Annotated in this window: 86 protein-coding genes (1 of these 86 cut by a window edge); 52 read left to right on the forward strand and 34 right to left on the reverse strand. The window is 56.6% G+C overall.

Annotated elements, in window-relative coordinates:
• The first annotated feature begins 20 nt into the window (after positions 1–20).
• The 5 genes from ACOYW0_RS05260 (at position 21) to ACOYW0_RS05280 (ending at position 5940) form a co-directional block, all read left to right on the forward strand.
• Positions 21–1196: an FMN-binding protein gene (locus tag ACOYW0_RS05260; RefSeq protein ID WP_482417505.1), complete on the forward strand. Its 1176-nt coding sequence runs from the start codon at positions 21–23 to the stop codon at positions 1194–1196.
• A gap of 553 nt (positions 1197–1749) precedes the next feature.
• On the forward strand, positions 1750–2490 hold the full coding sequence (locus tag ACOYW0_RS05265; RefSeq protein WP_482417506.1) for a hypothetical protein: 741 nt from the start codon (positions 1750–1752) through the stop codon (positions 2488–2490).
• A gap of 52 nt (positions 2491–2542) precedes the next feature.
• A complete protein-coding gene (locus ACOYW0_RS05270) occupies positions 2543–4096 on the forward strand; it encodes an asparaginase domain-containing protein (RefSeq protein WP_482417507.1) in 1554 nt (517 codons plus the stop codon).
• A 139-nt stretch (positions 4097–4235) separates the two neighbouring features.
• Positions 4236–5111 (forward strand): hypothetical protein, encoded by an 876-nt coding sequence (locus ACOYW0_RS05275; protein WP_482417508.1) that lies wholly within the window; start codon positions 4236–4238, stop codon positions 5109–5111.
• 13 nt (positions 5112–5124) lie between these two features.
• A complete protein-coding gene (locus ACOYW0_RS05280; protein WP_482417509.1) occupies positions 5125–5940 on the forward strand; it encodes a hypothetical protein in 816 nt (271 codons plus the stop codon).
• A gap of 3 nt (positions 5941–5943) precedes the next feature.
• Here the strand turns inward: ACOYW0_RS05280 and ACOYW0_RS05285 are convergent, their stop codons facing one another.
• Complete coding sequence (locus ACOYW0_RS05285; RefSeq protein WP_482417510.1) at positions 5944–7779, reverse strand: heavy metal translocating P-type ATPase; 1836 nt, start codon at positions 7777–7779, stop codon at positions 5944–5946.
• A gap of 1146 nt (positions 7780–8925) precedes the next feature.
• Between ACOYW0_RS05285 and ACOYW0_RS05290 the strand changes: the two genes are divergently transcribed.
• From ACOYW0_RS05290 to ACOYW0_RS05335, 10 genes are all read left to right on the forward strand, one after another.
• The gene (locus ACOYW0_RS05290; RefSeq protein ID WP_482417511.1) at positions 8926–14079 is read left to right on the forward strand and encodes a PAS domain S-box protein; all 5154 of its coding nucleotides are present in this window, start codon (positions 8926–8928) and stop codon (positions 14077–14079) included.
• A complete protein-coding gene (locus tag ACOYW0_RS05295) occupies positions 14076–15110 on the forward strand; it encodes a response regulator (protein ID WP_482417512.1) in 1035 nt (344 codons plus the stop codon). Before ACOYW0_RS05290 ends, ACOYW0_RS05295 begins: the two co-directional genes overlap by 4 nt.
• 157 nt (positions 15111–15267) lie before the next feature.
• Positions 15268–15492 (forward strand): DUF7661 family protein, encoded by a 225-nt coding sequence (locus ACOYW0_RS05300; protein ID WP_482417513.1) that lies wholly within the window; start codon positions 15268–15270, stop codon positions 15490–15492.
• A gap of 662 nt (positions 15493–16154) precedes the next feature.
• Positions 16155–16355: a cold-shock protein gene (locus ACOYW0_RS05305; RefSeq protein WP_482417514.1), complete on the forward strand. Its 201-nt coding sequence runs from the start codon at positions 16155–16157 to the stop codon at positions 16353–16355.
• Between the two features lie 441 nt (positions 16356–16796).
• Complete coding sequence (locus tag ACOYW0_RS05310; protein WP_482417515.1) at positions 16797–17741, forward strand: class I SAM-dependent methyltransferase; 945 nt, start codon at positions 16797–16799, stop codon at positions 17739–17741.
• Between the two features lie 17 nt (positions 17742–17758).
• A complete protein-coding gene (locus tag ACOYW0_RS05315; RefSeq protein ID WP_482417516.1) occupies positions 17759–19966 on the forward strand; it encodes a molybdopterin-containing oxidoreductase family protein in 2208 nt (735 codons plus the stop codon).
• Between the two features lie 498 nt (positions 19967–20464).
• Positions 20465–21091, forward strand: a complete 627-nt coding sequence (locus tag ACOYW0_RS05320) for a PEGA domain-containing protein (protein WP_482417517.1) — start codon at positions 20465–20467, stop codon at positions 21089–21091.
• 394 nt (positions 21092–21485) lie between these two features.
• Positions 21486–21992 (forward strand): peptide deformylase, encoded by a 507-nt coding sequence (locus ACOYW0_RS05325; RefSeq protein ID WP_482417518.1) that lies wholly within the window; start codon positions 21486–21488, stop codon positions 21990–21992.
• Positions 21993–22002: 10 nt separating this feature from the next.
• On the forward strand, positions 22003–22425 hold the full coding sequence (locus tag ACOYW0_RS05330) for a GNAT family N-acetyltransferase (protein WP_482417519.1): 423 nt from the start codon (positions 22003–22005) through the stop codon (positions 22423–22425).
• 194 nt (positions 22426–22619) lie between these two features.
• Entirely contained in the window at positions 22620–22931 is a 312-nt protein-coding gene (locus ACOYW0_RS05335) for a putative quinol monooxygenase (RefSeq protein WP_482417520.1), read from the forward strand.
• 176 nt (positions 22932–23107) lie between these two features.
• Here ACOYW0_RS05335 and ACOYW0_RS05340 read toward each other — a convergent pair whose 3' ends face one another.
• The gene (locus ACOYW0_RS05340; protein ID WP_482417521.1) at positions 23108–24022 is read right to left on the reverse strand and encodes a LysR family transcriptional regulator; all 915 of its coding nucleotides are present in this window, start codon (positions 24020–24022) and stop codon (positions 23108–23110) included.
• 442 nt (positions 24023–24464) lie between these two features.
• Here ACOYW0_RS05340 and ACOYW0_RS05345 point away from each other — a divergent pair, with 442 nt between their 5' ends.
• The 4 genes from ACOYW0_RS05345 (at position 24465) to fumC (ending at position 29038) form a co-directional block, all read left to right on the forward strand.
• Positions 24465–24929: a hypothetical protein gene (locus tag ACOYW0_RS05345; protein WP_482417522.1), complete on the forward strand. Its 465-nt coding sequence runs from the start codon at positions 24465–24467 to the stop codon at positions 24927–24929.
• Positions 24930–25311: 382 nt separating this feature from the next.
• Positions 25312–26514 carry a multidrug effflux MFS transporter gene (locus ACOYW0_RS05350; RefSeq protein ID WP_482417523.1) on the forward strand — a complete coding sequence of 401 codons (1203 nt, stop codon included), beginning with the start codon at positions 25312–25314 and terminating at the stop codon, positions 26512–26514.
• Between the two features lie 241 nt (positions 26515–26755).
• Positions 26756–27343, forward strand: coding sequence for a phosphoglycerate mutase family protein (locus ACOYW0_RS05355; protein ID WP_482417524.1), 588 nt, complete (start codon positions 26756–26758; stop codon positions 27341–27343).
• A gap of 300 nt (positions 27344–27643) precedes the next feature.
• The gene (fumC, locus tag ACOYW0_RS05360) at positions 27644–29038 is read left to right on the forward strand and encodes a class II fumarate hydratase (RefSeq protein WP_482417525.1); all 1395 of its coding nucleotides are present in this window, start codon (positions 27644–27646) and stop codon (positions 29036–29038) included.
• Positions 29039–29359: 321 nt separating this feature from the next.
• Here fumC and ACOYW0_RS05365 read toward each other — a convergent pair whose 3' ends face one another.
• A complete protein-coding gene (locus tag ACOYW0_RS05365) occupies positions 29360–31114 on the reverse strand; it encodes a sigma-54-dependent Fis family transcriptional regulator (protein ID WP_482417526.1) in 1755 nt (584 codons plus the stop codon).
• A gap of 480 nt (positions 31115–31594) precedes the next feature.
• Here ACOYW0_RS05365 and ACOYW0_RS05370 point away from each other — a divergent pair, with 480 nt between their 5' ends.
• The 5 genes from ACOYW0_RS05370 to ACOYW0_RS05390 all read left to right on the forward strand — a co-directional run bounded on the left by ACOYW0_RS05370 (position 31595) and on the right by ACOYW0_RS05390 (position 37935).
• Positions 31595–31972, forward strand: a complete 378-nt coding sequence (locus tag ACOYW0_RS05370; protein WP_482417527.1) for a RidA family protein — start codon at positions 31595–31597, stop codon at positions 31970–31972.
• Between the two features lie 9 nt (positions 31973–31981).
• Positions 31982–33214: a diaminopropionate ammonia-lyase gene (gene dpaL, locus ACOYW0_RS05375; protein WP_482417528.1), complete on the forward strand. Its 1233-nt coding sequence runs from the start codon at positions 31982–31984 to the stop codon at positions 33212–33214.
• Positions 33208–34392 (forward strand): YgeY family selenium metabolism-linked hydrolase, encoded by a 1185-nt coding sequence (locus tag ACOYW0_RS05380; protein WP_482417529.1) that lies wholly within the window; start codon positions 33208–33210, stop codon positions 34390–34392. The genes dpaL (ACOYW0_RS05375) and ACOYW0_RS05380 overlap by 7 nt, the downstream gene beginning before the upstream one ends.
• Positions 34393–34412: 20 nt before the next feature.
• Positions 34413–35843, forward strand: coding sequence for a sodium:solute symporter family protein (locus tag ACOYW0_RS05385; RefSeq protein ID WP_482417530.1), 1431 nt, complete (start codon positions 34413–34415; stop codon positions 35841–35843).
• A gap of 502 nt (positions 35844–36345) precedes the next feature.
• Positions 36346–37935, forward strand: a complete 1590-nt coding sequence (locus ACOYW0_RS05390) for an N-acyl-D-amino-acid deacylase family protein (RefSeq protein ID WP_482417531.1) — start codon at positions 36346–36348, stop codon at positions 37933–37935.
• Between the two features lie 689 nt (positions 37936–38624).
• Here ACOYW0_RS05390 and ACOYW0_RS05395 read toward each other — a convergent pair.
• Together ACOYW0_RS05395 and buk are read right to left on the reverse strand one after the other, a co-directional pair.
• Positions 38625–40121 carry a phosphate acyltransferase gene (locus ACOYW0_RS05395; protein ID WP_482417532.1) on the reverse strand — a complete coding sequence of 499 codons (1497 nt, stop codon included), beginning with the start codon at positions 40119–40121 and terminating at the stop codon, positions 38625–38627.
• A gap of 274 nt (positions 40122–40395) precedes the next feature.
• Positions 40396–41487: a butyrate kinase gene (buk, locus tag ACOYW0_RS05400; protein WP_482417533.1), complete on the reverse strand. Its 1092-nt coding sequence runs from the start codon at positions 41485–41487 to the stop codon at positions 40396–40398.
• Between the two features lie 384 nt (positions 41488–41871).
• Here buk and ACOYW0_RS05405 point away from each other — a divergent pair, with 384 nt between their 5' ends.
• The 4 genes from ACOYW0_RS05405 (at position 41872) to ACOYW0_RS05420 (ending at position 46338) form a co-directional block, all read left to right on the forward strand.
• Positions 41872–42681: a glycerophosphodiester phosphodiesterase gene (locus tag ACOYW0_RS05405; RefSeq protein WP_482417534.1), complete on the forward strand. Its 810-nt coding sequence runs from the start codon at positions 41872–41874 to the stop codon at positions 42679–42681.
• Positions 42678–42812, forward strand: coding sequence for a hypothetical protein (locus ACOYW0_RS05410; protein ID WP_482417535.1), 135 nt, complete (start codon positions 42678–42680; stop codon positions 42810–42812). Before ACOYW0_RS05405 ends, ACOYW0_RS05410 begins: the two co-directional genes overlap by 4 nt.
• A gap of 300 nt (positions 42813–43112) precedes the next feature.
• Entirely contained in the window at positions 43113–44759 is a 1647-nt protein-coding gene (locus ACOYW0_RS05415) for an alpha-keto acid decarboxylase family protein (protein WP_482417536.1), read from the forward strand.
• A gap of 334 nt (positions 44760–45093) precedes the next feature.
• The gene (locus ACOYW0_RS05420) at positions 45094–46338 is read left to right on the forward strand and encodes an APC family permease (protein ID WP_482417537.1); all 1245 of its coding nucleotides are present in this window, start codon (positions 45094–45096) and stop codon (positions 46336–46338) included.
• A gap of 20 nt (positions 46339–46358) precedes the next feature.
• On the opposite strand, the gene ACOYW0_RS05425 is transcribed toward ACOYW0_RS05420, so the two are convergent.
• The 4 genes from ACOYW0_RS05425 to ACOYW0_RS05440 form a co-directional block, all read right to left on the reverse strand.
• Positions 46359–47261 (reverse strand): ADP-ribosylglycohydrolase family protein, encoded by a 903-nt coding sequence (locus ACOYW0_RS05425; protein WP_482417538.1) that lies wholly within the window; start codon positions 47259–47261, stop codon positions 46359–46361.
• A gap of 296 nt (positions 47262–47557) precedes the next feature.
• A complete protein-coding gene (locus ACOYW0_RS05430; protein WP_482417539.1) occupies positions 47558–48517 on the reverse strand; it encodes an AEC family transporter in 960 nt (319 codons plus the stop codon).
• 462 nt (positions 48518–48979) lie between these two features.
• Positions 48980–51112 (reverse strand): TonB-dependent receptor, encoded by a 2133-nt coding sequence (locus tag ACOYW0_RS05435; protein WP_482417540.1) that lies wholly within the window; start codon positions 51110–51112, stop codon positions 48980–48982.
• Between the two features lie 617 nt (positions 51113–51729).
• The gene (locus tag ACOYW0_RS05440) at positions 51730–52719 is read right to left on the reverse strand and encodes an AraC family transcriptional regulator (protein ID WP_482417541.1); all 990 of its coding nucleotides are present in this window, start codon (positions 52717–52719) and stop codon (positions 51730–51732) included.
• A gap of 705 nt (positions 52720–53424) precedes the next feature.
• On the opposite strand from ACOYW0_RS05440, the gene ACOYW0_RS05445 reads away from it, so the two are divergent.
• A complete protein-coding gene (locus ACOYW0_RS05445) occupies positions 53425–54741 on the forward strand; it encodes a LysM peptidoglycan-binding domain-containing protein (protein ID WP_482417542.1) in 1317 nt (438 codons plus the stop codon).
• A 192-nt stretch (positions 54742–54933) separates the two neighbouring features.
• Here the strand turns inward: ACOYW0_RS05445 and ACOYW0_RS05450 are convergent, their stop codons facing one another.
• Positions 54934–55206: a hypothetical protein gene (locus ACOYW0_RS05450; RefSeq protein ID WP_482417543.1), complete on the reverse strand. Its 273-nt coding sequence runs from the start codon at positions 55204–55206 to the stop codon at positions 54934–54936.
• 197 nt (positions 55207–55403) lie between these two features.
• Here ACOYW0_RS05450 and ACOYW0_RS05455 point away from each other — a divergent pair, with 197 nt between their 5' ends.
• A complete protein-coding gene (locus ACOYW0_RS05455) occupies positions 55404–56294 on the forward strand; it encodes a DUF1207 domain-containing protein (RefSeq protein WP_482417544.1) in 891 nt (296 codons plus the stop codon).
• 474 nt (positions 56295–56768) lie between these two features.
• Here the strand turns inward: ACOYW0_RS05455 and ACOYW0_RS05460 are convergent, their stop codons facing one another.
• From ACOYW0_RS05460 to ACOYW0_RS05475, 4 genes are all read right to left on the reverse strand, one after another.
• Positions 56769–57449: a spermidine synthase gene (locus tag ACOYW0_RS05460; protein WP_482417545.1), complete on the reverse strand. Its 681-nt coding sequence runs from the start codon at positions 57447–57449 to the stop codon at positions 56769–56771.
• A gap of 197 nt (positions 57450–57646) precedes the next feature.
• Positions 57647–58639, reverse strand: coding sequence for an alpha-L-glutamate ligase-like protein (locus tag ACOYW0_RS05465; RefSeq protein ID WP_482417546.1), 993 nt, complete (start codon positions 58637–58639; stop codon positions 57647–57649).
• Between the two features lie 2 nt (positions 58640–58641).
• Positions 58642–60156: an inactive transglutaminase family protein gene (locus ACOYW0_RS05470; protein WP_482417547.1), complete on the reverse strand. Its 1515-nt coding sequence runs from the start codon at positions 60154–60156 to the stop codon at positions 58642–58644.
• Between the two features lies 1 nt (position 60157).
• On the reverse strand, positions 60158–60787 hold the full coding sequence (locus ACOYW0_RS05475; protein ID WP_482417548.1) for an ATP-dependent zinc protease family protein: 630 nt from the start codon (positions 60785–60787) through the stop codon (positions 60158–60160).
• Positions 60788–61456: 669 nt separating this feature from the next.
• Between ACOYW0_RS05475 and ACOYW0_RS05480 the strand changes: the two genes are divergently transcribed.
• The 8 genes from ACOYW0_RS05480 to dctP all read left to right on the forward strand — a co-directional run bounded on the left by ACOYW0_RS05480 (position 61457) and on the right by dctP (position 70750).
• Positions 61457–63202 carry a sigma-54 interaction domain-containing protein gene (locus ACOYW0_RS05480; protein ID WP_482417549.1) on the forward strand — a complete coding sequence of 582 codons (1746 nt, stop codon included), beginning with the start codon at positions 61457–61459 and terminating at the stop codon, positions 63200–63202.
• 195 nt (positions 63203–63397) lie between these two features.
• Positions 63398–64606 (forward strand): diaminopropionate ammonia-lyase, encoded by a 1209-nt coding sequence (dpaL, locus tag ACOYW0_RS05485; protein ID WP_482417550.1) that lies wholly within the window; start codon positions 63398–63400, stop codon positions 64604–64606.
• 29 nt (positions 64607–64635) lie between these two features.
• Positions 64636–65802, forward strand: a complete 1167-nt coding sequence (locus ACOYW0_RS05490) for a M24 family metallopeptidase (RefSeq protein ID WP_482417551.1) — start codon at positions 64636–64638, stop codon at positions 65800–65802.
• Between the two features lie 8 nt (positions 65803–65810).
• Positions 65811–67052, forward strand: coding sequence for a YgeY family selenium metabolism-linked hydrolase (locus tag ACOYW0_RS05495; protein WP_482417552.1), 1242 nt, complete (start codon positions 65811–65813; stop codon positions 67050–67052).
• Positions 67036–67806 carry a maleate cis-trans isomerase family protein gene (locus ACOYW0_RS05500; RefSeq protein ID WP_482417553.1) on the forward strand — a complete coding sequence of 257 codons (771 nt, stop codon included), beginning with the start codon at positions 67036–67038 and terminating at the stop codon, positions 67804–67806. Before ACOYW0_RS05495 ends, ACOYW0_RS05500 begins: the two co-directional genes overlap by 17 nt.
• Before the next feature lie 91 nt (positions 67807–67897).
• Positions 67898–68425 (forward strand): TRAP transporter small permease, encoded by a 528-nt coding sequence (locus ACOYW0_RS05505; protein WP_180140178.1) that lies wholly within the window; start codon positions 67898–67900, stop codon positions 68423–68425.
• Positions 68419–69693 carry a TRAP transporter large permease gene (locus tag ACOYW0_RS05510; protein ID WP_180140177.1) on the forward strand — a complete coding sequence of 425 codons (1275 nt, stop codon included), beginning with the start codon at positions 68419–68421 and terminating at the stop codon, positions 69691–69693. Before ACOYW0_RS05505 ends, ACOYW0_RS05510 begins: the two co-directional genes overlap by 7 nt.
• A 43-nt stretch (positions 69694–69736) precedes the next feature.
• Positions 69737–70750 (forward strand): TRAP transporter substrate-binding protein DctP, encoded by a 1014-nt coding sequence (gene dctP / locus ACOYW0_RS05515; protein WP_482417554.1) that lies wholly within the window; start codon positions 69737–69739, stop codon positions 70748–70750.
• A 627-nt stretch (positions 70751–71377) separates the two neighbouring features.
• Here dctP and ACOYW0_RS05520 read toward each other — a convergent pair.
• Positions 71378–72313, reverse strand: coding sequence for a LysR family transcriptional regulator (locus tag ACOYW0_RS05520; RefSeq protein ID WP_482417555.1), 936 nt, complete (start codon positions 72311–72313; stop codon positions 71378–71380).
• A gap of 168 nt (positions 72314–72481) precedes the next feature.
• Here ACOYW0_RS05520 and ACOYW0_RS05525 point away from each other — a divergent pair, with 168 nt between their 5' ends.
• The 4 genes from ACOYW0_RS05525 to metW all read left to right on the forward strand — a co-directional run bounded on the left by ACOYW0_RS05525 (position 72482) and on the right by metW (position 76988).
• Positions 72482–73762 carry an O-acetylhomoserine aminocarboxypropyltransferase/cysteine synthase family protein gene (locus ACOYW0_RS05525; protein ID WP_482417556.1) on the forward strand — a complete coding sequence of 427 codons (1281 nt, stop codon included), beginning with the start codon at positions 72482–72484 and terminating at the stop codon, positions 73760–73762.
• Between the two features lie 184 nt (positions 73763–73946).
• Complete coding sequence (locus tag ACOYW0_RS05530; protein WP_482417557.1) at positions 73947–75122, forward strand: ATP-grasp domain-containing protein; 1176 nt, start codon at positions 73947–73949, stop codon at positions 75120–75122.
• Positions 75123–75238: 116 nt separating this feature from the next.
• Positions 75239–76378 carry a homoserine O-acetyltransferase MetX gene (gene metX / locus ACOYW0_RS05535; RefSeq protein ID WP_482417558.1) on the forward strand — a complete coding sequence of 380 codons (1140 nt, stop codon included), beginning with the start codon at positions 75239–75241 and terminating at the stop codon, positions 76376–76378.
• Positions 76368–76988 carry a methionine biosynthesis protein MetW gene (metW, locus tag ACOYW0_RS05540; protein WP_482417559.1) on the forward strand — a complete coding sequence of 207 codons (621 nt, stop codon included), beginning with the start codon at positions 76368–76370 and terminating at the stop codon, positions 76986–76988. The genes metX and metW overlap by 11 nt, the downstream gene beginning before the upstream one ends.
• Before the next feature lie 78 nt (positions 76989–77066).
• On the opposite strand, the gene ACOYW0_RS05545 is transcribed toward metW, so the two are convergent.
• The 10 genes from ACOYW0_RS05545 to ACOYW0_RS05590 all read right to left on the reverse strand — a co-directional run bounded on the left by ACOYW0_RS05545 (position 77067) and on the right by ACOYW0_RS05590 (position 91435).
• Positions 77067–78266 (reverse strand): HlyD family secretion protein, encoded by a 1200-nt coding sequence (locus tag ACOYW0_RS05545; RefSeq protein ID WP_482417560.1) that lies wholly within the window; start codon positions 78264–78266, stop codon positions 77067–77069.
• 1 nt (position 78267) lies between these two features.
• Positions 78268–81243, reverse strand: a complete 2976-nt coding sequence (locus ACOYW0_RS05550) for a hypothetical protein (RefSeq protein WP_482417561.1) — start codon at positions 81241–81243, stop codon at positions 78268–78270.
• The gene (locus tag ACOYW0_RS05555) at positions 81236–82666 is read right to left on the reverse strand and encodes a TackOD1 domain-containing metal-binding protein (RefSeq protein ID WP_482417562.1); all 1431 of its coding nucleotides are present in this window, start codon (positions 82664–82666) and stop codon (positions 81236–81238) included. The genes ACOYW0_RS05550 and ACOYW0_RS05555 overlap by 8 nt, the downstream gene beginning before the upstream one ends.
• Positions 82667–82673: 7 nt before the next feature.
• The gene (locus ACOYW0_RS05560) at positions 82674–83996 is read right to left on the reverse strand and encodes a glycosyltransferase family 2 protein (RefSeq protein WP_482417563.1); all 1323 of its coding nucleotides are present in this window, start codon (positions 83994–83996) and stop codon (positions 82674–82676) included.
• 184 nt (positions 83997–84180) lie between these two features.
• Complete coding sequence (locus tag ACOYW0_RS05565; RefSeq protein ID WP_482417564.1) at positions 84181–85587, reverse strand: sigma-54-dependent transcriptional regulator; 1407 nt, start codon at positions 85585–85587, stop codon at positions 84181–84183.
• Between the two features lie 347 nt (positions 85588–85934).
• Complete coding sequence (locus ACOYW0_RS05570) at positions 85935–87437, reverse strand: two-component system sensor histidine kinase NtrB (protein WP_482417565.1); 1503 nt, start codon at positions 87435–87437, stop codon at positions 85935–85937.
• Positions 87434–87898 (reverse strand): hypothetical protein, encoded by a 465-nt coding sequence (locus ACOYW0_RS05575; RefSeq protein ID WP_482417566.1) that lies wholly within the window; start codon positions 87896–87898, stop codon positions 87434–87436. The genes ACOYW0_RS05570 and ACOYW0_RS05575 overlap by 4 nt, the downstream gene beginning before the upstream one ends.
• 226 nt (positions 87899–88124) lie before the next feature.
• Positions 88125–88739: a hypothetical protein gene (locus tag ACOYW0_RS05580; protein WP_482417567.1), complete on the reverse strand. Its 615-nt coding sequence runs from the start codon at positions 88737–88739 to the stop codon at positions 88125–88127.
• Between the two features lie 169 nt (positions 88740–88908).
• A complete protein-coding gene (locus ACOYW0_RS05585; protein WP_482417568.1) occupies positions 88909–89691 on the reverse strand; it encodes a DUF169 domain-containing protein in 783 nt (260 codons plus the stop codon).
• 79 nt (positions 89692–89770) lie between these two features.
• On the reverse strand, positions 89771–91435 hold the full coding sequence (locus ACOYW0_RS05590; protein ID WP_482417569.1) for a sulfite exporter TauE/SafE family protein: 1665 nt from the start codon (positions 91433–91435) through the stop codon (positions 89771–89773).
• 1486 nt (positions 91436–92921) lie between these two features.
• Between ACOYW0_RS05590 and ACOYW0_RS05595 the strand changes: the two genes are divergently transcribed.
• Together ACOYW0_RS05595 and ACOYW0_RS05600 are read left to right on the forward strand one after the other, a co-directional pair.
• Entirely contained in the window at positions 92922–93248 is a 327-nt protein-coding gene (locus tag ACOYW0_RS05595; RefSeq protein ID WP_482417570.1) for a hypothetical protein, read from the forward strand.
• Positions 93249–93276: 28 nt separating this feature from the next.
• Positions 93277–93969 carry a hypothetical protein gene (locus tag ACOYW0_RS05600; protein ID WP_482417571.1) on the forward strand — a complete coding sequence of 231 codons (693 nt, stop codon included), beginning with the start codon at positions 93277–93279 and terminating at the stop codon, positions 93967–93969.
• A 228-nt stretch (positions 93970–94197) separates the two neighbouring features.
• Here ACOYW0_RS05600 and ACOYW0_RS05605 read toward each other — a convergent pair whose 3' ends face one another.
• Together ACOYW0_RS05605 and ACOYW0_RS05610 are read right to left on the reverse strand one after the other, a co-directional pair.
• Complete coding sequence (locus ACOYW0_RS05605) at positions 94198–94494, reverse strand: hypothetical protein (RefSeq protein ID WP_482417572.1); 297 nt, start codon at positions 94492–94494, stop codon at positions 94198–94200.
• Between the two features lie 1289 nt (positions 94495–95783).
• Positions 95784–96041, reverse strand: coding sequence for a hypothetical protein (locus ACOYW0_RS05610; protein WP_482417573.1), 258 nt, complete (start codon positions 96039–96041; stop codon positions 95784–95786).
• Between the two features lie 808 nt (positions 96042–96849).
• On the opposite strand from ACOYW0_RS05610, the gene ACOYW0_RS05615 reads away from it, so the two are divergent.
• From ACOYW0_RS05615 to ACOYW0_RS05635, 5 genes are all read left to right on the forward strand, one after another.
• Positions 96850–98556 carry a sulfatase-like hydrolase/transferase gene (locus tag ACOYW0_RS05615; RefSeq protein ID WP_482417574.1) on the forward strand — a complete coding sequence of 569 codons (1707 nt, stop codon included), beginning with the start codon at positions 96850–96852 and terminating at the stop codon, positions 98554–98556.
• A 243-nt stretch (positions 98557–98799) separates the two neighbouring features.
• On the forward strand, positions 98800–98994 hold the full coding sequence (locus tag ACOYW0_RS05620) for a hypothetical protein (RefSeq protein WP_482417575.1): 195 nt from the start codon (positions 98800–98802) through the stop codon (positions 98992–98994).
• Between the two features lie 392 nt (positions 98995–99386).
• Positions 99387–100550, forward strand: a complete 1164-nt coding sequence (locus tag ACOYW0_RS05625; RefSeq protein WP_482417576.1) for a twin-arginine translocation signal domain-containing protein — start codon at positions 99387–99389, stop codon at positions 100548–100550.
• A gap of 777 nt (positions 100551–101327) precedes the next feature.
• The gene (locus tag ACOYW0_RS05630; RefSeq protein ID WP_482417577.1) at positions 101328–101630 is read left to right on the forward strand and encodes a cyclic-phosphate processing receiver domain-containing protein; all 303 of its coding nucleotides are present in this window, start codon (positions 101328–101330) and stop codon (positions 101628–101630) included.
• A gap of 77 nt (positions 101631–101707) precedes the next feature.
• Complete coding sequence (locus ACOYW0_RS05635) at positions 101708–101998, forward strand: hypothetical protein (RefSeq protein ID WP_482417578.1); 291 nt, start codon at positions 101708–101710, stop codon at positions 101996–101998.
• A gap of 780 nt (positions 101999–102778) precedes the next feature.
• Here the strand turns inward: ACOYW0_RS05635 and ACOYW0_RS05640 are convergent.
• From ACOYW0_RS05640 to ACOYW0_RS05660, 5 genes are all read right to left on the reverse strand, one after another.
• Positions 102779–103054 carry a DUF4389 domain-containing protein gene (locus ACOYW0_RS05640; RefSeq protein WP_482417579.1) on the reverse strand — a complete coding sequence of 92 codons (276 nt, stop codon included), beginning with the start codon at positions 103052–103054 and terminating at the stop codon, positions 102779–102781.
• A 35-nt stretch (positions 103055–103089) separates the two neighbouring features.
• Complete coding sequence (locus ACOYW0_RS05645; RefSeq protein ID WP_482417580.1) at positions 103090–104721, reverse strand: phospholipase D-like domain-containing protein; 1632 nt, start codon at positions 104719–104721, stop codon at positions 103090–103092.
• Between the two features lie 257 nt (positions 104722–104978).
• Positions 104979–107342 (reverse strand): arylsulfatase, encoded by a 2364-nt coding sequence (locus ACOYW0_RS05650; protein WP_482417581.1) that lies wholly within the window; start codon positions 107340–107342, stop codon positions 104979–104981.
• Positions 107343–107916: 574 nt separating this feature from the next.
• Complete coding sequence (locus ACOYW0_RS05655; RefSeq protein ID WP_482417582.1) at positions 107917–109038, reverse strand: agmatine deiminase family protein; 1122 nt, start codon at positions 109036–109038, stop codon at positions 107917–107919.
• Between the two features lie 100 nt (positions 109039–109138).
• Positions 109139–109981, reverse strand: a complete 843-nt coding sequence (locus ACOYW0_RS05660; RefSeq protein ID WP_482417583.1) for a MerR family transcriptional regulator — start codon at positions 109979–109981, stop codon at positions 109139–109141.
• Between the two features lie 475 nt (positions 109982–110456).
• Here ACOYW0_RS05660 and ACOYW0_RS05665 point away from each other — a divergent pair, with 475 nt between their 5' ends.
• Together ACOYW0_RS05665 and ACOYW0_RS05670 are read left to right on the forward strand one after the other, a co-directional pair.
• Positions 110457–111254, forward strand: coding sequence for a substrate-binding periplasmic protein (locus ACOYW0_RS05665; protein ID WP_482417584.1), 798 nt, complete (start codon positions 110457–110459; stop codon positions 111252–111254).
• Between the two features lie 86 nt (positions 111255–111340).
• Positions 111341–112153: an amino acid ABC transporter permease gene (locus ACOYW0_RS05670; RefSeq protein WP_482417585.1), complete on the forward strand. Its 813-nt coding sequence runs from the start codon at positions 111341–111343 to the stop codon at positions 112151–112153.
• Positions 112154–112224: 71 nt separating this feature from the next.
• On the opposite strand, the gene ACOYW0_RS05675 is transcribed toward ACOYW0_RS05670, so the two are convergent.
• Complete coding sequence (locus ACOYW0_RS05675; RefSeq protein WP_482417586.1) at positions 112225–112830, reverse strand: peptidylprolyl isomerase; 606 nt, start codon at positions 112828–112830, stop codon at positions 112225–112227.
• A gap of 188 nt (positions 112831–113018) precedes the next feature.
• Positions 113019–114443, reverse strand: coding sequence for an IS66 family transposase (tnpC, locus tag ACOYW0_RS05680; protein WP_482416778.1), 1425 nt, complete (start codon positions 114441–114443; stop codon positions 113019–113021).
• Positions 114444–114876: 433 nt separating this feature from the next.
• Between tnpC and ACOYW0_RS05685 the strand changes: the two genes are divergently transcribed.
• Positions 114877–115343: the 5' portion of a pyridoxamine 5'-phosphate oxidase family protein gene (locus ACOYW0_RS05685; protein ID WP_482417587.1), read on the forward strand. Its footprint extends 16 nt past the window's final position; only the first 467 of its 483 coding nucleotides appear in the window; its start codon is at positions 114877–114879; its stop codon lies off the right edge, out of view.

Below are 115343 nucleotides of genomic sequence, written 5' to 3' on the forward strand. Positions count from 1 at the left end.
TCGACCAGAGACAAAAACGTATGAACATCAAAAAAACACTCGCACTCCTTGGTATTCTTGCACTGGCAGGGGCCCTGGCCTACGGACGGGTGAGCCGGGAAAACAAGACCATCCAGTTCCTCAGCGACCATTTTGCCCCGGCTTCCGTTGAAAAAACAGGAACCTCCCCCGAGGCGTACCGGGTGGTGGAGAACGGCGAGACCCGCTACCTCATCTACCCCTCCCGCACCACGGGCTGGGGCGGGCCCATGACCGTGGCCGCGGTGATGACGCCCAAACTCGTCCTCACAGAGGTCCTGGTGCCGGAACACCGGGAGACGCCCCTGTTTTTCGACTACCTTGGCTCCAACGGGTTCTTCGATCAGTTCACGGATAAAACGCCCCGGGAGCTTCCCAGCATCGGGAAAAACATCGACGCGGTAAGCGGGGCCACCATCTCGTCCAAGGCCATCACCCGAGCGGCCTGCGATGCCATGGCCCTTGCCGGCGAAGACATCCTGGGCATCAAGGGCCCCGAACGAACAGCCCCGTGGCACGTGGGAAGGGATGAACTCCTTCTCCTGGCCCTGTTTGCCGCAGCCTTTGCCTGCGCCCGGTTCAAGGTCAACAAGGCGAGGGTCCCCCTGCTGATTCTCAGCTTCTTTTTTCTGGGGGTGATGATGAACCGACCCGTGTCGGTCTCCAACATCGCGGCCCTTTTCATGGGGCACGCCCCCTTCATCGGCGACGACCTCTTCTGGTGGCTTCTGGTGCCGGGAAGCCTTGTGCTGGTGGCCCTTTCCGGAAAAAACCTCTACTGCACCCGGCTCTGCCCCTTCGGGGCCCTGCAGGAGCTCATCGCCCGCACCGGCGGGCTCCGGGTCACGGTGCCGAAAAAGCTTCAGGAAGCCCTGAGGGACGGGGCCCTGGGCCTCACCTGGCTGGCCCTGATGGTGGCTTTTGCTACGGGCAACGCCGCCCACGCGGCCATCGAGCCCTTTGCCACCCTCTTCGGCCTCAAGGGGACCACCGTGCAGTGGTACTTGGTCTCCCTGGCCCTGGGGGGATCGTTTGTCATTCCCCGGTTCTGGTGCCGGTTCTTCTGCCCGGCCGGAGTCTGTTTCAGAAAAGCGGCAGGGATTCGCAAGACGGTCACCAAGGGCATCACCATCCAACCCCGCATGGGAAAGGCACGCCATGAAACGCCCACACATTAAAGAGATCGCCATCCTCACCGGTGCCCTCCTCGTCCACGGGCTCCTGTTGATGAGCCTGCTCACCCACCTGTAAGCTCAATGAAAAACAAAAGGCTCGGAGACCAACGCCCTCCGAGCCTTTTGCGCAACACACTCTTTTTTCACCCTTTTTGCCTGTTCTCCCGCTTGATTTTTCAACCGATCTGTGAAACGATCGTTTTGGCCTGCAACACATCTTATTTACAGCCAATCCCCACAAGAGCCCCAACGGCATCCCACCAACACCCCAGCGTATGAAGGCCATGGCCTGCCCGTACAATGATCGTCACCGGCCTTTGATGCCCGGTCGCGTCACGTCCCCGGAGCCATACCCATCCCAGCACCTTCTTTCGCAGCCGAGACAAGGCCCGCAAGACATCCAACAACCACGCGCGCGAACAGCCCGGCCCCAGGTTCTCCGCCACTCCTTGAGCACTAGATAGGCTGCAACCCTGCTCCCGCGCCCTGTCAACGGCCTGCGCCCCGGTTTTTGCCCTTCACAAGGGGCCGGGCCCACCTTGAAAAAGGAGGTCCCATGAGTTCATCATCCATGCAGTCAGACGCTGCCACCGGCGTCGGAAGGCTTAAATTCTGTGGCGTCGTTCACCCGAACAGCAAGTTCCACATCCTCAGAGAGAAAGCCCCGCAAGACCATGTCATCGCCCCCAACTATGTCTTTGTGGAGGGCGTAGGCAGCGTCCCGCAGTACGCCCCGACGGTGTTCGGGAAATCCACCGCCTACGACCCGCCCCATGACTGCAAAGGCTACTTCATGTCCGCGAAATACCAGCCCAACAACAACTGCTACGCCTACGGCTGCGTCATCGCCAGCAACTCGTTTCCCCAGCCGGGGCGCCTCAACGGCTACACCCTCCCCAAAAAATTCACGGGCTCGGATGTGGCTTACGGAGCCGAGCTGGACGGCCTGTCCATGGTGGGCCAAACCCTTGAAGCGGTCTATTCCCATGCCAAAGATGAGGCCCCGGGCCATTACGTGGCCCTGCTCATCTCCGAGGCAGACCCCGGCATCGGATGGACCGGCGACTACCACTGGGTCCGTTGCGACGACCTGGCCACCTCCACGTGGTCCCAGAAGGATGGCTCCGACCAGGTCACGGACTTCGATTTCGCGGGCAACCCCATCACCGATCCTGCCACGGCCAACTGGACGGTAAACCAGGGCCCCATCAGCAAGACAGACACCAGGGAGATGGTGGTGAGCTACGATTTCTACGCTTACATGTTTGTGCCCCGCGACGGGGTGGACATCATCTGACCGGCGAAAGCCATCCACACCAACGGCATCAAAACAAAGGAGACATCGCACCATGAAGCTTTACATCCTTTACACCGGTGGAACCATCGGCTCCGTGGGAACGCCCTTGGCGCCCATGTCCGGCGAGGATTTCAAGACAGCCTTCACCGCCCAGGTCACCCCCATGATCACGGGCCAGACCGCCATCACCGACGTGGAGATCGCCTACTTCGACCAAACCCTGGACAGCACCAACATGCAGCCCTCGGGCTGGGTGATGATCGCCCAGAACATCTTCGACAACTACAAGGACTACGACGCCTTTCTGGTCCTCCACGGCACCGACACCATGGCCTGGACCTCGTCGGCCCTCTCCTTCCTCCTGCCCGGGACCACAAAGCCCATCACGGTGACGGGCTCCCAGCTCCCCCTGTTCGTCCAGGAGGGGAGCGACCCCTCGGCCTATCCCTTTCTCTTTAACACCGACGCCCTGCGCAATGTCCTGGGCAGCGTCCAGTTCCTCACCATGGGGGTCAACGAGGTGTGCCTCTACTTTGCCGACACCCTCTACCGCGGCAATCGGGTGGTCAAGACCAACGCCAGCGAGTTTGTGGCCTTCTCCTCCCCCAACTACCCTGCCCTCGGAGAATTCGGCATCCTGCCAACCCTCTACAACCAGTTCCTCCTGCCCTTGCCGGGCGCAGACGCCCTCGACGCCAACTACGAGCAGGTGGGCGCGGACCTTGCCACCATCACCGCCAATATTACCAATAAATCGGTCATCCAGTTCCTCATCTTCCCTGCCTATTACAACGAAGACACCGGCGGGGACCCGTCCCTCATGACCTCCATGCTCACCCAGCTGAGCCAGGTCTCCCCACCCCTTGCCGGGATTATCTTCGAAGCCTACGGTGAGGGCAACATCCCCAGCTACCAGACCATGCAGACCCTCCTCGGGAAGATGCACGATGATGGCATCATCCTGGTGGACTGCACCCAGGTGCTGGCAGGGGACGTCAACTACAACGCCTACGCCACCGGGGCATGGCTCAAGGAGGCCGGGGTGATCAGCGGCCACGACATGACCCCCATCGCGGGCCTTGCAAAACTCATCGTACTCCTTGCAAGGGATCCGTCCATGGCCATGGCCGACGTGGAGAACCTCATGGGCCAGAGCCTTGCCGGAGAACTCACCCCCTACTACGCCATTTCTGGGTACCAGAACGCCTACCTGGCGCCGGGAGAGAACCTCTTCTCCATCAACGGCAACTTCCAGTTCCAGAACACCACCGACGGCACCCTGGCCATCTACGATGTCAGCGACGCCTCCAACCCCACCCTGGTCTGGCACCAGGACATGGGCGCCCAGGGCAGGCTGGTGATGCAGTCCGACAACAACCTGGTGTTCTACGACATGAGCCACACGCCCCTCTGGGGCACCAACACCGCCACCATCGGCCACAACGCCTACCTCCAGCTCGGCAACGACGGCTCCCTGGCCCTGTACAACATGGACACAAACCAGGTGTTCTACACCATCTACGACCCGTCAACAGAGGCTGCGGCCGCTGCCGTGCCGTCAGTACCCGAAATCCTGCTGCTCTCCACCATGGCCCGCAGGCGATGACAAACGCCCCCCGGTGACGCCTTTTTACCGCGGGTTTTTGACCGTTGTCCCCGGCATTTCCCCCGGGTCCGGGCATGTTGCTCCCGGGTCCCGGGGCCCCGCTTTTTTCCGCCTACCCCAACCATGAAAGGAGAACCCCATGTGCACCATTGGAACCGTGTTTGACGCATCCGTTGTCCGATCTTTCAAGCAGTGCGACCTCACCGACCCCACCACCTTTTATCCCCCGGAAGAACGGCAGGGAAAAGCCGGGACCTACCTGGCCCTCACCCGCCTGGGCAGGCCGGGCCTGTGGGCGGGGGGCAATACGAGCGGCGTTACCTTCACCGCCGCGGACAACTACACGCGAGAAATTACCGCACGGGAAAGCAACGCCCCCTTCCGCCTGGTCCGCACCAGCACCTACCAGGATCCGAACAGCTCTGTGGACTCGTTGTTCCTGGCCTACGAAAAGGCCGTGGCCGATTACGACAACGCCCAGGATGCCGCCGACTCCCTGGCGGACTTCTACTTAAACGGCGACGCCGAACACCCGGGGCCCTTTGAGTCAGCAGACATCGCCATGTTCTCCGACACAAGCCAGGCTGTTTACATGGAGTACTCCCCCGTCGGCAACTTTAAATTCAACGGCCTGGGAGATGTGGTCGGCCAGACCGGGAAGCCCGAGGTCCTGACCCTCTCCCCCAAGGCCGATTACTTTGCCAACACCAACAACTGTCGCCTCTTCAACACGTCCGTAACCTATCCCATGAACCTGAGCACCTTCCTGCGCCTGGAACGGGCCGAGCGGCTGTTGCTGATCCAACCCAACCACGACGGCATCCACAAGCTCCTGCGGGATCAGTACTTCGGCGAAACCGAGCTCTCGATCTGCCGGGTCGCAGTCAAGCCCGGTGAGTTCTACACCCAGGCCTCGGTGATCTTCAGCACCCAGGAAAACGGCCTGATGTGCGAATACGTGATCAACGGGAACCCCCGGACCAAACCGTGGCAAACCATGACCATCACCAAATAAGGAGACCAGAGCCATGCTGACCCTCAAACGCACCGCCTCCACCCCCACCACGACCCTTCCCCAAGGGTTTCACTACGTCAGCCAGGACAATTACTGCCTGGTTCGCCTCAACGACACAGACAAAAAATACCTCTACTCGGACAGCGCCACCTCCTGCATCATCGTGGTCATGGCCGGTCGCAACGCCGATGACCAGGAGATCGTCATGCTCTCCCACCTCTCCCGCAAGGTTCGCTACGACTACTTCTTCAATCTGGTGGGTGCCCATTTCGTGGGGCCGGTCCACATCTGGGGCCAGGGGGGCAACCCGCCCCTGGCCGAGGCCTCCAACGACAACACCCACACACTCATGGGGTGGCTCATGACCCACTCCCTGGATAACTTCCGATACAACGCACCGGCGGACAAACCGAGCTGGTGGGTGGAACAGGTCACCCTCAGCCTGGGCCAGGGCGATCCCAACCAAGAGCACCGTGACGACTTTGGGGTGGACCTGACCACCATGGTGGTCAGCAACCAGGCCTTTAACCTCACCCCGGAACAGAGGGATCCCACCGGGGGCGTCCAGACCCTTTTTGCCGTCTTCGGCATGAAAATCTACCCGCCGGTGTGGCTGTGGAAATCCACGCGCCCCTTTGACGACGCCCTCATCTCCCGCCTGGTGAACGCCGCCAACCAGGACAACTGGACCCAGATCCTCAGCATGACCGACGAGGAGATCCTCCACACCTACTCCAGCACCCCCGAATGGGAGGTGCCGTGGTTCGTGGACACCCTGAAGGAGTCGGCGCAGTTTGTGGATAATTGGAACAAGACCCATGGAGGGTGAGCCTTACTTTGCATACCTCAATGACGCGGCAAGCCCCACCACCAGAATGGATCCGATGTTGTGGGCCACAGCCCCCAGGATGGGGGTGAGCACCCCGGCAAAGCCCAGGAGCACGGCCACAAGGTTGATGCCGAAGCTCAGGGCGATGTTGGCCTTGATGGTGCGGCTCATCCTGCGGCTGAGGTCCACGAGGAAAGGAAGGGTCTCCAGCTTGTCGTTCATCAGCACGATGTCGGCGGTCTCAAGGGCCACGTCCGATCCGCGGAGGCCCATGGCGATGCCGGTACCAGCTGCTTTCAGGGCCGGGGCGTCGTTGACACCGTCTCCCACGAAGATCAGGCCCGAGCCTTCATGGGACTCGATGAGACCCAGCTTCTCATGGGGCTTGCACCCGGCGTGCCACCGGGAGATCCCCACCTGGTCTGCCAGGCGCCGGACCGCCGGTTCCCGGTCCCCGGAAAGGATGCGCACATCCCCGAGGCCCTTGGCCTCCACAGCCCGGACGACCTCCTGGGCCTCGGGGCGGGCCTCATCATCCATGCCGAGATAGCCCCAAAGCTCGCCATCCACACGCACCTCCACGGTGGTCAGGCCCGTCTCGCCCCTGGCACCGCTGGAGATCACCTCAACCCGGGCGTCCCCTACCTTACCCGAAACGCCGCGCCCCACCTCAGACTGGATCTCCCGGGCAGCAGGAACAGAGCAGCCCAAAGCGGTTGCCTTGGCAAGAATCGCATGGGCCAGGGGGTGGGCGCTCCCCGTCTCCAGGGCCGCTGCCATGGCAAGAAGCTCTTCCGGCCGCCTGTCCCCTTGGGGCAAAACCTCCACCACGCCGGGCTCCCCTTTGGTGAGGGTGCCGGTCTTGTCGAAAAAGAGGGCATCGGCTCCGGCCATGGTCTCCAGAAACCCGCCCCCCTTAACCAGCACGCCCTCTTTGGCCGCACGGCTGATGGCGGCCACCGTGGTCACAGGCCCGGCCAGCAGAAACGAGCATGGGCATCCCACGATAAGGACGGTAATGGCCCGGGAGATCTCCCCGGTAATAAGCAATGCCAGCACCGCACCGGCCAGGATCACCGGGGTGAACCACTTGGCATATTCATCCACGATGCGGGCGCTCCGGGTTTTCGACGACTCGGCGGCCTGAATCATCTTGACGATCTTTCCGAAGGTGGAATCTTCGCCCACGCGCAGGGCCTCCACCGTCACGAACCCGTCCACGCATGTGGTCCCGGCGTAGACCTCGTCCCCTTCCGAACGGCTCACCGGAATGGACTCCCCGGTGATGGCGGCTTCATCCACAAAGGTTGCCCCTTCACGGATAACCCCGTCCACGGCGATGGTTTCACCGCTTCGCACCACCAGCCGGTCCCCCTGACGGATGGACGACACCTTCACCTGCACCTCGCCGCCCTCTTTGACAAGGGTTGCGGTGGCCGGGGTCATCTCCACCAGCTCTTCGATGGCGTGCCGGGCGCTGTCGCTCACCGCCTCTTCAATGAGTGCCCCCACCACCATGATGGCGCTGACCACGGCAGCCTCCAGAAAATTGCCCGTGAGCATGCAGGCGATGATGGCGATGCTCACCAGCTCGTCCACATTCACCTCCCGGGCCATGATCCCCTTGACGGCGTCCACGATAATGGGCAGGCCGTTCAGCGCCACCGACAAAATAAGAACCAGGTCCCTCAGGTTCAGCGAGGCCACCAGCCCCTGCTGGTTCACCATGCCCGTCAACAGGGCCACGGGGATCAGAAGCGCCCCGCCCGCCACACGGATAAAATCCGATGATTTAAAAATCTCCTGATACACATTGAGTTTTGCATACCGTCCGATCATAGCTTTTCCTCTTTTTCGCGGTCTGTTTTCTCTCTTATCTATCGTCGCAGAACATGCATGTCATCTGTGCCGGCGCAGGAAAAACAATCCCGGCACACCCTCTCTATACCGGCCATTCATTTGAAGATCAAGTGTTTTGAAAATCAAACTAAAAAAATTCACAGCGCCACACACCCTATCTATAAAGCCTGCCCAATCAGGATCATACAACCCACCCGACCAAAGTCGGCCCTTGTTCCTTTTCCGGGCCTGACGTCTGGCGGCCCTTAAACACCGCTCCCTTCTGCCGTCAAAAAGCTGCGTTGCAACCGGACCCCGTCTCGACTATCATTTGCTATGTTCATGTCTCATGCAAGGTAACGACGAATGGGGCCTGGCATTATCTTTTCACTCCGGCACGGCCCATGCCCTTCGTAGTATGAATTCAAGAAAACCCCATGCACATTCGCTCTGCGAACCCCACTACACCCCAGAGGCCATTGCCGGGTGGACAGGACTTTTGACACCCGATATTTACGGGCACGCCATACGCGAAAAGATTATGGCCGTGGCTGAAGAGAATGAAAGGATCCTTGGCCTGGGCATCCTGGACCCGGCCCGTCGGTGCCGGTGTCCATGAGTTGACTTTGTGTGCCACCCTCAACGCCCAAGGCTTTTACCGCCACTGCGGGTACAGTCACCGGAAAGAGGCTATTCACGAGTTGCCCAGCGGACTTCAGCTCGCGTGCCTTTGGATGGCAAAGCTCCTGTCTCCCATCAAGACCGTTTCGTCGGCACGGTGCGAAGCCTCGCGTATTCCCAGCCCTTTAAAAGCGATGTCTGGGGACATGCGGGTAATTGGACCTGCTAACCGCGGATCGCCTCGGCATGGCTACACCACCTGTCTTCGATGATAAACTGTTTACAAAAAACTCTGAATTTGCTCTTAAAACCCACTTGATTTATTATATAACAACGACCAATCACAAACATTCCCCACCCCTTTCTTTTCGCATCTCCGACTCGAAACAGACTACCGCCACGCTCCGACATGTATCACGTTCTCCTCGCCCCCTGTGAACCGCACCGAGTGCCTGTTTGCCGTGTTTTTGGGATTATGGACTTGTCCCCCATTTGTAAGCTTAACCGTCCATGGGAGGCGCAAGAATGCACCTGAGAACCCAAAGATTAATTCCCCATCCCCATGCAAAGCCCCATACCGTGAAGAACATCCTGCTCTTCGTCGTCGCCCTGCTTGTCATCTTGACCCTGTCGGGCCTTGCCCTGCGTGGCATAAAGGCCCAGGTCAGGGAAGGCATCAAGCATCAGCTTTCCACCACCCTGAGGACCAACCACACCATCATGACCAATTGGTTCTCATGGAAAATCGACGAACTCGAGACCCTGGTCAGCCGTCCGGACACCCAAGAACAGATCACCAAGCTGCTTTCCGTCTACAACGAGGGAAGCTCTCCCCAGGAATCCGTGGCTTTGGACCGTTTGCGAACCATCCTGACACCATGGTTGAAAAAACACGATGCCAGGGGCTTCTTTGTGTTTGCCCCGGATCGAATCAGCATCGCGTCATCCCGGGACATCAACATTGGCTCCCTGACCCCCGTTGCGACACAGGGAACTTATCTGAATGACGCCTTCAAAGGGGTCTCACGAGTGGTCCTCCCCTACCCTTCGGAGGTCGAGCTACGGGATCGAAGCGGGCGGCTCCGGCAAGGGGTACCCACCATGTTCATCTCCACACCGGTCATGAACCCAGAAGGAGAGATCATCGCAGCCTTTGCCGTGCGCCTGGACCCCACCGACCACTTCTCCACCATAACCGACATCTCCCACACCGGAAAAACCGGAGATGCCTATGCCCTCAACCGGGCCGGCCTTGCCATCACACGGGTACGCTTTGAGCAGCAGCTCTGGGACCTCAAGCTCATTCCGCGGGACATGGCCCCCCCCTTAAACCTTTACCTCCGTGATCCCGGAGGGGACATGACGCGGGGGTTTCGCCCCGAGACATCCCCGGAAAGCCTTCCCCTGACCCGCATGGCCGCCTCAGCTGTCTCCGGTGAAAACGGCATGGATCTCGACGGCTACCGTGACTACCGGGGGGTACCGGTTGTCGGGGCCTGGCTGTGGAATGAGACCCACAACCTGGGCCTTACCTTTGAAATCGACGTATCCGAAGCCTATGCCCATTACGTCTCCATCCGGCGCATCGTGACGGGGGTGCTGGGCATCATCATTATCCTGGCCGGCGCCGTCATCATCACCCTTGAAAACAAGCGCCAGACAGCCAGTGCCGCCCAAAGTGCCCTTGCAGCAAGTGAAAAAAAAATCACCACCCTCACCAACAACGTGTCCGACGCCATCATCATGATCGACGATGACGACCGCATTCAGTTCTGGAACACCGGCGCCGAGGAGATGTTCGGTTTTTCCAGGACCACGGCCCTGGGCGCACGGCTCCACGAAACCATCATCCCCAAGCGGTACCGTGCCGAGGCGGCCGAGGGTCTCAAGCACTACTGGCAAAGCGGAGATGGGCCCATTTTCAGTGGGCTCAGGGAGATCACCGCCATTACTCATGACGGGTCAGAGTTCCCTGTGGAGCTGAGTATCAGCCCCCTTGCCATGGGCGACCGGTGGTGGGCGGTGGGGGTGATACGGGATATCACCGATCGGAAAAACCTTGAGAACGAGTTCAAGCAATTACAGCACCGCCTGACCCTGGCTGCCTCCGCCGCAGGCATCGGCATCTGGGACTGGAACCTCACCAGCAACGAGCTGATCTGGGACGACTCCATGTTCCGCATCTACGAATTGTCCCCGGGAACCATTCCCAACACCTATGAGGCCTGGCGCAGCAAGGTGCACCCCGAAGACATCGACCAGGTGGAAGCGAAGCTGGAAGCCTCGTTCTCCGACAACGAAGACTTCTCCAGCGCCTTCCGGATCATCCTTTCCGATGGTACCACCAAGCACATCAAGGCCAATGCCGTCCTCTACCGGGATGAAAACGGCAAGGCCGACCGCATGGTGGGGACGAATTACGACATCACCGAACTGGTGGAGGCCCAAAACGACCTAAAAGAGCTGAACAGGGAGCTGGAAAACAGGGTTGAGGAACGAACGAGGGAACTTGAAAAATCCAAGGACGAGGCCATTGAACTACTGAACGAGTCGACCCGGCAGCGAAAACGGGCGGAATCTGCCATCACCAAGCTGGTGCGCTCCCAGGAAAACCTGAAAAAAAGTGAGGAGCGATTTCGGGAAATCGTGGAAAACACCCAGGACATCATCTGGGAACTGGACCGGAACGGAACCATTACCTACATCAGCCCCTCCATTGAATCGTCCACAGGGTTTAGCCCGGAAGAGATCATCGGGAAAAAGGTACGGGATTTCATCAACCCCGAGGAGCTGCCGAAATTCAAAAAGATCTTCAGGAAAACCGCTGAAAAACAGATGATCTTCAAGGGCTTCGAATACACGGCCTACCACAAGGCCGATAACCGTCGAGTCTCGTTTGAAGCCAACTTTCAGCCCTATCTGGACGCCGAGGGCACTCCCATCGGGTTCCGGGGAATCAGCAGAGATGTGACCAAGCGCAACGCGGACCAGGCAACCGTTCGCAAGCTGTCCCAGGCGGTGGAGGCAAGCCCCATGAGCGTCATGATCACCGACCCAAACGGCTGCATCGAATACGTCAACCCCCGTTTCACGGAAGTGACGGGGTACACCGCAGAAGAGGTGGCAGGGCAGAGCCCCAGCATACTCAAGTCTGATCTCATGCCCCCTAAGATCTACGACGAACTCTGGAAGGCCATCTCCCAGGGCCGAATCTGGCATGGCGAGATGGCCAACCGACGGAAAGACAACACCCTCTTCTGGGAAATGGTCTCCATCTCACCAATCACCTCCGACAACGAGGCCATCACCCACTTTGTGGCGGTCAATGAGGACATCACGGCCCGCAAAGACGCTGAGCGCCAGATCCAGGAGGCCCTGGCCCGGGCCGAGGAGGCCAGTCGGGCCAAGAGCGATTTCCTCGCCAACATGAGCCACGAAATCCGAACCCCCATGAATGCCGTCATCGGTCTCTCTCACCTGGCCCTGTCAACGGAGCTTACCCCCAGGCAGAAGGACTACCTCCAGAAGATCAACAGCTCTGCCAACTCGCTTCTCACCATCATCAACGATATCCTCGACTTTTCGAAAATCGAGGCAGACCGCCTTGAGATCGAGTCCACCCCGTTCGACTTTCAGGAGAGCATCGAAGAGGTGATGACCCTTTCTGCGGATATGATCTACACAAAGGACATCGAGCTGCTGCTGAATATCTCTCCGGAGATCCCCACCCCCCTTACCGGAGACCCCGTGCGCATCAACCAGGTCTTTACCAACCTGATGAGCAACGCCATCAAGTTTACGGAGTCCGGTTACATCCGCGTCTCGGCGCAACCTCTCTCCATTGACGGGGAGACGGCCATCATCGAATGCACCGTGGAGGATACGGGGATCGGCATGACTCAGGAGCAAACCGACAAGCTCTTCCAGAAATTCAGTCAGGCCGATACCTCCACAACACGAAAGTACGGGGGCACCGGCCTCGGCCTTGCCATTTGCAAAAAGCTTGCGGAGCTCATGGGAGGGACCATCCAGGTCACCAGCACCCCGGACAAGGGCAGTGTCTTCACATTCACCGTGGCTCTCGGCATGGAGCTGGCAGCCCGCAGCCCAGGCGTCCCTACCCTGCCCCTGGACCTGAAACACCTGAACGTGCTGCTTCTGATGCAGCACCCGGTTCCCTTGAGGCATATGGCTCAGATGCTGGAGGCCCTCTCTTTCAAAGTGACCCCCGTCGCCTCCATTGAAGATGCCCTAGACGCCCTGAAACCGGCCACAGATGCCGCACCACCGGTGGAACTTCTCATCGCCGACTGGAAAACCCTCCAGGATGAGGGGCTTAAGCCTTCAGAATCGCTGCTGTCCCCCGAGATTTCAGGAGACAGGCCCCTGCTGGTCAAGGCCTCGCCTTCCAACATGGAAAAGGCGGAAAAATTCATTCGGCACCACCAAAGGGCCTCTGCCCTGGTCAAGCCGGTCACCCCATCCCGTCTCTTTGACGCGGTGTCCGACATCTTCGGCTGCACAGCCCTTAGGGAAGGCCCCCGGTTTGGAAGCCGCACCGATCTTCCCGAAGGAATGGAGACCGTCCGCGGAGCCCGCATCCTCCTGGTAGAAGACAACAGCATCAACCAACAGGTGGCCACGGAGCTCCTCGCTGGCGCCGAGGTCTCCGTCACCGTTGCTACCAACGGCAAAGAGGCCGTGGAGATGGTGGCATCCCAGGTATTCGACCTGGTCTTCATGGACATCCAGATGCCCGAAATGGATGGCCTGGAGGCCACCCGCACCATCCGGTCCATGGAGGCATCCGAGCAGGAACATGAAACCCCGCCGCCTCGGCTCCCCATCATCGCCATGACTGCAAACGCCATGGCAGGAGACCTGGACAAAAGCCTGGAGGCGGGCATGAACGACCACATCACCAAGCCCATCTCACCCGGGGCCCTGTACAAAAGCCTCCTGCGATGGGTCCCCCCCGCCAACAACCGACCAAAGACACCTCCACGCCGGGAAAGGGCACAGCACTGGCCGAAAATCAACTTACCCGACGGGTTCCATCACGCCCTGGCTGGAATAGACGTTTCATCGGCCCTGGAACGCATGGGAGGAAACCGCACCCTCTTTCTGGACGTTCTCGGGGACTTTTACGTCGAGAGCCGAGACATTGTCCAAAGCCTCCGCAGCACCTTGGACCAAGGCCATGTCGATGAAGCGCTCCGCAAGGCCCATACCCTTAAAGGGACCGCCTCTACCCTGTCTGCGCCCACGGTTCAGCAGGCAGCCGAGGCCCTGGAAGAGGCCCTTCAACACCGCACCGAGACCGTTGCTGAACACCTGTCGACCCTGGACGCATGCCTGTCTCCCGTTCTGGCAGGAATCCACAACGCCCTTGCAGCCCTCAAGCCCCTTGCGGAGACACCTTATCCCACGGTGGGGGCCCCTGATACCCTGGCCTTGACCCGGCCCCTCACCCAGCTTGCAGAGCTCCTCAAAATAAATGACATGATGGCCCACAAGCTCTTTGAAGAGACACGTCCGCGCCTGGTTTCGGCCCTTCCGGAGGAGACAGACCAGTTGGCGGCCCACCTGCGGGCCTTCCGATTCAAGGAAGCCCGAGGCACCCTCCTGGCCATGTGTGAAATCTTGAGCATTCCATTAACCAAAGGAGAGACCCCATGATGAAAAACAAACGCGTCCTCGTCGTGGACGATACACCCTCCAACATCAAGATACTCAACGACCTGCTGCAAAAGGACTACGCCATAAGCTTTGCCACCAACGGGCCCGACGCGCTGGAGCTTATCCGCTCGGAACCACCCCCAGACCTTATCCTGCTGGATGTTATGATGCCCGGTATGGATGGCTACGAGGTGTGCAGGCGCCTCAAGGAAGACGCCGTCACCCGAAAGCTCCCCATCCTTTTTATTACGGCCAAGGGAGATGCAACGGCCGAAACCGAAGGGCTCACCCTGGGGGCCGTGGATTACATCACCAAACCCATCAATCCGCCCGTTGTCCAGGCCAGGGTCAAAAACCACATGGAACTTCACCTCTACCGCGAAGAGCTGGAAAAACGCGTTGCAGAACGCACCGAGCAGCTTCGCAAGGGCTATGAAGACACCGTCCATCGCCTCGTCCTGGCCTCTGAGTTCAAAGATGAAGAGACCGGGGCCCACATCAAGCGCATCAGCCATTACACCTGCGAACTCTCCAAGGCCCTTGGAATGCACCCCGGCTTTTACGACACCATTTTCTACGCCTCCCCCATGCACGACATCGGCAAGGTGGCCATTCCCGATGCGATCCTCCTGAAAAAAGGGCCACTCACCCCCGAAGAGTGGGCAGTTATGAAAACCCATGCGGAAATCGGGGCCCGGATCCTCCAGGGGTCCGACTCTCCCTTCCTGAAAATGGCCGTGGACATTGCAGGCTGCCACCATGAACGATGGGACGGAACAGGTTACCCCAAAGGCCTCAAAGGCGAAGACATCCCCCTGACGGCCCGCATCATGAACATCACAGACCAATATGATGCACTGCGCAGCAAGCGGCCTTACAAACCCGCCCTGCCCCATGAAACAGCGCTGGACATCATCACCAAAGGAGACGGCCGAACCCAACCCATCCACTTCGACCCGGACGTCTTGGCTGCCTTTGTCAAATCCGCCAAACTCTTTGAGGAAATCTTCGAAACCCACAAGGACGACTGACCCCTTAACACCTTCACACATTGCGATAAACAAAGATAAAACCTGACAAGATGGCCCGATCATTGTGTATGATGGGCAACGCGATGGTGTTTGATTGGCAACCAATGCGGGGAATGCGGCACTACAGACTCATACCCACGCGTCGAGGCATGTTCACATGAATGAAACAGTCACATTCAATGTGTTTGGCAGGCTTGTTCTGGCCATACACGAAGAGAAAAACTGGTCGTTGTTCTATGTTGGACCGGATGGGAAACGCCGCCCGGCCACAGACCTTGTTGTGCCTTCCGGCCTCCAAAGCTTCGAGCTGGAACAGTACCTGAGCGACCTTTGCCACGAGTGGGCCACCGAAAAGCATCCCGATATTTTCAGGGTCTCGTGATCTAAGGCGCTGCCTGCATCACAATGAACAAATGGAGTAAGGGGAAACCGCCCCCATAGCAGTGGCTTGGGTTGAAATCTTTTGGGTTTTTACGGGCAGCTCTCCGGCGGCTGTCGGTACCCATGCGGGGCTGTCGGTACCCATGCGGGGCTGTCGATTGAAACTCTTTTCGGTGCGGGGGCCGCACCCTACGGGGTGACACGGTCCGGGCGATTACGTGGGGCGAGATATTGCGGGGATTGACGGGCGGCTCTTCGATGGCTGGCGGTATCCATGCGGGGACGTGAATTGAACCTTTTGCGGTGCGGGGCCGTACCCTGGTATCATTGCCCTCCTAACGAAAGCAGAGATACCGACACTAAGGGAAAGATCTTTTGTAAAATTCACGAAAAACCCCAGAATCATTTTCAATCTATTCAGGGGTGATTAATCGTTGGGAACCCTTTTATGTCAAGCAATTACACGTGTGGGCAACCATTTATAAAATTTAATATCCACTTTCTTATTGACAACTTACGCAAACACATAGATAGTGCGCCCGTTAGTGCCTCATGTGGAGGCTTGTGTTTCGTTATCAAAGGAATTTCCATTTGAAGAAGTGGCCAGACCTGAAAGTTTCGAACATGCAACAAACATCATTTAATTTTTAAGGAAACGTCACAATGAACAATGGAATCGTAAAATGGTTTAACGAGAGCAAGGGTTTTGGATTCATCGAGCAGGAAAACGGCCCCGATGTATTCGTACACCACTCAGGCATCAATGCTTCAGGCTTCAAAACCCTCAACGAAGGTGATCGCGTTACCTTCGACATTGAGCAGGGTCAGAAAGGTCCTGCGGCTACCAACGTCACCGTTCAGTAGAAAAAAAAATCATGCTCCTTTAAAAGAGTGTAGCGTGATTTAATATATGAAAGGCCCCCTGGATTTATTTTCAGGGGGCCTTTTTTTATCCCTTCTGTTGATTCTCTGCCACAAGGGGCCCACCGAAACCCAACCAGGGGAACGGGCTCTTTCTGCTGGACTTTTCCCGGCCGTCTGTGAGATGGTAGAGACAACTTGCAACAGCCTGCAATCATATCAAAAACCACAACATTCCATCACAACAACCAGTAAACCCGGGGTGGGGCAACCTCCCATCGGTGCTGAGGATCTGTGCCGCCTTGCGGTATCCACCTGTGGCAACCGCACACCGGACCTTCGTCTGAAGGTTCGTTCCCCCCCTTACCTGATCATCCCCTGAAACGTAACGGGGCAACGATTCCGCCCCGGAGCGCGCCTCCAAGGGGCCCGAAAAAGGTGCATATGAAACGATGGTTACAGGAAAAACTGATCTGTCCGGACTGTGCTTCTGAGGAAAACCCCTTAACCCTTACCGTCACGCACGAAAAGGACGATGATGTTCTGGAAGGAGAACTCACGTGCGTGGCCTGCCGGAGGACCTACGGAATCCGCGATGGCGTGGCCGTTCTTTTACCGGAACGCAGCATGGGGTTGCTGTCCGATGATGCAGGATACAACTCCAAGGCCATGCTCTCGGCGTATCTGTGGAGCCATTTTGCCGAATTTTTCAACGGAACCAATGCCACGGATGCCTACAGGACCTGGTCCTCGTATTTCTCGGAGAACAACGGCTGGGCCCTTGATATCGGATGCTCCGTGGGACGCCTATCCTTTGAACTGAGCAGGACCCACTCTCGGGTGGTGGGCATGGACACCTCCCTGCCGTTTATCAAGACAGCGCGGGAATTGCTGACTGAAAAGCGCCTGGAGTTCGACCTCATCGTGGAGGGGCACCTCACCGAGCGCAAAACCTGCGAGCTCTCCCCGGCCTGGCACGACGACAGGGTTGAGTTTGTGGTGGCCGACGCCATGGCCCTGCCCTTTCGGGGTGCCCTTTTTTCCACGGCCACCTCAGTCAACGTCCTGGAAAAAGTGCCCCACCCCATGCAGCACCTGGCCAACATCAACCACGTGCTCAAGGACGACAACGCCATGTTTGTCTTCTCCGACCCCTTCTCCTGGGACGAAGCCGTCTCCCACCCGGAGCTGTGGATGGGCGGCCGGACCGAAGGCCCGTTTCAAGGCCGGGGCATCGACAACGTTGTCCGCCTCATGTCCGAAGGGGGCGAAGCCTTCCACCCGCCTTTTCAGATTGTTGACCAGGGCCATGTAAACTGGAGAATCCGGAAGACAGAAAATCTGTGGGAACACATCACCTCCCAATTCGTGGTGGGGGTCAGACAGTAAAACAGGAGATGAGCACAGTGGATCCAAAACCCGGAATTTGCGGCATCTGTTTCCATAGCCCCGGTTGCGGGGTCATTGCGCATTTTGATGAAAACAACAGGATCGACCGGCTGGAGCCGGACCCTGAAGCGCCTCTGGGCAGCATCCTGTGCCCCATAGCAGACAGCGTCAAAGAGATCATCTATTCCGAGCGGCGGCTCACGCATCCCCTTAAGCGGGTGGGCCCCAAAGGCACCCATGAGTTCGAGAAAATCAGCTGGGACGAAGCCTTTGATATTATCGTGGACAAGCTCACCGAGACAAAGAAAAAACACGGCCCTGAGGCAGTGGGATTTTATGCGGGGACAGGGACCTATGAGCGATCCTTCAAAGACATCTTTCAACTCAAGGGCTCGGAGATCTACCTGGCCAGCAGCGTGCTCTTTCCCTTTGGCTCCCCCAATTCTTTCGGCGTAGGAGCCCCTTGTTATACCGCCCTGGGCGTTCTGGCCCCCAAACTCACCATGGGCTGCCTGCACATCGATATGTTCTCGGATGTGGACAATTCGGACCTGATCCTCGTGTGGGGGACCGACCCCTCCTCGTCCACACCACCCGAAATGTTCGAACGGCTTAAGACGGCCGCAGAGGAAGGAGCAGAGATCATCGTCATCGACCCCAGGCGGACCAAGGCCGCCGAGCTTCCGGGCAGCACCTGGCTCCCCATCCGGCCCGGCTCCGACGGGGCGCTGGCCCTCGGCCTTGCCCATATCCTCATACGGGACAATCTCTACGACGAAGAGTTTGTGGCAGACTGGACCCTGGGGTTTGATGAGTTCGCCGCGTATGTAAAGGAGTTCTCGCCGCACCATGTTGCCGCCGTCACGGGAATTGATGAGGAGACCATCGAAACCCTGGCCGAAAGCATCGCCGACGCCGAAGGCGCCAGCTACATCATGTACACCGGGCTGGAATACACCAAAAGCGGGGTACAGAACATCCGGGCCGTCATGGTATTGTGGGCGTTGGCGGGCCAACTGGATGTGGAGGGGGGGCGCTGTTTTGCGAGGCGGGAAAATCGCCTTCACCTGAACCGAAAGGGTCAGCTGGAGACCCCCGGCTATGACAAATCCATCGGCAGCGGGAAGTTCCCTGTCTATTCCCATTACTGCGGGGGCGAACCCCACGCCGCCCTTCTGCCGAAATCCATCCTGGAAGGGGAACCCTATAAGATACGGTCCATGTTTGTCATGGGGGCGTCTTTGATGACCTCCTGGCCCGATCCGGGGGTCTGGAAAGAAGCTCTGGAGGCCCTTGATTTTTTGGTCTCCATCGATCTCCAGCTCACCCGGGACGCGGCCTACGCCGACATCGTACTGCCCGCAACCACAGCCTTTGAACAGGAGTCCTACTGCTACTACGGCAACGCCATCCGGCTGAGGGAGAAGCTGACAGACCCCGTGGGCGAAGCCCGGCCCAATTACCAGATCCTGGCAGAATTGGCCCATCGCCTGGGGTACGGCCACCTCTTTCCCCAGAGCCAGGAAGAGCTCTTGCACTACATTCTGGATGGAACCGGCTTTACCGTGGAGGACTTGAAACAGGCTGACAAACATGTGCTCCGCAACGGCAGAAAAGAGATGGCCTACCGAAAATGGGAAAAAGGTCTGCTGCGGCAAGACGGGCAACCCGGATTTGAAACCCCATCGGGCAAATTCGAGATCAAATCCACGGTGCTGGAACAATACGGGTACGAAGGCCTTCCAAAGTATGAGGAATCCGTTGAGACCCCCGTCAGCAACCCGAAGCTCCACAAACGCTATCCCCTGATCCTGGGCACAGGCCCCTTCAAGCCCGATATGAAATCCTGCCTGCGGGCCATCCCGAGCTTCATGGAGAAATACCCCTACCCGGTCATTGAGATGAATGAGGCAGACGCGGAAAAACGCCGGGTCACCACCGGAGACACCGTCATCATCAAGACGGCCCGGGGATCGGTGGTGATGCGGGCCTATGTCACCGACAAGATCATGCAAGGGTTTGTGTACGCCCCCGTGGGCGGCGGCGGCCCCCTTGGGACCGAGGCGTGGCAGAACGCCAATGTCAACGTTCTCACCGACCTGGATCAATACGACGAGATCTCCGGGTTCCCGGTCTACAAGACGCTGCTGTGCCAGGTGAAGCACAAAAAACGGGAACGCAGGCGCCCGGCCGCCCAGGACCCGAGCCTCGGGTGTGTGGGGTAACGAGCAGACCAGAAAGTTGCCCGGCTCACCGCAAGTGCCGCCGACATGCCACCGGAGGCTTTCCTTGGCACACAAGCTGTAAACGACGAATTGCGACATACCCGAACACTTCAGCTCAAAATTGCCTCCGGCGGCCCTGCCGGGGGCCAACTCTTGAAAAGTCAGGCAAACAGGCCTTACCTAAGCCTTCCTGTGCTCCGCCTGAACAACTTCAACATGTTCGAGCCTGCTCTGCGTTTTGCCCGCCCCGATAGGCCAATCAACGGGATCAGAAAAATGAAAAGTCCCCACCTGGTCAAACATCGACCTTTTACAGTGCACCCGCATGGCTCACTCTTCTATTTCTACATTGATCACAGGTGGTATTTTCCTTATAGAAGCTGCTTGGAAACGAGTCGGCATCAGAACCTTTGGAGAACCTGTTTCTTTTCAAGGCATCAAGGGGACAACATTCCATGTCGGCATTTTAAAAACTGAACTGTTGAAGGGCCATTCCGAATGAAACATGTTACACGCCGTTGTATTTCTCTTGCCGGTATCTCCATTTTCCTGCTCCTGACCGGATGCGCAACCATCGTAAAAGGCCCGACCCAGGAGGTGAGCTTTACGTCCGTTCCCGCCGGGGCGTCTGTCATACTCGATGGAAGGGTCCTTGGCCAAACCCCTTTCACAATGCTGCTCAAGAAAAAGCCGGGCCAGGCCATTGTCTTTGAAAAACAGGGATACAGCCCGCAACACATGACCCTGACGACACGACTGGACAGCTGGTTCTGGGGAAACATTGTCTTTGGCGGGGTTCTTGGCTCCGTGACGGACGGATTCTCCGGATCGGTCACCGAATACTCGCCGTCTCAATACTTCATTACACTCTCTCCGGTCGCCTCCGGGGAAACACAACCCATCAGCAAAAAGGCCGAAGCCGAAAAATTCATCGTCACGGCATATCAGAACATCGTCACGGAACTGAACTCCGACACAGGCGAGTATGTGGCATCACTGTTCACCCTGTTGGATATTCCGACAAAGGATCAACCACAGGCGGTGGCGCAGATACGGGACTTGTCGAACCAGCACGCATCTATTCCTGAATTCGCAGATCAGGTGACCCGCCTGTACCTCAATTAACGTCCACACTAAAACAGGACGTCAGGGCAGGAAAACAAGGCTGCATTTTTCCTGCCCCACGACCACCGGCTTGGATATGTGTCCATGCGGCACGAAAATAATCCAGTGGGGTGGCGTTTCCCTTCATTTCTATTGAAAATACGGCTATTGAGACATAACCTGGATATTTCACGAGTCGGATGAGAAAATTAAACAGCAAACCCTGATTTACATTTTGCATTTTCTGAATAACTGACTTTTTTTTTATTATAGCCTTCCTAAATCATTTGATTTTCGCTTTGGCTGGTTGTTTTTTAATAAAATATCCGGGATAAGGGTAGTCTTGTTCTTTGTAAAACCTGCTCTCGGCAAGACGGGCGGCATGAAACCCGGTGCATCGTGAAAGGATAGAGTGATGACAGTCAGAGACATTCTTATGCTTGGCAATGAGACCCTCAGAAAAAAATCGAAAGAGATTGATTTTGAGCGGGACAATGTGGAAAGTCACATCGCAGACCTCAGGGACACCCTCCGGTTTTTCCAGAAGAAAGAGGGCATTGGCAGGGCCATTGCCGCACCCCAAGTCGGCTGCCTGAAACGGATAGTCTACATGGAGTCCGAGGGACGGACAATCGTGATGATCAACCCCAGGATCGTTTCCCAAAGCCCCGAAACCTTCGACGTCTGGGACAGCTGCTTCAGCGCCGATGTCGCTTTCTTCTGCCGGACCCGCCGACATCGATCCATCCACGTTCAGTACTGGAACCAGGACCGGGAACAGATCAATGAAACCTTCACGGACGATTTGTCCGAACTTTTCCAGCATGAAATCGATCATCTGGACGGCGTCTTGTTTACGGACCACACGATTGACCATCACATCATCATGAGAAGTGAATGGGAAAAGTTGACGGCGGTTTAAAGGCACAGGAATGAATATTGATGTAACGTCAAGCTGCGAGGGTGTGGACTGGAAAGCCTTATCGGACACATTAAAAAGCGTCAATATGGCTTTCTACGAACCCGAAATCCACCAAAAGGCATTTGAAGCCAGCCATACGACTGTGTTTGTTTATCATGAAACGCGGTTAATCGGGTTTGGCCGCGCCATATCTGATGGTACCTATCAGGCAGCCATATATGACTGTGCGGTTCGTGACGAATATCAAGGCAAGGGAATCGGAAAAATAATCATGAATGCTCTGTTAGCCGAACTATCGCATTGCAACATCCTTTTGTACGCGTCGCCGGGCAAAGAAGGATTCTATCAATCCCTCGGGTTCCGGAAAATGAAAACGGGTATGGCATGCTTCCAGAAAGAAAACGTGATGCGAGATCGCGGATTTATCGAGTAATCATCACTCGCTCAAAAACGAACCAGCCCCGATTAATTAATCGTGCGCCCCCCCCTTACCAGCCCTTTGTTCTTTTTGTGGATATGCGGTAACGTAGAGACGATTCATATGGCTAAACAGCGCACAGCCCTTCCCCCACTCATCCACCATGAAAGCCACGGGCAACCAGATTGCCTGTGTGGCAAAGGGCGATCATGATTGTAATCAAGGCAATACTTCAGGCAAAACCCGGAATGGAACGTTCACTCGAAGAGCTTCTCAAAGGCATTATCCCCAGCGTCCAGACAGAAAAAGACACCATTGTGTATACCCTTCACCGGTCCCAGGAACACATGGGCCGATTTTTGTTTTACGAGAAGTACAAAGACCAGCAGGCCTGTAACGACCACATGACAACGCCATACCTCCAGGACCTCCTGAAACAGTGCAGAGACCTCTTGAGCGAGGCCCCGGATATTGAACTGTTTGAGGAAATTGCAGGATTTACGCGAACAATAAATTCATAGGTTGGTAGTGCGAAGGTCAGAGGGTGGGCTGTTGATACACTCGCCGCAGGGTTACCCCGCAGGCCCGGTGGATACTTCATCAAGGTTCCATGTGGACTGCTACGGCCATGTCCACCTCTGCCAGGGACTAAGCATGTCACAACAAACCCATCGAGACACAAACGGCATCTTATCCGCTATGTCTCCAGCATGGCCCACCCGGTCAACTCTTCTGATGAATAGGCGGCCATCATATCCACGAATCGCCGGATCTTTGCAGGGACAAAGGCCGTGGACACATAGGTGGCATAAAGGGGGTACGGCTCCAAAGAGTACTCCGGCAGCAGCTGAACCACCTCCCCGCTGTCCAGAAGCTCCTTGAAGGCCCGGGGGTTGCCGACGCTGATCCCGAACCCGGCCCGGTTGAGCTTACGAATCACCGACGCGCTGTTCACCATGAATTTAGAAGACACCTTCACCTTCTCGGGGCCCTTCGGCCCAATAAACTCAAGGGGGGTATCTCGCTGGAAACGAGTGAAAAAAAGAAAGTCGTGGTCATGAAGATCCGAGGGTTTGCGCGGGGTGCCCCGCTTAGCCAAGTACTTCTTTGAGGCGATGAGCAGCACAGGCAGATCGATCAATTTGCGACAGATGAGGTTGGAGTCGGGAAGGTGCCCGATGCAGATGGAAACGTCAATGCCCTTCTCGCTCATATCCGGGACTTCTCCCGTGAGGATAAGTTCGACCTTCAGGTCCGGGTACATCTCCGCCATGGACGTCAGAACCGGGGCCACATGCACATCACCTATGTTGTTCGGTGCCGTGACACGAAGGTACCCCCGGGGTATGTCGGTCTCACGGGCAACACAGGCCTCAAGGGCTGCCTGTTCATCAACGAGCCGTCGCATGCCGTCGTAGTACTTTTTCCCGGCTTCCGTCGGAACGGAGCGGCGAGTGGAGCGTTGAAGCAGTTTCACACCCAGGCGCCCCTCCAGGGCTGCCACCTTCCGGCTCACGGACGAGGGGTCCGTCCCCAGCTGTTCAGCTGCTGCCTTGAGGCTCCCTGCCTCCACCACCCTTAAAAAAACCTGCTCATTGCTTTCCATTGCCATGCCGCTCCCGGGATAACGCCCCCACTTATGTTTCGTTCACGTTTCCGCCCAAATGCCCTGGGCCATGCAGTGTCACGCCTTGCCAGCAAAACACCCCTGTCAGGCCCATTCCTTCTTCCCTCCGATGCTGCGACGGCTCCTAAACCGATCCATCCTGACACGGTCATCATCCCCCTTGGCCAGGAACACATCTGTGCTTGCCAAGCATTTCAACACGTTGCAGAAGACGCCCCATCTCACCGGCATTAATTGCAGAAAACGCAATTAACAAATGATTAATTACCCCCTTCATGACAACAAATCAACCACGTATAACATCACCCAGGTTGGCAACATGCCACGTCAATCACCGCATATCGTCAAAAAGGTACGGCACGGTTTTAAAACCCTGCCCTGGCGATACAGCGTTTAGATCACCCATAGAACCAGGAGGTTCACAACCATGACTACACAAGCATTTAAAAAATCAGGTCTGGCGTCAGCCCTTTTCGCGCTCTGCGCCTTCACCCTCATCACCACCCAGGCTTACGCAGGATGCATGGGCGCCATGTTCGGACGCGTGGCCCAGGAAGGGACCCAGCTCCATGAGCTGGCCATGGCCTCCCTGAACCAGAACGGCGGTGCAGACACCTACTTCACCAACGGCGAAGGCAGGGTCCTGGATGTCAAGGCCAAACAGTGCGATGACGGACGCGTCCGTGTCTCTGTTGAGCGCGTCTACATCCCCCGAAACTACATCACCGGGACCCATGACGGCACCCTGGCCGTTGAGGCAACCTACGACCACCTCCATGAGCTGGCCCAGACAGGCGACAAACTCGGTGGGTATACCCTGCTCCCGAACTCTGTGGGCGCCGATGCTTTCCAGTGCGGCACAGACATCGCCATGGCCCTGGACGCCGAATAGCCCATTGCCGCACAACGTGCTGTTCACTGCCAGGCCAATGCATCAGCCCTGAATAAAAAAGCAGTGACACCAAAGCACAAAGCCCGTTTCCGTTGTCACCATGGAAACGGGCTTTCTTTTATTACCCGATTTCACGAGGTGGGGTACAAGCATTCACTCCGATCGCCCGAAGGGTTAATAAAGCAAGCCAAAACGGCGAATGCCAAGTGGCACTCTTGAATTAACTGATTTTTTATCAGCAACCGTGTGTCATACTGACTTATAGAGGTAAGCCTGTCGTTTTCCCATGAGATATCCGGGATCAGACCCACAAAACACCCCCCCATGACCTCTGGCGCAAGGCCAGAGATCACCCCCAATATCTAAGGAATACCCGTTTCCCATGATTCGTTTTATTCTGTTACTGGCTATTCTGGCAGCGTTTCCGCCTCTGTCCACCGATATGTATCTACCGGCTATTCCATTTCTTCAAACCCTCTGGAATCAGCCCCTGGCCATCATCAACCTGACCCTGGTCCTTTTTTTTACGGTCTACTGTGCCTTCCTTTTGGTATACGGCCCTCTGTCCGACCGCTACGGCCGCAAAAAACCGTTGATCACCGGCATCCTTATTTTTATTGCAGGCAGCATCCTCTGCGCCCTGTCCACAGGCATCCACATGCTCATCGCAGCACGCATCATCCAGGCTGCGGGAGCGGCCTCGGCATCGAGTATCTCCATGGCAATAGCCAAGGATCGCCTGGAAGCCAGAGAGCGGGAGTCGGTCATGGGGTATGTGTCGGTCATCATGGCCCTGGCGCCCATGATTGCCCCCATGGTCGGGAGCCTGATCATTACCCGGTTCACCTGGCCATGGATTTTTATGGCCCAGGCAGCCATGGGAGGGGTGGCCCTTATCGGCATGCTGTTCACACCCGAGTCCCACCCCAACCCCACGGGCGTCCCCGTAACCGAACTCATCAAAAGCTATGGCCGTCTCCTGACCAACGGGCGGTTTATGTCCGTCGTTATCTGTACCTCCATGACAGGCCTTCCCTTTTTTGCACACATCGCTGCGTCATCGAGCATTTACATCACCCACTACCATGTCAGTGAAAACACCTTTGCCCTCTTTTTCGGTGCCAATGCCCTTTGCTTTATGGCAGGCGCCATGATCTGTGCACGGTTCGGCAGAAGGATAGGCAGTGTGACCTTGATGTCCACAGGCCTGACAGGAATCGCTGCCGGAGGGCTTGCCATGGCCCTTCATATCTTTCCCGGCCCCTGGGCCATAGCGCTCCCCATGGGGTTTATCACGTTTTGTATCGGTATCAGCCGCCCTCCGGCAAATAACCTTGCCCTGGAGCAGGTTCAACGCGATGCCGGTGCGGCATCCTCCCTTCTCGTGTTTATCTATTTTATCCTGGGGGCCGCAGCCATGGCTGTTGTCTCCTTTGACTGGCACGACAAGGTCACCTTTATCGGGATCCTCGCCGTTGGTACGGGAGGCTTGGCGTCCATTTTATGGTGGTTTATCAAAGCCAGGATTCAATTGCCTGAAACGGCGGTCCGGCAGGTTTGCGTTGAGCAGCGTGAAGCCGCATAGACCGGGTATTTGATGAGCGGGCAGCACCCATGTCAAGGCATCAGAACGCCAGATGGCGCCGACATGTGAGGGAGGATGCCGCCAACCAAGCTGTCAAAGTAAAAAAGCCCGTTTCCGTGGTCACCATGGAAACGAGCTTTTTTATTGTCTGCTTTCGTAGGGTAGTATAAAAAGACCCGAATAAAAAAGACAACAAGCATAGGGCCTGAGACAGGCCCCCAAACCGAAGGAAGGCAACACCATGGAAGCCATTTTACAAAAAGCGGAACGCATGCAGGAAAAAGCCCGGGCCATCATGGAGGACACACAGGTCCTCGACATATGGACCTCCATCGGAGCGACGATCAACCTGGTGGGATCGCTTCAAACAGGGCTTTTGATCAACAACCGGGACATCGATTTCCATATCTACTCAGCCCCCTTCAGCCTCTCGGACAGTTTTTCAGCCATGGCACGGCTTGCCGAGAACCCTCGCATCAAGTCCATCTCCTACACCAACCTCATCGAGGCAGAGGACAAATGCATCGAGTGGCACGCCTTTTACGAAGACGACGAAAACCAGTCCTGGCAGATCGACATGATCCACATTCTGGAGGATTCTCCCTACGTCGGTTACTTCGAGCGGGTTGCTGACCGCATCTCCCAGGTGCTGACCCCGGAAACCCGCAGCGCCATCCTCTCCATCAAAGACGCCATCCCGGAAGAGAAAAAGGTCATGGGCATCCAGATCTACAAAGCCGTCATTGCTGACGGGATTCGGGATGTCGACTCGTTCTGGCGCTGGAAAGACGCCCAGCCCGACGAAGGAATCGTGACCTGGGTTCCTTAAAAAAAGAAACAAATCCGTTTCCCTTTGCCCCCGGCGGGTCGTTTTCCTGAAAAAAACCTGATACACCCGCGCTTCGTTTCGATCGCCCTGAAGGGCCATCAAAGCGAAACGCGGATGCGAACATATCGTCTTGGGAGTACCCCGAAAATGGTTTTCCCTGGCCTGCCCACACGTGATACCCCCAGGCTTTACACCCACACCCAAGCCACTGTATATTTACCTGGATGCATCCTTTTCACATGCCGCCCCCCAGAGCCCGCTCTCGCCCAGACACCCCCATCATCATCCAAGGAGAAAACCATGCCCGACACCCGCCAGGAAACCGATACCTTCGGCCCCGTTGCCGTCCCGGCCGATGCCTATTGGGGCGCCCAGACCCAGCGCTCGCTGCAGTACTTCAACATCGGCAACGAACGCCTGCCGCGTTCCATGATCCGGGCCCTGGGCATCGTCAAGCTGTGTGCGGCCCTTGCCAACCTCAAGCAGAAAACGCTCCACAAAACCCTGGCAACAGCCATTGTGGATGCGGCCCGGCAGGTCATCGAAGGCGGGCTGGATGATCACTTTCCCCTGGTGGTGTGGCAAACCGGCTCCGGCACCCAATCCAACATGAACGCCAACGAGGTAATCTCAAACCTTGCGAACCAGCGGCTCGGGGGTGCCCTTGGAGCCAAGGACCCCATACACCCCAACGACCACTGCAACCTGGGACAATCTTCCAACGACACCTTTCCCACGGCCATGCACATCGCCACCGTGGAAGAGATCCACCACCGTCTTCTCCCTGCCCTGGACAGCCTCCACGCGGCCCTGTCCAGCAAGGCCAGAGCCTGGGACGGCATCGTTAAAATCGGGCGCACCCACCTGCAGGACGCAACGCCTCTCTCCCTGGGCCAGGAGTTTTCCGGCTACGCCGCCCAGGTAAGCCTCGGAACAGACCGCCTGCAAGACAGCCTCAAGCGCCTCTACTCCCTGGCCCAGGGGGGCACCGCCGTAGGGACAGGCTTAAATACCCGTGTGGGCTTTGCCGAGACCTTTGCAGATGAGGTGGCAACCTATACGGGGCTTCCCTTTGTTACGGCAGGCAACAAGTTTGAAGCCCTGGCAGCCCACGACGCCATGGTGGAAACCTCCGGCGCCCTCAACACCCTGGCCGTCAGCCTCAACAAGATCGCCAACGACATCCGCTTCCTCGGCTCCGGTCCCCGCTCCGGCCTGGGCGAACTCTCCCTTCCCCAGAACGAGCCCGGCTCCTCCATCATGCCGGGCAAGGTCAACCCCACCCAGTGCGAGGCCATGACCATGGTGTGCGCCCAGGTCATGGGCAACCACGCCACTGTCACCATTGCAGGGGCCCAGGGGCATTTTGAACTCAACGTCTTCAAGCCGGTCATCGCCCACAACGTCCTGCAGTCCATCGGACTCCTGGCCGATGCCGCAAGCAGCCTCACCCGCCACTGCATCACAGGCATTGAGCCCAACACACGGCGCATCGCAGAACTCATGGAGCAATCCCTCATGCTCGTCACCGCCCTGGTGCCCCACACCGGCTACGACAAGGCCGCCGCCATCGCCAAAGACGCCATGGCCCGGGGATGCACTCTTCGGGAAGCGGCCCTTTCCAGCGGATGGGTCACCGAAGACGCATTCGACGCACTGGTGAGACCCGAAACCATGATCGGGCCCCGGGACTGAGGGCAGCTCACCGTTCATTGATGGCCCGCGTTACGCCTGGCGACCCTACAATTCACGAGCGCATTGATGGCTCGTAGGGTGCGCCGTGCGCACCGCAAAGCGTGTCGAAAACCGGTATCGATAGCGGTGATGGGAGACACCATGAAAAGCAAAAGCCGGTGGCACGCGTTACGCATAGCGGTGCGGGGGCCGCACCCTACAATTCACGAGCGCATCGATGGCTCGTAGGGTGCGCCGTGCGCACCGCAAAGCGCGTCGAAAACCGATATCCCTTGCGGTAATGCGAAAGACCATTTGCCTTTAGCCTTTCCCCCATCCCCCTCAACCTTCAATCCCATACTCCCGAATCTTCCGATACAAGGTCGCCACCCCGATCCCCAAAGCCGAGGCCGCGGTCCGCTTGCCCTTGGTATCGCTGCCGAAGCGCTTGACCGCCTCAATGATCACCTGCTTTTCCACCTCTTTCAGAGGTAAAACCGGAGACTTTGAAACGCAACGACCGCAGGCGCATTCCGTTGGTGTCTCCAATACTCGAGGGGGCAGCAGGGAGTCGTCGATGACCCCGCCTGCAGGCATCATGTTCACCATGAATTCAATGATGTTCTCAAACTCCCGCACGTTTCCGGGCCAGGCATAGCTGCGGAGCCGGTCCATGGTGGAGGGCTCGATCCTTCGAAACCGCTTGTTGAACCGACCGCTGTATTTGGCCAGAAAGTGCTCTGCAAGCAGGTCGATATCTTCAGGCCGCTCGCATAAGGGGGGAATATCCAGGGGGATGACGTTGAGGCGGTAGTAAAGATCGTTCCTGAACATGTTTTTTGCGATGAGTTCAGGCAGGTCGTCGTTGGTTGCGGCAATGACGCGAATATCCACGTCAATGGGCTTGTTGGCCCCCAGGCGCTCCACCTTGCGTTCCTGGAGCACCCGGAGGAGCTTGACCTGCAGATAAAGGGGCATGGAGCTGATCTCGTCCAGAAAGAGCACCCCTTTATGGGCCAGCTCAAATTTCCCGATGCGGCCCCCGGGGCTTGCACCGGTAAAGGCCCCGGAGGTGTAGCCGAAGAGCTCGCTCTCAAGGAGGGTGTCGGGAATGGCCCCGCAGTTGATGGCCACAAAGGGTTGCTCCCGCCGGTCGCTCTCATGGTGGATGGCCCGGGCGAACATCTCTTTGCCCGTACCGCTCTTGCCGCTGATGAGCACCGTGGAAGACGAAGTGGTGATGGCCATCACCTGCTCTTTGAGCTGCCGGATGGCAGGAGACATGCCAAGGATGGCATCAAGGCCCTCACCGGAGGCAGACGACGTAAGGGTAGACATCTTTCGTGTAAAATCGGTCTGGGTTTCAAAGAGCATGACCCTGGAAAACCTGGGATCATCCTTTTGCAAATCCACCATCTGCCCCATGATCACCAGGTGATGCTCACCGAAGTGCAGCTCGTACTCCTCGGCGTCGCCCACGGTGTTGCCCGTGGGAATCAGCTGGACCGACACGGTATCGCCGGGTCCCTCGATACCCAGCTCCTTTCTTGCATGGGCGTTGGCGTAGGTGACGCTGCCGTCGGCCCCAAAGACAAACATGCCCTCGGCATGCACATCCATCACCTGCCGCAAGACATCCAGTGTCTGCGTGGTCTCCGCAATGTGGCTGTAATCCTCGGCCTTGGCCGCAATAAGGTCCGCCATCATGGAGAGAAAGGCACCGTAATTGTTTCTGTTTTCCAGAATGGTCTGCTTGTCCTGCTCCGTAAAACAGATAATCCCGATAACCCCCAAGGCTTCCCCATCACGCAAAATCGGAGAACAAAGGGTCAGCTTCTCCTCGCACCCGTCCCTGTTCTTGCAGTTGAAACAGATGGGGTCGTTCTTGGGGTTGTCGATGCACACTGGCTGCCCGGTCTTCAGGGCATGGCGGTAGACCTCCCCTTCGTCTTCGATACTTTTCCCGTCCCCTTCCGCATACCGTCCCGTACCGGCGATGCGCTTTAAGTCCGCCCCCACCACCTCCACATCAATGCCCACCACCACAGCGATGACATGGGCAAATTTTCTGATGGACTCCTCTATTGCATAAAGCATTGTGATCCTTTCGCTTCTCTTATCACACGGGACAGTTGCACCCGTTATTACTGAATTTCATATTGACCATAAATGATCTTCCAGCGGGTCCCGCCAAAACGGGGTCACCGATCACAATCCACGGAGGGAGCTTCATCGGGCCGAACCGGAATTATCATTTTGATAGCATCCCCGTTTTCAGACGCTGCCATAGAGACATACCATCAATCCCCAAAATTCAGAAGACATATCAAGAAACAACCCTCTCCCCGCCTCAAAAAGGAGTGGCGCCCTCGAAATTATCATTCTGGTAATTTTTATCAAAACGATAATGGTTTTTTCACCCACCACCAACAAAGCAGCCCGGCATTAACTAAAAAAAGAAAATCATTTCCAAGAACTTATAAACTAATTCTCATTTTTGGCCCGCGAGTTGCTTCGGTTGGTTCCCACAACAAAACAAAATCAACACAACAAACCCAAGCCACACAGGAGGATCGCATGAAGAAAAAGATCGTCTGCTCACCTAACGCCCCCAAGGCAATCGGCCCCTATTCCCAGGCCGTCATCAAGGGAGACACCCTCTATGTCTCCGGCCAGCTTCCGGTGAACCCCGAAACGGGCGAACTGGCAAAGGGCATCAAGGACCAGACGCGCCAGAGCCTTTCCAACATCAAGGCCATCCTGGAAACCGCGGGCACCGATTTTTCCCGCGTCTGCCGAGTCGGGGTGTTCATGACCGACCTGGCTGACTTTTCCGCCATGAACGAGATCTACGCCACATTCTTCGACGGAGACTACCCTGCCCGCTGCTGCGTGCAGGTGGCCGCCCTCCCCATGGGAGCCGAAGTTGAGATAGAAGTAACTGCCGACATTTAAGGACCATTCATGACCACATCCATCGATTTTATCGCAAACCCTTCCGCACGCACCAAAGGAGACAAGGCCGACACGGCCTTCCTTTCGCCCGAGCGCGCCGACGTGGTTCGCCGTTATTTCAAAAGCTTTGACGAATACGCCCCAACCCCCTTGGCATCGCTGAAGGGGCTGGCAAGCACCCTGGGCCTGGCTGGCGTCTACGTCAAAGACGAATCCAAGCGCATGGGCCTCAATGCCTTTAAAGTCCTGGGCTGTGGCTTTGCCATCGCCAGCGTCATTGCCAAGCGACTCGGCATCGACATCTCGGAGCTCACCGCCGAGACCCTGCGCTCCGAGGAGACCCGCAAAAAAGTGGGAGAGATCACCTTTGTCTCGGCCACCGACGGCAACCACGGCCGCGGTGTGGCCTGGGCAGCGCGCCAGATGGGCCAGAAAGCGGTCATCTACATGCCCAAGGGTTCTTCCCTGACCCGCCTTGCCAACATCCAGGCCGAAGGGGCCGAAGCCTCCATCACGGACATGAACTACGACGATGCCGTGCGCCTGGCCTGGAAACAGTCCAAAGAAAAGGGCTGGGTCATGGTGCAGGACACGGCCTGGGAGGGCTACGAGGACATCCCCGCCTGGATCATGCAGGGCTACATGACCATGGCCCATGAGGCCCTGGAGCAGCTGGCCGCCATCAAAGAGAGCGCCCCCACCCACGTCTTCCTGCAGGCAGGGGTCGGCTCCTATGCCGGCGGCGTCCAGGGTTTCCTGGCCACGGCCTTTGGCGACGAGCGCCCCATCACCACCATCGTGGAGCCCCACAAGGCCAACTGCATCTATAAATCCGCCGAAGCAGGGGACGGTAAACCTCGGTTCACCACCGGCGACATGGACACCCTCATGGCCGGCCTGGCCTGCGGGGAGCCCAACATCATCGGCTGGGACATCCTTCGGGACTACGCCGACGGCTACATCTCCTGCCCGGACTGGGTGGCGGCCAACGGCATGCGCATCCTGGGCGCACCCGTGTCAGGCGATCCCCAGGTGATCTCCGGAGAATCCGGGGCCGTCACCGCAGGACTGCTCCACCTCATCATGACACGACCGGAACTGTCCCATATCAGGGAACAATTAAAAATTGATTCCGATTCGCGCGTGCTCCTGATAAGCACCGAAGGCGACACGGACCCCGACATCTATCGCAACATCACCTGGTTCGGTGACCACACCGAAAAGGAGGAAGAAGCATGCTGAGTGAGACACACAAGGAACAGGTTATCGGACTTTGCAGGGACATGATCAAACAGCCCAGCGTTTCGGGCGAAGAGGCAGGGGTTGCCGGTGTCCTGAAAGCATTCATGGAAGCCAGCGGCTTTGACGAGGTGTTCGTGGACCGCTACGGCAGCGTCACCGGCACCATCCGCGGCAAGCGCCCCGGTAAAAAGGTCCTCCTGGACGGCCACATCGACACGGTGCCCGTGGACGCTGACCGCTGGACCAAGGAACCCTTCGGTGCCCAACTCATCGACGGGAAAATCTACGGCCGAGGCTCCTCGGACATGAAGGGCGCCGTGGCCGCCATGGCCTGCGCCGCATTAAAGGTCGCTGAAAAAACCGGCAGGGATTTCGACGGCGAGATCCACGTAGTGGGCGCGGTGCACGAAGAGTGCTTTGAAGGCGTGGCCTCCCGAGAGATCACAAAGCGGGTCGCCCCCGACTACGTTATCATCGGCGAAGCCTCCCAGCTTAACCTCAAAATCGCCCAGAGGGGCCGCGCGGAAATCGTGCTGGAGACCCAGGGCAAGCCCGCCCACTCCGCATCCCCTGAAGAGGGCATCAACGCCGTGCACAAGATGATGGCCCTCCTGGAAAAAGTGGAAGCTATTACCCCGCCTGAGCACCCCGTGCTCGGCAAGGGCACCAACGTGCTCACGGACATCAAGTCCGCACCCTACCCCGGTGCATCGGTGGTGCCCTCCTCCTGCCGGGTGACCTACGACCGACGCCTCCTGGTGGGCGAAACCATTGAAAGCGTGCTGGCCCCCATCCACGACGCCGTGGCTGCCTGCGCCGCCGCCGATCCTGAGTTTTCCGCCACCGCGGGTCTGGCCACCGACCAGGCTGCCTGCTACACCGACGAAACCATCTCCGCAGAACGATTCTTCCCGGCATGGCTCTATGAAGAAAAAGAGCCCTTCGTACAAAAGGCCCTGGCCGGGCTGAAAACCGTGGGAATCGACTCACAGATTTCCCACTACGCCTTCTGCACCAACGGGAGCCACTACGCAGGGGAAGCAGGGATCAAGACCCTGGGGTTTGGACCTTCCCTTGAGACCCTGGCTCACACCGACGACGAGTACATCACCACCGACCAGCTTGAAAAAGCCGTGGTCGGGTATGCCGCCATTATCGAAAGCCTGCTCAACGACTGATTCCAAAAAGGGGGAGTATCATGACTAGCACGTTTTACATCATCATCGCATACATGGCAGGCATGGTCGGTATCGGGCTCTGGGTTGCCAAACGCAAAATCAAGGAATCCAGCGACTTCATGCTGGCCGGTCGGCAACTCGGTCCCCTGATGGTGGCCGGAACCCTGGCCGCCGCCGAGATCGGCGGCGGATCCACCCTGGGCGTGGCCTCCAAGGCTTACGGCGAATGGGGCCTTTCCGCAGGCTGGTACGTGGTCTGCGCGGGCATCGGGATCTTCCTGGTCTCCTTTGTGGCTCCTTTCTTACGAAAGTCCATGGCCACCACCGTCCCTGAGATCATCGGGCGCCGCTACGGCAAGCCATCCCACATGATCACCACCATCCTCTCCATCTCGGCGCTCTTTTTTGCCACCGCCGCCCAGGTGGTTGCCACCTCCTCGGTGATCCACGTGGTCACCGGAGCCGACCTCAAAACCGTGGTGGTCATCGTCGGATGCGTGGTTACAGCTTACACCCTCATGGGTGGGCTGGTTTCCGTGGCCTACACCGATATTGTCCACATCTTTTTCATTACCGTGGGGATGGCCATTGCCATGCCCATTATCCTGAAAAACGCCGGGGGCTGGAACTACCTGGTGGAAAACCTGCCTCCGGGACAGCTTGGCCTCACCAAGGTGGGCTGGAAAACCATCGCCGGTTTGATCCTCATGTACTTCATGACCTTCTCCACCGGTCAGGAAGCTGTTCAGCGCTACTTTGCGGCGAAAAACGCCAAGGTGGCCAAGGCAGGCTCTTTCATCTGCTCCCTGCTTATGGCCTGCTACGGCTTTATCCCGGCCGTCATCGGCCTGGTGGCCCTGGCCCATTTCCCCGACATCTCGGCCAACAGCGCCCTGCCCACGGCAGCCCAGCACTTTGCCCCCACCATCATCGCAGGGCTCGTGCTGGCATCGGTTGTGGCAGCCACCATGTCCAGCGCCTCCGGCAACATGCTGGCCGTCTCCACCCTGTTCACCAAGGACGTCTACCAGGCGTACCTCAACCCCAAAGCCGCCGACAAAGACCTCATGACCTGGAGCAAGGGGGCCATCGTGGTGGTGGGGGCAAGCGCCATTGTCATCGCCTTAAACGACTACCCCATCATCTCCCTGCTCATCCTGGCCTTCACCATGCGGGCGGCAGGTCCCTTTGCGGCCTTCGTCTTCGGCCTGGTCTATGAGAAAGCCACGGTGAACGCCGGCCTCTGGTCCATCATCCTGGGCTCGGTGGCCGCCATTGTCTGGAAGCAGATGGGCGAGCCCTTCGGCATCATGTCCATCATCTTCGGGTCCTTTGTGAGCACCGCGACCTTCTTTGTCATCGCCAAGATCGAGATCGCCATGGGCAAACCCTCCGCCCCCCTGGCCATCACCGATGAACACGAGGCCATGGCCAAGGAAGACGCGGCATAAGGCCAACGGCTACGCCGGTTCGCATCATCCCGGATGGCGAGATGATGCGGACACGGCCGATGCCTTCCCCGGTCTGAAAAAGAGCAACGATGCCCTTTCCGGCCGGGAAAACCACACCGAATCAATACAATAGAGCCTCGGTGCCCTTAACCCGGACATTTCATTAGAAAACGGCCCGATTGCAACAATGAAAAATTATTACAATCGGTTATTGTGAAAAAATCAGGCATTTCAAAAATACAAAATGTTATTCATGATTTTTTGCTCGATTTTCTCACCCTTTGGGCGAGCCGAGTGCACCCATCTTCTGCGTTATCAGAGCCTTGAGGTAAACCACTACATCTGCAGCTCTGATGCCTTGAATATGGATGCACTCGACTCGTGAAATATCCGGGTTTAGGCACCGAGGCCTCAGCGCGGCCGGGTATCGGGTATTGCGCAAAAACCCTCCGGCAAGCTGAACCCTGCTTCACACACGATACGTATTCAAGGGAGACCTGCATTGAAACGTCTTATCAAAAACGGAACCATTATCGACGGAAGCGGCGCTGAAGCCTTTTCCGGCAACCTGATTATTGAAGACGACCGCATTACGGCCGTAGCAGAGGGACCTGCACCGGCAGGAACCTTTGACGAAGAGATCGATGCCGCAGGCCAGGTGGTCTGCCCGGGCTTCATCGACTCCCACAGCCACTCCGACCTTCTCCTCTTTGAAGACCGCCTGGTAGAAGCAAAAACCCGCCAGGGGATCACCACGGAGATCCTCGGCCAGGACGGCATCTCCGCCGCCCCCCTCCCCGAAGAATTCATCAGCCCCTGGCGCAAGAACCTGGCCGGCCTCGACGGCGACGTGGAAGACCTGGACTGGACCTTCAAAACCACCGACGGCTACCTGAAACTCCTGGAGGCCAACGGTTCTGCTCCCAACGAAGGCTACCTCATCCCCCACGGCAACGTGCGCATGGAGGGCATCGGCCTGGACAACAAGATCGGCACCGACGACGACCTGGCCCGCATGCAGGACATCCTGAGGCGGGAACTGGACGCCGGCGGCATGGGCCTTTCCACCGGCCTCATCTACATGCCCTGCGCCTACAGCGACACCCGTGAAATGGTGGCCCTCTGCAAGGTCTGCGCAGAGTTCGACCGTCCCCTGGTCATCCACCAGCGAAGCGAAGCCGACACCATCCTGGACTCCATGGAAGAGGTCATCACCATGGGCCGCGAATCCGGCGCCAAGATCCACTTCTCCCACTTCAAGGTGTGCGGCAAAAACAACGCCGACAAGTACGAAAAAGTGCTCGAACTCCTGGAGAAATGCAAATCAGAGGGCATCCGGGTCTCCTTTGACCAGTACCCCTATGTGGCGGGCAGCACAATGCTGGGCGTCATCCTGCCCCCGTGGGTACACGACGGCGGCACGGACAAGCTCCTGGCCCGGCTGCGCGATGCAGACCTCCGCAAGAAAATGGTGAAAGACATCAAGGCGGGCATCCCGGGATGGGACAACTTCGTGGACTTTGCCGGGCTCGACGGCATCTTTGTCACCGATGTCAAAACCGACCTCAACAAGGACGCCATCGGCAAAAGCCTCACCGAGCTGGGCAAACTGAGGGGCAAAGACCCTTACGAAGCCACCTTCGACCTCCTGCTGGCCGAAGAGAACGCCGTGGGCATGGTGGATTTCTACGGACTGGAAGAGCACGTGGAAGGCTTCATGAGGCGTCCGGAGATGAACGTCTGCACCGACGGCCTCCTGGGCGGAAAACCCCACCCCAGGGTCTACGGCTCCTTTGCCCGCGTTCTGGGCCGCTACGCCCGGGACAAAAAAGCCCTCTCCTTAACCGACGCCGTCCGCAAGATGACGGGCCGCACCGCCGAGGTCTTCGGCATCGACAAACGGGGCCTGCTCAAACCCGGCTACCATGCCGACGTCACCGTGTTCAACCCCGAGACCGTCTGCGACAAAGGCACCTACACCGACCCCTGCCAGCACCCCGACGGCATCTCCCACGTGCTGGTCAACGGCACGCCCGTGGTATCAGAGGGCAAAACCACAGGCAAGGCACCGGGACGCGTGATCCGCATGTAATACAAAACCGAACACCTTGCCATTGCCAGGCATTGCCGCCTCAAAAAACGAAAGCCGCCGCGCGTTGATCGTAGACCACGTCAACGTGCGGCGGCTTTTGTCTTTCTTCCTGAAGCACCCACCGTTATTAAATGAAGACTCATATCATTCGGCCTCCGTCACCCATCGCAAAGCGGTGCGGGGGCCGCACCCTACGATTTGCGACACGCTTCGGGGCCCGTAGGGTGCGCCGTGCGCACCGCAGAGCGTCTCGAAAACCGGTATCCATTGCGGTGATGGGAGAGACCATGAAAAGCAAAAGCCGGTGTCCCGCGTTGCGCCAGGCGGTGCGGGGGCCGCACCCTACGATTCGCGACACGCTTCGGGGCCCGTCGGGTGCGCAGTGCGAACCGCAGAGCGTCTCGAAAACCGGTATCCATTGCGGTAATGGGAGAGATCATGAAAAGCAAAAGCCGCTGGCCCGCGTTGCGCCAGGCGGTGCGGGGGCCGCACCCTACGATTCGCGACACGCTTCGGGGGCCCGTCGGGTGCGCCGTGAGAACCGCAGAGCGTCTCGAAAACCGGTATCCATTGCGGTGATGGGAGAGACCATGAAAAGCAAAAGCCGGTGGCCCGCGTTACGCCAGGCGGTGCGGGGGCCGCACCCTACGATTCGCGACAGGCTTCGGGGCCCCCGTGGATGCGCTGCATTACGAGCTTTTCTCCTCCAGCCAGCGTGAATACAAGGCAGAGGCACAGATGGTAAGAAACTTGACGATGTCCGAATCCGAGCGGGAGGTGAGGATGATGGGGGCGGAGGCGCCCAGGACCACGTTGGCCACTTCGGCGCCCATGGTCATGGCCCAGCTTTTGTAGAGGATGTTGCCGGTGGCGATGTAGGGCACCACGAGGATGTCTGCCTTGCCTGCCACGGGATCACCGGTGATGCCCTTGGCTTTCACAAAGGTATCGTAAAGGGCGAGATCGTAGGAGAGAGGGCCTGCCACGTCGGCGTCTTCCCACACCATCTCCGAAAGGTTCCGCTCGAACACGGTGGTGGGGATGCTGTCCGTGGGCACCTCGTTGGCGTCCAGAAGGGCCACCTTGGGGCGGGCCACGCCCAGGGAACGAGCCACGTCGATGGCATTGCGGACAATATCCACGCCGCTGGCCACGTCGTCCCCCACAAAGAGCTCGGGGTTGATACCCGGATCGGTGAGCATGAGAAGCCGGTCCACGCCGGGCACTTCGAAAATGCCCACCAAGGAAAGCCTTCGGCCCGTGCCAATGCCCTCGTTTCTGTTCAGGATGGCTTTTAAAAAGGCGTTTGTGTTGACCTTCCCTTTCATGATCATGTGACCGAGGCCCTTGCGGATAATGGCCACACCGGCCCGGGCCGCCGCCGGTTCAAAGTCATCGCCCTCGTCGGCAACCTCCACGTACTCGTAGGCGGAGGGAAAACGGAGTTCCCCTTTGCACTGCTCGTCGATCCAGGCCCTTTTGCCCACGAGGTAGGCCTTGTCGATGATCTCTTCTTCAATGGCAATATTGATGGCGGAGATGGCTGTCTTGTCCGGCGAGATCACCACGATGTTGCGGCGGGTCAAGAGCTTGGCAGCCTCGATGATGGCCTTCATGCGCCGCCCCCGCGTGCGGTGGACCATGGACTCGCCTTTGTAGATGGAGGAGACCAGCACCACCTTGTCCGTTACGGCGTTCACCGAATGGGGCAGACTGGAGTCAAAATAGAAGCTGTCCCCCTCTTCCAGAATCTGTGCCTCACCGTCCACAACGATCTTCAAGGTGCCTTCGGTGATAAAGAGAAACTCCTCACCGTCATGGCGGCTCACCTCCACCTCGGCGTCGTCCCTGCGGTAGATGGTCACCAGAAAAGGCTCCATGCTTCGCCCCACGTAAGAGGGCGCCAGGCTCTCGTAGTCCAGGGCCCTTTCGTTTCGCACCACCACCCGGTCGGCCACCGAGGTCTTGATCGCCTTTCGCTCCCTGTACTCCTTGCCGTGCAAAAGGGCTGGAAGGTCGGTCTTCAACAGGGTAGCCAGCTTGAGCAGATCCGAAACCCCCAGGGCCAGCTCACCGCTCTCCAGCTCGTCGAACTTGCCTGGGTCCGCCCCCAGGGTCTCCATGACCTCCGCCTCGGAGACCCCTTCCCGCTCCATGTACCGCCTCAGGTGCTTCCCAATATCCATATCGTCCTTCCTGATTTTGTAGCTATTCCGTTCATCTTTGCCTCCGGCGGCCCTGCCGGGGGACAAACGTCTAAAAAAGTTTGACAAACAGGCCTGAAGCAAGTTTTATCAGGCTCCGCCGAAACTATGTCGACATTTTTGCGGAGCTTTTTTTCAAAAAAGCGCCCCGCCGGAGGCAAGCTGAAATAGGTAGGGTTTAGCAGACGCTTTTTTTAAACCTGTGTACCCGACCATGCCCAAAAACGCCACCACAGTTCAATGCCCCCACCATTCACTACTCACTGTTCACCATTCGCTGTTCCCCCGTTTCATACCGCTTGATCTCCTCTTCCCCCTTCAGCACCCTCAGGGCCCCGTCGGCAAGGGCTTCCAGCTCAAACTCGCCGGGCACCACCACCACGTCAGCGATGAACCCGGTTTTTTCCGAGATGGCCTCGGTGAGACGTCGGCTATGGGCCATCCCCCCGGTGAGGACGATGGCGTCCACCTCTCCGTCCATGGCCGCGGCAAGCCCACCGATCTCTTTGGCTATCTGGTAAACCATGCCGCGCCAGACCAGCACCGCTTTGGAATCGCCCTCGTCCATGCGACGTTCCACCTCACGCAGGTCCACAATGCCGAGATAGGAAAAAATCCCCCCACTTCGGCTCACGGTACGCACCAGGGAGTCCGGGGTGAATCGGCCCGTGCGCAGGGCCTCTGCCATGCCGTCCACCGGAAGGGAGCCGGAACGTTCCGCAGCGTAAGGCCCGTCGCCGTCCAGGCCGTTGTTGACGTCCACCACACGCCCCTTTTTGTGGGCCCCCACGGTGACGCCGCCCCCCATGTGGGCCACGATCAGATGGGCCTGATGATAGGAGCCGCCCCTCTCTTGGGCCACGCGGCGGGCCACGGCCTTCTGGTTGAGGGCGTGGAAAATGCTTTTGCGCTCGATGCCCTCAAGGCCGGAGAGACGGGCCACGTCGTCGAGTTCGTTCACCACCACGGGATCCACGATAAAGGCCTCGCACCCGGAGGAGGCGGCAAACCGACGGGCCAGGATCCCGCCGAGGTTCGAAGCGTGGCTGCCGCTGACACCCTCCCTTAAGTCGGCAAGAAGACTGTCGCACACCCGGTAGACACCGCCTGTGACGGGCCGTATCAATCCGCCGCGCCCCACCACGGCGTCAAACCGCACCGTACCGAAACCGCGGGTTTCAAGGGCCCTGGTGATGCAGGCGAACCGCATCTCTTCCTGCTCGTGGATCTCTGAAAATGAATCGATCAGGTCCCGGTCGTGATCCATGCCCTCCTGGATCATCTCACCGTGGGTAAACACCCCGATTTTTGTCGATGTGGAACCGGGGTCAATGGCCAGTATCTTCATACGCCCTCCGGTAAAGCATCAGAACATGAACGTTGACAGTCCGGCAGGCTCGGAGCTTCGTGTTGTCCCACCGGCGATTTTTGAACTTTACGTTAACGTAAGGTTTATCTTTTTGTCAAGCAGGAGATAAAACCATCACCCCAAACACTAACACCGTTCAGCCCTGAGCTGTATCTATTTACAGATACAGAGCAAAACTCCACCATGTATCGCCAGATCCTTCTCAGACCTAGTGCACCCGCTCTTTACCATCTTCCTGCCAGGGAAACAGGGCGTTACCAGCCCACCACCACGCCTGGATTAACAACCTATTCTGTATTATAACGGGTGTCCGGGCCGGGGGTGGGACCCCCAGCCCGTCACCCTTGCAAAGGACACCACATCATGGTTTTCAACTCAGCCCACCGAGGCGCCCGAAGCCTCGCACCGGAAAACACCCTGGCCGCCATCGAAAAAGGATTTCACGTGGGAGCCCACCTCTGGGAAACAGACATCTCCGTCACCCGGGACGGCGCCCTTGTCCTCTTCCACGACAACACCCTGAAGCGCACAACCGACGCCCTCACCCGGTTCCCCGGGCGAAAAAGCTACGCGATCTCGGACTTTACCTTGGACGAGCTCCGGCAGCTCGACGCCGGCTCCTGGTTTGTCCGCACCGACCCCTTTGGCCAGATCGAATCCGGTGCCGTTTCACAGGAAGAAGCCGCATCGTTCCGGGGCCTCACCATCCCCACCCTTCAGGAGGGCCTGGCCTTTACCGCCTCCAAAAACTGGCCCGTCAACCTGGAGATCAAAACCCTTCTGGGGTCTGCCGTGGGCTTTCCCGTGGTGGAAAAAGCCCTGTCGGAGGTTCGCCAAAGCGGCCTTGAGCCGTCCCGGGTCTTCTTCTCCTCCTTTGACCACAGCCTCCTGGACGAGATCAAAGACAAAGCCCCTGAGTTTGCCGTGCAGGCCCTCATCGGGGACACGGGCGGCCCCAAAAACAACTGGGGTGACCTTGCCTACGACACCTACAACGCCAACCAGGACCTCATCACCCCGGACGAGCTTCGCGACATTGTCGCCAGGGGGAAAAATGTCAACCTCTGGACTGTCAACGACCCCGAGCGGATGCAGGCATTCATTGAGGCCGGTGTCACCACCCTGATTACGGATTTCCCCCAGGTATTGAAAGCGATTCTCGAAAACCAGTGAAAGAAGACGACCTGACGGGTTCCTTCGGCGGAGAGCCTGCAAACGGCGAATTCCGGTTCACCCGGGCCTGGACCCTTTCGGAGTCCGGCAACTGGCAAGTTGCCACCGCCCATTCCACCCTCATTGCGTAGCGGCCTCCCCCTCCCCGCCCATACCGGGGAGGGAAAAAAACACCCGCCTCAGCCTGTTTCTTTTCGGCAACCTGTTTGCCAAAGGGCCATTAAAATTGGTATATTAGCAACAACTCCTTTTCCCGCACACATCCTGAAAAATCACCAAAGACCTCGCCTCCGCCGCTTCTGTGGCACTTATTATTCCGGGGCATTCGTCCCGACACAGCGCCATGTATCAACGCCCTGCCCGCACCGCCCTCCTGTGAGGGCTGTATCATTGACACACCCATAACCGTTTTTCCATTTGAGGAGGCTACGATGACCGCATCGAAGACCATTGGCGATTACCTGATCGAACAACTCCAGGGCCATGGCGTCGACCATGTGTTCGGCATTCCCGGAGACTATGTCCTCTCCTTCTTCGATCTCATGGCCCGCAACGATACCTTAAGCCTTATCAACACCTGCGATGAGCAGGGAGCCGGATTTGCCGCCGACGCCTATGCCCGGGTGCGCGGCCTGGGGGCCGTCTGCGTAACCTATTGTGTCGGTGGACTCAAGATCGCCAACACAACGGCCCAGGCTTACGCCGAAAAATCCCCGGTGGTGGTGATCAGCGGTGCTCCGGGCGTGGAAGAGCGCCTCAACGACCCCATGCTCCACCACAAGGTCAAGGAATTCGACACCCAGCTCCGCGTGTTCCAGGAGTTTACCGTGGCAACGGCCCTATTGGACAACCCGGACACGGCCCCTGCGGAGATCGATCGGGTGATTCACGCGGCCTTGAGGTACAAGCGCCCGGTCTACATTGAGATTCCCCGGGACATGGTGACAAAGGAGTGCCCCGCACATCACACCCACCCCCAGGCCGAAGAGACGAGCGAGCCGGAGAGCCTCAAGGAGGCCCTGGCCGAAACAGCCGAACTCATCAATGAGGCCGAGCGCCCCGTGATCCTTGCCGGGGTGGAAATCCACCGATTCGGGTTGCAGCCCCAGCTCCTGGGGTTTGCACGAAAAATGGGGATCCCGGTGGCATCCACCATCCTCGGCAAATCTGTTATATCGGAAAAATCTCCGCTGTACTTAGGGATCTACGAAGGGGCCACCGGGCGGGAGGAGGTCCGCGAATATGTCGAATCAAGCGACTGCCTGATCATCCTGGGCGCGTTCATGACCGACCTGAACCTGGGGGTCTACACCGCCGACATCGACCCGGGCCGGTGCATCTATGCCATCAGCGAGAGGGTCAGCATCAAGCACCACCACTACGACGACATCCTCTTCGAAGAGTTCGTCAGCGGCCTCTACGAAACCAACATACAGCCCAGAACGCCAGAAGCCCTGCCCCAACCTGAAGAGCCAGACCCGGTACCTGCGGGCAACGGCAACGACCCCATCACGGCCAAGCGGCTCTTTGAAAGGCTCAACAGGTTCCTGAAAAACAACACCGTGGTCATCGCCGATGTGGGCGACACCCTGTTCGGCGCCAACGACCTTCTCATCCACGAAGCCACGGAGTTCTTGTCCCCCGCCTACTATGCGTCCCTGGGCTTTGCGGTTCCGGCGGCCATCGGGGCCCAGCTGGCCAACCCCCGCCACAGGCCCCTGGTCCTCACCGGCGACGGGTCCTTCCAGATGACCGGCATGGAGCTCTCCACCCTGGCCCTCTTCAAGCTCAACCCCATTATCGTCGTGCTCGACAACAAGGGCTACAGCACGGAGCGCCCCATGCTGGACGGCCCCTTCAACGACATCCTGCCATGGAACTTCAGCCGCATCCCCGAGGTCCTGAGCGCGGGAAAGGGTTTTCATGTCACCACCGAAGCCCAACTGGACCGAGCCCTGGACAATGCCGAGGCCTATGAGGACGGGTTCTCCCTGATCCATGTGTCCATCGGCCGGGACGATCGATCCCCCGCCCTCCTGCGCCTGAGCGAACGCCTGGCCCAGCGTGTACGGAAATAAAAAAAGCAATGGGCCTCCGGCACAATCGCCGGAGGCCCATGTGATGGCCTGCACCGTTGTTTTTCGTTTTGCCCCGCCCAACGGGAAACCTTCCCGTTGACCTTCACCCGGATTTCCTGGTAGAAAAAACTTCCCACAAAACAAAGAGAATTTAACAACACCCGAATATATGTTTTAAAAATTCTATGCCCATTTACTATGCATTAATAAATGCCGCCAAAGCAAACAGCCAACTTTAACACACAAAGAGATAAAGCAGGCTTCGACAGGGTCACCGGCGGCAAAATGAGCTGAACCGTTACCACGATTTTTATACTCACACACGAGGCGACACATGCTGCGCAAACACCTCACGGCAACCGACGGGTTTGTCCTGTACACCACCTCTGTCCTGGGCCTCGGCATCATTGTCCTGCCCTCCATCGCGGCCAGGCTGGCCGGCCCCTGGTCCATCGTCATCTGGATGGCCCTGGCGGGAATTTCCTACCCCATGGCGCGGGTCATGTCCGAGCTGGCCCGCAGACACCCCTCGGCAAGCGGCGTCATCGAGTTCATCTCCCACGGCCTGGGAAAAGAGATGGGCCAGTTGACCGGGGTCCTCTACCTGACGGCCATCTTCGTGGGCGCCCCGGCCACCGCCCTCTTTTTCTCCGAGTACCTGACCAAGCTCATGGCACTGAGCCACGGCAGCCAGGTGCTGGTTGCGTTCTGCTTCCTCGCGGCCCTCATCGGCATCAACCTGGCGGACGTGGAAATGACCATGCGGATCCAGCGCTACACCTTCATAGGTTTCCTGGTACTGGTGACCATGGGCATCCTCCTCTCCTTTGCCCACATCGACCCCGCACGGTTCACCGACATCAAAGGGGTGGGCCCGAGCCATATCCTGAAGACCACCCTCATCTGCTTTTTTGCCTTTGTGGGATGGGAAACCGCGGCCTTTTCCGGGGAAGAATTCCACGACCCCAACGACATGGTCAAAGCCCTGGGGGCATCCGTTGCCGTGGTAGGCGTTCTTTTCACCATGCTCTCTATTGCCATCGTGGGCGTTCTGTCCAGAGCCACCCTGGCATCGAGCAACGCATCCATCTCCGACCTGTTGCGCGTCTCCATCGGTGCCCATGCGGAATGCATCTCGGCGGTGGCTGCCATCTCCATCATCTTCATCATGATGATCTCCTGGGTCCGAGGGGCCTCCCGCCTGGTATTCGGCCTTGCCCGGGACGGCTCCTTTCCCGCCTGGCTCTCAGAGGTAGACCCCAGAACCCACACGCCCCGTCGCGCCCTCCTGGCCCTGGGATGTATCTGGGGCCTGTCCCTTCTCCTTTTTTGGGTCTGCGGCTTTGAGGTGGACGACTACCTCAAGCTCGCCAGCGCCAACTTTCTCACCACCTATGTCATCATCATCCTGGCGTCGTGGCGCATGCTGGTGCACGAGCCCTTCAAAATCCAGCTGACCCTTTCCAGTCTGGCCTTGGTCATCATCGCCATGGGGGGCTATCAGGCCCTGTGGTACCCGGCTGCCGTTGCCGCCCTCTTTCTGGGGGGCCGCCGCATGGTCCCGGCCCTCACCCATTGACAATGTCGTCGACCAAGGACTTACGATGGCGCCATGAGCTTAACGATGTCCTGATACCGTGTCATGCCAGTAACCCAGGCATCCGGAATCTCAGAAATCCCGTGGCGCGCCCCCAGAACCAGCCCGGTAAGCATGCCGCGGGCTGCGGAATCGCCTCCGGCCATGACGTTTTCGACGAGGGCCTCTTTCAGGCTTTTTTCATGGCGGGTGATCAGATGAACGGTGGAAGGAAGAGATGCCTCGATCTCGCACATCTGGCCAAACTCGGCGATGGCTTCACGGGTCGGGGTCTCGCGGCTCTGAAGACCCATGGTTACCCCCTCCCTGAGTTCGGCGCCGCCTCCGGCTTCATCCAGGGACAGGCTTAAGGCCTCCACCGGCCCGCATCCGTCCAGCACGAGGCGGGCCACGCAGGCAAAATAGGCCGCCGCATCGGTCACGGCCGTGTTGGCGTGGGTCAGGGCTGTCTCGGACGTGGCCAGCTGCGCCAGCTCCCCGGCCGATGCATGGTTGCCGAGCAGCAACGGAGCAATCCGAGCCGCCCCGGCCAGGTCCGTGGAGTCCGATCCAGCCCCGTCAAAGGCCGCCCCCGCATCAAGATTCTCCAAGGTCGCCTGGGATGCTTTATCCAGGTAGCAGGAGCCCCCCTTCATGAGCCCCACCCAGGCAGACATGAACCCTTTGGCATCAAATCCCCCGTTTTGGGCCACGGACTCCAGAAGCACCATCATCTGATCCCCGTAATGGGTAAATTCGCCTTTGGCCTTGCCCTTGTGAAACGACGCCAGCTCCGGGGCCAGAAGCTCTTCAACACGCCCGTATTTCCGGTCAATGACCCGAACGTTGTAGATCCAGTGGACTCCCAGCGCTAAGGCATCCCCCACAAACGACGCCATCACGGCATCCCTGATGCGATCTTCCATGGTCTCCTCCTTGACGGTTTGTTAACAATACGGCCGAGGTTACCCGGGACCAGCATGGCCCGGATAGGTTCGCACGGGCGACGCCACACGTCGCCACACCATACCCACCGAGTATAGCAGGAGACAGCACACACCTCATTGATATTTTGGTAAATTTACGAGAACCTCCGGCGGATTCGCCGGAGGCAGAATGAAGGAGGATCGCTACATCGCCCGAAGAATGAGAAAATTGTGCAGAAAACGGTGAATTACATTTTGTATTTTTGGGGCGGTCGTTTTCTCATGAAATATCCGGGTCAGGCAAGGGCCAAGCCAAAGCGGGACGCCAGGGCCAGGGTGGCGGGGATGGTCACGACACACAACAGGGTCGACACAAGGACGGCTGCCGAGCTTCCGTCTTCGTAGAGCCCGTAATCTTTGGCCACCAGATAGGAAACCATGGCCGTGGGCAGCCCGGAAAGGAGAATCCCCATAATCAGCCAGTCCCCGGAAACGTGGCACATGACGAGAAAAAACGCGGCCAGCACGGGCTGGATCACCATCTTCACCACGCTCACGGACAAAAGATCCATGGGAGAGACCGACAACCCGCTTTTGCCGATGACCATGCCCATGGCAAAGAGGGCGCACGGCACGGACGCCATGCCGAAGTCGTGAAAAAACAGGGTGAGGGATTCGGGCAATCCCAGCCCGAGGCAGGACCAGAGAATCCCCCCCACAGACGCACCGATAACAGGGGTTTTCAGCAGGGAAAAACAGACCGTCCCCAGGGTATGCCACGAAGATCGCCCCTTGTCCGCCCGGTGAAACTCCAGCTTGCCGATGGCCAGCATCAGCACCAGGGTCGGCATCAAGGTGGCCAGGGTCACGGCGATGACCGCATGGGAGCTCCCCTCAAACAGGGACAAAAGAATAGGGAACCCGAGATAGGCTGTGTTGGGAAAGCTGGCCGCCGTGGACCGAAGGCCCCCTTCCGTGAAATGGCATTTAAAGGAAAAACAGGAGATAAGAAAGGCCACCAGATAGGCACAGAGCATGGCCAGGGCAAACCCTTCCATGAACTGCCATTGAAAGATCTCGGCGGCCGGAGACGAGGCCAGGGAGCCGAAGATAAGGCTCGGCAGGGTAAACCTGTAAACAAAGGTGTTCAGAATGGAGGAGCTTTCTTCCGGCAGCATCCCCTTGTAACCGGCCCCAAGGCCGAACCCCATCATCGCAAACAGAGGCAACAGCGTATTGATCATAGTCGTCAGCATACCACACCTTCCCAAAAGATAATGTCTCCCGGCTTGCACGCCGGAAAACAAATGAAAAATTCACCATGGGTCGGCATCTCTGTATGGGTATATCGGGGTGTCAACCGCAGCGATCGGAAAAAACGGTGCAAACCATAAGAGGCCGCGACGGAAAGCTCAAGTCAGTAATCGTAACCGAGTTATTAGAAAATCTAATCCGTATCCCCTGTTGGCCGCCCCCTTGCTGGGGCGGCCCTTTATATCTCATTTACGGGTATTTCATGATCAAAGGATCAGATCAAGCCAATAAAACAGCGCCGCAATCTGTTACCTGCAAAAGATTCAATGACTTGAAAAACACAACATGTCATTCATCGTTTTCTGATCGCTTTTCTTACGAGCCGAGTGCCCCCATCGTCTGCGCTATCAGAATCTTGAATAAAGGCGCACTCGACTCGCGAAATATTCAGGCTGTGGGCCACATCAAAACCGGTAGTTAAACGATACGCTGACCGTCCTCGGATCGCCAACGGTTCCCATATACCCAATTGTTGGATCCTCGAACACATCGAGGAGGTACTGCTCATCAGTAAGGTTCCGAACGGCAAGGGAGAGATCCCATGTCTCTCTTTCGTAACCCATTTTTACATTGTACAGAGTGTAGGGTTCTTGCTTTACGCTATTGCTTCGGTCCAGATAGCTTTCCCCCGTTCTCTGCATCTCAACCCTGGCCATCAACCCCCAGGGGTTGCGGTACTGGAGAAACACGCCCAAGTCGTACTCAGGAATCAGGGAGACATGGTTGTCACTATAGCTTTCTTTCGTCACTGGATCGATATAATCCTCATATGTCGCATGGGTGTACCCGAAAACGGCATTGAGTGAGAGATAATCCGTGACGGCAAAGTGGGTCTCCAGTTCAGCCCCGTAAATAGACACTTCTGCGGCGTTACTCTGAAGAACATTCGTGGGGTCAAGCATCACCCTGTCCTGGTAGTCATCCACACAGGTATAGAAAGCCGCGATGTTTGTACGCAGCCCGATGCCTGGAAAATCGCTCTTCACACCAACCTCATAGGCCAGGGACGTCTCTGGGTCAAAGGCCGCCAAGTCCGGGTTGTCTGCCGCATAGGAGAAGCCCCCCGCCTTGTACCCCCGCGATACGCTTGCATAGGTCATGACATCATCGGTGGGACGATAATCCATGGCAAATTTTGGAAGCAGCTCCGAGTACGTCTTTTCAAGTCCACTCATGGCAGGGGCTGTCTCGATTCCTCCGAAGGTATGGGTTCGATCCATGGTGCGTTTCGCCCTTTCGTATCGAAGGCCTGCCGTAACACCCACAGATTCATCGAGGAATCGCAAGGTGCTCTGACCAAAAACAGCGGAATCCCGTGCTTCCAGATCGGCGGACATCAAATCTTCAGTACCGATGGGGACCCCATAAAATGCCGCGTAGCCTTTGCCCATTCGGTACCCGGTCTCCACATCCACCGCCTCGTCAGCATAATAAAGCCCGAGAAGCCATTTCAAACGGGTATTCTCAGGCTTGGACATCAACCTCATCTCCTGGGTCCATGCGTCAGCATCGTGCTTGTTGAAACCGATAGCCAGGTCAGCCGGTGTAAAATCTCCATCCAGTGTCGAATCCCCCTCATTGCCACGGTACCCCGTAACCGAAACCAGATCAAAAAGGTCCTGCTCGTACTTCACCCGAAGTGATGTGTTCCTGCTCTCTGCTTTGCTTTTCCCTATATAATCGTAACCCACCTGGAAATCATCCAGGGAGGTGATCCCCGTACCCGCCTTGTATTTCTCCTTATCCTTTGGGACCATGGGAAACCCGCCGTCGTCATCATACCGGCTCAGACCCAGCGTGAGGTTCAGATCCAGGTTACCGGTTGGCTTCAGGATCACGCTTGCTCTTCCGGCCAGGGTATCCTGATTGTCCACATCACCATGAGTGACAACATTTTCAACATATCCGTCCCGCGATGATTTCAAAGCCGAAAGCCTCACAAACACCTTATCATCCACCACAGGGGCATTGATCAGGCCGTCTATATAGCGTTTGTTGTAATCCCCCGCCTCAAGTCTGACCTTTGCCTCCACGTTGTTGCTCGGCTCCTTGGTCAAAATATTGATGGCACCTCCCTCGGTGTTCTTTCCATAGAGGGTTCCCTGCGGGCCCTTCAGAACTTCGACCCGTTCCACATCGTAAATCGGCATGTCGAACAGATAGACATCAGCATAAGAGACATCATCGAGGTAAAGCGCCACAGCTGGATCCCCGATGCCCGTGTTGGAGATCCCCCGAATGGAGATCCGGCTGAAGTAATCCCGAGAGCCTGAGTGCAGTGTGCGCATGTTGGGCACATATCCCTGAATATCCCGGGTCGTCTGTATTTGAGAGTCCTCAATGGCGACGTCCGAAAGCACCGTAATAGAGCTTGTCACCTTTTGAACATTCTCTTCACGCTTCTGGGCGGTCACGGTGACACTTTCCAAGCGGTGTCCGCTCATCTCTTCTCCTGCCGCTCCGGCCATGGGGGCCTGAACCGCCATGAAACAAAACAACGCAGCGGCAAACATACCGCCCCTTCTCTGGCTCAACATCTCTTCAATCTCCTCATCAAAACCGCTTAGGGCTCAGGCAAATGGCCATTGCATGGTGGGGTTGGTAGCCACAGCCAAGACTCTGAATGGCGAGGAATACGCGTCTATTTCACCGTTTGCGGCATGGCTGTTTTTGTCTGCCGAAGCCCTTATCCAAAAATTTCATTCACAACGGATGTGATTGAACAACCGGACCCGATCTTATCAGGGGCATGATGACAGACGCTAACGTCAGACCAACAAAAATTGACGCCACATAAAATTTTTGCCACCCCTAAAACCCACAATCAAAACCTGTCCATTGAAGGAGACCACCTATGCCGACCCTCCATGTCTATCCATGGGTCCTTCACATGTGAGCCTGATGATTCTGCACAGGGAAAAATGGATGCAGGGCCTGGGCTGGTCTGTGGCAAGAGTCAACCTGATGGATTGACACACGATGGCCTTGAAACATTCAGGGCCGCAAACGTTGCAGAACTGGCTTTAATTGTTTTCTCATGACGTATCCGGGTTGGACGAAGAGATGCGCTTCACTCCGACGACTCCGGCAGGCATGAAAGCCGTTGCTGCCGTCTTCATCACGTCGCGCCGCAGAGAAGGCCTGCGTACACGTTTCACCTTCGGCAGTGGTCTCCGGGAGAGATACCGAAACGAGCCCTGTAGGCCTTGGAGAAATGACTGAGGCTGGAATATCCCACGGAAAGTGCCGCTTCCGTTACGTTCCTTCCCTCCTCAAGGAGTCCCTTTGCACACTCGAGGCGTTCATGCCGCAGAAATTCAAAGGGAGTTACCCCAAACATCACCTTAAAGCACCGACTCAGTTTTGGGTGGGACATACCCGCCATTCTGGCAAGTTCGAGGTGATCAGGTGGGTTATCTAAGCGACTTTCAAGAAACTCTCTGGCCTGGAGAGTCCGCAGGCGATCCTGAGGATGAAGCACACCGTGTGATGCCGTTGCCTTCAACTGTGTGCTGACTTGGTCCAGGTGACATGCGACCAGCTCCAGGGCCCGGCTTTCAAGGTAAAGCCATCTGGCCATCCCACCATAGGGACAATGAACCAACTGATTTAATGCGGTTCGCATGGCAGAAGTCATAGGACCGGTGTGCTGGTAAGATTTTTTGCGGTTCTTTTTCAAAATACGGTAGAGACCTGCAGGCAACCGCTGCAGCCCCTCTTCATCATAAGCAGAAAGAAGCTCGGGATCGACCTGAACAGTGACGCATTGAAACGGCTGCCCTGCAAGGGCCCACCCCGTCTGCCCTTCATCTGGAAAGAAAAAAAGGCCATGCTGACCGCAGGAAAATTCTGATGCATCCTCTGATGAAGGGTCCGATGCAACACAGGTCCCCGACAGCATGAAACTGAAACTCAGAAAGGACTGCTCTCTTTCGGTATGAAAAACCGTCTTCCTGTCGTATATGCAGTCCGAAAACCAGAGGAGCAACCCTGGCCGAATCATCACCCGGCGCAGCGTGCAGCACCCATCTGGACCGGAAACACGGCAGAATGCCTCCCGCTCATTGTCCCGTGCGTCCTCTGAAGAGCCGCCCCCAGGGGGGAGGTCCCGATCATCAAAACGAATGGCCACAGCATCGGACATTTCAGCTCTCCATTAACGAAAAATGATTCATGCCACGTCCCCTTAGGAAAACCGGCGGGTCTTGGAAGGTCCTTTTTATAGAGGGGTGTGAAACGGGCGTTTTCGTGTAAGGCTCAGAAAAACCACATTGCCATTTTCTTGATACCCTCGATGCCCCTCACATGCCCCCCCCACAGTGCATCTAAAGCATTCAGAAGAAGACGCTCCATGTGCCTGTGTAAATTCTTTGCAGTGGACATGGAGCGAGTAGGTGCATGCTAAAAACACCCCAAAGGCAAGTCAAGCTTTTTTTGGTTTGACTAACATTTTATTTCCTCAAAGATTACCCGCATATTTACGGTATCGGCCTTGCAACCAGACAACTGTCTCGGCTTACCCGAACAAGTCGGGGGATTCTCCATAAGCCTGCTTATGGCGTGTTGATGCGATTGCGCGGTATTCGCGCAATCGCAAGGTATGAAGCCCAAACCATAACACCAAAAAGGAAAACCTTAAATTTTCATATTCATTGACAAAACAGCACCAATAAGCCTATGTAAATTACTTGCCGCAACCATAAAAAAGCGCATACATTCCACCATCAACCCCACACACGAGACATAATGAGCAGGCACCGGCAAACGTATCCCCCACAAAGCCATGCTGCCTGCTCAGGAATTTTCATCATAACGCGAAGTTGAAAGCAGAAAAAAATGAGGCTGAACCATGGACACTGTGGATCTGGAACCGACTGAAGATGCATGTGACTTGATACTTACCGACGGCGTTTACGATTACCATGTTTTGGATCCCGACGGCTCGGCGGATTCCGAGGCCGACGTCATGCGCCTTGCATCCACCCGTGAGGCGGAAGAGCTGATCCAGACATCCATGGGCTGCACAGGGGACACCCACGAACTCCAGGGTTTTGTGGCCAGGCACCATCACGGCTCGGCCTGGATTTCATCGGACATGACCCTTCGCCAACAGGCGGCGGAGCTCATCGTGGAACGGGACATCGCGGTCTACCCCAGGGCAATGACAAACACCGCCCACGGCATCACCGCCAACCATGTACCGACCGAAACACTCACCAATGCCTTCAGCATGGGCAGTAAGCTCCCTGACTATGGGAGCGCCACCATCACTTACAAAATCGTGGAAGACAGACCCGGCGATATCCTCCCCGGGGTGCGGGTCAACGTCACCCTCACGGAAGACCGCCACAAGGAGCTGGTCTCGGCCAACGACGGCAAGGTGATCCTCAAAAACGTCAAAGGCAAGACAAGCGGTTTTGACCTGAGCACATCCAGTCTCTTCGGTGCCACCCTGGACAACACCTTTGCCTACGTCGGCATGGGAACCTCTCCCATCGAAGCCGAAGCCAGCGACCCCGGCGCCACCCGGGTCCATACCCGAAAAAAAGAAAACGCCAGACAAAACATGCGCCACATGGCCCATATTACGGAGCACAAGGTCACGGCAGGGGAAACCTTCACCTCCATTGCCAGGGACAACAACACCACCTTTCGGGACCTTGCCTTTTTCAACTGGGGAACCTACGACAGGAAAAAGGTCCTGGCGCGCATGGCCCACGACGTGGGCTGCAAAACAACACCCCCGGACGGCCGGGACCTTCGCTTTACGGGCGACGAATCCCCCGGCATTGTCTACATTCCCACGCCCCTGACCATCTCCGACCTTCCCACAAACACAGAGCACACCATCCGGGTCAAAAAAACCGGCTACGACCTGACCTACATGTACAAAATCGACCTAAACGACCCGGAAGTAAAAAACGACACCGTCACCCTGGTCAGCGACGACAACACCTGGAAATACACCCTGCCTTTGAACGACCTCCAGGAGGTCGAAGAAGACTGGGTCCGGCTTACCTTCCCGAGCCCTCCAAAGAAGAAAAAATACTCGCTCATCCACAACCCGGGAGACACCAAGGACGCTGTGACTATCTTCGAGAGCCTTCCGGAGGACCGGTTGCGTTATGACGTTACAAAAGCCTTGGAACCAGGGGAATTCGCATGACAAAAGGGTGCGTGCCGGGCAGCAAAAGCATCATGCAGGTATCCAACACAACCAGCACGAAGTATCAATTCCACTTCCAGGCCCCCACCGACTACTCAGCCGTGGAGAAATGGAAAGGCATCGCGTCCATCGACTCATGGGTCGGGAATATCCCGAGTAGTATTGATGCACGATAACCCGTCCCCCTGTCGTTCAGCCAAACGCAAAACAAAGCACTGCCGCCAGGATAAAAATCACATGGATGATCAGGAATATCAGCAGATAGGCGAAAAACACACCGGGAGTGGCGTCCCCGGTGTTTGAGCGATCTGTTGCCATATCCCAGGTGAACCAGCCTATGGATACGGCGTGGAGTACGGGCACAAGGGCATAGAGCCAGTGGGAGTGAAGGCTGAGTTGAGCCGTCAGCGAGATGGTAAGAACAAGTGGCGCGGCTATGATCAGAAGGATCAGGAAGGAGTCCATGGGTGTTCGTCGCTCCTTTATTGGGTATGAAGACATCCCTACGCGAACCGTCAGCTACCCGGATAGTTCATGAGAAAACGGTTCAACCAAAATGATGACCAAAGACACGTGCAATCATTCTAACGCAGCAAAAACATAAACCACAGTTTTCTTGTCAATTTTCTCACTCTTCGGGCGAGCCGAGCAAGGAGGTTAAAATGAAAATACTCATGGCGACGATACTCACCGTTCTCTTATGTGTTGAGTGGGCTGCGGCCCAGAGTGAAGAACGCGCAGACACCACCTTCAACCTGGGGTCCCGATGGGTACTGGAACTGGACCCGAACGATCAGCCCTACCCGGACTACCTGGCCGATCCGCGGCGCCCACAAATGCAGTTGGGCGTATCCGTTACCGACAGCGAAATTCCGGAAACCTCATCCGGTCGTGTCATGTGTGATCTGGGGACGCGCTACACACTGTTCAAAGTCAGCCCCACAAAGGAAGGAAAAAACGAATTTGCACTGGACGTTGAGGGCTGCCTCTTCACCCAGTTTGATCCGGGCAACAATCTGGACAACATTGGCTGGGACGGTCGCTACGGGATCTTTGGCGTCTGGGACTGGAGTGACAAGGTGGTGGCACGAATCGGTTACCGTCACATTTCAGCCCATTTAGGTGACGAATATATCGAGGAAACCGGCCGGGAGCGCATCGGTTACACCCGCGATGACCTGGCCTTCGGCATGGGCATTTTCCTGAATCAGGAGATCTTTATCTATGTCGAGCCCAGCTGGGCCTGGTCGCTGGGCAATGACGACCTTCAGAAGCGATGGGCAGCCGAAGGCGGCATCCAGTATCAGGGGCCGCACAACCTGTGGAATAACTCCACGGCCTTTTATGCTGCCGCCCATGTAAGGACGTTTGACGAAACCAGCTGGGAACCCGGAGTAAGCTTGCAGACCGGTTTTCACGTGACAAGGGATCAGAGCAGCTCGAATCTGCGGATAGGCCTGGATGCCTATACCGGAAGGGCTATTTTAGGCGAGTTCGCCCTGGATTACGACGAATCCTACCTGACATTGGGCATCTTTTTTGATTTTTATTAAACGCCAGACACATACCCGGCCATGGGTTTTCATGACCGCTACGCACCTTCCACGGTGCACAAGCGCACCCATCGCCCCCCCGCGTCCCCGTGTGCCCCGTAGGATGGGCAAAGGCAAGCCGCCACCCCCGCGAGTAACAAAAGCCTTGGCGCCGTGCCCATCTTGTGTAACGAGGAATTCTCACCGATCGTTACTTTCATGACCGTTACGCACCTTCGACGGTGCACAAGCGCATCCATCGCCCCCCGCATCCCAGCGTCCCCCGTAGGATGGGCAAAGGCAAGCCGCCACCCCCACGAGCGACAAAAGCCTTGGCGCCGTGCCCATCTGGTGTAACGAGGGATTCCCACCGATCGTTACTTAATCGGTGCGGGAGCCGCACCCTACCTCACCGTCCGGACAGGGCTGGAAACGCGTCATCCCCGCACCGGCTGAATCGTAATGAATTTATCAACATGATGCGTGCAGACGCACCTACCCCGCCCTCTTCCCCAAAAACACCGCATGGCGATACCCGCCCTTGCCCGGCCGCTCGCAGGTGGCTTTAAAGCCTCCCTTGGTCATGCGCTTTAAAAAGGCCTCGTCAAAGGTTTCCCCCCACACGGCAAAGGTGCCCCCGGGCTTCAAGGCCTTGCGGGCGTTGGCAATTGCCCCGGTGCCGTAAAAAGGGTCGTTGGTTTTGTCGGTTTTGGGATGGGGGCCCCGGTAGAGATCGATGATGATTGCATCAAAGGGCTTTTCCCCTGTTCCGCATGCGGTTCCGCCAATAAGGGCTGCCACGTCCCCCACGGAGACCGTCACCCGCGGGTCGGAGACAGCACCGTCGGTCAAAGGGGCCAGGGGCCCTCTACACCACTCCACAATGCGGGGGTTGAGTTCGGCCACCACCACCTCGGCTGTTTCGGGAAGGGCGTCTAAAACGGCCCGGAGGGTACAGCCCATGCCCAGGCCGCCGACGAGGACCCGTGGGGCGGCATGGTGTTCGAGGCCCCTGCATCCCATGGTTCCCAGGGCCATCTCAGATCGCTGGGCCATGCTGTTCATGAGCACCTGGGAGCCCAGGGTAATAAGAAAATCCTTTGCTCCGCGCTGGCGCAGCTCCAGGGTTTCGTTGCCGTCGGTAAATCTATCCAGGGTTTTCCAGGGTAAAGCCATGGGGTTCCTTTAACTAATCAATGTCCATAGAATGCCGCTGTGCTTTGCCCCTTGTCCTCTGGAGCGCCACACTCCTGTGCGGCATGGGTAGCGACGGACGAAAAAGCCGCACCGGAGTGCGGCGCTCCGGTGCGGTTGATTCTTCTCATTTTTTTTTGATGGTCGCGGCCAGACGAAAGCCAAGGCCCAAACGTCATTCAAAAAGAACTATGGAGGCAAGGCACAGAGGTCATGCCCCCTGTCTCCTTGGAAACCGAAAAAGCCTCCATGGAAAACTGCACCCTCTCCGAGGCATTTTTTTCTTTTGCCCCCTCCGCGTCCACACGATCCACCCGGGGTTGAAGACCATACCCGTTGGCAATCTGAATGGCAAGACCGGGCCGGGCGTTGAGTTCCAGGATCATGGGGCCCTTAAGCCGGTCCAGAACGATGTCCACCCCAAGGTACCCCAACCCGGTGATCTCGTAACACCGTGCGGCAAGGTCAAGAAAATCGCGCCATTGGGGCACAAACAGGGTGGAGAGTTCTTTTCCCGTGTCCGGGTGGTGGGTCACCTGGCGACTGAACTGCACGGCTTTCAGCGCCTCACCCGTGCCCACATCAATGCCCACGCCCACGGCGCCCTGGTGGAGGTTGGCCTTTCCATCGGAAGCTGCGGTGGAGAGCCGGGTCATGGCCATCACAGGGTACCCTTTGTAAACGATCACGCGGATGTCCGGCACCCCCTGGTAGGAGAAGCCCTCAAAGGCGTCGGAAAAATCCACCATCTCTTCGATCATGGCCACATCGCTGTGGCCGCCGAGGCTGAAGAGGCCGCTCAGGGTGTTGGAGGCATGGCGCTTGATCTCCCCGATGGTCACCCGATGCCCGTCGGGTTTCAGGAAATCCTGCCCGTGGCGCCCGCTGATGACGAGGATCCCTTTTCCCCCGCTGCCCCGGGACGGCTTGATGACAAAGGGCGGGCAGGTGTCCAGAAAGGATTCGAGCTCACGGACGTTGCCCTGGGTTTTGACCACCCCCAGGAGCCGTGGTGCGGAGATCCCCGCCTCTGCGAGGAGTCTCTTGGTTTTGAGCTTGTCATCCACGCTGGGGTAAAGCTGCCGCGGGTTGTTCCGGGCGATGAGCACCACGTTGCGCCGGTTCATGCCCACGACACCCGCTTTTTTTAATTTAAAGGGCGAGGTGAACATGATCACTCCCCCCCTGCAAGTGGCTCAAAGCGCCTCAACTCGGTGAGGCGGTAGCCGGAATAGCTCCCGATCATGATGATCGCGGCGAGCACCACCAGCAACAGCTCAGGAAAGGAATAGGTCAGGTGGCCGACGACCCTGTTTTGCATGACAAGGTAGACCATGGACGCGGAAAAAAGGCTGCCGCCGCCCTGGATAAAGACATCTTTGGGCCCCTCCTCCTCCCAGAGGACGGACATGCGCTCGATGGTCCATGAGATGATGATCATGGGGAAAAAGGTCACCATCAGCCCCGCCTCGAACCCCATGCGGATGCTGGCGACGCTCACCCCCACATAAATGAGGATGACAAAGACCAGGACCGCGGAAATCCTGGGAACAAGGAGCAAGTTCAGGCTGGAAAGATAAGACCGAAGGATCAGGCCGATGCCCACAATGATGACAAAAAGAGAGAGCCCCACCAGCAAATGGACCTGGAGAAAAACCAGGGCGATGAGGATCGGCATAAACGTCCCCGAGGTTTCAATCCCCACAAGGTTTCGGAGGATGACGATGACAAGGGCGCCGATGGGAATGAGAAGCAAAAGCTTGAAGACGTTCTGCTGGGCAATGGGGAGGCTGTAAATAGAAAAATCGATGAGCACATGGCCGGTGTATTTGCCATGCTGCACAGCAGCCTTCTGGGCGGCGATCTCATCGGCGATAACGGAAAACGAGATGTCTCCGCCGCTTCCCCCGATGATCTCAAGGATGGACTCCCCGTTCTGCTGCCATGCCAGGAATGCATCCCTGTTTTCCAGCTCTGCCGTTCGCGGATTGAACAGTTTGAACCCGGAGCCATCCTCTATTTCGACATAGCTTTTCAGCTTCTGTTTGGGCTTTTCCTCGTCAAGGTTGAGCCCTTTCACCATGCGGGCTTTGACCCCGGCTCTGGCCATCAGTCCACAGGCAAGGGGCACAACTCCCCCATAGGTATCGGCGTCGGTAAGGAGCAGTGAGGCGTTGTTGTTCATGGGGTCATTAAAGGCCTTTAAAATCGCCCTGGCCACCGCTTCACCGGAGGTGTTTTCACTTTGAGCGGCAAAGACGATGCCGTCGGCGGCCAGCTCATGGGGCTCTTTGAAAACTGGTGCCCCGGGGTATGTAACCTTCCCGCGGGGCGTTGCCTCACCGCCGCTGCGACGGTAGGTGGTGGACCTCAAAAACATTTTCTGGGGCCCATGCCTGTCTTCCGCTTTCCAGACAGTCCTGCCCCCTTTTTTCGAAACCACATACCCGGGGGTGACGGATTTTTTCTCCAGCACAGCCATGGTGTCGCTTCGATCGGGCCTGTTCACCGAGACCTCCACCGGGCCACCGTCGGCCACAAAGGAGATCGTTGCCTCAACGGTCCAGGCCCTCTGTTTTTCACCCGGTAAAAAAGGAAACCCCAGTTTGACATGTTTGTATACGGCTGCCCCCACACCCACAACAATCAGCACAACAACAATGGCGATGATCTGAATCCGCTCTTTCATTTTAATTCTCACTCATGGGGCTGGTTACATTCTTGCGGTTCACATCAACGACAAACTCACCCTGAAGATAATTTCGGCCGATGAGAACCTGGTACGAAAAGTCCGATCGATCGGTCAGGGAAAATTCATGATCAAAAGCAACTCCGCCCATCATGGTCTTAATCATCACCACGGGGCGTCTGAGGGACTCACCCGCATGACTGATGATGTTGACGCGCCGCAACACCGGGCACTGCAGGGGTACTTTCTCACCGCTGCGCCTGTCGGCCACCACAAAGCGCACCCATTTTTTTCCGTCACGCTCAAAGGGTTCGATCTCCGTGGCATCAATGGAAGAGGTGGTGGCCCCGGTGTCGATGCGTGCCGGCATGGTCACCCCGGACGGAACCAGGGTCACCGGCTCCACTTCTCCGATGATGCGAAGGCCGGAAAGGAGGTCAACGGCTGGGGCCTCCTGCGGTGTCAGAACAGGCGTCTTCGGTACCGACTTCTTGACCACAGACCTCTTGACCGGGGGCTCGTCAACTGATTTTTCAGGTGGATTCACTTCGGGAGAGACATCCGGTTCAGCCTCAGCTTCGGGCTCAGGGCTGACAACGGGCTCGATCACGGGTTTTATCACAGGTGCCACGGGCGGGCTGACCGTTGTGCATGAATAAAAAAATACCGGCATGAACAGAATGAAAAACACGCTTCGCCACGACAAGGGCATTTGATCCATTTTAATCCTCATAACCTTGGTACAACCAGTTCCTGTACAGATGCCCCCCACAATGATCCATCCGAAACGACGTAACCTTTCAAGGAACGATAATACACTGTTGTTCAGAGCCCACCACACCGAGGCCTCACGTCTAATTAAGCGGCTACACACCGAAATCAGCACTGACCTAAATGCCCCCGGCGATCATTATTGTCAAGGAACAATTGGCAAATCCCCCCCACGCAACCGCGTCTGCAGTGGAATAGCAGCCCTTCCCACGCCCGCATGGGGGATAAAAAAAACACGCGACGCGTCCCATGGAACACCCGGTGCTCATTTCCCGGTGCACCTGCACCAAAAACCATCACAAACCCGCCTTTTCTCAACCCCTGGATCACTCTCAACAATACTTCCCCATTTACCGCTTAAAAAAACCATAGCATGTAAAAGTTACCAATGTTCCCTCTTGACACCAACTCTATATTATCATGATTCTAAACGGCTTTCCGGTAAGGCCCTATTCCCCGGATCGCATACAAATGGTGTAAAGGCACAAGGGACCAAGGCACGTTGATAGACAAACAAGGAACCCGCGGTATGCTTTTAAAACTGCAGAAACAGATACAGTATTACGCCGAAACCATCTCAACGGTGACGGGGCTTGACGTGGATGTTGTGGACACCGACCTGATTCGCATTGCTGGAACGGGAAGGTGCGCCAAAGGAATTGGCGAGAGCATCAAAAACGCGGGCAACCTGCTCAAGACCACCCTTAAAGGGAGCAAGCCCCTTTTTATTGTCAATCCCAGGGAGAGCGAAATCTGCAAAGGCTGCCAGACCAAAGCCGACTGCCATGAACTCCTGTCTGTGTGTGCCCCCATTTCCGACGGCAAAACCACCTTCGGAGCCATCGACCTCATCTGTTTTTCCCAGGAAGCCCGGGAGCGGGTCCTGAGCCAGCGGGCCATCTATTTAAATTTTCTTTCCCTTCTTGCCATCAGCATCGCGGCCCGCGTCAATGAGCGCCAAGAGTTTGAAGACATCAGCGACCTGCTGGACATCATGAGCCAGGTGGTCAACACCAACAACAAGGGTACCCTGATCTACGATGCCAAGGGGGCCATCGTCTACCATAACGAACGAGCAAGGGAAATCCTGCACAAGACCCTGCCTTCGCAATTTGAGAATTTTTCCATTACCCCCACGGGGTGCACCTTCTCCGACCTGAACGAATACACCGTGGAACAGGAAAACAGGCAACAGCTCATCGTGGGCAAGTACGTGGAGCCCAAGTCCGCTGCCAGCCGGTTTTCCAAGGTCTTTGTCTTCGACACCATCCAGTCGGTCATATCCCACAGCCCCCAGGGATCCGCCCCCAGCTTCGACAGCAGCCTGGACAACATCATCGGTCAATCCCCGCTCCTGCTCCAGTTGAAAGAGCAGATCACGGCCACGGGCAACACCCGCTCCTCGGTGCTCATCACAGGGGAGAGCGGCACTGGCAAAGAGCTTGTGGCCCGGGCCATCCACGCCATCGGGGACAGGGCAGACGCCCCGTTTATCGCCATCAACTGCGGGGCCATCCCGGACACCCTGCTGGAAAGCGAGCTCTTCGGCTACGTGGGCGGCGCCTTTACCGGGGCCTTGAGCAAGGGGCAGATCGGCAAATTCGAGCTGGCCGAAGGGGGGGTGCTCTTTTTGGACGAAATCGGCTCCATGCCCCTGTACCTGCAGGTCAAGCTCCTTCGGGTCCTCCAGGAGCGGACCATCACCCGCCTCGGGGCCACCCGCCCCGTCTCCGTGGATATCCGCGTCATCGCCGCCTGCAACGACAACCTTCAGGAACTCATGGCCCAGAACATGTTCCGAAGCGACCTCTATTACCGCTTAAATGTCATCCCCCTGCACACGCCCCCTCTGCGCCAGCGCCTCGGGGACCTGGACCTGCTCGTGGACCACTTTATCAGCAAATACTGCACCCTCTTCGGCAAAAAGCGGTTTACCCTGCCCACCCCCATCGTCCAGAAGATGCGGGACTATGACTGGCCCGGCAACATCCGTGAGCTGGAGAACACCATCGAATACCTGGTCAACATGGTCTCGGACCAGGGGGAGATCAACCAGTCCACCCTCCACGCCGGTTTTTTGCAAAATGAGAATCTTTCTCCTAAAGCGCCCCCTGAGCCCGATCCCCAGCAGCCCGTCATCCCCTTGAAAGCCCTTGAGCACCAGGCCATTATGCGTGCCCTGGCCTATTACGGAGACACCACAAAGGGGAAAAAGCAAGCGGCCAAGGCCCTGGGGGTCAGCCTGGCGACACTCTACCGAAAAATTGAGAAATAGGCGCCTTGCCCCACAACGATTCGCAAGATGAGAAACTTCTCAGATTGCGAATCATGCCCGGCCCGTCAAAAAGGCGCTCAATTTCGTTTAACCTATTGAAAGCGCGAAATATCTCCTTCGAAAGCCTGATTTGGCATACTCTCTGCAATACTTCCTTGCCGTTCACAATCAAGCTTACCAAAAAGGAGAAACACGTTGTCGAAAGTCGATATCAAGTTTAACGAGAATCCAAAGGCTCCCGACGCCGGAGCCGATGTCTCCATATTAAGCCGGGAGATCGCAGAGAAGGTGCGCAGGTTCCACAGCACCTTTGACACGTATGCCCCCACCCCCCTTGCACGACTCACCCACCTCGCCGACCACCTTGGTTTAGGGGAAATCCTGGTCAAGGATGAATCCTACCGGTTCAACTTAAACGCATTCAAGGTCCTGGGCGGCACCTACGCCGTGGGCAAGCTCCTCGCCCAGAAGCTGGGCAAAGAGATCGACGAGGTCAGCTGCAACGAGCTGCGCTCCGAAGAGACCCGCAAAGCCGTGGGCGACATCACCTTTGCCTCCACCACCGACGGCAACCACGGAAGAGGACTGGCCTGGGCCGCCCAGCAGTTCGACCAGAAAGCCATCATCTACATGCCTAAAGGGTCCGACCCCATCCGGCGGGACAACATCCGCACCCTGGGCGCCGAGTGCACCATCTCCGAGCTCTACTACGACGACTGCGTGCGCATGGCCTGGGACACGGCCCAGAAAAACGGCTGGCTCACCGTCCAAGACACCTCCTGGGAAGGCTACGAAGAGATCCCCACCTCCATCATGCAGGGATACACCACCCTGGCCCTGGAAGCCCTGGAACAGATGCAGGCCATGGGCGTCAACCGCCCCACCCACGTGCTGCTCCAGGCAGGGGTAGGCTGCTTTGCCGGGGCCATGCTGGGCTTTTTCATGTCCGTGTTCGGAAAAGACGCCCCCACCTTCATCATCGTGGAACCCGAGGCAGCCAACTGCTTTTACGTCTCCGCCTGCGAAAACGACGGCACCCCCCACGCTGTGACCGGTTCCCTTGCCACCCTCATGGCGGGCCTGGCCTGCGGCGAGCCCAACATCACCAGCTGGGAGATGCTGCGCGACTACCCCATGGCCTATGCTTCCTGCTCCGACGACATCGCCGCCAAAGGAATGCGCATCCTGGGCGCTCCCATGAAGGGCGACCCCCAGGTCATCTCCGGAGAGTCCGGTGCCGCCACCACAGGGTTCCTGCAGTGGGTGATGCAAGAGGAAGAGGGCCGGGAAGCACGTGAAAAACTGGGCCTTACCAAAGACGCAAAGGTCCTTTGCATCAACACCGAAGGAGATACCTCGCCTGAGACCTACCGCGACGTGGTGTGGTTCGGACGAGACAACTAATCCACCAGAGTGATTTTAGGATAGAAACGATGAGCATACTCGAATCTGGATTCACCGCTGAAGAGTTTGAAACGCGTACCGCCCGCATGCAGAAAGTCATGCAGGAGAAAAAGCTGGACGCCGTCTTTCTCACCACCGAGGCCAACGTCCGCTACTTCACCGGTTTTTACACCCAATTCTGGGAGAGCCCCACCCGGCCCTGGTTTCTGGTCATTCCCCTGGAGGGAAAACCGGTTGCCGTGATCCCCGGCATCGGTGAAAGCGGCATGCGCAGCACCTGGCTGGACCACGTCCTCACCTGGTCCTCCCCCAACCCCGAGGACGACGGCATCTCCCTGGTGGCGGGTGTCGTCAACTCCCTGCCCACCCGCTTCGGCCGCATCGGTGCCACCCTTGGCCAGGAGTCTTACCTTCGCATGCCCACGGCGGATTACCTGAAGCTGGCCTCCCTTGTGGACGGAAAAGAGTTTGTGGACATCGCCTATGAGATGCACCACCTGCGCGCCATCAAGTCCCCGGCGGAGATTGCCAAGATCAAAAGGGCCTGCGAGATCGCCGGCCACGGCTTCGACATGCTCCCCACCCACGCCAAAATCGGCCAGACCGAGCAGGAGATCTGCCGCCAGATGCGGATCAACATGCTGAACCACGGCGCCGAATTCGTCAAATACCTCATCTCCGGCTCCGGCCCCGACGGCTACGACAGCATCATCATGGGCCCCACCCCCCGCCGCATTGAAGAGGGTGACGTGCTGATCATCGATGTGGGGGCGGTGCACGACGGGTATTTCTCGGACTTTGACCGCAACTTTGCCTTCGGCCACTGCAGCGACGAGACCCAGCGCGCCTACGACTGCGTGTATGAAGCAACGGAAGCCGGCCTGAAGGTGGCCCGCCCCGGAGCCACCACCACGGATATCTACAACGCCATGTGGAGCGTCATGGAAGAAGGCGGCGCCCTGGGCAGCGGCGTGGGACGCCTCGGCCACGGCCTCGGCAGCCAGCTGACGGAGTGGCCCTCCAACACGGCCACGGACAACACCACGCTGGAGGCGGGCATGGTCATCACCCTGGAACCCGGCATGGTCTATGCCCCGGGCAAGGAGATGGTGCACGAAGAGAACATTGTGATCACGGAAGATGGCGCCGAACTGCTCTCCCCCAGGGCCGCCGAACACATGGTGATTATAAAATAGGAATCGTGATGTCTGATATGTATGAAAAAATCGTGTCCCGCACCGAGGATTATGCCCGGAACATCTGTGAGTTTGCCAGTGAACTCATCAAAACCGAAAGCCTCTCCGGCAACGAGCAAGGGGTTGCCGCCCTCGTTGAGGGCAAGATGCGGGAGCTGGGTTTTGATGAGGTTACCGTGGACCCCATGGGCAACGTCCGCGGCTCCGTGGGAACCGGCAAGACCCTCATCGCAGCGGACGGGCATATGGACACCGTGGGTGCGGGCAACCGCGACCAGTGGTCGCGCCCTCCCTTTTCCGGTGAGCAGGACGACACCTGCCTCTACGGTCGCGGGGCCTCGGACATGAAAGCGGCCATCGCGTCCATGGTCTACGCGGGAAAGGTCCTGCAAGACCTCTCCCTCACCGACCAGTTCACCTACATGGTCTGCGCCACGGTGCAGGAAGAGCCCTGCGAGGGGCTGGCATGGGAATACCTCATCGAAAACGAAGGGGTGTCCCCTGACGTTGTCATCATTGCAGAGCCCAGCGACGACCGGATCTCCCTTGCCCAGAAAGGCCGCATGGAGCTCAAAATCTCCGTCACAGGCAAAAGCGCCCATGCCTCCGCCCCCCACATGGGGGACAACGCCATCTACGCCATGGCAAAGATCGTGTCCGAACTGGAAGCACTGAGCACCAACCTCACCATCGAAGACGAGGACCTGGGCAAAGGCACCCTGGTGGTCTCGGAGATGATCTCCGGCGCGCCGTCCCGCTCCTCCGTGGCGGATTACTGCGAACTGACCATCGACCGGCGGCTGACATGGGGGGAGTCTCCCCAGTATGCCCTGGAACAGGTGCAGCAGCTGCCTTCGGTTCAGGCGGCCCGGGCAACCGTTGAGTTCCACACCTTTGAAGAGCCGTCCTACACAGGGCTTGTCCCCTGCAAAGAGTGCACCTTCCCCGCCTGGAAAATCGAAAGGGACCACGTGGTCACCCGCAGCACGGTCAAGGCCTACGAGGGGCTGTTCAACACACCGCCCACGCTGACAACCTGGCCGTTTTCCACCAACGGCGTCGCCATCATGGGCAAGCACGGCATCCCCGTCATCGGCTACGGCCCAGGTGTGATCGCGGCATGCCACGTGCCCGACGAATACGTGGAAAAAAAGCAGGTGCTGCGTGCCACCATGATGTACGCCGCCATGTGCGCAACCTACGCAGCCGAGATCAATAAGGAGGGCGTATCCCATGCTCAGCCAGTCTGATTACGAAGCAAGTGAACTCTTTCTGGACCATACCAAGGCTCCCCGCCCGGACAAGGTGCATATCGGGCTGGTGCAGCTTTCAACGGACCATTCCATTGAAAGAGACCTGAACATGCTGGTGGGCTCGTCTGCCATGGTCTTCAGCAACCGGGTCTACTACTCAAGCTCCATGACCAAAGAGGCCCTGGCTGAGATTTCCCGGGGCATCACCCAGTCTGCCGAACTCATCGCAACCGGGCTTCCCATGGACGTCATGGCCTTCGGCTGCACCTCGGCCTCCATTGTCATCGGCAATGACAAAATCCGGGAGCTGCTCACCACAAACAACCCGGGGATCCCCGCAACAAACCCGTGGGCCGGAGCCCTTGCCGCCTTCAAGCATCTGAAGGCCAGGCGGGTCTCCATCTTTTCGCCCTACCCCACGGAGGTGAACTACCCGCTCTATCAGCAGCTTGAAGCAGAAGGCCTTGAAGTGCCCACCATCGGGGCGCTGCGCATCGAAAAAGACACCGACATCACCACGGTCTCCTTTGACTCGATGCTGGAAGGAGCCAGGCGCATCCTGGCCCAGGCCCCCACGGACGCCCTGTTTATGTCCTGCACCAATTTGCGCGCATTAGAGCACATTGAAGAGATTGAGGCTGAAGTTGGAGTTCCCGTTGTCACAAGCACCCAGGCCATGTTCTGGCATGCCATGACCCTTGCGGGAAAACAGCCCGAAATAAAAGGATTCGGACAGTTGCTGGCAGGTTAAAGCAATGAGGCTTTGACTGCCGTACAACCTGTTTTTGGTAAAGATACCATGTGTAACGTACCCGAGGGGAATGGGGTAAAGAGGAGAATGCATGAAACTTTTTTGGAAACTTGACGACCTCATTGCATTGATTACGGAGTGGGTCCTGGCCAGCGGCGTTTTGTTCATGGCCGGCCTCCTGATTTGCAATGTCGTCTCCCGCAAGCTGTTTATGAAAAGCATGGCGTCGGCCGACGAGCTCGGCGGGTCGCTGCTTATTCTCGTGACATTCAGCGGCATAGGCTATGCCGCCCGCAAGGGACGCCACATCCGCATGACGGCGATTTTCGACACGCTGTCCCCCAAGATTAAAAAAGCACTGATGATCTTCATCTCGTTTGTGACCATGGCCACGTACATCTACGTCTGCTCCATCGCTCTCGACTACATTGAATACACCAAGATGCTGGGCAAGGTGACCTCCGCCCTTGAAATGCCGGACTGGATTCGCGCCGCCGTCGTACCCGTAGGGTTCGGCCTCGGGGCCATCCAATACCTGATGAACATCATCATCAACATCAAAGAACCCGAGCTCTACGTGGGAACGGAAAAGCCCGAGGGGGAGGACACAGAATGCTGATTCTTTTTGGTTTAATGCTTCTCTTGCTGCTCATGGGATTCCCCATGATGATGACCATGCTTCTTTCCACCATTGTGTATATCAGCCTGTACACGCCCATGGTTCAGCCCTTCATCATCGTTCAGCAGATGATCCTGGGCGTTCAGGCACCGGTGCTCATGGCCATCCCCATGTTCATCCTCGCCGCCGATATCATGTGCAAGGGGCAGACATCGGAACGTCTGCTCGATTTTGTGGAAAGCCTGGTGGGTCACCTGAGCGGCGGCCTGGCCTCCACCACCTCCATCACCTGCGCCCTGTTCGGCGCGGTGTCCGGCTCCACCCAGGCAACGGTTGTGGCCGTGGGGTCTCCGGTTCGGCAAAAACTCCTGGACAGGGGCTACAGCGACAGCGAAGCCCTGGCGCTGATCATCAACTCCAGTAACCTGGCCTACCTCATTCCCCCCAGCCTGGGGATGATCGTCTACGGGGTGGCAAGCGGCGCGTCCATCGGAGAGTTGTTCATCGCAGGCATCGGTCCCGCCGTGGTCATCATCGCCCTTTTTGCCGCGTACAACGTGTTCTACGCAAAGCGCAACAACATCCCCCGCCTGCCCAAGGCATCCGCCGCAGAGCGCCTGGCAGCCACCAAACGCTGCATCCTGCCCTTCGGCTTTCCCGTCATCATCATGGGCGGCATCTACTCGGGTATCTTCAGCCCCACGGAAGCAGCGGCCGCAAGCGTCCTGTACGCGGCCTTTGTGGAGATGATCATCTACAAATCCGTCAAAATGAAAGATCTCTACGAGATCGCCCTTTCCACCGGCGTGCTCACCACCGTCGTGTTCATTCTGGTGGCAGTGGGCCAATGCTTCTCCTGGGTCATCTCCTACGACCGTATCCCCCAGATGCTGACCCAGGGCCTCCTCGGGGAGTCGGCCTCTGTCTTTCTCATCCTGCTCACCGTCAACATCGTCTTCTTTGTCGGGTGCATGTTTGTGGAGGCCGTGGTCGTCATCCTGATCCTGACCCCCATCTTTGCCCCCATCGCCCATGCCGCAGGCATCAACCTGGTGCACCTGGGTGTCCTGATTACCCTGCAGGTCGCCATCGGCTCCGGCACACCGCCTTTCGGCACAAGTATCTTCACCTGCTGTGCCATCTTCGACAAACCGTACCTTGAAGTCATTCGAAACGAAGGGCCGTATATCGCCATCCTGCTCTTTGCCTGTTTCCTGATTTCCGCGTTTCCCGAAATTTCATTGTTCCTGGGAGGGTTGATGAAGTAATTCATCAATTTGAAATAATAGATCATTTACTTAGGAGTGAGAGATGAAAAAGTTTTGTACGCTTGGTTTGATGCTGTTGATTGTGTTTGCCGGTGCGCTTCCCGCATCTGCCAAACGAGGAACCTACACCTTTAAGATTACCCACGAAGAGTACGCGGACACCGTACCGGACAAATACGCCAAGGAGTTTGCCCGCCGCGTAACGGAAAAAAGTGACGGCCGAATCACGTTTGAGATTTTCCAGGTGGGCCAGCTTGGCGTCGGCGTGGACCTGGTGGAGCACCTGCTCACCGGCTCCACCCAGATGGCCATCGTCAGCCCCGGCAACGTCTCCACCATCGTGCCCGAAGGCCAGATGTTCGCCCTGCACTTCCTGCTGCCCTCCAGCGTGGAAAAAGCCTACGAGTTCCTGGCCAAAAGCCAGGTGGTCAAAAAGGACCTCGCCGGTGCCTACGCTGAAAAGAGCCTGCGCCTCATGGACCTGTGGCCCCTGGGCGCAAGCGACTGGCTGAGCGACAAAAAGATCATGGGCCCCGCAGACTTCAAAGGCCTGCCCTTCCGCACCATGGACACCCCGCTCATCATCAAAAACTACGAAGCCTACAACGCCAACCCCACGCCGGTCTCCTACACCGACGTGTACAGCGCCCTTCAGCTGAACATGGTGGACGGCGTGGAAAACCCCCTGGGCGCCCTGGTGGACATGAAATGGTACGAAGTTCAGAAGTACCTCATCATGTCCAACCACATCATGTACCTCGAAGGCGTGTTCATGAACGACCGCTTCTTCAAGTCCCTGCCCAAGGACCTGCAGAAGATCCTCACCGAAACCGTCGCCGAGATGCGTGACTACGCCTACGACCTCCAGAAGGAAGCCAACGAAAAAGCAGCCGAGGTCCTGGCCAAGCACACCGAGCGCGTGGACCTGACCCCTGAGCAGCATGAAGCCTTCCGCAAAGCAGCCCTGCCCGTCCGCGACTACTACAAAAAAGCGCTGAGCAAGCGCTGCGCAGCCATGCTGGAAAAACTCGAAAAAGAGCTGGCTGAGTTCGAATAACCCCCACTCCATGTAAACCAGCCGGGGTATGCCATCATACCCCGGCTTCGCCACCCATTTCGCCGAAAACTGCCAAGTGAACGATGCCTCCGGCGGCCCTGCCGGGGGCCAAACTTTTGAAAAGTTTGACAAACAGCTTTTAAAAAAAGATTCCGTTCGAGCTAAATCAAAGGCAAATGTGACTTTCCCTGTGCAGCGAAGAGAAAAGCACATTCGAAACCAGCTTTTCTCGCTCCCAGGCTCTGCCTGGGAGTGTCGTTTGCAAGGCTCCGCCTTGCAGGTCTGTATCGCTGCACAATGAACAAATATACAGGGGTTATGCGAGCTCAATCGTGGAGGCAGAGCCTCCGTGCGTCATTCCCAGGCGGAGCCTGGGAACGAAAGTTAGCTTCACGGCATCCTGTTTTTTCTCGCTCCAAGGCTCTGCCCGGGGGTGTCCATTGCAAGGCTCCGCCTTGCAGGTGTGTATCGCTGCATATATGGACAAATATACAGGGCTATGCGAGCTCAATCGTGGAGGCAGAGCCTCCGTGCGTCATTCCCAGGCGGAGCCTGGGAACGAAAGCTAACTTCACGGCATCCTGTTTTTTTCTCGCTCCCAGGCTCTGCCTGGGAGTGTCCCACCGCCTACCGGGATACCTCCCGCAGCGCCTCCCTGAAATACGACTGGGCTGTCTTCTCCGTAAAGGTGGGGACCTTGTCCTGGAGCTGGACCAGGGAGATCTTGTTGACGATCTCCCGCTTGCCCGTGCTGACGGGGATGACGGTTCCCTGCCGGAGCTGGTCCCGGACGGCGTTTCGGGTCACCACGCCCAGGCCCATGTCGCTTTCGATGGCCGAACGCACGGCCTGGACGCTGTCCACGGTGAGGACCACGTTGGGTCTCACCGACTGTTTGCCGAAGTGGTGCCGAAACCAGCCGTTAAGGGCCTGGTGACTGCGCTCGTAAGAGATAAAATCCTGGGAGAGGATGTGGTCCGGGGAGAGGTTCTCCTTGAGACGGGTGTGGAAATAGACCGCCGAACAGGCCAGAATCACCTCCTCATCGATGATCGGCTCCACATGATAGGTCCCCAGATCCGCCACGTATTTCCTCTGGCTTGCAAAAAGATCCACCATGGCAAAATCGAGCTCCCCGCCCTTGACCATGGCAAGGAGCCTCTCGGAATTGCCCAGGGTCAGGGAAAAGGTCACCTCTCCGTATTGCTTCCGAAATGACGCCATCACCTTCGGGAAAAAGGCCTTGCCGAACTCCACGGGTGCCCCGATGCGCAAAAGCCCGGACGGCTCATCCTTCCCGTTTTGAAAAAGCGTCAACCCCGCCTGCAACTCTCCTAAGAACGGCTTGAGGATCGCAAACAGCCTGTCCGCCTCCACCGTGGGCACAAGCCGTTTGTGCATCCGTGTGAAGAGCCGCACCCTGATCTCCTGCTCCAGCTTTTTCAGATGCTGGCTCACGGCCGACGGGGTGACGTTGAGCTCCTTTGCCGCCCCCCCGATGCTTTGCCTGCTGTAGATGCAATAAAACACCTTGAGTCGGTTGAAATCGATATCGTTTAGCATAACTTAACCTATGGTTTAATTCGTTTAAGTTTACTTGATTATGCATGTGGGGTAATTTGTCAATTGAAAAACGGCGAACACTTAGGCTAAAACCGATGCGTGCACTTTCCCGCCTCAAAGGGAAACCTACGGCAATAACGATTCACCACGCTTACACGGGATGTTCATATGGATACGACACGCTGGAATATCGAGACAAAGGCAGTTCAATGCGGGTTTACTCCCAAAAACGGAGAGCCCCGCGTCACCCCCATCGTACAGAGCACCACCTACAAGTACGACACGTGCAAAGAGATCGCAGACCTCTTCGACCTCAAGGTCCCCGGGCACATGTACTCACGCATCAGCAACCCCACGGTGGAAGTCCTTGAAAACAAAATGGCGGCCCTGGAAGGCGGCGTGGGGGCCCTGGCCCTCTCATCGGGCCAGTCCGCGTCCACGGTGTCCATCCTCAATATCTGTGAAGCGGGCGACCACTTCGTGGCCCTGTCCACCCTCTACGGCGGCACCTTCAACCTCTTCAAGCACACCCTGAAGAAAATGGGCGTCGACATGACCTTTGTGGACCCCGCCGCCCCTGTGGATGAGATCAAAAAAGCCTTCAAGCCCAACACCAAGCTGCTCTTCGGCGAGTCCTTGTCCAACCCGGGAACCCAGGTTCTGGACTTCGACAAGTTCGCCGCCATCGCCAAGGCCATGGGCGTCCCCTTTATCGTGGACAACACCTTCCCCACGCCTTGCCTGTGCCGCCCCCTGGAGCACGGGGCAGACATCGTGATCCACTCCACCACCAAGTACACCGACGGCCACGCCACCAGCGTGGGGGGCATCATCGTGGACGGCGGCTCCTTTGACTGGAACAACGGCAAGTTCCCCGGCCTCACCGAACCCGACGAATCCTACCACGGCCTCAGCTACACCGAGACCTTCGGCAACCAGGCCTATATCGTGAAGGCGCGGGTCCAGTGGATCCGGGACCTGGGGTGCTACATGTCCCCCCAGAATGCCTTTCTCACCAACAAGGGCCTGGAGACCCTCCACCTGCGCATGGAGCGCCACAGCAGCAACGCCCTGGCCCTGGCCGAGTTCCTGGAAAACCACCCGTCCGTTGAGTGGGTCAAGTATCCCCTCCTTAAAAGCGACCCCAACCACGACCTCTGCAAAAAGTACATGAAAGCGGGCAGCGGGGTCCTCACCTTCGGTCCCAAAGGGGGCAGAGACGCCGCAGAGCGCCTCATGAACAGCCTTCAGCTGGCCGAGATCGTGGTCCACGTGGCCGATGTCCGCACCGGCGTCCTGCACCCCGCCAGCATGACCCACCGCCAGCTCAGCGACGAAGACCAGATCAAGGCCGGTGTCCTGCCGGAGTTGATCCGTATCACCGTGGGCATCGAGCACATCGACGACATCATCGCCGACTTCTCCCAGGCTTTGGACAGCATGGGTTAAAAGGAATGCCTCCGGCGGCAAGGTGAGCCACCTTGAAAGCAGGTTACCGCCGGGCTTTGCCCCTCGTTCCTCGGGTCAAATCCCAGCGGTATTCCGGGGACCGATGGCTTTCGGGGTTACCGAGGCACCCGCGTGAAACGGACACATAAAACGAAAAGCATCTTTAATTAGTTGGGAACAGTGCATGTTTATCTTTGATCAACCCTACATCTCCGATGTGGCCGAGAACTACCTCATCGAGTCCCAGGCCCCTCTCCTTGACAACGAGTTTGCCCTGAAGTGCGTCTCCCCGTCAGCCAACCATATCTCCGATGCCGAGGCCGTCAAAGAGCTGGAGCGCGATAACTTCCGCTGGCTCTACAGCAACAGCGAAAACGCCATCGGCTGGATCGTCGAGACCTTTGGGGCGGACTCGGAGCTGGCCCTGAAGATCGACCTGTTCAAGAACAAATTCAAGTTCCGGGAGAAGACGGCGGCCCTGTTCCCGGACATCGCCTTTTTCAAGCTTGCGGCAGATGAGATCGCGGACTTCACCTTTGAGCGTGTGGGCGCCCCCTTTATCATCAAACCCATGGTGGGATTTATCAGCGCGGGGGTCCACAGGGTAAACACCGCCGACGAGTGGGAAACGGTCCGGGCACGGCTTCTGGAAGAGACAAAGGAGACGGCCAACGCCTTTCCCGAAGAGGTGATCAGCAGCGCCTTTTTCATTGTGGAGTCCGTCATCGAAGGGGACGAGTACGCGGTGGACGCCTACTTCGACGACGACAACAAACCGGTGGTGCTCAACATCCTAAAGCACCGGTTCAGCGGCGAGCAGGACATGAGCGACCGCCTCTACATCACCTCCGCTAAAATCATCTCATCGCGCCTTTCAGCCATTGAAGGCTTTCTCTCGGACCTGGCAGAGCTCGGAGACTTCAGGGGCCTGCCTGTCCACACCGAGATCCGCATCGATGAAAACGATTGCATCCGCCCCATTGAGGTGAACCCCCTGCGCTTTGCCGGGTGGTGCTCTACGGACATTGCCTCCTACGCATACGGCATCAACGTCTATGACTATTTTGCCCAGAAGAGAAAACCCGACTGGAACGCGGTGCTCGGCACAGCCGGTGACGACACCTTTGCCATGGCGGTCATCGAGCGCCCCATTCCCCTTCGGGACGACCAGGACTTTGACTACCGGAAGCTGGCCGAGGGGCTGAGCACCATCCTGTGCCTGCGCAAAATGGATTACCGCACCTTTCCCATGTTTGCCTTTCTCTTTTTCAGTGTCACAAAAGAGACCGAACACGAGCTCGACGCCATGCTTGCCCTCAACCCCGAAGCGTTTGTTGTGGACGTTGAGCAGGCGGGATAAAAAAAGCCGCACAGGTGTGCGGCGCTCCTTGGAACGGCCGTGACTGAGCGGCACGAAAATAAAAAAAACACCATGGGCGACATGTTGCGATGTACCCATAACCATCGAAGGACGCGATGAAAACCGATCTTTACCCCGACTCCGTGGGCTTTGTGGAAAAACAGTTCTTCACCTTTGGTGACGCAGGCGATGCCCTGCCCCTGGAGGCAGGCGCCCACATCGGCCCGGTGACCCTGGCCTACGAGACCTACGGAAAACTCAACGATGCCCGGGACAACGCCATTCTCATCACCCACGCCCTCACCGGGGACTCCCATGCGGCGGGGTATTACGACGCCACGGACCGAAAACCCGGCTGGTGGGAGAGTATGGTGGGGCCGGGCAAGGGCATCGACACCACCAAGTACTTTGTCATCTGCTCCAACGTGCTGGGGGGCTGCATGGGCTCCACCGGCCCCTCCTCGGAAAACCCTGAAACGGGCAAAGCCTATGGCCTGGACTTTGAGGTCGTCACCATCGCGGACATGGTCAACGCCCAGAAGCGCCTCCTGGACCACCTGGGGATCGAGCAGCTCGTCTCGGTTATCGGCGGCTCCGTGGGAGGGATGCAGGTGCTCCAGTGGTGCCACGCCTATCCCCACATGATGCGCTCGGCCGTGGCCCTTGCCACCACCCTGCGACACTCGGCCCTTGCCATCTCCTTTAATGAAGTGGCCCGCCAGGCCATCATGAACGACCCGAACTGGAACAACGGGGCCTACTACGACGGCCCAAGCCCGGACACCGGGCTTTCCCTTGCACGCATGGTGGGCCACATCACCTACCTCTCGGACGAGGCCATGCACAGAAAATTCGGGCGACGCCTCCAAGACCCGGAGACCCACGCCTCGGCCTTTGAGGCCCCTTTCAAGGTGGAGAGCTACCTCCACTACCAGGGCGCACGGTTCGTGGAGCGGTTCGACGCCAACTCCCTGATGTACATCACCAAGGCCGCGGACTACTTCGACCTGGAATCCGCCTTGTCCGCACCGGTCTCCGGCACCAAGGCCAAATGCCTTGTGGTCTCCTTCAGCTCGGACTGGCTCTACCCGACCTACCAGTCCAAGGCCATTGTCAAGGCCCTCAAAAAACGGGGCAACGACGTCAGCTTCTGCGAGCTGGAGTCCACCGCAGGCCACGATGCCTTTCTCCTGCCCAACGACAGGCTCTCCCGCATGATTCGCGGTTTTTTAAAGGGGGTGTGCCATGACGGATAGCCAGGCTCCCATTCGATACGACCTTCAAATCATCGCGTCATGGATTCCTTCGGGATCCAAGGTCCTGGGGCTGGGATGCGGCGAGGGGGATCTGCTCCACTTCCTGAAGCAGCATAAAAATGTCTCGGAGACAGGCATCGAGATCGTTGAATCTAAAGTATCGGCCTGCATTGAAAAGGGCCTCTCCGTGATCCAGGGGGACATCAGCACCGAGCTCAGCGACTACCCGGACGAAAGCTTCGACTGCGTGGTTCTCAGCCAGACCATCCAGCAGACCTTCGACCCGGTCTCCCTCCTTGCCGAGATCATGCGGGTGGGCAAAACCGCGGTGGTGAGCTTTCCCAACTTCAGCCACTGGAAGGTCCGGACGCAGTTTCTCTTCTCGGGTCACGCCCCCAAGACCGAGGTCCTGCCCTACTCCTGGTACGACACGCCCAACATCCGTGTTCTCTCCCTGCGTGATTTCAAACACCTCGGCCAGGAAGCCGGTTTTGAGATCATCAACGAAATGGCCATCAAAACCTATTCGGCGGACCGATACGGAAAGACCATCACCTTCCTGCCCAACCTGCGGGCAACCTACGGGCTGTTTCTGATCAGAAAGGCTTAAGACACACAAAAAAACGCCGCACAAACGTGCGGCGTTCCACAAAAAGGTTCCTCCCGTGCCCCATGGGCACTGGAGAGTCTACTTCACCACCACCCTCACGACATTGCCCGGAAGCAGGGTTTCATCGTGTTCCACGGCCACATGGAAATAGACCGCGCTCACCAGCTTGGGCAGCTTCTCCCTCAGGACCTCCGGCACCCGGAGTTCCACGTTCCCCATGGCCGTCAGCGTTGCTGGAACGGATTCACGCTTTCCGTCCACGTACAAAAGGATCTCCTTGTCCTCGGTGAGCATCCAGGCTTTGTCCGGTGCCACATAGACGTCCACCCACAGCCCGTTGAGGGAAGCGCAGGATAAGATGGGTTCTCCGCCTCCCACCAGGGAACCGGCGGAGACCTTCACCTCTGTGATGATGGCATCAAAGGGGGCCTTAAACCCCGCGGAGCCGTACAGTTGGCGCAGATGGTCCCGATAGGCCCTTGCACGCTCGATTTCGGAGAGAAGGTCGTCCACATCCGAGTCTTCCTGAATACCGCTTCGATTGAGGGTGGACATTCTGGCCCGGTAGTTTTTTTCCGCCTCGGCTTCTGCGATGCGGTTGGATTCCACCACATGGGTGTAGTGGTCCCGGGCCAGGATATATTCGTGGTAACGAAGCTCTTTCTCTGTTTCCGCCGCCCGGACCTGGCTCAGGGTGGTGGCATCCAGCCGGTAGAGTTTTTCCAGGTTCTCGTGGCGCTCTTTTTTGGATTCATACAGGGTTTTCAAGCGCCGCGTCTCAAAGCGGGCTTCGGAGAGCATGCGTTCCCGGGCAAGGGCGCTGCCCTGCTGTTCCAGGTCGAGGAACCGGAGCTTGTTTTGCAAAGGGGCGGCATAGTCCCGCTGATCCCCCGACTCCCCGGCAATAAGATCGTATGTGGAAAGCTTGGACTCCAGGACGGCCTCGGCCTGCCTGATCCGCTTTACACCCTCCACGGAGTATTGTGTGAAGAGCACATCCCCTTTTTTGACGATGTCCCCCTTGGAGACAAACAGCTGCTGGATCTCGGTGGTCACGTCCGCTGTAAGTTCCAGGGTCTCACCCGTGACCATCCCGTAGGTATACAGGGTGTTCCGGTTGTAAAGCATGATGCCGCCACCCACCAGTATCACCACACACAACACGGTCAGCACCACCTTGCGCACAGGGGCTTTCCTTCTCTTGTGCTCCCGCATCCGGGGTTGGGCCGGTGAGACCGGCTCCTGGGATTCACCGCCTTTCCTGAACGATATTTTCATCTTACTCCTCCCCCCCTTCAAAAATCTGCTTTAAAGCCGAGTAGTCGTGGAACGAGAGCCCTCGATACCCGGGGTTTTCCATCCATTGGCGCGATAAATCCTGTTCAACCCGGTCCCACCCGGCTCTGTCCAGGGGATACAGGGTATCCGAAGGCGGTGCTTTACCGGAAAACTCCAGGCCGACCTCCAGGGGTCCGGCCGCATCTTCAAAGACCTTGGCCACCACCCGGCTTGTGGTTTCCGGTGCGTTGAAATAGGCCATCACCGTGATGCCGTCGGTGAGGCGCGCCGTTTGCCGCATCAGGGGCCGATGCGCCTCCTGGGTAAACCACTTGACGGGCCCGTCTACCCACAGGGGCATGTCACCCGTCATGCGGCTCTTCGCCTTTTGCAGGAGCCGGAGAAAAGAGACGTTCAACTCCTCCCTGAGGGCAGGATCTGTCTCCCACCCCGGCACGGAGTGGGGCTCCAGATCGATCTTTATGCCGGAAATTTTGGGTTCGAACCCGCTTCTGGAGGCGTTAAAGCGGTTGATACGATCCACGCCCCGGCCCAGCGCCAGCGCCCCGTCAGGCCCTGTGAGCCACTCGGGCTCTCCCAGCAACGCCCACACCTCGATATTCGCTTGTACGCACGCGTTTAAAAAGAGGATAAACCGCTCCCGGTCCATCATCTCCGTAAGGAGCCGGGAATCAGAATACAGGTAAGCATAAACCCGGTTGACACCAGCCTCTTTTGCCGTGGTCACAAAGGCATCCCGACTACCCTTTGTCTCCATGGCGGCCCGGGTCTCCCACAGCCAGACAGAAGCTGTCCGCCCCTCCATCTTCAGGTCGGAGTAAGCCCACAGGTTGTCGGCCAGGAGCCTGGACCGCCCGGTCTCCCGCCAGACGTTGACGTACCGGATCCCCAGGTCCCTTTCCACCCGGGCCTTCCTGGCCACGGCACTCAGGTACTCCTGCTCGGCGGTGATCACGGCCAGGGGATCGTAGGCATCGGCATCCCCCGGGGTGTCAATGGCCTCGTAGAGCCGGGCCACCCGCACTTGTTCCAGGGCATACCGCGTGTCCAAGGCCTTGGCCCGGCTGTCGTCCTGTGAGGCCTTGAAATCCATGAGGGCCTCGTCCAGACCCTGGCGGACCCTTCCCGCCACCAGGCCCAGCTCAATGCCCAGGGCATCCTTAACATGACGCCAGTACGCGGTGTGGAGCCTGGCGGCCTTGCCGTGGGCTGTGGAGATGCCGCCGCTGAAGGTCAGGTTGATGATATCGGTCACCGCGTTGGACGTGCTCTTGCCGGTGTACTCGTACTCCGCCGCCACATTGAGAATTCCCCGTACCTCAGGCCCGGCCGCCTCCAGGAACCGCGCCTTTTTCAGCTCGGCGTTAACGCCACGCACCTGGGGGTGGTTCAGGACCGCCAGCTCCCTGAGCACTGCGGCCTCTTCAAACTCGGCCTCCCTCAGGTGAAAGGCGTCCGGGGCCAAGGAAACCTGAACCTCCCGGGCAAGCCCGCAAAGCTGCTTGAGGCGGTTCATCAAAAACTCGCGTCGGCGCCGTGTGTGGGCCTTCTCCGAGGCGGCCGCCACCATAATTTTCTCTGCCGCCATGTGTTGCAGCCTTAGGGTGCCCCCCACGGTATCCAGGGTTTCGTAATAGGCCTGGCGCTGTCCATACACTTCCAGAAGCGACTCCTGAACGGCCTCCAGCTCGTCAAGGTAGGCCACTTCAAAGCAGAGCTTCACCGCCTCGGCCACCCGTTCGTTGACCTCGTTGTCCAGACGGCTCCGGGCCGCCTCAGCCGTCAACTGAGCCGCCCGCCAGAGTTCCCTGTTTCGCCGGATATCGAGCAGGGGTTGAAACAACCCGAGGAGCCCGTCGATGAGGGTCTGGGAAAAAAAGCTGGTCTGGTCGTTGAAGAGCCCGGCCTGGGACACCGTGCCCAGCTCAAAGTAGAAAGAGGGGTAATTGGGCAGGGTGGCAATGCCCACCTCCACAAGGGAGGCGGCCAGCTCTGCCCGCTTCAGGCTCACCTCGGGGTTCTGTGCCGTCACAAGGGCGGCTATCTCCCGGACCCCGAGGGTCTCCGGAACCCGGACCACCACCGGAGAAGCGGTGCCGTCCACATAGCGGCTGCGCAGGATGTAGCGGCTGTGCTCCCCGGTTTCCGCCTCAAGACGGCGGTAATCCGCCACCTCTCCGGTAGCAGGGTCCAGCCTGTAGAGGGCCTGGTAGCCGGGTTTGTCTGATTCAAAGACCAGGGTACTTCCGTCATCGGTGTAGATCCGGCTGATGGTACCGGCCCCTTCTTCAAGATGGGTGGACAGGTCCTCTCCAGACTCGTCCACGGACATGAGGGTGGAGGCGCCCTCGTTGTCCCGGCTCAGGAAAAAGACCCTTCCCGCGCCCCGCAGGTGAACGGGCAGCACGGGTTCTCCGGGAATGTCCCGGACCTTCTTCTTGCCTGCAAAACGGATCTCCCCTTCGGCATCCACCTCAAAACGAAGCCGCACAAGGGACAGGTCATGCTCGCCGGGGAACCATCGCCCGGTGCGGTCCAGGGCCTTGAACACCACAAACGAATCCGTGGCTTCGGAAGGCTTGACCTCCGGAAGGGCTCGCAGCTGGAAAGAACGGGAATCAAAATGGTAGAGCGACCATCCCTCCCCGCAGTCATCGGGGATCCTGAAAAACACCACCCGCGCTTCGGACCGCACCCGGGGAGCGGTGCCCGGCTCCGGGATTCGCTTCACCGTCTGGCCGGTCACCTCAAACACAACAAGCTCGTGAGCCGTGGTCCCCAGGGCAGCGAACAGCTGCTGCTGACCAAAGAAGACCGGGGCCGTCAGCTCACGCACCAGGGCCATGTCGGCCTCCTGCTCCACGGCCTGGCGGTTGCGCATACCGCACCCCAGGCAGCACACCATCACAAGGCATCCTATCCACGGGACCACGCCCGCCATACGTCGCCTATCCATCCGCAAGATCCGCCATGGCCAGAGCGATGAGGTCATCCACTGTCTGGTGGGAAGCGTCTCCCTGGACCACACTGAAGGAGACCTCGGGACGACAGATGTCAAACAGGTATTCCAGCTTCTGAATGGCTTCGTGAATCCGGTTCACCACCACAACAGCCCCGTCAAAGTCGGTTTCGGCAAGGATAAGCCCCAGGGTCTGGGCATCCCAGACGCAGGTGGTGTCCAGCTCCCTCAAGCCCTGGCTCAGGGCCTTGAAAAGATTGTTCACGTACCAGGCAAGGCGGTCGGGGTGGTTTTTCCGAATCTCCTCGATTTTTTCGATGCGGGCCAGGATCAGGGTAAAGGGTGCGTGGTAGCGCTTCGTGCGAATAAGCTCCCGTTTGAGTTCATGCTCGAAAAACTGTTTGTTGTAGAGATTCGTGTGGTGATCGTAAAGCAGGGTGCCCAGGTCCACGCCCTTGATCTGTCCGCTTCGCACCGCCTCCCACGCATGTTGGGTCATCTCATAGGCGTAGATATTCTTCTCCACGGTTTCGTCGGGTCGGCAGACCTGGCCGCACACCAGGCATTCGAGTTCCACCACCGGTTCGGGGACGATGGTCTGGCACTGGGCGCACTTGAAGTAGTCCGTGGGTTTTTCGTAGTCGATACCGATGTGACGCAGGGTCTCTTCGCACTTGGGGCAGACAAGGTCCGCACCCTGCCTGAAAGACTCTATGGAGTCCACATGACCGCAGGGAAAGTGGTGAACCATCTGCCCCTTGACGATGTCGATGGAGGAACAGGCCGGGCACACCTCCCGGTAATTGATCTGGTAGGATTCGCACATCTCGCAGAGGCGGACCCGGTTTTTGAGCTGCTTGGTGAAAAACCCCCGTTCGGCCAGGGCCTCCAGGTAGGCTTCCTCGTTTTCCAGCTCTCCGGTGATCTTCAGGACATCGGGATAAAAATGACCCGTGGGCTTAAAGGGAGAGGGAAGGGGCTCAAGGACCGAAGCGCCGCCGTCCGCCACGTCACGTAAAAATGAGAGGACAGAGGCATCGGAGAGGTTGGCTTCCCGGTATTTTTTGGAAAAAAACAGAACATTTCGGATGGCGGGCAGGAGTTCCGCCCGGAACAGGGGACGAAACAGGACGTAAGCAGCCCCTTTTTTAAAGGCTTCCAGAAGAATGCCCTTGCCGTAACAGGAGGTCACAAAAATGGTTTTGTTCACAAACACCGGCACATGGCACTGCTCGGACTCCTCCTCTCCCTGGCAGTAGATCATGAGATCGGTCTGTCCGGAGAGGCGTTGCATCGCCGAAACCTCGGCCCTGGAAATGGAGAGAGAGGTCTCAAACCGAGCGGACTCCAGACCCGTTTCAAGGATTCGATACTCTTCCTCCCTGGCACCGACAATGACCACGTTAAACACTTTTTTCATTCACACCTCACCATTTCTTTGTATTGCGCCATGCAGACTCAGGCAGGTAGCCTTCCTGATAGTTAATCCTGAAAAATTCCAACATCAGCGCCCCGAACCGTACCCAGCGGAAAAGGGCTTTGTATCCCGGAAAGAGGAACACCGTGGGGATCAGTGTCACCTCCTGGGCTTTGCGCTCGCTGAAGACAAGGGCAATAGCAAAACAGAAGAGAGTCACCCCGACGTAAATAAGATAGGCCAGGCACCAGACAAAGATGAGGAGCCTCGGGTAAAACCAGAGCATCAGCACCAGGTACAGGGCATAGACAAAGGTCAGGAACACCGTAAAGAAAAACTCCAGGGAAATCTCAAAGGCGTTGCGCCAGTCGTACTGCCAGAACTTCAGGATGTCGGCGTGCTTGCGAAAGTAGGTCCTGAAGCCCCCCTTGTCCCATCGGAACCGCTGCCCCCTCAGCACCCGCCATGTTTCTGGGGCGTTGGTCATGGCGATGGCCGCCGGGGCAAAGACGATCTTCCAGCCCACCTTCTTGATCTTCAGGGTCAGGTCCGCGTCCTCGGCCAGTTCAGGGTCCCAGGCGCCGAAGGAGAGCAGGGCCTCCCGCCTGAAGGCCCCGAAGGCCCCGCTGACCTGCATGCCCATGCCCAAAAGCCCCAGCCATTGCTTCCATATGGTGATGGACAGGGCGTACTCCACGGCCTGGAGCCGGGTCCAGACAGAGGTCCCAAGGTTTCGCACCTTGATGTTGCCCGCCACGGCCCCCACCTTGGGGTCGTAAAAGGGACCGATCATGTGGAAGAGCATGTCCCGGTCAAAGGAGGTGTCTGCGTCCACGGAGACAATGTAATCGCCGGAGGAGAGGTACAAGGCCATGTTGGATGCGGTGGGGCGTCCCGATCGCCCGGTGGCCGCGCTGTTGCGGTAGAGTTTGACCTGCCCCCTGTCGGCAAAGGGCCTGGCCTCCTCATACATGCGGTCCTCCGAGTTGTCGTCGATGACGATAATCTCAAGGTTGGGGTAATCGAGTTCAAGGAGAGAACGGATGGCGTTGGCCACGCTGGCCTCTTCGTTGTAGCCCACGAGAAGGACGCTCACCGAAGGCGCCGTGGCAAAAAATGTTTTTTTTTCACGGTCGTCATGGGGAAGGCGATCGGCCACTTTGGCCCCAAGGAGGAAAACGGCAGGGAAAATATACCGGGGGAACTCCCCGAAGATGAAAACGGGCATGAAAAAAAGGATCCACTCCCACAACGCCCGGGTGGCAAACTGGCCTTCGATGAGATGACGAAAATCGACCAGTGCGAACAGCATGTGATTCAGGAGATCTGTCATATGACACCTTGAACTCCCAAAACAAACAACCCACCAAAATCATTCAATGCAATACCAACCCTTGTTCACACAGAAATGCGACAGATTATGAAAACGCAGACATCTTTGAGACCAAAACATTTTTTCCTGGAGATGTGTTCATCATAACATACAGGTCGATATTTCGCACCTTATAAAGGAATAATCATTTGTGGCGATATGGCTCGGGGTCGATGCCGTAACGTTTCATCACCTGCTGGAGAGCCTGGCGCTCCATGCCGCAAAGGCGGGCAGCCCGTGCCACATTCCCCGCGGTTTTCTCCAGAAGAGCCCCCACATAGCTGTCGTTAAACCCTTTGAGGCATTGCTCCTTGGCCTCCTTGTAAGGCAATGCCGTCAGGTCCGGCGCCGGGGAGTCCCTTGTGGCCGCGGCCGGTGCCGAGGCAAGAACCTCCCGGAGGTCCTCGGGCTCCATCATCTCACCCGTGGCAAAAAGAAGCCCCTTCATCACGAGACTCTCCAGCTCCCGGATGTTGCCCGTGAGGGGAAGCTCCATCAAAAGGGCCATGAGCTTATCCGAGACGGGGAGAGGATCTCGCCCCATGGTGTCGGCATGCTTGTGGATGAAATGACTCACCAGGGCCGGGATGTCTTCTCGCCGCTCCCGCAACGGGGGCAGGCGCAAAGGAAGCACGTTGAGCCGGTAGTAGAGGTCCTGACGAAACTCGCCCTTTTCAATGGCTTGCACCAGGTCCTTGTTGGTGGCCGCGATGATGCGCACGTCCACAGGCACGGACTTCGTCCCCCCAAGGGGTTTTATCTCTTTTTCCTGGATCACCCGGAGCAGTTTGGACTGAATGGCCGGGCTGATCTCTCCGATTTCATCCAGAAACAGCGTGCCCCCGTCGGCCGCCTGGAAGAGCCCCTGGCGATCCGAAGACGCCTGGGTAAAGGCCCCCTTTTTGTAGCCGAAAAGCTCGCTCTCCAGAATCTGCTCGGGAACTGTGGGACAATTCACGGTGATGAACGGGCCGTTGCGGCGCTCGCTCTGGGCATGAATGGCCCGGCAGGTGAGTTCCTTGCCCGTGCCGGATTCTCCGGTGACCAGCACGGTCATGTCGGTGCGGGCCACCATGCGGATGGTCTCGAACACCTTGAGCATGGCAGGGGAACTGCCCACGATGTTGTGGAAGGTCTCCTTCTCGCGAAAGGCCTTGTGCAGGCGGATGTTCTCGCTGATGAGCCGGTTCCGCTCCAGGGCCTTTCTCAGCCGGAACACCAGGGTGTCGTGATCAAAGGGCTTGGCAATAAAATCATAGGCCCCGGCGCGGATGGCCTCCACCGCCGAGTCGATGGAGCCGTAAGCCGTCATCATGATCACCGCGATGCCACGCTTCAGCTCCTTGATCTGCCGCAGCAGCTCGGCCCCGCCCATGCCCGGCATCTTCATGTCCGAGAGCACCAGGTCAAACCGCTGCTCCTGAATCATGGCAAAGGCCTCCTCACCGGATGAAGCGGTCTCCACCCGGCAGCCCAGGTCCGGCTCCAGGCTCCGCTTGAGGAGCCGCAGCATGTCAATTTCGTCGTCCACGATTAAGATGCGATGTGTCACTGTTTTTCTCCGAAAAAGGGCTAAGGGCTAAGGGCTAAGGGCTAAGGGCTAAGGGCTAAGGGCTAAGGGCTAAGGGCTAAGGGCTAAGGGCTAAGGGCTAAGGGCGTTTAGCTGAACGCGGCCCCCGGGTCAATGAAAAAACATAAAAACGTCATGTCCTATTGTTCTCGTTCCCAGGCTCCGCCTGGGAATGCCCATCGGAGGCTCTGCCTCCATGCCTGAAGCCATGATAACCTGGGTTTAGACCCTGCACCACGGTATCCCGTACCGGCAAGGCGGAGCCTTGCACAACACACTCCCAGGCAGAGCCTGGGAGCGAATCAAAAACGTCACGTCCTGTTCACTATTTACCTATTTTCCCTATGGCCTGATTTTCCTTCATCCCCCACCGTCGGCAAATGAACCGTAAACGCCGTCCCCTTCCCCGGCGTGCTGATCACATCGATCTCGCCCCCGTGATTTTTAATGATGCCGTAGCTCACCGACAGGCCCAGGCCGGTGCCCGTGCCCGTGGGCTTGGTGGTGAAAAAGGGGTCGAAGATGCGGGAACGGGTCTCGGCGTCCATGCCGGAACCGGTGTCGGCAACGGTGACAAACACGGTACCCGGCTCCTCGGCCCCGGTGGTGACATGGATCTCGCCCCGGCCGTCGATGGCGTGGACCGCGTTGATAATGAGGTTGATGAGGACCTGCTTGATCTGTTCGGGGTCGGCGTGGATCTCCGGCAGGTCCGGGGCCAGCTCGGTGATCACCTGGATGCCGTCCATCTCGGCCTGATGCCGGGTAAAGGCAAGGACCTCTTCGATGATGGGGTGGAGGTGGCAGGCCCGTTTTTCCGAGGGGCCGCTCCGGGCAAAGTTGAGGAGAGACTCCACCACCTTCTTGCAACCGATGACGTGCTTTTCGATGACGGAAAGATCCTCTTTCAGGCTGCTCTTGTCCTCGGCGCTGCGCTTGAGGAGCTGGGTATAGCCCAGAATAATGCCCAGGGGATTGTTCACCTCGTGGGCCACGCCCGCCGAAAGTTCGCCCACTGCTGCCAGCTTCTCGGTGGTGGCCATCTTCTCCCGCATGGTGAGGGTCTCTTCCACGTCCCGGACCATGAACAGGACCGCCTGCTCCCGGCTCTCCATGTCGGTGACGGTGACCCCGCTCACCAGGGCCCGAAAGGACCGCCCGTCCACATCCTTCAAGGCCGCCTCGGTGTTTCCCACGCGCCCTTTGCGGGAGACGGTCTCCATGATCTCCCGGAACTCATCGGCGTCGGCAAAAAGATCCCCGAGGGACGCCCCGGTATCAAGGCGGTTTCCCGCCGCCGGGTTCAGGGCCAGGACATTGCCCTCGCCTGTGGCTATCAGGATCATGTCCTCTGAAAGCTCAAACATCCGGCGGTATTTTTTTTCGGAAACGGCCAGGGCTTCGGTGCGCTCGTCAACGAGCTTTTCCAGGTTGCGGTTGAGCCAGGAGAGCTCTTCGTGGGCCTGACGCAGGGCCCGCCTGTCCCTTAAAATCGCCCGGTTGATCACCCAGACCCGCTCAAAGAAAACCGTCACCGAGGCCACCAGAATAAAGGTCAGGGTGTTCACCGAGCCGCTGAAAGGGCGGATATGCCCCCACACCCCCGTAAAATCGAGAAAAAGCAGCAGTTGCTTGAGAATATGCCCCGCCGACCGGGAGACGGCAAAAATGGAAAGGGCCGCGCACACAAAGAGGAGATAGGTCCAGAGAATGTTCTCCTTTTCCAGGGTGGTGAGCCGCACCATGCGCCCGAAACAGAAAAGGGAAAACACGATCATCAGCATGGAGCCGACGAGATCGACAATGAATATGGGAAAGGAGGAGACAATCATGATGCGTCCCCCTTTTTACGGCGTGTTTCCGCCTGGGTCAGGAGCTGACCGAGCCCCACCCAGAGAAAGGCGATGGCAGGCACACAGAGGAGATGGTCCAGCTTGGCGATGTAATACATGACGGCAAGGCCCGGCACAGGCGAGGTGATATGGAGCTGCCCCGTGGCAAGGCGTTCCACCGTGACCAGCTTCACCTGCTCGTCCACAAAATGGACAAAGATCGTGTCCACATTCCAGAGGATAAAAAGAATGGCCGCATACTGGACGTTGCGCCACCCTTTGCGCACCGGCAGCTCATCCCGCTTGATACGAAAGGCAAGGAATCCCATGGCCAGGGCAAACAACACATGGGCCGCCTGATGGACCAGGATCCCTTCGATGCCCCCGTGCCCCTGGGTAGCATGGGCCGGTGAGACCACAAGAAAAATTAAAAGGAATAAAAAAACGACAATGCGTACCATGGTGTGGGGGTCCTTTCAACGCCGGCACAACGAAAGCCCCGTAGGATGGGCAAAGCGCCAAGCGTGCCCATCTTTCACCGGGAGGCCCGAAGCGGTGATGATATGTTACATTCCGGCAAGCCGATTCCGGCCTCCCGCCTTGGCCGGTTATTCCCGCGCCCGATGGGCACGGCACCACCTTTGCCCATCCTACCGAATTTCGCCCTTCGCCCTTCGCCTTTGGCCCTTAGCCTTTAGCCCTTAGCCTTTTGCCCTTATTGCCTTTCACCTTTTTCATCCCCCACCGCCCCAACGCCGTCGTAATCAACGTCACGTTGTAAAGGTAGAGGTAAAGCGCCCCCGCCCCCACGGCCTGAGAAATGCCCGGCAGCATGAGCCCGCGGCTTCCGGTCAGCGCTTCCAGATGGTCCGGCGTAAAGGCGTGGTATTCGACCCAGAGCAGAAAGAGGAACATGGGAAAGAGGTAGGTAATCCCCATCTCGAAAAACTTGTCGAGCATCAGGTGTTCATAGGCTTCGTCGGCTTCACGGTCCAACCCCTTGTATACCGCACTTCGCACTGTTTTGTCATCAATCTCCCGGGCCTGCTGCTTTGCAGAGAGGCGCCCTTTGAATCGCTTTGCGGCAGAGGTGGCGGCCTTGCCCTTTCTCATGCGGGTCAGGCCCATGGAGAGCAGGGCCCCGACCAGGGCTGCCACGCACACCTGCAGGGCGGGCGAAGCCCCCGACAAGGGGGAAAAGCAAAGGCTGATAAACGAGGCAAAAGCCTTCATCAGGGGAATCACCACACCGCCGAAGATCCAATCGGCGGCCAGGTCCAGTATGTCGTTCAATGCATCCATACACACCTCATTGCATGCGTCTTACAGAGCCATCGGAAGCTCTGCCGGAAAACGCAAAAAGCCGCACAGGCGTGCGGCGCTCCACCCTGCATTCCGATGCGAGACGAGTCGACGGGCGACTCGTCTCGCAACTGAGCCTGATGCGTGGCGGGGTTCTTACTTTCCGGCCTTACTCTTCGACCTTTTCAAACTTCACCATGGGACAGCCCGAGCAGACATCGAGGCCGGGCCAGGCCTGACCGCCCTTGCCGAGGAGGGAGGGGCCGCCGGTGGTTTCGATGCGCTTTTTGAGCTGAGCCGCGGTGTCCAGGATCTGGTTTCCGGGGACAAAGACGTTCATGTAGTTCATCTCGGTTTTGCCGGAGGCCTTGGAGCCTGCGCACATGGTGGTCATGTTCAGGGTGTTGTTCTTGTAGGCGTAGACGCTGCCCGAGCACACCGCGGAGTTGGGGGTGCAGAACAGGGGCAGGTTGCACTTGCCGGTGCCGCCCATGTAGTCGTTCATGATGTGGTAGGCCTGGAAGGGAACCACCATCATAAAGACCACGTGGGGCTCAAGGCCTGCCTCGTCGAATTTGTCCAGTGGCGCCATGAAGATGCCTTTGCAGGCACCCACGTCGAGCCTGGCCTTCTCCTGGGGAGCCTGCCAGGAGAGATCCGGGTCAAGGAGATATTTTTCATGGTTCTTGCCGTCCACGTCCCGGGTCAGCTCACGGAATCCGAAGACGGGCTGGGCGTTTTTGCACTGGAGGCGCTCCGGGGGCATGAAGAAGCTGTGACGCGCGGAGCGGGCAGCGGCCAGGTACATGCAGTAGGAGATCTTGGCCTTGGATTTGTGGGTGACGGGCAGGCTCTCAATCTCGTCTTCGTCGAAGATGTAACGAATGCCGACGGGATCGTAATCCAGGCGAAAGTTCCAGATAAAGGCGTTGTGGGCATCTGTATAATTCATGGCAAAACCTCGTGATGACTTAAGGCCCCCAGCGTGCCGGGGGCCGTGTGGTTATTTTTTATAAGAAAGCCGCCCTTACCTACCGGAGGAAGGGAATCGCATTGGTATACTTAAGAAATACGATGAGAAGAATCAATGCCAGAGCACGTTTCAAAAAGATTTCCGGCAGTTTCTTCTGAATCTTGGGCCCGATCTTGCCGCCCATGATGGCACCGGCTGCAATGAGGGCTGCCATGATCCAGTCCGGAGAGTAACCGGAGAGGATGTAACGGGAGATACCGCCCACGGAGGTGCCGAAGGTACCGCACAGGGAGATGGGAACAGCCAGGTACATGGGGTAGCCCATGACGGTGGTCATGAAGGGCACGAGCATGAACCCGCCGCCCACACCAAAGGCAGAAGCGATGCAGCCGATGAGGATCCCGCCGAAGAACAGGGCCACGGGATTGGCGCGGAAGGCCTCACCCCAGAAGGAGAAGCTGATGTTGGTGGCGTGCCAGCCTTTTTCCAGGACCACCTTGCCCATCTCAGCGGCACGGCCCTCTTTCTTGGCAGCGGCCATCTCCATGTCGAACTTCTTGACGATGGCTTTCACGGCCTTGTTCTTGTTGATGGATTTCTGGGTTGATTCGTACCAGAGCTTGATGAACAGAACGAGGCAGAAGAAGCCCAGGTAGAACTTGTATGCCTTCATGGGCAGGTACTTGGCAGAGTATGTGGGACCGATCCAGAAAGCGCCCAGAAGAATGCCGGACACGAAGAACAGGGCCACGGGCCAGGCAAAGCGTCCTTCTTTAAAGTAGGAGTAGACCCCGGTGATGGGAGAGCAGAGGGTCAAAAACAGGTTGGTGGGCTTCACGGCGTTGGCGGCGTTGACCCCCACCATGCCCTGGGTCCCGATGACGGTAATCTGGAAAGCAGCGGTAAAGAGACCGCCCGCGGCCCCCACGATAACGAACATGCACCCGATGACAAGGGCTCCAAGAAAGACCACCAGGGGGTTCATGTAGGTGCCGCCGATGCGGAAGTAAAAACCGCGCTTCTGCACGGACGCTTCACCGGCTTTTTCCCCGTTAACAAAAACGTCCAGGCCGGTGTCCGGTGCGATGCGCTTGCTCACCTTGAAGGAGGCTGCAAACTCACCGGTGGCCTTGTCCAGGGTCAGGGACACGTCCTTGTTCCAGGTTTTGGACACGTCGCCGCCCATGACCATGCGGGCGTTGCCGCCGCCGATGGGGCGCTCTTTGGAGATGGTGTTGATCCCGAACTTGTCCTCGTGGGTGAAGGTGAGGAACTTCCACTGCTCAGCGGTCTTCACGGAACCGAGCTTGCCCTTCACGTCCTCGGGGATGGTCTCCCAGGCGTTGATCTTGTTGACCTCAATGTCCCACTTAAAGGGAGCAAACCACTTGCCCTTGGAAACCACCTTGGGGGTGGCCAGGGCCGAGGGGTTGGTGGTCACGGCGTAGAACACCGGGGGAATCTCGGTGTCGCCGAATTTTTTGCCAAGCTTGGCCGCTTCCTGGGAGCCGATGGAGTCCTCGGCCTTGAACAGCTCGGAAGAGCTCACCACCAGGTAGAGATCTTCGCCCGGAGCAATCTTCCCGGTCACGGTCAGGGTGTCTCCGGCCTTGGGGGCCGGGGTGTCAATGGTGGCCTCCGTCGCCGCAAACGACGTAGCGCTCCACAACAGCATCAGGCCGGTCAGCACGGCCATGGTGATCATTCGTCCCTTTTTAAACATCGCAACATCCTCCAATCACGAATAAAACGCTTTATTAAACAACAGTGGTTCATCAAATTTAATTGATGATAATCATTTATTCTCTTGGCTGCTCGGTATTACAAAGGGCATGCCAAAAATGGAGCGGGACGGATTTTTTGTCATTTTCCTTATCATCTTAATCAGTTCAGCTCATGGAATTTTTCAGCACACCAGGAACATCCGGCTGATTTCGCAAGCTTTTGAATGCGTCGCAATAAAATTATGGCGCATTATCTTTATGCCGCCACCCCATCCCAAGGAACAAAAAGCTGACATGTTGATCTTTGGGGGAAGCGTAATAAAGCAGGTGATGGGAAATAGGAAATAGGTAAGAGGGGATAGGGTTAAGGCGAAAGGTGAAGGGCTAAAGGCGGAACCCGGAATGGTTTTGAATTGGCGTGGGGCCGGTGGTTCGCGTTACGTCAATCGGTGCGGGGGCCGCACCCTACGCGCCACCCAACCGAGATGATACCTCGTAGGGTGCGCCGTGCGCACCGCGAAACCCCGAAATGCCCGGTGGTTTTGATCAATCGGAGCCCCGAAACGGGGTTGAATTGGCGCGGGGCTGGTGGTTCGCGTTACGTTAATCGGTGCGGGGGCCGCACCCTACGGGTCGCGAAACCAACGGTGAAGGCCTGAAACCATCTTCGGCAACCGTCATGCCCGCCTCACCCGTAGGATGGGCAAAGGCAAGTCGTCACCATCCCGGATGATGAGAGCCTCGGCGCCGTGCCCATCAGAAAGGGCGAAAGGGTAAAGGCGAAGGGCGAAACCCGGAATGATTTTGAATTGGCGTGGGGCCGGTGGCTTGCGTTACGTTAATCGGTGCGGGTGCCGCACCCTACATGTCGCGGCACCAACGGTGAAGGCCGGAAACCATCTCGGCAACCGTCATGCCCGCCTCACCCGTAGGATGGGCAAAGGCAAGTCGTCACCATCCCGGATGATGAGAGCCTCGGCGCCGTGCTCATCAGAAAGGGCGAAACGGTAAAGGCGAAGGGCGGAACTCGGAATGGTTTTGAACACTCCCAATTGGGCTGGTGGTTCGCGTTACGTTAATCGGTGCGGGGGCCGCACCCTACGTGTCGCGGCACCAACGGTGAAGTCCGGAAACCATCTCGGCAACCGTCATGCCCGCCTCACCCGTAGGATGGGCAAAGGCAAATCGTCACCCACCCGAACGACAAAACCCTTGGCGCCGTGCCCATCAAATGCAACGATTCCCCCCACCGTTCAAACCAACCACACCACACATTCACCGTACCGAATACCCACTTCCACACCCTTTTCTCGGCATACCAGCCAATCTTCATTACTCTACAATGAATTTGACAACGAGCATCACACAGAGTATCTATCAATAACGCCTCACCAATTACCTCCCCGCAATCATTAAATTTACCAACAAAAACGAAACACACATAGCCTTAGAAAAGCAATTCCTAACAAACAGGAATCCACATCTATGACTTTTGAAGAAAAAGAAAAATGTGCTCAAATCTGGGAAATGCTCACAGGGGAAAAAACAGATGCAAATGCATGGTGTGATCAGGCAGGAGACACCCTTGCCGAAGCTCTCGCCTCTATCCATTCCTGTTCGCACGCCATGAAACACGTCCCAAGGCCCCTTAGCTCCAGACCCGGTTACGGGTGGGTCGTAGGCTACGTATTCACCGTAATGAATCAACGCTACGGCATGAATAAAGATTTGGTTTTCAGTTCTTGTGAGACGGTTCGTCTATGGCAGTGGAAACATGCCATTCAAATCGAGTTGGGAGCATGCCAACGTTAACAGGTACACGCCTATACGGAGATCCCCCATGAAAAAATGTTTTCTGGTCCTATGCCTCATCTCTTTATGTGCCACCTGTGCCTTTGCTCTGGATGGCACCCTTTCAGATTTCTCACATTACCGATCCTCACCCTTCCAGTGGGTCTACCCAGAATATTTCTATAAGGCCGATATTGTATCCGTGGAGTCGAAAAGCGATCGGAAAGAATCCGTGACCCGGATTGACTTTTTCGGCCTGTCGGCATGCATTCCGAATCACTATGTGAAATCGCCCCAAAACATTTCGAAAAACACAATTTATTATCATTCAAAAAACGATAAGAATGAGATGTTCTTCTTAACCCTCAACGATGAAAAGATCCTTACAGGTCCTGAAGCAACAAGGGAAAAATCCAAGGATTTTTTCTCTGCGTTCTCCTCCGCTGAAGAGTTCCACAACAAAGTCTTCACCCTCACACCCGACGTAATCGATGAAACAACCCCAACAGGCGATCTCTGGATGATCCATGCAAAAGGTATGCTCTTTGAAGACACTCAACGTATAAAAATTATCAAAGGAGACAGGTTCACGGCCTACGCCAGAATGTTCAAAAAAGAGTACCCGCGATTAACTGAGGACCTTGCCTTTTTTCACAAGCAACTTCCCGAAAATAAATTCCTGACCATGGGGTTCCGAACACACGACAACACGCCTGACATCATTCTTTCGACTATACAATGACAGGGAGGAACGCTGCCCACCGGTGTTTTTCATAACTCGAAAAGCCGCAACGACAATTAGCCCCCGCAAAACCAGCGGCTCGCGTTACGCATATCGGTGCGGGAGCCGCACCCTACGCCCCCAACCACAATCATCTCAGGTCACGATACCGCGTAGGGTGCGCCGTGCGCACCGCGAATCACGAAAAAACCCCGGTGTTATTCATCTGCCGAAACGCAAAAAAACTACTCACATCCCCACATTCGCCCCCTTCATCTTCTCCTGCTCCTCTTTATAAATGGCCATGATCCGATCAATTTTTTCATACTGCCGGGCCAACAAATCTTCGGTGATGGTTCGGATCCCCCACTTTTTAAAATCGATCTGAAGGCCGTTGCCGCCCGGTGCCTCGGCCTGTTCCAACTCGATGTAAAACGCCCCCACTGAAGACAAAAGCCTGTGAACATCTTTGATGGAATCGCAAAGCTCTGATATTTCCGACCCTGCAAACATGCCGGGGCCGGTCTGGGTATCCAAAGAGGCCATGGTGATCTCCTTTATCCGGGTTGCACATGAAGAATAGAGAAGGATCTGGGAGAAGCCCGGGCGGGCCTCCCCCAGTCCTTTCCCCCCTTCCCTCCTCACGCCACGGCACGCCGTATCGCCCAAACATGCAGAAGAGGCAAAGGCGCACCGCAACACTCCCGTGCCCGGGCAAGGCAAGCTGAGAAAAGGGCACCAGTGGTGCCTTGCCCGGATAAAACCGCACGAAATACTGCTCAGCGAGCCACGAGAGGCATTTTTTTACAGGACGGCCGTCACTCGAAACGAGCATAAAACCACCCTGAAACCGGGCCTGAAACAGGCAGAATAGGGACGCACCTTCGGGAAAAGAAAAAGGGAGAAAAACCGGCCACGACCACAAGGGACAGGGCTGTCCGTCACCACGCAGGAATCCCGAAGGGCGTTATTCAGCCCGTCAGGCAAAAATGCGTTTGTTTATGGGCCATTTGAAACGGCAATAGCGTTGATAGAAGGGCCGCGGGTTACCGCGTTGCGAGGAAAAAACGTCTTGAAATGGATCGGGGCGTGATGTAAAAAACCGCTTAGCCATGACGACCTCCTTTGAAGGTTGCTCTGGTCAGGCCTGGCAGGATGGTCGGACATCCTGTCGGGCTGCTTCTTGAACTCCATGATCTCCGCAATCGCTAGTGATTACGTCCCACCCTAATTTCATCTTTTTGATGTGTCAATAGTTTTCTGTCGTTAAATCTGCGAGTTATTCATTTCGAAATTTATAGAAATTCGGATAGCAGGATCGATAAATTGGATTCTGGGATCTTTTTGGCAGGTGTGTAGGTTTGCCCCCTTCACACAGTTCACTACCGGAATCAACACACGAAACTTCGAAATGCGGTATAATTTGAGTCCGCTATTGCCAACAAGGGTCATCTGTGGATCAGCTGATGACGGAATCATTTTAAAAGAACATGAAAAGCCAGATGCAAAGACCGAAACAAACATCCCTGATGTTTGGAAAAAATTCATGTTATAAAAACAACAAAAGTGATAAATTATCTGTAACATTTTGTTTTTCTGAGACTCTTCGTCATCTTTTCAGCGTGTATGATTCCTTTATGGCCTTTGAGGTAGCTGTTAGTCTATTCCCGGACGGGCAGATGAGATTGTTCTGTAAAGGGTCGTACACAACCCCACTGGCTTTGAACTATTTTGCCTCTTTGACGGTTTTTCATTTGTCAATCGGTCCTTTGTACCTGTTTGCTGTTGCAAAATTGGAATCTCGTTTTCGAAACTGATTATCCGGGATGTATGCTTTAATTTTTTTCTTCTTCGATCCATTCAAGCCCATCGGATGAATGAAAGCTGGCATCTGCCGTGATGCTATAATTCTTGAGGGCATCGGTATCTCCTTCAGCAAGGTTCATAGTCTCTCGTGCACCATCAATCATAGCCTTTAAAGACAAGTACTCTGTTGATAAGCCAGAGGCATCAGCATGTGTAATGACTTGTTTCTTTTCCTCTTCAACAGCAATTCCGTTATAGCCCTGAATCACACTATGTGAGGTGACCATATTGATGCTTTCATTATTCGTAAGGTTATTTGGATAGGCTTGCCACGAACTCCGATTTGTTCTTCTCCCTCGTCCAGCCAAGCCTGAATCTTTTTCGCAATCTTCTTCATATTTTTGACGGCTTTTTCTCTTTTGACTTCATATCAGATATTTCGTCACCACCTTTGTCTTAGGCCTGGTGCTTTCAAAGGATCAACAGAATAGATTTTTCGATCTTTGCCCTTTTACGGATGAAATCCTTACAGATTCCGCTCCACTCTTTTGAGACGTTTGGGCTGATCTTATAACCCCAATGGCAAATATCTTTTTGCCGATCAGCCCTTCCATGGAACAGATAACAACCACTCGGGTCAAAAGAGCTGAGATATCTTACCCATACAAAAAAAATCAATTTTGCAATGGTTGTAAAGGCTGGCATGACGTACCATTGGTATGCTCCTTGTTTGGCGCGGTCATCGTTGGCAAACTAAACCATCACAAATAAAGAGCATCTTTTCCAATTCTCACCAGTTTACTTCCAGCCAAATCCTATTTCGGACAACAATGTCATAATAGTTTTTCCCAAGCTGCTCAAGTTAAGGCAACTGTTGGGTGTATGGCTTGTCGGGCAACCTTGAGCAAAGTCGATGGCAGTACCATTCCATTCAAATTGTACTGGTGAAAAGAGACATCACTTCAATAACTACTTTTCACTGCGCGGAAGGAACCCCCAATCAAGATTCCCTAATCGTAGATCAGGCAAGAGACAGAGAATGAACAGCGGTAAAAAAGATTATTGCAGTTAATCAAAACAAAAAGGAGGACTATCATGAGGTTTCTTTTTACGTTAATACTTATCCCTGCATTTGTGTTTATCTTTGTCGGGACACCCCTTGCCAGTAAATCAGGAAAAATCATTCATGATGCAGAACACTATATCCTCGAAGCCCAACATGGAAAAAAATGGGCTAAGGAGGATAAGGCCATTGCCAAAAAGTTGACCGAACTCCGCAAAAAGCATGGGACTCCGCCGAACATAATTCATATCATGTGGGATGATACGGCCCTTGGCGAAGTCGGCATACCCGAAATTCAAAAAGTCCGTGGGTTTGAAACACCCGTTATGAACAAGATGGCCGAGGATGGAATTAACTTCATGCGCATGTACACCGAACCGGCCTGCACCCCCACTCGGGCCGCCTTTCAGACCGGTCGCTATGCCGTGCGCAGTGGAATGCACACCGTATCATTTCCGGTGGAAAGAAACGGCATGGATGCCGAAGAAGTAACCATCGCCGAGGTTCTGGGCGAAGCAGGCTACATGACCGGTTTTTTTGGCAAATGGCACTTGGGGGACACCGAATTTAGTTACGCCCACAATCAGGGCTATGACGAGGCCTTTTTCACGCCTTATAACCAAGTACCTAGCATGTGGACAAAAGAAGCCGAGTCGATGAACGTAATTACCGGCATGTACCCCGAGATGTATGACAAAGATAAATACGACATCGACAAAACTTGGCAGCCCCTCGGAGCGGTGTGGTTTCTTGAGGGCACCAAGGGCGGCAAAACCTACGAGTGGGGTCCACCGCCCAAAGTCACCAATTATTGGGATGGCATCACCGAATCTGAAAAGCGAACCCTGACCTTCATCGACAAGGCCGTAGAAGCTAAGAAGCCTTTCTTCATCGCTCACCAACCGATCCTGCTGTCTTTTCTCCCTGACCCGCGTAATCCGGTAAAGGGTACCGCGAACAAAAACCCCCTTGCTGAGGCGCTTGAACGTCTCGACGTCTTTGTGGGCAAGCTGCAGAAACATCTTGAAGACAAGGGCATTGCCGAAAACACCCTGATCATGGTCATGGCCGATAACGGGCCTTTCATCCACTACGGCCCACGTGGCATGGTGGAGACCCTTTATACCGGCGGTAAGGGCGATTTCACCGAAGGCGGAGTGCGGGTGCCCTGTATCGCCACGTGGCCGGGGGTGATCAAGCCCGGTCAAATCGTCGGCGATATCCTGCACGTCAGCGACCTTTACACCACCTTCGCCCACTTGGGGGGTGCGATGAAGAACATCCCCACTGATCGTGTCATCGACGGGGTGGATCAGACTTCACTCTTCCTCAATGGCGACGGCTACAGCCGTCGCGACTACGTCATGATATACCAGGGGCCCAAATTGGCTGGCGCTGTAAAAGGTCGCTTCAAACGTGACTGGAAGAACGCAACGCCCGGCCTCTCTAAAAACGAGTTCTACGACCTCTACACCGATCCACGTGAACGCACCGGAGAGATGATCGAAATGTTCCACATCAAGAGCATGTTCAACCATCAGCGCCAGCGTCACGAGCTGTGGGTAAAGAAATATCCGAATCGTCCCAACCCGACTTGGGGGCCAGCGATGACCGGTATCAAGAACGAGCGTCCTGAGACCCGGGAAATATACGAGGGGCCGGTTGATCCAAAAAAATTGCCATTCGACCTTAAGGATGTTTGGATGCAGGATCTACCGTTCACTTGGAGTGACCTGTAAATACATAGCAGAAGCTTAAGTAAAGTATTTAAAAACCGTCCGATTTCTTATCCTTAGAACGGAATCGGACGGTTCTTCTAACTCTATAGTGGGGATCGACGAGTGCTTTTTCTCAAAATCCTCGTTTCGATTCTCATTATTTGTATTTCTGTAATGCCGTTGCTTTCCGATGAGTAAGAATTAGCTAAAAAATCTCAAACCCAGTAGGCGATATCACCTGCCTGCCTTTTGAATACTGGCATCATGACGGCATGGCAGAAGATGGCAATGATCTTTGATGAAATCGATATCCCGCCAAAACTCACACGGGAATCCGGTTTTGGCAACATCCAATATCAAGGCTTCATTACTCCCGCTGAACCGGGGAAGGTCATCTGCGGTGTCGGACCGGTGTTCGAACTGCCGACGAACACCAACGGACTGGGATGGGGCAAATAGTCGGCATGTCCGGCAGCAGTGGCATTGGCCATGCCAAGGAAATGGGTGCTGGAGACCTAATCCAAAATATCTGATCTTTTGCCAGCCCAGCAACGATACGGATGTCAACAAGCTCACCTTACAATACTTCGTTAACTACAATTTGGACGATGGATAGTATCTGACCTCGACCCCGGTCATTACCCCTGACTGGAATAAATCCAGCGGTAACCAATGGACCGTTCCCTTTAGTGGCGGCATCGGGCAGAGGATGCATTTTGACAAACTGCAGGTCGATTTTAAGTTGCAGGCCTTCGGCAACGTGGAAAAAAGTCGGCAGGGCGGATTGGAGCATGATGTTAGCAGTGAAATTTTTGTTCCGCGAAAAGCCCCCACAATAAACGAGGTTCATTATGGACGAAAAAACTATAGATCCCCGAAATTCGATAACCCTGTCCCGTCGCAATTTCATAAAGGCAACGACGCTTACCGCCGGTGCGGTAAGTGTCGCCAGCACAATCGGAGCGTATCGTTTAGCCAGGGCCAAAAATGGTGCAACATCAAACGGCCTGCCGATCACTATGGCCGGATACAATTTAGACCGCACCAAAGCGCTCTTTGACGGACGAGTCAACGTCGACGGCTGTGACTTTCAGATCGAAGAGCAAGGTATCGGTGACCTGAATACCCATGTGTTCAGCGGGCCGCAAACACTGGACGTGACCGAAATCGGCCTGCACCCATTTATGCTGGCCTATACCAATGAAGGATTCCGGGATTATTCACTGCTGCCCATTTTCCCGCTTCGACTGTTCCGGCACAAAAGCATATTCATTCGTACCGATCGAGGTATTGTAAAGCCTGAAGACTTACGCGGTAAAAAAGTTGCAACACCCGGCTTTTCATCGACATCCTTAACCTGGCTACGCGGCATTATGCAACATGAATATGGCCTCCGCGCTGAAGAAATCCAATGGTACGTATCGGCCAAAGACTCATCTTCAGAAGCCGCTGGCAAAGTGTCCCAACAGGAAAACATGCTGCCCAAAGGCCTCTCCGTCAGCCAGGGGCCTGAGGGAAAAGATGAATCGGATCTTCTCGAATCCGGTGATGTGGACGCGCTATTTCATGCCGCCGAGCCCAGAGCCTACATAGAGGGTCACCCCAAGGTTGCCCGGCTTTTTCCCAATTTTCGCAAGGCCGAGCGTGCATACTTCAAGGAAACGGGAATTTTTCCCATTATGCATGCAATGGCTATCCGCAATACATTGATCAAGCAACACCCCTGGCTGCCAGAAGCGGTGTTCAAAGCTTATTCACAGGCTAAACAGATCATGTACGACCAGTTGAAAAAAATGGGCTGGGCTACGATTTCACTGCCATGGGCAGCCCAGGAGATTGAGGAAACACGGGCGTTGATGGGTGAGAATTTTTGGCCATACGGTATCGAACCGAACCGCAAAGCGCTGGAAGCATTGTTTCAGTATTCTCATGAACAGGGGTTATGCAGCCGCAAGGTTACCATTGAAGAAGTCTTCCACCCCGCGAGCCTTGATTTTGCCGAAAAGACGAAATAAACAATACCCTGAATCCGTATTACATTCTTTGCAAGACAGCCTAAAAAGCATTGATAATGTAATCATTTTCTAATTAATTTCGTGGCAACACTTTTCACTCAGGAGGTGCGCAGTTGAAGTCACAGTAGATCCAGATCAAGCTGTAAATTCAAACACTTGCAATCTATAGTGTTTTACTTTTGGTCGGTCGTCTTCTGACATCATTGAACCTTAATACGTACCTTCAAGGTATACCTGATGTAAGATGCAAAAATCGGGATTTTTCTCATGCTCAGGTTCGAGGTATCGGGAGGCCCTATATGCGATACTCGAAAGTCCTACTTTGGAGTTTAGAGACAGACACGGAAAAAAGGAAGCCGGTGGTGCTCCCAATAAAAGATGGGCACGCTTCGCTTTGCCCATCCTACTTGGGCTTCATGGTTCCGGTGATCATTTGTTAAATTCCTGACATCTCAGTTTGAGTCTACTCAGTTCAAACCTTTTCCGGTGGATATGTTTTTAGCCCTGTAGGATAGGCATAGGTGGTGCCGTGGCCATCGAGAACAAGCCTACCCAATTACTCGGGTGTGAAGTATCAGCCCTTCAGTATGTTTCAGTATGTTGCCGACAGAATTAATATTTGCTATTTTACGAAGCATTATGCGTTGCACACGGCTCCTAAGCATCCCATTGCCCATGAAAAATTCGACAGTTGGCCGACACTGGGTAATCTAATCCTAATTACGCCGCTTTGTAACGCGAGTATTTAATCATTATTTTCGAACCAAATAGAGACTTATGAAAGTATACTTGGATGATGAAAGGGAAACACCCCGTGACTGGAAAAGAGTTTATTGGCCAGAAGAGGCCATTGAACTCTTAAAAACTGGCAAGGTTGAAGAGATTAGCCTTGATCATGATCTAGGGGATGATGACCATGGTACTGGCTATGATGTTATACTGTGGATTGAAGAGGCCGTCTATACAACTGACTTTCAAGCACCAGTTATAAAAGTTCACTCTGCGAACCCTTCAGCAAGAGAGAAAATGGAATCGGGAATTAGGAGCATTTTAAAGCGGTCAAAAGAATCAAAACAATAACCCTTTGAAAACGGGTTGCAAAAGACTGCCCTCGTTACTTTATTCACCTTTTGAACGGGGAAAGTGAATCGTTATGCATGAGAACCAGAGCCACAATGTCTAACAAATCACTAATAAAACGTATTTCAGACTCTCTTGAGAAATTCAAAGCTGGTACCATTGATATCAACACACTCAAGCTCTTAATCGAATTAAACGGTCGTGCTCTTAAAATGATGCCATTTGAATTGATTAAACAAATTGATGAAATAGAGTATATGCTTTCAGTTTCGCAGTTTGCTATGGACGAAGACTGCTACCCTGATATGAACGAAACGCTTCAATTAATCGAGGATTGGCTTTCTAACTTACCACTTGAAAGAGAATAGTAGTCACGTTTTTTCCTCCTATCATCCATACCAATACCAGACATAGTAGAGATTGCGATAATCGAAAGCCCTATTTAGGAGTTTAAAGACAGACACTCATAAAAAGGGAGCCGGTGGTGCTCCCAATAAAAGATGGGCACGCTTCGCTTTGCCCATCCTACGTGGGCTTCGTGGTTCCGGTGATCATTTGTTAAATTCCTGACATCTCAGCTTGAGTCTACTCAGCTCAAACCTCTTCCGATGGATATGTTTTTACCCCTGTAGGATGGGCAAAGATGGTGCCGTGCCCATCGGCCGGGCACCTAACCGATTGCTCAAATTCGAGGCATCGGAGATTCTATATCTTGCCGCTTTCATCGGCGATGTGTGTCGACCAGAAAGAGGGGGAACTGAAGCTGATGGTATTGCCCCTTATAAAATGCAGGGTTAGCTTGCGTATCTTTCACTCCAACGCAAGCCACCTGCCTCCCACCCATTGCCTCAAGACGTTTTTCGCGGGTTAATACTTCCTGTTTTCGGGACGTTTGGCGGTGCGCACGGCGCACCCTACCCAACCTCCCCTACACCGTCGGCCACGCGTCACCCCGCAGAGTGTTTGCCCGGTAAATCAACACCCTTTGCCATGGCTACTGGCTGCAAGGGACGTGCAAACGCTTCGGTTTCCATGATTGTTTCCGTGCTTCGACGGTGCGCAAGCACACCCTACATTTCCACCCCACCGGTCACGCGTAACCGTTCTATCGCCCATCAAAAGGTCTCGCCCCCTCCCACATCGACAGGTCAATACCGAGGCCAATCCTGAAACGGCAACGGCTTCTGGTCCGTGTTGTAGGTCAGGAAATCGACAATCTGAGACAGGTAAACCCCAAGGTTTTTCCCGAACCGCATGATTTTGTCATTGGGGCTGCGGGTTACCAAGGTGCAGATCAACTGGAACAGGGCAAGGACCACAACGATGGCCAGGACGACCCGTGATGCGATCCAGAACGCCAGCATGAAAAGAGCCCGAATGCCCTGGGCTACGCGGCTGCTGTCACTGTCTGATTTTGTTTCCATGGAGTTCTCCTTTGATTGGTATTCCGTGCTTATTGTTAGAAGTTACAGACACCCTCTTCAAAATCTACAATGGCGGCATGTTTTGACGCACTCCAAATCACATCCAGATACTCTTTCTTAAAGTCGGCGGCGGCTTTGCTGTCCTCGACGATGAAGCCAAAGTCCTGCAATGTGGCGGGGTACAGGTTTTTTGAACCGATGTAGAAGGCGGCGTCGTCCACACAGATGACTTTGGCGTGGTTTGCGATGCCCCTTCCATTTGCCCAGGTGTCGACGTTGTCTGCGATGCGTATGGGGGCAAGCTGCAGACTGTGGCAGATGATCTCTTCGGCGGTGGTTTGGTCCACATCTGCCCGGGCCCGGACTTTTCGAATCAGGATGTCGGTGATGTCGGTCATCTGATCCATGTTTGAGTAGGGAGCGGCCAGGCTCTGCTTGGCTCCGGGGGAGCTGACAATAATTTTTACGGGGATCTCCCGGATCAGCTTGTCGGCAAGTATATCAAACAATCTGGCATCGTAACAGGAGTTGGACACCGGGGGTGCACACACGGCAAGCAAATCCTGCTGGGAGATGAAGATGCTTTCCGTGGCGCTTGCGATCAGAGCCCGCAGGCCTGCTTCCTCGGGGTTTGCGACGCTGTATTCCGCGTCATTGTTTACGTAATCGGTGTGGAGCCTGGAGCAGGTCGCCTCGCTGTCATTGGCGGGTTCAAGGCCACCTGCCGTGCCGCCGGGAACGTCCATGCCGAACCCCAGGCCGCCCAAGGCCAGGACAGGGGTGTCCCCTTCGGCCTGTGAGGCGGAGACCTCGTGGGGAGTAGGAAAACGGCTTATGGAGTTGAATCCCTCTCCTTTGACAACCTCCACGTAGAAAAGGCGTGACCACCAGTCCTGGCTCCAGGTCTCGGCAAAATCCCACAGCAGGTCGGCAAAGGTGTGGGCCGATTCGGCGGCAGGACCCGTTAAACGCATGCTGACATCGCTCACCGGGTTCGGCCCGCCTGCATAGGCACCTTCCCAGAGATTGTGGCCACCTGTAATGACCGTTTTGCCGTCCACGGCGACCATTTTGGCGTGATTCCAGGAGTAGAGCCAGCTGGTCTCCACACCGGCCACGATGATGCTGGCGTTGTCCGCAGACGACCCCAGATCCGCTTTTAAGCGCTCCATGTAGTTGGAGGCGGTTTCTGTTAAGCCCGTATCCACACTTCCCATGACAGGGGGTGTGCCCCCCAGGACGCGAATGGTGATGTCCGGGTTGTGGGTAAGGGCCTCTTTGAGGCCGCTTACGATGGCTTCCTGGAACATGCCGTCCGGGTAGGTGACCAGGGTGGTGATATCCACCCATTCAAAGGCTGCCGCGATATCGCTGCGGATGGCATTGGCAAGCCTCTGGGCACCGGTGGCGCCGGAGCAATCCCCCTGCCCCCAGCAATCAGGAGACTGCAGCAGCCAATGGCTGCCGTTAACGCCGTGCCCGGCAATGAGGTTGCCGTCTGTGCGCTTCCAAACCGTGCCTTCCGAACCGGGGGCAAGCTGCCGAAGCTGTGCTTCAACGGCATCAAGGTGCGGTGTCTCCGCACACGCGGCGGACACAAGAAAATGAGAAAGAAGCAAAATCGCGAGAAGTGATAACCGAAAACACCTGGGAAAAGAACTGGACATGGTACGTCGAACCCCCGTTGAGAGTACTTGAATTCAAGGAATTGCCTGTCTTTAAATGCTATCGTTTCAATCAAACAGGGATAATTTATTATTCTAACCATGTCAACATAAGAAAATACGAGAAAAAGGGTGGAGCATTGGCCATTGCCCCACCCTTTTTCATGGTGTCTTGATTTGTCATTCAGCGCTTCGGGGCCGAGCCCGGCAATGCAACCTCTATCCCGGCCCCTTTCGCTTTTACTGCATCATGCCAAGAGCTACTTCACATCTTTCACCGCAAGGGTGATCTTATGGATTTCTCCTGTAAAACGGGTCTCTTCGCGCCCGATGCCGATGTCTTCGGCCACCGGTGTCTGGTTGTCCAGGCCAACGTCAGCCGTTTCATCGGCGGAGAAAATCAAGGGCTGGGTCTTTTCGATGCGGCCATTGGCCACGGCCTTTCCGTTGACGGAGAGAGTCGCCTTACCGCCCTTGCCGAGCCCACCGCCGTCGTAGACGAAATCGAGTAAAATCGTGGCTTCTCCCTCGGGGATTGCCTTTTTGGATTCCACGGTATATCGCTCAAGCCCCAAAAAGTTGTAGGTGTAGATTGGCTTGCCGTCTTTCATGTAAAGGGACCAGCCCCCGAAGCGTCCGCCCTGGGCAAGGATCACGCCATTTGCTCCGCCCTTGGGGATGGCGACCTTGGCCGTGATTGTCTTGGAGCGGTTCTTCACATTCATAAAGGTGTTCTCCAGCATACCGTCCATTCCGGGGTAGAGCGTCAGTGTCATCCGGTCGCCCAGGATATCCGGTCGGCCCGCAATGGCAGGGTTCATCCGTTCAATCACCCGGTCATCAATGGGCAGGGCGTGGTATTTTTCAGCCTCCTTCATGAACAGTGCCTCCAGCTCGGCAACCTTCTTCGGGTATTTGTCCGCCAGGTTCTTCGCAAGGCTGAAGTCCCTTTGAACGTTGAACAGCTCCCAGGTGTCCGACTCCAGGGGAGGCATATCCACGGTCTGCCAGGGCGCACGGTGAATCGTCCGCGCGAACCAGCCTTCATGGTAGATCGCCCTGTTGCCGAACATCTCGAAGTACTGAGTGGTATGCCGCTCTTTGGCGCCTGCATCGTTGAACGAGTACAGCATGCTCGTGCCTTCCATGGGCGTTTGAGGCGTGCCGTTTACGCTCTTGGGCTCGGGGAGTCCGGCCGCTTCGAGAATGGTCGGCGCAATGTCGATGACGTGGGAAAACTGGCGGCGTAATCCGCCCTTCTCCTTGATGCCGTTCGGCCAATGGACGGTCATGCCGTTGCGGGTGCCGCCAAAATCCGAGGCCACCTGCTTCGTCCACATAAAGGGGGAATCAAAGACAACGGCCCACCCGGCTGCCATGTGCGGGAAGGTCTGCGGACCGCCCCACTCGTCGATGAGGGGGAGCAGGTCTTCAACCTTCTCCGTGACGTTGTTGAAGTAGGTCATTTCGTTGTACATGCCCACAAAACCGCCCTCGGCGCTCGTGCCGTTGTCACCGGCAATGTAGAAGATCAACGTGTTGTCCATCTCGTCGATCTCTTCGATGGCAGCAATGAGGCGACCCACTTCGTGGTCGGTCTGCTCCAGGAATCCGGCAAACACCTCTGCCTGACGGGTGAACAGGCGCTTCTCTTCGTCGGTGAGGTCATCCCAGTCTTTGATGTCCTTGGGTTTGGGGGGTAATTTGGTGTTGGAAGGAATTATCCCCATCTTTTTCTGGCGGGCCATGGTTTTTTCGCGAATTTTGTCCCAACCCTCGTCGAACTTGCCCTTGTACTTTTTGATCCACTCCTTGGGAACATGGTGCGGTGCGTGAACCGCGCCGGTGGCAAAGTAGATGAGGAAGGGCTTGTCCGGGGTCATGGACTGCTGGGCCTTTACCCACTGGATGGCCTGGTTGGTCATATCAACCGTGAAGTGGTAGTTCTCCGTCTTCGGCGGCGTCACCTTGATGACCCCATCGTAGATCAGCGGATACCACTGATCCGTCTCCCCCCCGATAAAACCATAAAACTTGTCAAACCCCTGATGGGTGGGCCAGCGGTCAAAGGGGCCGGAGACGCTTGTCTCCCAGGCAGCGGTTTCATGCCACTTACCAAAGGCCCCCGTACTGTACCCGTTAAGGCGAAGCATCTCGGCAAGCGGCGCAACGCTGTTGGGCACCTGGCCGGTGTTCCCGGGAAACCCCGTTGAGGATTCCATGATGGAGCCGGTGTTGGCGGTGTGATGGTTGCGCCCGGTTTTAAGGGCATTCCTCGTGGGCGAGCAGAGGGCCGTGGTGTGGAAGTTGTTGTAGGTGATGCCCTCTGCGGCGAGCATATCCAGAGTCGGTGTCTGAATGGGGCCGCCGAAGGTGCTGGGGCCACCGAAGCCTATGTCGTCGATGAGCACAATGACGATGTTGGGGGCTTTTTCGGGGGCCTTGACCTCAAATAAGGGGGGTGTTTCCACGTTACGCACATCGAGTTCGCTGTAGGTTGACCTTTTCGGCTCCTGGATCGGCAGGACCGTGCGATCAAGGGCCTCCCGCGCTGAAGCCTGGGTGGTCAAACCGGCAAACAGTGTCAAAGTCATACAGAATATGGTGATAACCGAATATCTCATGAACTGTCCTCCTGTGTTTGTAGCGTGTCAACGTCGTGGCGGGAATGCCGGTTCCCACACACACAGATCCGAAGCAAGGATTCCCTCACCTGAATCCTCCATTGAGCTTGCAATCAGCCAAAAAGAGCCATGCCTGTCGATTGGCATGGCGCGCCCGGACACCTCTGCGGGGTCGCGATTACGGAAAATTAAGCGCCTCGAAACAGGAAAAATCCTGCAAGGCGATGCTGAGAGATAAAGAGACTTGGTATGGCTGGGTATTGAATGTGCGAGGGACGTGGCCCGTTTTTTCGAAGAGAGCTTATGGGGGAGGGGCCGAAGGGGACAGAGTTGAGGGTCTCACCAATGATGAAACACCGAATATAATGACAGATTTTGGCGAAAAATCAAACAGATCCTGGTTCAGTCAGAACGCCGGCCACCATAAATAAAAGCGGAGGGACGTTTCTCCTTTGGTTCTGCAAAGGATGATTCCGCCCCTCCCCTTTTTTGGTTCCCCTTTCATGCACAGTGCATAAAGGGCGTGCTGACATGGCCTTTCCACCACCTGCCTTTATGATGCTCAGCACCCCTTTCAGGCCTTTGGCTCCTGCTGGGTGGCGCAATGGATGCTTCCGCCCCCGCTGGCGATGCCGTCAATGGAGATCTGTTCAATGCGGTGATGGGGGAACGCCTTTGCTATTTTTTCCCTGGCCACGCGGTCGGCTTTTTTGTCCCCGAACTTCTGCATGACAATGGCACCATTGCACGCGTAGTACCCCACGTAACCGGCCGCAAAACTTTTTGTTCCGTACGTCGTATTGATATCCCACGGTGTATCAAGAATAATCATTTCAAATGGGTTGCCGTCGGCATCGGTGGAGGCTTTGAGGATGTCGATGTTTTCCCGTGTGACCCGATAGTCATAGGAGGCTTTGTCTGAATCGCGGCTCACCACCAACACACCGGGCCTTGCAAAACGGGCATAAAAATCGGTGTGACCGTCCGTGATATCTCTGCCTTTAATGCCTTTGAGCCAGATGATTTTTCTCAGCCCGAGCAGCTTTTTTAACTCATCTTCAACTTCTTTTTTGCTTTTGCCCGGGTTCCGGTTGTCGTTGAGAATACAGCTCTCTGTCATGATGGCGGTGCCTTGTCCGTCCACTTCGAAACAGCCGCCCTCCATCACCACGCTGGACCGGACAATGCTCACCCCCGCCTTTTTGGCCACAAAGTCAGCGACCTTTGCGTCACGTTCATAGTCCTGATCTTCTCCCCAGCCGTTAAAGTTGAAATTAACGGCCGATTTTTGCCCCTTCCCGTTCACCACAAAGATGGGCCCTGTATCGCGTATCCACAGATCATTCATATCGAATTCGATCAGCTCGATGGGGTAGTTGTGATCATTGGGGCCGCCAATAAGCTCTTTTGCTCTGCCCATGTCCTGCTTCCTCACAAGCATGGAGACCGGTTCATATGTGGCGATGGTCTTGGCGATGGTTGCCAGGTTGCGCTGCACCTCGGGGATCTGCTTTCTTGACCAGATGTCCCGGCTGGCGATAAAGGCCAACCAGGTCCGCGTGTGGGGCTCCCCCTCTTCGGGCATATACCAGCCCTTGACATCCATGGCGTTGGAGGTCTTGATTTGAAATGTCGGGAGGAGCAGGCTTCCTCCGGCGATCATCGTCCATTTGATAAAGTTACGTCGTGATAACATGATGTTTTTCCCTTGTGTGTTTCCGTGACCATGTCAGGTCGGCTTTGCTTCAGGCGGCCTTGAGAAAAAGCGTTTTGGCTTACTGCCCCTTTGCAATCCGTCATGGCTTTTCAACGGGGTAACAGACCCTGGTTACATACTCGTGCTCCGAAACGGCCGATTCCGTTGAGCGAAGAAAGACCTCATAGGGGCTGCAGGATTGTTTGTAGCCCGACTGATCGATCCATGTTTCGATGGCATGCCAGGCAAACCCGATGTCGTCATACCGCCCTGTGTGAAGGGTTGTGACCACGGTGTGGGAGGGGATGACAGCCAACTGGTGCTCCGGCCACGGGTTGCGGCCCGAGGGTTGCGGCTTCCCCGTTTTGTTCCTGAGCGGGACGAACACCTCCACGTCCACGGCATTCCGGTCATGGTCTTCGCCATGGTACACAGCCCCTGACAGGTTGTACGGGAACAGCCCCCTGTTTTCGGCGTCCTCGTGCAGGTTTTCAACGGTTTCGTCCATCTCGTCTTCGGCCATGACAGCTCGCTTGCGGAGGACATACCGCTCCGGCTCCACCCCGGTATACATCCCGTATGCCTCAGCCTGGACCATCCTGCCCAGCACATCATCCCCCTGGCTGAGAAGCTGCTCCATCTCATCGATGATCGAGTTCCCTTCCCTGAGGAGCTGATCCGACGTCCGGATCTGCATACGCAGCATGCTTCGGAAATGCTCCGGGTCATGGTTTTCAAGGAGCCCCTTTATCTGCTCTAAGGAAAATCCGAAGCGCTTCAGCCGAATGATCTCCATGGCATCTTGAAACTGGGCCTCTGCGTAATACCGGTACCCTGACTCCTCATCCACATGCTGCGGCTGCAACAAGCCAATGCTGTCGTAATGCCTTAGCATTCGGGGGGATAATTTGGTCTGTTTTGAAAAATGGCTTATTTTGTACATACAGGGTAGCTCCCTTGAAGCGTTTCCATATCATTTTGAGCCCCCATTCCATGGGCCCACCCAGGCATGCCTGACAAATCGTCCTATGATAACAGGCCCCTCTGCCTTTCATAGCACCCTAAAGGTTCACATCATGTCAAGGTCAAGGACAAATGCAATGGGGCAAATCACGATTGCCTCCGGCGGTTTTATATAGATGCCAAACACCTGAAAATCTTATCAAACGTGTTTTATAAATAATTTAAATCTTCACGAGAGCATTCGACGAGCCGACGTCTTCAGGCTTCCAACGGCCATGCAACCGGAACGTTTTTGGAGCGCTTTTTTCAAAAAGCCAGCTGCCGGAGGCAATGGTTGACTTGCGTACCGGCCAGGTTATATGAATGGTTCCGATTTTTCTTTTTTTGTTATGAAAAAAGATGCCTGACCCATGCGAGGGAACCTCGCGTTGCACCCGGAAAGAAGGAGAGACAAGATGAAGTGGACTGGAAAAGCCTGTATCGCCGTCCTGGCAACCCTGTTGACCGTTGCGACGGCTGCCGCGGCCAGCGATGCCCTCCCCGACCTCAAAGGCAGAAAGGTCGCAGCCGTCACCGGCAACGACTACACGCCCCTGAACTTTGTGGACCCGGCAACCGGTAAAGCCGTGGGATGGGAATACGATGCGGTCAATGAGATCGGGCGCCGCCTCAACTGCGAGATCCAGTGGGATGTCTGCACCTGGGATACCATGATCTCCGCCATCCGCGAGGGCCAGTTCGATGTGGGCATGGACGGCATCACCATCAACGAAAAGCGCAAAAAACAGGTGGACTTCTCCGTGCCTTACATGGTCACCCAGCAGTTCATGCTGGTACGCGCCGATGAAGACCGCTTTGCAGACGAAAAGGCGTTTGCCGCAGACAAGAAACTCCTCATCGGCTCCCAGGCCGGGACAACCAACTTCTACGTGGGTGTTTACAGCGTTCTGGACGGCAACGAGGCCAACCCCCGCATCAAGCTGTTTGAAAACTTCGGCGCCGCGGTTCAGGCCATGGTGGCCGGAGACGTGGACATGGTCCTCATGGATGCGGCCTCCAGCCGAGGCTACATGGGCGCCATGCCCGGCAAGCTGAAGATCGTGGGCGGCCCCCTGGGCACCGAAGAGTTCGGGTTCATCTTCACCCCGGGCTCCGATCTCGTCGAGCCCTTCAACCAGGCCATTGAGTCCATGACAAAAGACGGCTTCCTGGACAAGCTCAACACCAAGTGGTTCTACGAGTACAACAAGTAGCTCGCCTTGATGCAGCGGCCCGTCACCCCATGGGATGATGGGCCGTCTGACGTACAGACCACTCTTCCCTGTTTTTTGGAGCCCCCATGAAAGCTGCACATCGGCGTTTCCCCCTGTTCTCGTCCATCCCCTCGTGGCTGCTGGCCGCCCTGTTTTTCGGCTGCATCGCCACCTGGCACATGGTGCGGAGCGAATCCTACGGCATCATCTTCTCCGCCCTCACCCGGGGCCTTTACACCACCCTCTATGTCTCCCTCATTGCCTATGCGGCAGCCACCGCCCTGGGACTCCTCTTCGGGCTCATGCGCATCTCCTCCAACCGGGTGATCCGTGAAGTGGCAACCTTTTACATAGAGATCGTCCGCGGCATCCCCATGCTGATCATTCTCTACTACATCGCCTTTGTGGGGGCCCCGTCCCTGGTCAAAGGCCTCAACTGGGTCGCCTCGCCCCTTATTGAGGCGGGCCTCTTTGAAAAAATCAGCGTCCGGGACATCAGCTTTGTTGTGCGAGCCATCCTTGCCCTCACCCTGGGCTACAGCGCCTTTATCGCGGAAATCTTCCGGGCGGGCATCGAGGCCATCCCCTCCGGTCAGATGGAAGCGGCCATTGCCTCGGGCATGAGCCGCCGCCAGGCCATGCAGCACGTCATCCTCCCCCAGGCCATCCGAACGGTGCTCCCTCCCCTGGCCAACGACTTTGTGGCCATGATCAAGGACTCCGCCCTTGTCTCCGCCTTAGGGGTCCAGGACATCACCCAGCTGGGGAAGGTCTACTCCGCCTCCACGTTTCAATTCTTTGAAACCTACAACGTGGTGGCCCTCCTCTACCTCGCCCTCACCCTCTCGCTGACCTTGGGCGTCCGCGTCCTTGAAAAAAGGCTCGACGCCTCACGGTAACAAAAAAAGGGTTGCGCCATTTAAAAAAACGGCACAACCCTTGTTCGTTCATGCACGGCCCCCCACCGGGGTTATTTTGAATCGAGGATTTTATTCCACGCGGCAATGTGCTCTTTTTGCTGCTCAAGAAGGGCGCGTGTGTCGCCTGAAATGGAAACCTTGATAATACGGTCCCCGCGCTTGATCTTGTTCACCACCTCCTGGTCTTTGTCGCTCACCACATGGCCGAACACGGAATGCCTTTTGTCCAGCCAGGGGGTTGCCACGTGGGTGATGAAAAACTGGCTGCCGTTGGTGTTGGGGCCCGCATTTGCCATGGAGAGGGTGCCGGGGCCGCTGTGGCGGAGATCGGGATGGAATTCGTCCTGGAACCGGTAGCCGGGGTTTCCTCGTCCTGTGCCCTGGGGGCATCCACCCTGGATCATGAAGTTGTCGATGACGCGATGGAAGATCAGGCCGTCGTAGAAGCCGCGGTTGGCAAGGTTCACGAAGTTGGCCACGGTGACGGGGGCTTTGTCTGCGTAAAGGGTCAGGTTGATCACGCCCTTGCTGGTCTCCATGGCGGCCCTGATTTCGCCGGTCGGGTTGGTTCCCGTTGCTGTTTCAGCGCCAAAGACCAGTGAGCTTGAAGCAAAAAGAACAATCAGACTGAGCAAAAGGGATGTCGTGGTTTTCATGGAATCTCCTGGATTTAAAAAGAATGAATCGGTCTTCTGCTGCGTTATCAGAGCGTTGAGATAAACCACTACATCGGCAGCTCTGATGCCTTGGGTGTGGGTGAACTATCCGGGCTAACCATATTTTCTTAAGGCCTGTTTATCAAACTTTTTTGGTAACTATTCAGCTGTAGGTTCGCCGACAGGGGTTAATCAGCTTCAAAAAAGGAGGGTAATTCACCCTGAAGCAACAGGCGCAATGCGTCGCTTGCATGCACGTTGTTTTTCTTGCATGTAGAAAGGTAGCTGCGTATTCGGCAGAAGATCTTGGCCCCTTCCATAGATCGGAAGCACCCAGAAATTTTCTGATGGACTTTCGTCATCCGGATGTCGTTTTCACCCTGATTATTAGTGAAAGGAACCAGCGGGTCGTCCATGAAACGAAGGGTTTCGTTCTCGAAGTCTTCCATCCGTTCGAGAAGGTTTCTCGCTTTTGATCGTTTCATCCGCCCGCGTTGTCCCTTCTTCCTTTTCGTTTCATCCGGGGGCGGGCATTCGAGATTTCCTTTTTCCAGGATGCTCAGGTAGCGCTTTCGAAAGCCCCCGGCAATATCCGATGGAAGCTTGCCGCTGTGTTCGTTCACAACCTTGTTGATCTCAAGGAGCAAGAACTTCATGTCTTTGGCCCACTGCTGACTGTCCTGCTCCCAAGCCCGCTCCAGCTCTCTTAAGTGATGAGCGTTGCACAATGCGTGCAGGCAGTCGTAATTGAAGTAGGGTTTCCAGTGATCGTGGCACAACACGCCTTTGAAGCTTGGGATAATTCCCATTTCATCGATAGCCTCTCTGCCACGCTTTTCGTGCGGGTAAAAGTAAGTGAAAAGATCGTTCGACAGACAGTGCAGCCAAAATCGACTACCGTTCATGTTGATGCCGGTTTCATCTGCGTGGCAGACGGACGAGCCGGACAATCTGGCTTTGACGATTTCTTCAAACGCCTCAAGCGCGTTAAACGCTTCTTTGTTGAAGTTGAAAATCGACCCTGCGCTGATTGGGATACCGGCCTGATCCCGAAAGTGCTCGCAGATTCTTTCGTAGGGGACCAGCTGATGCTGGGAAAGATAGATCGCGTGAGCCTTGAGACCCGTGCCATATTGGACGCGTCGATCTACTCCTTTCGGGAAAGGAGCAACATATCGATTACCGAAGGCATCCTCAAGAATCTCGGATCGATACTCAGTAACGTATTGAGCAACCTTCAAATCAATGACCTGCCGGGTCTCGTAACCTACGTGGCGATAGTCACCCGGTGGCAGTTCGGTCATATTGAGTTTCAACGGCAATACGAGATCTGCCTTGTCTACGGGCTCAAGAGTTTTTCCCTCGTGGCCATTTTGGCCCCCGGGCTTTTTTCCTTCGGTGTTTTGCTTTTTCTCCTTCTTCCTGTTGGGATCGGTAGAAGGCGGTTTGCTGCTGTTTTTGCTATTGAGATTTAGACGGTTCGCCAAAAGGGTGATGATTGTAAGCAGCAATTCGATCACAGCTGCAACTGCGGGCGAGAGGTCCTCGTCCTGCTGAATCAGTTTCCTTGCGTTGTCTGTCGCCGCTTGAATATCAATGCTTTCGATCTTCACCCTGTCTCCTCATCTTTTTTTGACGAGGATAGTATACCACAGGTTTTGAAAACGGAATTTTGGCTCCTGAGCTTTCGAATTTCAGGCTTTAAAAATTTGAGGGTGCCGGGTCGTATAGCCCTTCATATAAGATGAATTATGGTCCTCATAGCCAGGCCTGAGCACCGGAATAACGGAGTAAGAGATCCGCAGGTCAAAATGAAAAATTTGATCAAAAATCCTGTCAAGAAAAAAATGCAGTTCAATACATTTTATGTGTGAGCTGAATAGTTACCTTTTTTGTTTTCATTGCCCGCCTCCTGTTTCCAGACCTTTTTTCATCCCCCCTCTTTTGGCCGGGCAAAAGCCGGTGTATGCTATCCATGGCACGACTAAAACAGCAACGACAGACAGCCGTTCAACCCAGGAATTATAAAAGCGAAGGACAATAGAGATGTTCAGAGAGTTAAAACGCGCAAAAAAAGGCCTCAGTCATGAAGACTCCATTGAAATCCTCAGGGCCGGGGAACACGGCGTCCTCTCCACGGTAAGCGAGGACGGTACCCCCTACGGAGTTCCCCTCAACTATGTGCTCCACGACGGCCGGATCATTTTTCATTGCGCCCCGTCAGGACACAAACTGGACAACATCACCCACTGTCCACAGGTCTCCTTCTGCGTGGTGACACAGGCCGAGGTCGTGCCGGAAAAATTTACCACCCGGTTCCAGAGCGTCGTGGCCTTCGGCACAGCCCGCATCCTTGAGGGCGACGAAAAAAAAGAGGGACTCCTGGCCCTTGTCCGCAGGCTCTGCCCCGACCACATCCCCGCCGGAGAGACCTACATCAGCAACGCCTGGGATAAAACAACGGTGGTGGCCGTGGACATCGCCCATCTCACCGGCAAAGCCGCCCCGGCCCC

The sequence above is a fragment of the Desulfoluna sp. HI9BLuna genome (assembly GCF_056829775.1).

Coding starts and splice junctions, on each gene's coding strand:
- ACOYW0_RS05555 (WP_482417562.1), bottom strand. CDS start 82,666: ATGAAAAAAGTGTTTAACGTGGTCATTGTCGGTGCCAGGGAGGAAGAG.
- ACOYW0_RS05270 (WP_482417507.1), top strand. CDS start 2,543: ATGAAGCTTTACATCCTTTACACCGGTGGAACCATCGGCTCCGTGGGA.
- ACOYW0_RS05550 (WP_482417561.1), bottom strand. CDS start 81,243: ATGGATAGGCGACGTATGGCGGGCGTGGTCCCGTGGATAGGATGCCTT.
- ACOYW0_RS05525 (WP_482417556.1), top strand. CDS start 72,482: ATGGATACGACACGCTGGAATATCGAGACAAAGGCAGTTCAATGCGGG.
- metX (WP_482417558.1), top strand. CDS start 75,239: ATGAAAACCGATCTTTACCCCGACTCCGTGGGCTTTGTGGAAAAACAG.
- ACOYW0_RS05440 (WP_482417541.1), bottom strand. CDS start 52,719: ATGTCCGATGCTGTGGCCATTCGTTTTGATGATCGGGACCTCCCCCCT.
- ACOYW0_RS05310 (WP_482417515.1), top strand. CDS start 16,797: ATGAAACGATGGTTACAGGAAAAACTGATCTGTCCGGACTGTGCTTCT.
- ACOYW0_RS05435 (WP_482417540.1), bottom strand. CDS start 51,112: ATGTTGAGCCAGAGAAGGGGCGGTATGTTTGCCGCTGCGTTGTTTTGT.
- ACOYW0_RS05425 (WP_482417538.1), bottom strand. CDS start 47,261: ATGGAAGATCGCATCAGGGATGCCGTGATGGCGTCGTTTGTGGGGGAT.
- ACOYW0_RS05265 (WP_482417506.1), top strand. CDS start 1,750: ATGAGTTCATCATCCATGCAGTCAGACGCTGCCACCGGCGTCGGAAGG.
- ACOYW0_RS05665 (WP_482417584.1), top strand. CDS start 110,457: ATGAAGTGGACTGGAAAAGCCTGTATCGCCGTCCTGGCAACCCTGTTG.
- ACOYW0_RS05605 (WP_482417572.1), bottom strand. CDS start 94,494: ATGGCCTCTTTGGATACCCAGACCGGCCCCGGCATGTTTGCAGGGTCG.
- ACOYW0_RS05620 (WP_482417575.1), top strand. CDS start 98,800: ATGACGGCATGGCAGAAGATGGCAATGATCTTTGATGAAATCGATATC.
- ACOYW0_RS05275 (WP_482417508.1), top strand. CDS start 4,236: ATGTGCACCATTGGAACCGTGTTTGACGCATCCGTTGTCCGATCTTTC.
- ACOYW0_RS05280 (WP_482417509.1), top strand. CDS start 5,125: ATGCTGACCCTCAAACGCACCGCCTCCACCCCCACCACGACCCTTCCC.
- ACOYW0_RS05260 (WP_482417505.1), top strand. CDS start 21: ATGAACATCAAAAAAACACTCGCACTCCTTGGTATTCTTGCACTGGCA.
- ACOYW0_RS05650 (WP_482417581.1), bottom strand. CDS start 107,342: ATGAGATATTCGGTTATCACCATATTCTGTATGACTTTGACACTGTTT.
- ACOYW0_RS05500 (WP_482417553.1), top strand. CDS start 67,036: ATGCTCAGCCAGTCTGATTACGAAGCAAGTGAACTCTTTCTGGACCAT.
- ACOYW0_RS05575 (WP_482417566.1), bottom strand. CDS start 87,898: ATGGTACGCATTGTCGTTTTTTTATTCCTTTTAATTTTTCTTGTGGTC.
- ACOYW0_RS05330 (WP_482417519.1), top strand. CDS start 22,003: ATGAATATTGATGTAACGTCAAGCTGCGAGGGTGTGGACTGGAAAGCC.
- ACOYW0_RS05640 (WP_482417579.1), bottom strand. CDS start 103,054: ATGGAAACAAAATCAGACAGTGACAGCAGCCGCGTAGCCCAGGGCATT.
- ACOYW0_RS05660 (WP_482417583.1), bottom strand. CDS start 109,981: ATGTACAAAATAAGCCATTTTTCAAAACAGACCAAATTATCCCCCCGA.
- ACOYW0_RS05370 (WP_482417527.1), top strand. CDS start 31,595: ATGAAGAAAAAGATCGTCTGCTCACCTAACGCCCCCAAGGCAATCGGC.
- ACOYW0_RS05450 (WP_482417543.1), bottom strand. CDS start 55,206: ATGGACTCCTTCCTGATCCTTCTGATCATAGCCGCGCCACTTGTTCTT.
- ACOYW0_RS05285 (WP_482417510.1), bottom strand. CDS start 7,779: ATGATCGGACGGTATGCAAAACTCAATGTGTATCAGGAGATTTTTAAA.
- ACOYW0_RS05350 (WP_482417523.1), top strand. CDS start 25,312: ATGATTCGTTTTATTCTGTTACTGGCTATTCTGGCAGCGTTTCCGCCT.
- ACOYW0_RS05460 (WP_482417545.1), bottom strand. CDS start 57,449: ATGGCTTTACCCTGGAAAACCCTGGATAGATTTACCGACGGCAACGAA.
- ACOYW0_RS05645 (WP_482417580.1), bottom strand. CDS start 104,721: ATGTCCAGTTCTTTTCCCAGGTGTTTTCGGTTATCACTTCTCGCGATT.
- ACOYW0_RS05635 (WP_482417578.1), top strand. CDS start 101,708: ATGAGAACCAGAGCCACAATGTCTAACAAATCACTAATAAAACGTATT.
- ACOYW0_RS05290 (WP_482417511.1), top strand. CDS start 8,926: ATGCACCTGAGAACCCAAAGATTAATTCCCCATCCCCATGCAAAGCCC.
- ACOYW0_RS05320 (WP_482417517.1), top strand. CDS start 20,465: ATGAAACATGTTACACGCCGTTGTATTTCTCTTGCCGGTATCTCCATT.
- ACOYW0_RS05335 (WP_482417520.1), top strand. CDS start 22,620: ATGATTGTAATCAAGGCAATACTTCAGGCAAAACCCGGAATGGAACGT.
- ACOYW0_RS05415 (WP_482417536.1), top strand. CDS start 43,113: ATGACCGCATCGAAGACCATTGGCGATTACCTGATCGAACAACTCCAG.
- ACOYW0_RS05585 (WP_482417568.1), bottom strand. CDS start 89,691: ATGAATTATACAGATGCCCACAACGCCTTTATCTGGAACTTTCGCCTG.
- ACOYW0_RS05560 (WP_482417563.1), bottom strand. CDS start 83,996: ATGACAGATCTCCTGAATCACATGCTGTTCGCACTGGTCGATTTTCGT.
- dpaL (WP_482417528.1), top strand. CDS start 31,982: ATGACCACATCCATCGATTTTATCGCAAACCCTTCCGCACGCACCAAA.
- ACOYW0_RS05615 (WP_482417574.1), top strand. CDS start 96,850: ATGAGGTTTCTTTTTACGTTAATACTTATCCCTGCATTTGTGTTTATC.
- ACOYW0_RS05520 (WP_482417555.1), bottom strand. CDS start 72,313: ATGCTAAACGATATCGATTTCAACCGACTCAAGGTGTTTTATTGCATC.
- ACOYW0_RS05595 (WP_482417570.1), top strand. CDS start 92,922: ATGACTTTTGAAGAAAAAGAAAAATGTGCTCAAATCTGGGAAATGCTC.
- ACOYW0_RS05300 (WP_482417513.1), top strand. CDS start 15,268: ATGAATGAAACAGTCACATTCAATGTGTTTGGCAGGCTTGTTCTGGCC.
- ACOYW0_RS05655 (WP_482417582.1), bottom strand. CDS start 109,038: ATGTTATCACGACGTAACTTTATCAAATGGACGATGATCGCCGGAGGA.
- ACOYW0_RS05385 (WP_482417530.1), top strand. CDS start 34,413: ATGACTAGCACGTTTTACATCATCATCGCATACATGGCAGGCATGGTC.
- ACOYW0_RS05530 (WP_482417557.1), top strand. CDS start 73,947: ATGTTTATCTTTGATCAACCCTACATCTCCGATGTGGCCGAGAACTAC.
- ACOYW0_RS05395 (WP_482417532.1), bottom strand. CDS start 40,121: ATGGATATTGGGAAGCACCTGAGGCGGTACATGGAGCGGGAAGGGGTC.
- ACOYW0_RS05495 (WP_482417552.1), top strand. CDS start 65,811: ATGTCTGATATGTATGAAAAAATCGTGTCCCGCACCGAGGATTATGCC.
- ACOYW0_RS05430 (WP_482417539.1), bottom strand. CDS start 48,517: ATGCTGACGACTATGATCAATACGCTGTTGCCTCTGTTTGCGATGATG.
- ACOYW0_RS05490 (WP_482417551.1), top strand. CDS start 64,636: ATGAGCATACTCGAATCTGGATTCACCGCTGAAGAGTTTGAAACGCGT.
- ACOYW0_RS05610 (WP_482417573.1), bottom strand. CDS start 96,041: ATGGTCACCTCACATAGTGTGATTCAGGGCTATAACGGAATTGCTGTT.
- ACOYW0_RS05365 (WP_482417526.1), bottom strand. CDS start 31,114: ATGCTTTATGCAATAGAGGAGTCCATCAGAAAATTTGCCCATGTCATC.
- ACOYW0_RS05505 (WP_180140178.1), top strand. CDS start 67,898: ATGAAACTTTTTTGGAAACTTGACGACCTCATTGCATTGATTACGGAG.
- ACOYW0_RS05465 (WP_482417546.1), bottom strand. CDS start 58,639: ATGTTCACCTCGCCCTTTAAATTAAAAAAAGCGGGTGTCGTGGGCATG.
- ACOYW0_RS05600 (WP_482417571.1), top strand. CDS start 93,277: ATGAAAAAATGTTTTCTGGTCCTATGCCTCATCTCTTTATGTGCCACC.
- fumC (WP_482417525.1), top strand. CDS start 27,644: ATGCCCGACACCCGCCAGGAAACCGATACCTTCGGCCCCGTTGCCGTC.
- ACOYW0_RS05480 (WP_482417549.1), top strand. CDS start 61,457: ATGCTTTTAAAACTGCAGAAACAGATACAGTATTACGCCGAAACCATC.
- ACOYW0_RS05380 (WP_482417529.1), top strand. CDS start 33,208: ATGCTGAGTGAGACACACAAGGAACAGGTTATCGGACTTTGCAGGGAC.
- ACOYW0_RS05580 (WP_482417567.1), bottom strand. CDS start 88,739: ATGGATGCATTGAACGACATACTGGACCTGGCCGCCGATTGGATCTTC.
- ACOYW0_RS05295 (WP_482417512.1), top strand. CDS start 14,076: ATGATGAAAAACAAACGCGTCCTCGTCGTGGACGATACACCCTCCAAC.
- ACOYW0_RS05470 (WP_482417547.1), bottom strand. CDS start 60,156: ATGAAAGAGCGGATTCAGATCATCGCCATTGTTGTTGTGCTGATTGTT.
- ACOYW0_RS05570 (WP_482417565.1), bottom strand. CDS start 87,437: ATGATTGTCTCCTCCTTTCCCATATTCATTGTCGATCTCGTCGGCTCC.
- ACOYW0_RS05630 (WP_482417577.1), top strand. CDS start 101,328: ATGAAAGTATACTTGGATGATGAAAGGGAAACACCCCGTGACTGGAAA.
- ACOYW0_RS05545 (WP_482417560.1), bottom strand. CDS start 78,266: ATGAAAATATCGTTCAGGAAAGGCGGTGAATCCCAGGAGCCGGTCTCA.
- ACOYW0_RS05445 (WP_482417542.1), top strand. CDS start 53,425: ATGGACACTGTGGATCTGGAACCGACTGAAGATGCATGTGACTTGATA.
- ACOYW0_RS05355 (WP_482417524.1), top strand. CDS start 26,756: ATGGAAGCCATTTTACAAAAAGCGGAACGCATGCAGGAAAAAGCCCGG.
- ACOYW0_RS05590 (WP_482417569.1), bottom strand. CDS start 91,435: ATGTTTAAAAAGGGACGAATGATCACCATGGCCGTGCTGACCGGCCTG.
- ACOYW0_RS05340 (WP_482417521.1), bottom strand. CDS start 24,022: ATGGCAATGGAAAGCAATGAGCAGGTTTTTTTAAGGGTGGTGGAGGCA.
- dctP (WP_482417554.1), top strand. CDS start 69,737: ATGAAAAAGTTTTGTACGCTTGGTTTGATGCTGTTGATTGTGTTTGCC.
- metW (WP_482417559.1), top strand. CDS start 76,368: ATGACGGATAGCCAGGCTCCCATTCGATACGACCTTCAAATCATCGCG.
- ACOYW0_RS05455 (WP_482417544.1), top strand. CDS start 55,404: ATGAAAATACTCATGGCGACGATACTCACCGTTCTCTTATGTGTTGAG.
- ACOYW0_RS05345 (WP_482417522.1), top strand. CDS start 24,465: ATGACTACACAAGCATTTAAAAAATCAGGTCTGGCGTCAGCCCTTTTC.
- buk (WP_482417533.1), bottom strand. CDS start 41,487: ATGAAGATACTGGCCATTGACCCCGGTTCCACATCGACAAAAATCGGG.
- ACOYW0_RS05405 (WP_482417534.1), top strand. CDS start 41,872: ATGGTTTTCAACTCAGCCCACCGAGGCGCCCGAAGCCTCGCACCGGAA.
- ACOYW0_RS05325 (WP_482417518.1), top strand. CDS start 21,486: ATGACAGTCAGAGACATTCTTATGCTTGGCAATGAGACCCTCAGAAAA.
- ACOYW0_RS05305 (WP_482417514.1), top strand. CDS start 16,155: ATGAACAATGGAATCGTAAAATGGTTTAACGAGAGCAAGGGTTTTGGA.
- ACOYW0_RS05625 (WP_482417576.1), top strand. CDS start 99,387: ATGGACGAAAAAACTATAGATCCCCGAAATTCGATAACCCTGTCCCGT.
- ACOYW0_RS05670 (WP_482417585.1), top strand. CDS start 111,341: ATGAAAGCTGCACATCGGCGTTTCCCCCTGTTCTCGTCCATCCCCTCG.
- ACOYW0_RS05510 (WP_180140177.1), top strand. CDS start 68,419: ATGCTGATTCTTTTTGGTTTAATGCTTCTCTTGCTGCTCATGGGATTC.
- ACOYW0_RS05420 (WP_482417537.1), top strand. CDS start 45,094: ATGCTGCGCAAACACCTCACGGCAACCGACGGGTTTGTCCTGTACACC.
- ACOYW0_RS05675 (WP_482417586.1), bottom strand. CDS start 112,830: ATGAAAACCACGACATCCCTTTTGCTCAGTCTGATTGTTCTTTTTGCT.